Consider the following 113,988-nt stretch of genomic DNA (forward strand, 5'->3'; position numbering starts at 1 on the left):
GTATCATCCCGATGTTGAATCATGACTCACTTCCCAGGGAAAGTGGGTACTAGTTGGCGACCGGCTTGTTCTTCGGCTGCGGGTTGCTCGCCAGCGGGGTCGAGAGCGGCACCGGTCCCGGGCTGGAGGACAGCACATCCGGCACCTTGGTCTGCACCGGCTTCAAGGCGCCGCTCTTGTCGGACTCGTCGAGGAACTTGTCGAGCATCGACTGGATCGAGGACTTGGCTGCCTCCGGTCCGGTGTCGCGCATGTCGTTATGCTGGAAGCCGGTATTCACGACGGTGATCCCGGCCTGCTCGCACTGCTCGTCGTCAGGCACGACGCCAGGGTCCGCCTTGAAATGCGTGTCCTTGGAGCGGAACGACAGGATCTTGAACTTGCCGTCGGTCAGGAACGGCACGCGCAGATTGTCCAGCGTCACGACCTTCTTGATCTCGTCGGGATACTCCTTGGCGAAATACATCGAGATGTCGCCGCCCATGGAGTGGCCGACCATCGTCACCTTGTCGTAGTCGGCATTGGGCTGAATCTTCTTCAATTCGTGAATGGCGAAATGGATATTGGCGACGCCGCGCTGAATCTGCGGCAGCCGGCCGACATAGGGCTCGCCGACCTTGGTCACCATCGGCGGGTCGGTCGGCAGATCGTGCTGCGGGCTGATCGCGAGATAACCGCGCCACGCGAAGACGTTTGAGAGGAAGGAGTACTCGGTATTCTTGACGGTATTGCCGTGGTTGAGGATCGCAACCGGCAACTTGATCAGGCCGGCATCGGCCTGCATTTCCTTGTCGCGACGGACCGCGATCGACACGGGGACGAGACGATTGTCGCGATCCGGATCGTGAAGCACGATGGTCTCATGACGGATCGCCCACTTGGTCGCGGTGACATACGCGACAGCGACCAGCACGGTGAGTGAAAGCAGAACGAGAATTCCACGTTTCATTGTCGTCCTCGCGCCCCCGTTAGGGGCCATCCCTGTTTGAGACTCTTCCGGTCTCCTGCCGATGATATATGTCACGTTGAGGTGACATAAAGGCCAAATCTTGTGTATTGACCGCCTGATCGTTGTGCGGCGCACCCATTTCCCGGGCACCGCTCAAATCCCGCAAATTGACCCCGTTTTTAGTTACGACGCCTTCCATCAAGCTTTGGTTCGATGGTTAGATAAAAGTCTAGTGAAAACGGGCATGCTGCCGGTCTGGTTCCAGCTTGCCGGCAGCCCGACAGGTGCAGAAATACCAATTGGCCGAAAAAGCTACGCCGCCGTGTAGATGACGAGCTTCAGCGCCGGGTCGTCATTGGCCTGAAAACTCACATACTCCAGCTTCAGCCGGCCCCTCTTGGGATGGATCAAGGATTTTCGTCCTGCCGCGGCCCCGCTGACGTCATGGGCCTCCCACCAGCCCGCAAATTCCGGGCAGCCCTCCCGCAGCCGCGCCAGCAGGTCGCGAAAGGCCGGATCGCCAGCCCAGAGGTCGTGCGTCGTCCGAAACTGCGCGACCATGCGCCTCGCCTCGTCAGCCCATGACGCGCCGAACAGCCGCCGCGTCGCAGGGTTGGTCAGCACCGACAGCAAGCTGTTGCGGTCGGCTTCCTCAAGCCGGCTGAAGGCAAAGATGTCGTCCGCCGCGGCATTCCAGGCGAGTACGTCCCAACGCCTCCCGGTAACGTAGGCAGGCAAATTGAGCTGCTCGACCGCGCGCAGGATGGCGGCCGGAACGATCTCGCGGACGAAGGCGCGCCGATCGGCATTCTGCGCAAGTTCGCGCAGATGCCGGTGCTCGGCCTTGGTCAGCCGCAGCGCGCGCGCCAGCGCGTCGAGGGTTGAAGCCGAGGGACTGACCGAGCGCCCCTGTTCAAGACGGATATACCAGTCGACGCCGATGCCGGCGAGTTCGGCCACCTCCTCGCGCCGCAGTCCCGGCGTGCGCCGGCGGCGGCCGTCCGGCAGGCCCACCGCCTTCGGCGTCAGCTTCTGCCGCCGCGACCGCAGGAAGTCGCCGAGTTCGCCTTGCCTTGAATCCATTGCCGACAAGGCCATGCGCGCGCTCCGCAACAGGGGTTTGGTAGTCCTAGGATAATACCAGGTCTTGTTGAGGCGGCGAAGCCTGCCGAGAATGCGGGTCACAACGAAATGAGGAGGCCCCATGAAAGCTGCCGTCCTGAATGCGTTCGGATCACCGCTTGCGATCGAAACCGTCCCCGAGCCGCGGCTCGGCACCGGCGAGGTCATTGTCGATGTCTCGGCGAGCCGCGTGCTGGCCTATGCCGGCGAGGTGCTGAGCGGGGAGCGAAAATACCTGATGGAACTACCGATGGTGCCCGGCCCCGGCGCGATCGGCCGCATCAGTGCCACCGGTCCCGATGCGACCCGCCTTCGCCCCGGCGACTGGGTCTATTGCGATCCGACGGTACGCTCGCGCGACGATGCGGTATCGCCCGACATCGCCCTGCAGGGCCTCACCGCCGGCAGCGAGGCCGGCCTGCCCCTGCAACGGTACTTTCACGATGGCGCCTGGGCCGAGCAGATCCGGGTGCCGACCGAGAACGCGGTGGCGATCGGCGACATCGCGGAGCAGGACGCCGCGCGATGGTGTGCGCTCGGCACCCTGCTCGTGCCCTATGGCGGCTTCCTGGCCGCGCAGTTGCAGGCCGGCGAGATCGTGTTGGTCAACGGCGCCACCGGCAGCTTCGGCAGCGCGGCGGTCGCCGCCGCCTTGGGCATGGGCGCGCAGTGCGTGGTCGCGACCGGACGTAACGAGCAGGTGCTGGCGGAGCTGTCGCGGCGGTTCGGCGGCCGCGTCCGGACCGTGCCGATGCGCGGCCAGGAGGCCGACGATCGCACGCGCATCCTGCAGGCCGCACCCGGCCCGATCGACTGCGTGCTCGACATCCTGCCGCCCGCGGCCAGCGCCGTGCAGGTACGGGCCGCGATCATGGCGGTACGGCCGTATGGGCGCGTGGTGCTGATGGGTGGCGTCGGCATGCTCGGCGGCGCCGGCCTCGATCTGCCCTACCCCTGGCTGATGCGGAACTGCGTCACCCTGCGCGGACAATGGATGTATCCGCCGCACGCGGCCACCCTGATGGCCGGCCTGATCCGCGCCGGCCTGGTCGACCTCGATCAGTTCGAGGTCACCGCGTTCGGCCTCGACCGCGCCAACGACGCGGTCGCGCATGCCGCCGCTAACTCGGGCCCCTTCAGGATGACGGTGATCCAGCCGCGATAGGCCGGCCAATCGGATCAGGCGCTGATGATGTCGCCAAAGATGTCATGGATTTCGAGCGGCTTGTCGACCTGGGTGAACCACTCGGCGCGGTTGGCGGCGCGGCGACGGCCGCGCTCGTCGAGCGGCAGCTTGAGCTGGCGCAACAGGCTGGTCACTTCCTCGCGCGCCGTCACATGGCCGAGGCTGGGCCGCGTGCCCAGCGTCGCCTCGTCGATATCATCCAGCGCCGTCAAGCCGCGCGGGAAGAACTCGCGGTAGACCACCCGCTCGGCAAAACCGTCGATCGAACGGAAACCGAGCCGCAACGAAAGGTCCTTCAGGCTGTCGGCGACGAGCTGCTTGTTGCGCGAGCCGATCATCGACAGGCGGTTGCGGACCACGATCCAGTCGGTGGTGGCGCCGTCGAGCTGGCGGCGCTTGCGCCTGCTATCGCGGACCATCTCCGCATAATGGCTCTCGCCGATCACTGTATAGGTCGCGGGATCGACGGTTCCGAGCACGTCGAAATCCAGGAAGCTGTCGTTGATCGGGGTCACCAGCGTATCGGCCATCGAATGCGCCAGCCGCATCAGGTAGGAGTCCGACCCCGGCGTATCGATGACGATGAAATCGAAGGCGCGCTCGACCGTAGCCACCGCCTCGGCGAACTGCTGGAACTCGGAGTTTTCATTGTCGGCGATCTGCATGGTGTCGCCGAGCTTGATGCAGTAGTGCACCGGGATTTCGAGATCGAGGCCGGTGCGGCGCGCCCACGCGCTGCGATTGGCGATGTAGCGGGTGAAACTTTGCTGGCGGCAGTCGAGGTCGATGGTGGCGACGCGCTGTCCGGCCTTCAGCAACGCAACAGCAATGTGCAGGGCGGTGGTGGATTTCCCGGATCCGCCCTTCTCGTTGCCGAGCACGACGACATGCGCCGAACCCAACTGACCCTGACTCGCTTGAACCAACATGACTCACCCCGCAAGTTATCTTCAAATCACGCGCGACTGCGCGTCAAGTGAAATGCGCGACGACGCATTCAAATCGCTCGCGGTGTGTCTTAATCATGAATCCCCTCGCCGCGGATTTCGTTCCGTCACAGCGATCAGGCAGCAGCAAACAGAGGGCGCGCAGTGTTGGCGCAGGGCCGCCGCAGGCTTGCCAGGACTGCCGCAGGCTTGCCATGTCCGCGCAACCTTGGCGGCAATGCTCTGGCCTTATAAGGTCGGCCCGCCCGCCGAACGATCGGGGCCGTGAGCCCCTCGCCCCCGTCACCCGTTGCAAGAGACCGAAGCCAGATGTCGCGAAGTCCCGTGATCGTCCGTACCGTTCCCGCATTGCGTCGCGCCATCGAGGCCTTGCGCGCCCGAAAGGCTGAAGTCGCGCTGGTGCCGACCATGGGAGCGCTTCATGACGGGCATGTGTCGCTGGTTCGGCTCGCCAGGCGCCGCGCGCAGAAAGTCGTCGTCTCGATCTTCGTCAACCCGACGCAGTTCTCACCGACAGAGGATTTCGGTTCGTACCCGCGCACCTGGAAAGCCGACCTCGCCCGGCTGACCGAGGAGAAAGCCGACCTGGTCTGGAATCCGGACGTCAAGGCGATGTACCCGGAGGGCTTCGCCACCAGGATCGTGCCGGAGGGTCCGGCGACCGCCGGGCTGGAGGACCGTTTCCGGCCGCACTTCTTCGGCGGCGTCGCCACCGTGGTCGGCAAGCTGTTCACGCAAGTCAGGCCCGATTTCGCGATCTTCGGCGAGAAGGATTTCCAGCAATTGCGGGTGGTGACGCAGATGGCCGCCGACCTCGACCTTGGCGTCAAGGTGATCGGCTCGCGCACGGTGCGCGAGCGCGACGGGCTCGCGATGTCCTCGCGCAACGTCTACCTGTCGACCGGGGAACGGCAGATCGCGCCGACGCTCTATCGGGCGATGAAGGACAGCGCCCGGCGGCTCAAGGCCGGCGAGGATGTCGAGGCGGCGATGGCGGCCGGCCGCCAACAGATCGCCGCCGTGGGCTTCGCGCTGGACTATTTCGAGGCCCGCCACGCCGCGACGCTGGCGCCGATCGGGTCGCTGAAAGAAGGACCGGTGCGTATCCTTGTTGCCGCCAAACTCGGCAAGACGCGCCTGATCGACAATATCGGCGTGTAGCCGTGCAGCCGGGCGCCGGCGCGCCGCCCCCGGTCAGAGCAGCCCGAGATCGCGCAATTCGCGCCGCATCGGCTCCGGCATCGCCGCCACGCCGGCGGCGGAGGACCTGGAAAGGTCCGGCGGCACGGCATCCTCGGCCAGATAGCGCCAGCCCTGGAACGGGCGCATCGGCCGCGGCGAGACAGCGAACACCTTCGGCTGCATCACGAGGCGGCACCGTCCGATCCCATCCTTGTCGCGGAACGGCTCGATCGCGATGATCTTCTCGCGCGCGGCGATTTCGCCCTTGATCACCCAGTACAGCGAACCGCCGGCAAGGAGTTCCTCGTCGCGCTTCGGCGTCATACGGGTGATGTGGACGTGGCGAAGCGGCAGGCCCTTTTTCCTGGCGGTCGCCATGCGCTCGGCAACCCAGCCTTTGAGTTCCTTGACCGACTCGCAGCCGACGGCAAGCTTGATGAGATGAAGCGGCATGATCACGCCGATGTAGCGGGCCGTGCGCGCTTTGAAAAGATCACTCCCTGTGGAGATCACTGCTCATTGTCGGCGCTCGCAGCCGCCGGAGTTGATGGTGCGAGCTGGACCGGCGCGGTGGACGGTCGCTTCGGCGCCGGCGCCGACTTCCTGGCGGCGGCCTGTGCGGGAGGTGGCGGCGTTGCCGGACGCGGGGCGGCCTGTGTCGCCGGCGCAGCAATGGCGGGTGGAGACGGCTTCAGCGGCGGCTCGGGGTTCATGATGCTGACCGCCGGCGTCGAGGCCGAGGTCGGGAATTCGGCATTGGTCGGCTTGCCTGTCGGCACCGATGCCGGCAGCGCCGCCATCATGCCGTTCGCGGCTTGCGACGGCGCATTCCACGCCGCGGCATAGCGCATGACGAGGGTTTCGTAGACGCGGTCTTCCATGTTGGTCGCAATCTGGCGTGTCTCGGTGAGCGAGCGGAACGCGCGGCAGGACGACGGCGTGCAGCGATCGCGCACCGCCAGCACATAGGCCATCAATCCATAACGGTCGCGCTCGACGGCGCGGCGCAGCGCCAGCAGGTCGGAGCCCGCACCCTTGTTCGCGGTGGCGACATCGCCAAGCGAGGTCAGCAGGGTGATCTGCGAGGCAGCATAGGCGACGGCTGCGGCGACCGACTCGGCGGAGCCGAACAGCACCTTCTCGCACGCGGCCAGCACGGCATCGCCGGCGAGTTCGTCGATGCAGGAAAGCTGCGGCAACGGCGCAGTCGCCGTCTGGACCGGACGCGCCTCCACCGGCTGGGCGACCGTCGCCGGGCCGAAGCCGCGCAACGCCACTGCGCCGGCGATGCCGACCACGAACAGCGTGATCAGCGCCAGCACGCCGTTGGCCACGGATCTCTCCGAACGCAGCAGCGTGACGAGCACGACCAACCCGACAAACCCGGTGGTGGCCAGCGTCAGGTAAAGTGGAAGGTTCGGCGAGCGCCAGATGTGATCCAGCGAGGCAGCCCAATCCCAGTTCATGCAGTATCCCTTACGCAGCAATCATACAAAGCCGAAACACGAATGCGTCTTTCCCGCATTCGCTTTTCGGCAGAATGGTTTTGCGAACGGGGCCTTTTGACGGCGCTACAGATCGAACTACGTCAGCAGGCTAATTGCACACTACTGTGTCAGGAAATCGCGAGCTGGCTTTCCTTGGCGACCCGTTCGAAAGCTTCGGTCGAGCTTTTGATGCGATACTGGCAGTCGTCGCCATCGGTCGGCAGTAGCCGGACGACCTCATAGGTGCCGCTGGCGGCCGGACGGGCGACGTTGCTGGCAGTAAAATAGACAGTCTCTCCAACGGAGTACTTATGCTTCAACGCCCTCTCCATTACGCAAGAACGCCGGCCGCGCTCACGGTCCCGCTAGCTTTCGGCCGACTTGAGAACCCTGCGGCAACCTAGCACAGCCGCCTTGCCAAAAGCCAGCAGCTTCGAGGCATGGCAAGCACGCAAATTCCGCATATTTTTCAGTGTGGTATGCGTGCAATCCTAGAGGTTCCCTGGAAACCGCGGGGGCCGGCCCGGAGCCGGGTTGTCCAATATTGGACACCCATCGGAGCCCCGCCGCCCCGCCCTGCGCGATCAGACGGTTTCGAAGCGCTCGATCACCAGGGTCTCGGCAAGGCCGGCGCGGGTCCACTCCTGAAACGCCGGCAACGACGTCATCGCATCGTAATATGTCGCGCCCCTCCCTGCACCTCGATCGCATAGGTGCGGAAGCGGTGCACCACGGGCGCAAACATGGCGTCCGCCGCGCCGAACGCACCGAACAGGAACGGCCCCTCCTTGCCGTAACGGCTGTGGCAGTCGGCCCAGATCTCCTGAACGCGCGCGATGTTGGCCCGCGCATCATCCGACAGATCGACCGCGCCAACCGGCCGGTGCAGGTTCATGCCGCATTCATTGCGCAGCGGCATGAAGCCCGAATGCATCTCCGCCGACACCGAACGCGCATGCGCGCGGCGGGCTCGATCCTGCGGCCACAGCCTCGCATCAGGATATTTCTCGGCGAGATATTCCATGATCGAAAGCGAATCCCACACCGTGACCTCGCCGTCGATCAGCGCCGGCACCTTGCCCGAATCCGAAAAGCTCAGGATGCGGTCCTTGTCGGCCGTGTCGTTGGTGTAGAGCGGGATGAACACTTCCTCGAAGGGGATGTCGTTGGCGCGCAGCGCCAGCCACGGCCGCATCGACCATGAGGAATAGTTCTTGTTGCCGATGACCAGTTTCAACATTTGCGGGGGACATCCTGTTGGAACCGGCATCTTGCCATAGTGCTCCGCACGCGTTCAACCTGTACATCACGATGCCGCACGCCATTATCGGGGATGCCGCACATGGCCGCCTATTGGGTCGATATCGCCGCCGTCGCATTCTTTGTCGCGGAGTGGCTGGCTTACGGCTTTACGCTCGAGCACACCGCTTACGGCCGCGACAGCCTGTCGGCACGGATGAATGCCTATCGCGAGGTCTGGGTGCGCAACATGCTCGATCGCGAGGCCCGCATGGTCGACATGCAGATCATGGCCTCGCTGCAGAACGGCACCGCCTTCTTCGCCTCCACCAGCCTGATCGCGATCGGTGGTGCGCTGGCCTTGCTGCGCGCCACCAACGACGCGCTCGCCGTGCTTCGCGAGTTGCCGGTGGATCTCACCCCCTCGCCGGCGCTGTGGGAGATCAAATGCGTCGGGCTGATCCTGATCTTCATCTACGCCTTTTTCAAATTCGCCTGGTCGTATCGGCTGTTCAACTATGTCGCGATCCTGCTCGGCGCGATGCCGCCCTCGTCGCAGCGCGATACGGCGGAAGCGGAAACCCATGTGATGCGCACGACCCGCCTGTTCGAGGCGGCGGGACGGCACTTCAACCGCGGCCAGCGCGCCTTCTTCTTCGCACTCGGCTATCTCGGCTGGTTCGTCAGCCCGTGGGTGTTGCTGGCGACGACCGCGCTCGTCGTTGTCGTCACCTGGCGGCGGCAGTTCGCGTCAAACGCCTGGCGGGCGATGGGGAGCTAGACTAAGACGCACTAAGACGCGTTGAAATCCTGCGGGGTAAAGCTGAGGTCGATCACCTTCCATTCGCCGTAGCGGTCTGCCGGCAGCATCGCGTAGGGCTGGCACGCCTGCAACGCACGGATGGCGCCCTCCATCAGCAACGGTCCCTTCATGGACGCGCTGGCCTCGATCAGGATCGGTTCCGCCGCCAGCCTGCCGTCCGGTGTCATCAGGATGCGCAGCTTGACCCTGACGTCGTCGCTGCTTGCCAGCGACGCCGGCAGTTTCGAACAGGTCCTGAGGTGCCGACGGAATTCCGCAACGACGCTGCTCGATATGTCGGCAGCCTCGGTCGCCGGCCCGTCGAAGGCGTCATCGCCCTTGCCCTGCGCTGGCGCGGATGCCGGCGGCATGGGAGACAGGTCGGGCGGCAGGCCAAGCAGCACCTGATATTTGATCGAGATATCCGGCTCGGGCGGCTTGTAGGCCGGCGCCGCCGGCTGTGGTGGCGGCTGGACAGCCGGCCGTGGCTGGGCTGCGGGCGGCGTGGCGAGCGCCGCCTGCTTCTGCGGTCGCGCGTCAGGTGCAGGCTGTTGTTGAGGGGCCGGCGGGGGTACGGCAGCAGGTTTTTCAGTCGCGGCAAAATCGAGCGGTGGCGTCGGTTCCGGCCTGGTCTCGGCTGCCTGTTGTTCAGCCGGCTGTTCGGGAATGTCCTGCGGCGTCACAATCTCGACCGGGACCTGCTCGGCAGTGACAGCGCCGAACGGATGCACGTCGGAAAACAGCAGCAGCAGCGTCAGCAGCGACACATGCGCGACCGCCGACGCCGTGATGTCAGGAGATATGATCCGCCGCAATTCCATCGCTTCGGAACGTTGCTGGAAATTCAATTCCTGCCAGCATAGCGTCGGCGTGCGCGGCCGCTCAATCCCATTTCGGCGCGAAACCGGCATCCGTCAGCCTGCCGCCGGCCGTGCCCATGGCGGAAATCTCCTGCATGTCCTCATCCGACAGTTCGAAATCGAAGATCTCGATGTTCTCGGAGAGCCGCTCGAGTTTCGACGTGCGCGGGATCGCCGCCACGCCCTGCTGGACCAGCCAGCGCAGGCCAATTTGCGCCGCCGTCTTGCGGTAGCGATCGCCGATCCGCAGCAGCGCGCGGTCGTTCTTGATGCGGCCCTTGGCGAGCGGATTATAGGCCACCAGCGCCATGCCGTGACGGGCACTGGCCTCCATCACCCTGGCCTGGTCGAGATAGGGATGATACTCGACCTGGTCGCACACCAGCGGCTCCGGACACGAGGCCACCGCCTCCTCGATCAGGGCCACGGTGAAATTCGACACGCCGATATGCCGCGCGAGCCCCTGTCGCTTGACCCGCGCCAGCGCACCCAGCGTCTCGGATAACGGTATGTGCGGGTTCGGCCAGTGCAGGAGCAAGAGGTCGACCTCGGTCAGGCGCAGCCGCACCAAGCCCTCCTTGGCGGAACGTTCGAGATCGTGGGGCGCGAAATGCGAGGGCCATATCTTGGTAGTGAGAAATATCTGGTCACGCTTCACGCCGGAGGCGCGCAGGCCCTCGCCGACCTCGCGCTCGTTGTCGTACATCTGCGCAGTGTCGATGTGGCGATAACCGAGCCGCACCGCCTGCTCGACGATGCGCGCGCAGGCGCGCCCGCGCAATTCCCAGGTGCCCAGCCCGATCGCTGGAATCCTAGCGCCTTTGGCTTCCACAAACATCATTGGTTGCATCCGCGAGTTCAGCCCCATTATGGGCTGCGGAAGCGGCGATGCCAACAGACAGCGCTCCAGGGCAGCGCTGCGTCGAAAGCAGGCTTAAGCGGGCGACGGCTCCGCAGCCAGTGCCTCGAAAACCGTTTGCGGCGAGTGGGCGATCACCGCGAGCAACGCCCGCGCCGGTCCGCGGGGGACACGCTTGCCCTGCTCCCAGTTCCTGATCGTCTCCACGGGCACGCCGAGCCGCGCCGCGAATTCGAGTTGGGTGAGCTGGGCCCGGCGGCGCAGATCGCGCACCGCAGGCAGCGGCGCGGTTTCGTTGGGAGCCCCGGTCGGTGCCTCCGGCATGACAGGCGCAAGCGGGAATTCCTGCCCGTCGCGCAGTTCGACGATCCGTCCGTCCGCTTTCAGCCGCAAGCGTTGCATGTTGACCTCGTGAGCCAACATCATCGGACAACCGCCTTAAGAGGCGATTAACGATAAATAAGGCGCTACTTCAGCCCGAACCACAGCGTGGCGATGCCGAGGAACGAGAAGAAGCCGACCACGTCGGTGATGGTCGTGACGAAGGTCCCGGACGCCACCGCCGGATCGGCGCGGACCCGCTCCAGCACCATCGGGATCAGGATGCCGCCGAGCGCCCCGGCGACGAGGTTGCAGATCATGGCAAGGCCGATCACGATGCCGAGGCCCGGGATCTTGAACCAGGCCACCGCGGCGACGCCGGTGATGACGGCAAAGGCCAGCCCGTTGACGAGGCCGACCATCGCCTCGCGCATCACGACGCGCCACGCATTGTTGGAGCCGAGCTCGCGGGTCGCCAGCGCCCGCACCGCCACCGTCATGGTCTGGGTCGCGGCGTTGCCGCCCTGGCTCGCGACGATCGGCGCCAGCACTGCAAGCGCCACCATCTTTTCGAGTTGGCCTTCGAACAGGCCGAGCACGGAGGACGCCAGGAACGCCGTCGCCAGATTGACCAGCAGCCAGTTGAAGCGGGCGCGCGCGATGGTCCAGACATTGTCCGACAATTCTTCGTCGCTGGTGACGCCGCCGAGCGCCTTGAGATCCTCGTCCGCCTCTTCCTCGATGACGTCGACGACGTCGTCGATGGTGATGACGCCGACCAGGCGATTGGTGGTGTCGACGACCGGCGCAGCGACCAGGTTATACTTGCCGAACATCCGCGCGACCTCTTCCTGGTCGTCCAGCACCGAGACGCGGCGACGGTCCTCCTCGACGAGGTCAGCGAGTTGCACCGGGCGGCGCGCCCGCAGCAGCGTGTCGAGCGAGACCGCGCCCTGCCAGTGGCTTTCCGCATCCACCGCGTAGATTTCGTAGAAGCGGTCGGGCAGATCGGGGGTGTCGCGCATGTAGTCGATCGCCTGCCCCACGGTCCAGTCCGGCGGCACCGCGATGAACTCCGAGCTCATCCGCCTCCCTGCGGAATTCTCCGGATAAAGCAGGCTGCGCTCCAGCGGCTCGCGCTCGGCCGGCGGCAGCTTGTCGAGGATCTCCTCCTTGTCCTCCTCGTCGAGGCCTTCGAGCAGTTCGACAGCGTCGTCGGATTCCAGCTCGCGGACGCCCTCCGCGACCGTCTCCGGTTCGAGTTCCTCGAGGATTTCCTCGCGGACGGCGTCATCGACCTCGTTCAGCGCCGAGAAGTCGAAATCGGTGCCGGTGATCTCGACGAGGGTGACGCGATCCTCGGGCTCGAGCGCGGCGATCAGATCGCCGAGATCGGCCTCGTGCAGCTCCGCGACCACCTCGCACAGCAGTGGCCGGTCGGCGGCGTGGATCGCGCGCGATATCTCCTCGACAAACTCGTGACGGAGCTGCCCCTCCTCGTCCCGCATCAACGGGCGGTCGAGCACGGCGCCGGATGCCGACAGCGCCTCGGCTTGGGCAACGTCGATATTCTCGGCCATGCCACGCCTCGCCCGGTTTGACAGATGGAGGGAACTTGTCTGAGTTACCTTGCACGCTTACCCAATCGGCAACACGGAGCGCAATGCCAAATATGTCGAACCGAAATGACCCGATGTCTTAGTGCGACGCTGCGCTCGGCGCTCGCGGCATGGATGAGTTTCGTTGCCGCGGCAGAAGCCGCCGAATGTCCCCGCAAGGATGCGCTCGGGACCTCGCGTGTTCTCACCGTGGACGCTGCGACCTTTCCGCGCGTCGGCCTCAAGAGCTTTCCCCAGACGCTGCCGCTGGAAGACCGCGAGGTGGTGCTGACCTTCGACGATGGGCCATGGCCGCCCACGGACAAGAAGGTCCTTGCCGCGCTGGCGCAGGAATGCGTGCGCGCCACCTTCTTCCTGATCGGAAGGAACGCCTCGGCGCATCCCGAACTGGTGCGTCGGATGGCCGCCGAGGGCCACACCGTCGCGCATCACACTTTTGCCCACCCCAACCTGAAACATATGAAGCCGGAGGCGGCGATCGGCGAGATCGACAAGGGCATCGCCGCGGTCGAAGCGGCGCTGCACGGGACCGCCAGCACGACCCCGAGCACGCCGTTCTTCCGCTTCCCCTATTTCGAAATGTCTCCGGCCGCACTGGATATCCTGCAGAAGCGCGGCATCGCCGTGTTCGGCGCCGATCTCTGGGCCAGCGACTGGAATCCGATGACGCCGGCGCAACAGTTGACGCTGCTCACCGAGCGCCTGCAGGCGGCCCGCAAGGGCATCATTCTGCTGCACGATCCGAAGGCGCAGACGGCGTCGATGCTGCCGGCCTTCCTGCGCTACCTCCGCGACAATCACTACCGCGTCGTCCACCTGGTTCCGGCAAATGCCAAAAACGTGTCCGGCAAAGCACATTAGATCACTAAGTTTTTGATAGGCTCCGTTCTATCGTCCGGATCACGCTACCCGTCCCAATTAAGTCTGGAATTCAGACGATTAACGCTGCATTTAAGGCGCCAATTGTGGGCGTTGCGTGCTGCTGGAATGAAGCCGGGGTTCAATGATCGCTAGCGCATTTGCGGAACTCAAACGGCGTCCCTGGAGCGCCCTGTGTGTCGGAGCATTCGCCTCCGTGGCCGCACAGGCCGCATTGGCGGCTGATTGCCCGGGTCATCCCGACGCCATCGGCACCTCGCGCACCATCGTGGTCGATCCGCGCGCCCATCCGATCATCGGCACCATGCAATATCGCAAGACGCTGCCGCTCGCCGATCATGAGGTGGTGCTGACCTTCGACGACGGCCCGCTGCCGAAATACAGCAACGAGATCCTCGACATTCTCGCCGCCCATTGCGCCAAGGCGACCTTCTTCATGGTCGGACGCCAGGCCAATGACAGCCCCGAAGGCGTCCGCAAGGTGCGCAATGCCGGCCATACGGTGGCCACCCACACCCAGAACCATCCGATCGGCATGGATCGCCTGCCGCTCGAACGTTCCAAACAGGAGATCGAACAGGGGATCGCGTCGGTGACCGCGGCGCTCGGCTCCGCGCCGGCGCCGTTCCTGCGCATTCCGGGCCTGCGACGCAACGACGGGATCGAGGAATTTGCCGCGTCCAAGGGGCTTCAGCTCTGGAGCGCCGACTTCCCCGCCGACGACTGGCGCGACATTTCCGCCAACCGCGTCTACGAACTCGCGATGCAGCGGCTGGAAAAGAAGCGCAAGGGCATCCTGCTGCTGCACGACATCCAGCCGCGCACCGTCGCGGCGCTGCCGCGGATCCTGCGCGAGATGAAGGCGCGCGGCTATCGCATCGTCCATGTGGTGCCGGCGACGGCTGAGCGGCCGGCGACGCCGAGCGAGCCGCCGCAATGGCAGTCGCGCCCGGCCCCCGACCTGGTGGCGACGGCGCGCTGGCCGAAGGTTCCGAAATTCGCCTTTGCCGGCGGTCCGCCGCTTCCCGTCCCGGCCTTCTCCAATCTCGATTGGCACACCACCAACCTCGGCGCGCCGCGCCGCGGGCGTGGCGTCCCCCTGCCGCCGGTAGCGCCCTGGCCGCGGCAGACCGCGTTGCCGCCGGCCAATACGCTGGCCGCGCTGCCTGCACCGGCAGAAAACGTTTTCAGAATCCCGGAAGGGGCGCTGGTCAGCCTGATGGCTTCGTTCGCACGCGGCGGGCCCGTTGCGCAGGCACGATCAACGGAGGTCTCGGCAAAGCTTGGCGGCAAGTCCCGCCCCGCCCGCGCGGCCACAACCCCGCCGCCGGCAACCGCCGGACAGGCCGCCCTGGGGGCACAGGGCGCCGGCGGAGCTGCCGCAAAGCCGGCGGTCCCGGCCAAACGGAATGGGCGCTCGGTTCACGTCGCCGGCCTGAAGAAGCGTTGAGATGGTTGCGGCCCGATCGGGTCAGGACCGCGTGGCAACGAACTATCTCGAATGACTTTCGCGGCGAGCCCCCCGGTCCGGCCGGCATTCGGACAACAGCTCAGTTGGCGACGACCTTGGCGATGCAGAGCAGCATGACGATGGCGAGAAACAGTAGATCGATATAGGCCTTCATCTCGCCGGCATGGCGCAGCGCGGTGACGTCGGTGATCACCTGCTTGCGCGTCGAAGTCGAATTCGGCCCCTCGCCTACTGCACCCACCAGGCGGCGCGCCTCCAACTCCAGCCGCTCGATGCGCTGAAAGAAGTTGAACGACCGCAGCGCGGACGCCGCATGCATGCCGGCGTAGATCAGCACGAGAATCGCGACCACCACGCGGTGCTGATACTGTTCAAGGAAATTCAGAGCGAGATAGACCAGCGCCAGAAACACGAAGTTGGACAGGAAGCGATAGGCGTAGCTCAGAAACTGCATGGAAGGCTCCGGGGTAGTCTGGAAAGCTCCGAGCCGGGCAATCAGGAGCCGGCGGCCTTTGTCAGCTTACGCCGATCGTGCGAGGTAAGGGTACCAACGCGCCGCATGCAGCAAAGGATTCACGGGTCGTGTCATTGCGGACACGAAAAATTCCCGCAGACCGATCATGGCGGCCCGAAGCTCAACTTTACGGCTGCAATACCCACCCGTCGCATTGCGCAAGCATACGCTACAAACGACAATCTACCTGGCCATCGCACAAAGAAGACCCGCCATTTGCGGCGGGTGCGAGTCCTAGGGAGGAGCTATAAACTAAGCCGATTCGCGGCACCGGCATGTGCCGCAATTGACACACGCCAGCTTGAAGAACATGGCCTCCCGGCGCGGCGGTAAACTTGAGGGGCGGTAAACTTGGGGGGCCTTAAACCCGGTGTTTCAGATCACGGCGACAGTGCCTTGCCGTCGATCATCTTGAGCTTGACGCTCTCGCAGGTCTTCCGCACCTGCTCGGTCATGATCGCGCACTCTTCGATACGCTTGAAGATCTTCTTGGCTTCCTCCCGGTAGGAGGCTGCGGTATCGCGCACGAAGGCAATGGCATTATGCACTTCGGCGGTCATTGCCTCGCACCTCTTCGCTGCGCCGATCAGCTCCGTTCCCATGGCCTCGATTTCCTTGGCGGCGGCTTCATAGTCGCGCACCACAGCCTCGGCCGTCAGCGCGCCGACCCGCGTAACGCCCTCTTCATGCACGACATAATCCGGCATCGCCCCCGAAGGAGGCGGAGCCGTCCTGATCGCTGGAAGGCTCGCTACGACATCCTCTTCAAGCTTGGCCAGGTCCAGCGGCGCGGTTCTATGAAGTCGTTCAATGCTCGCCATAGGCAATCTCCCTAACTCAAAGAACAACCCCCAAGCGGGCAAGCATGGCGACCGATTCGTGGCGAAATCCTGAGTCGAAGAAAGCGGCGACAAGGCGAAGATGTGATGAAGAGAAAGCCGCGCCGCCGCAGGAGTTAATCCCGCCAGGGCGCATCGGACCGCGCGTGGCCCGCTTAATCGGCGCTTAACGGTTTTGCGCCAATGATCGACGTTCCAGCGCAACATCTCTCTAGCCGCAAGAATTGCGGGCCACTCAACCTCTTCAGGAGGATCGATTGAGGACGCTTGTCATTTGCGCGCTGACTACGACCCTGGTCGGTTGCAGCAGCCAACCGCCAACACAATCATCATGCGTTGGCCTGAACCCGTTTGCCTGCATCGCCGCGGTCGATGTGCCGATTGAACCTGTCGGATACGACGACCCTTCCGCCACCGCGAAGCCCGTACCCGCCGTTGCCCGGCGCGGAGACGGACCTCCCCGGCCTCATGTCGAGCGCGCCGTCCATCGGGCGCCGAAGCCCACCAGGGTGGCGAAGGCCGCGCCTGCCGTGCCCCTGCCCCTCCCTTCTCCGCAGACGAACCAGCAGACCACAGGCAATGCGGCTGCTTCGGTTGCTGCGCGTGCAGGCGCCGCCGATCCGCCTTCGACGACCGACGCTCCGCAAACCCGCACGACGGAGCAGCAGGTGGCCGCCGCCTCGGCCGTCGCGGAACGAATGTCGGCACCGACACTGGATGCGTCGATGGACGCGATGGTGGCCATCGTGGTCGCCGACCCCGGCATCAAATCGGTCGCCCACCTGGCCGGCAAGACAATCGCGATCGATGATAGATATTCGGAGTCGTCGATCAACCGGGTCCGGACCGCAATGGAAACGGCCGGCGCGGTCGACGTCCAACTGAGCAAGGGCCAAAGCACGGCGATCAGTCGGCTGGTCGGCAAGGAAGTTCAGGCCGCCGTCGTGGGATTGGTGTCCATCAGCTCCGCGGACAGTTATCCTGAGCTTCCCCACTTGCAAGTCTACCGGATCCGGCTCTCGCCTCGATCCACGGGCAAGGAGCCGTAACCGGCGGCAGCTCAGTCGTAGTTTCAGGAACCGGCGGCGAGGAAGCATCTGCTCGCCAATTGAAATGCGCCCGCGGGATCAAGGAGCCATCCCGCAAATTGATTTGTCAGGAGTAATCCATTTCACACTTCGATCTCGTTACGATGTGCAATCCTTGACCTTACCCAAGGAACTTCCGCAACCTGATTGTCGAGGCAGGCAAAGCATATTGTTGGCTCGCCTTAGCGGCGACGTGTAGCTCCTCCCCGCTTCAACGCAACGCTTACGCAAAACTGGATTTTCGTTCTACTTCATTCGACACGTAGCTTGTTGAGCGCCCGTCAGCACACGTCTTAAGGGGCTCGTATGTACGATTTGTTCATGAGCTATCACTGGCTCGATCGCGTCGCGGTCGAGGAGGTCGCGCGCTCGCTGCGGGAGCGCGGCGTAAAGCCCTTTTTGGACCGATGGTACCTCGTTCCCGGACGCTCCTGGGTTGGAACTCTGGAGAAAGAACTCGCGAATTGCAGAGCAGTGGCGATTTTCATCGGGCCGCAAGGCATGGGCCGGTGGCAGCAGAGAGAAAGAGAATACGCGCTCGATCGCCAAACTCGGGATGAGAATTTTCCTGTCATTCCCGTCCTTTTGCCGGGAGCCGATCCTGCGCTCGGCTTTCTCTCCCTCAACACCTGGATTGATTTACAAAAAGGCACGACGCGTGAGGCTATCGAGAATCTTGCCGCAGCCATGCGCGGTGAGACGGTGGATCCCGACCAAAACGGACGATCTGGTTCGGGAACGCCCGCCATGTGTCCCTTCCGGGGTCTGCGGCCGTTCCGGGAAGAAGACCAGCCGTTCTTCTGTGGTCGTGAGGCCTTCACGGGCATCCTCGAAGCGGCGCTAGAAAAAAGCAATCTTGTTGCCGTGGTCGGAGCCTCGGGTAGCGGCAAGTCATCGGTAGTTCGCGCGGGTCTTATTCCCCGGCTCCGGCGAAAGAGCAATTGCGTGTGGGATGTGGTCGTCACGCTTCCGCAGGAGCGGCCGTTTCACTCTCTCGCCGCCACGTTCCTGCCGCTGCTCGAGCCCGAACTCTCCGAGGTCGATCGATTGAGGGAAATCGAAAAGCTTGCCGGCGCACTGAGTAGTGGAGAAATTCAGCTACGCTCAATCGTCTATCGTGCTTTGGAAAAACAGCCCGGTACCGATCGGCTGCTTCTATTCGTCGATCAATGGGAGGAACTGTACACGCTGTGTCGCGATGAGGCGATCCGGCATAGCTTCATTTCACAATTAATGGAGGTCCTGGAATCTGATCGTATGTCCCTGGTATTCACGCTACGCGGCGACTTCTATGGCCACGCGTTGGCGGATCGGCGCTTGTCCGACCGACTCCAGGATCGCGTGGTGAACATCGGTCCAATGACCCACGAAGAGTTGCGGAGTGCCATTCGGGAACCTGCCGAAAAGGTCGGGCTACGATTTGAGGACGGATTGATCGACCGAATCCTGGAAGACGTTGGCCAGGAACCGGGCGCCCTTCCCCTCTTGGAATTCCTGCTCAGTGAATTGTGGGAGAAGCGGCATAATGGCGAGTTACTGCACGAGGCCTACAACGCGATCGGTGGCGTTCGACGCGCTATTGCCGAGCGGGCAGAGCAAGCTTTCGCCCGCCTTTCGGCTCCCGAGCAAGAAGCCGCTCATTGGGCGCTGCTCGCGCTTGTCGTGCCCGGCGAGGGTGCCGAGGATACGCGACGCCGCGCTCAAATGCAGGAGCTCGATGCCGTGGGCCGCAACGTCATCGGCAAGCTGGCATCAGATCGGCTTTTGGTCACAACGCGGGACGCTACCGGCCGCGAGGTCGTCGAGGTGGGGCATGAAGCCCTCATTCGCGAATGGAAGCGGTTGCGCGAGTGGGTGGATGAGAACCGCGAGTTTCTGCGAACGTTAAGGCGTCTCGAAGAGGAGGCAGAGTTCTGGGAGATCTCCGACCGCGATCCCGAACTTCTCCTGCCAGCCGGGCGTCGCTTGATCGAGGCCCAGCACCTTCTGAACGAGCGGCCGCAGGCCGTGGGAGGTCAAGCGCGCGCTTACGTTACCGCATCAGTGCTGGCGGATCGGCAACGACAGGAGAGGACAAGGCTGGCGGAGCAGCAGCAATTGAGACGCACTCGCTGGTTTGCAATGGCGGTGTCGGTCCTGCTTCTTATGGCAATTGGCTTTCTGCTGCTGTCTGTCGTCCAGTACAATATCGCTCAAGGATCAAAAGAAGTAGCGGAGAGATCAAAGGAAGCAGCGGAGAGATCGAAGGAAGCGGCGGAGAGATCGAAGGACGACGCAGAGAGGCGTTTCGGCAGCGCACTGAAATTCGCAACAACGCTGGTCTCCAAGACAGACGAGCACCGCAAGGGCGGCGGTGTAAAGACCGGCACCGCGCGCGAACTGCTAGGGATCGCCGATATTGCTCTGGGCGACTTGGCTCAACTCCAGTCGAGTCCGGAGCATGTGCAAGAAGTTGCGAACCGACAACTGAGATTGCTGCTCACGGTCGCGGATTCCTACACGGGACTTGGCGACACGAGCAAGGCATTGGAGCGCGCCACGACCTCAAAGCAGCTAGCCCGGCAGCTCGTCGCCAAACAACCCGCCAACGCCGAGTGGAATCGGCTTCTCTACGCGAGTTGCTACCGGGCGGGGGATGCGCTCGCAAGCCAAGGTCAGCCTGACCGCGCACATGTCGAATATCAGACCGCCCGGGAGATTGTCGACAGGTTTGCTCAGCAGCCATCGGACCAGATCAATTGGCCCCTGCAACAAGTATTCATCTACAGCAAGATCGGCGATCTCTATAAGATGCAGAAAAAGCCGGACAGCGCGCGTCAGCAATACGATCTCGCACTGTCGATTGCAGAGAGTATCGTACGCATGGATCCTCCCCACAGCATGGATCCGGAGAAGAAAGAAGCCCGTCATTTCTTGTCAGCCACGCTCAACCGAATCGGAGATATTTTCGCTGACCGTGGAGACCTTCAAGGGGCTCTCCAACGATACCAGGACGCGATGTTGATTTCCAGGGAGTTGGCCAAGATCGATCGCGGTCCGCAGCGCCAGATTACGCTGGCGGTTCGACACAGCCGGCTCGGGACCGTGCTGACGAGACTCGGGCGACTGGACGAAGCGCTTGTGCAGTTCCAGACTGCGCAAGAGATTAGAGCGCGCCTCGTAGCGATGGACAGCACCGAAACCACATACGCCGACTATCTTGCTTCCAGCTACAGCGATTTGGGCAATGTCCTCAAGGCGCAGAGCAAACTGAACGACGCCGTCGAGCAATATCAGAAAGCTCTGACTATTCGCGAGTATCTGGTCGGCAGGGATTCGAGCAACCGGATCTGGCAGACGAGCCTTCTCGGAGTGCAAGAAGCTCACGCCAGCGTCCTGAAGGCGGATGGGAAGCTGACCGAAGCTATCCAGCAGTATCGGAAGGCTCTGGCTAGCGCCGAAAACCTCGCCCGCACGGAGCCGGAAAACGCGGCTTGGCAAGCCAGACTGCAAGCGGTGCGTAAGGATCTCGAAGCGGCAATGGCCGAACAACGGAACGCGGCCGAGCAGGACCGCCGAAGTGAGCCGCGCCTCGAGCCGAACGAACGCTTTTTCTTCAACTACACGCGAGGATATCGTCTGGAACCCGCGTAGCATAGAGGTCTTCGAGCAATGCTGGAGCGCAATCGCCGGGGGCGACAAGGCGCGGCATTTCGCAGAACGCATGCACTTCTTTGCCTTGTCGTGCTTGCCTCGCTGGGAAGCTCTGGTTCGGCCGCGGAAAAATTGGAGACTTCGCGGATACTGGAGAGCACGATTGTCGATGACCTTGCGCCTTTCGTCCCGGATATTCTCGACCGTGCGGGCTGGAAGGCAAAGTCCGCCCTACCGGGGATGAAGGAGCAGAAGCCCGGTGCCATCATCCTGCATCACACCGGTGTGCAACAAAATTCCGGCGTTGCTCTCGACGCCAAATTGCGTGGCCTTCAATCCTTCTCCCAGCGGCCGGGACACGTATCGCCTACGCGCACCAAGCCAGCCTGGCCAGACGTTCCCTATCATTACTACGTGGATCACGCGGGCCGCATCGCCGAAGGTCGCGAGGTGCAGTACGCCGGCGACACCAACACCGGATACGATACGACCAACTATATCCAAGTGGTAGTCGAGGGAGACTTCGAACATGAAGCGCCTGCACCGGAGCAGATGGCTGCCCTGCGGAAAGTCCTCGTTTGGCTGATGTTGGCTTGGAGCATTCCGCCGGGGAAAATCAGCACTCACAAGGATTACGCGCCCACCACGTGTCCCGGCCGGAATTTCGTTACGATGCTCCCAGAAGTGCTGGCTTTGGCGACCACGGACCGCACCAAGGCCATATCAGGAATTTGTGCTGGGAGTCCGAGCGACCAGTTTTTCAGTATTTATTGTGTGGCAAGATGACATCGCAGACTTCACTGAAATCGGTCACAACTGATCTGCACCGGCAAAAGCCGGAGCGTTGCCCGTTTGCATGAATGACGGCCTCGAGCCACGCTGGTCTATTGGCATGATCGCCGGGACCCTTCGGCGATTGCCGTGACGAAGTCGCCGGGGACTTCTACACCACCCGGACGCGGGCGGGAGAGAGAAAACCGCAATGATTTCAGAGCCTGTTTCCTCCTGCCATTTCTGTGCTGCATTCGGCTCCAACGAATGTTGAATCCCATGTAGGATTGGAGCTGATACTTCTCGCGATTTCAGGTCGTGACGCATAAACTGTCCGATCGGCACCGCCTACGGCGACACGATCAAGTCGAGGAGCATCCATGAGCAGCCGGCGCCAAGGCGTGTTTGTTAGCTACAGCCACCGCGACAACAGTTGGCTCGACCGATTGAGGACCCTCCTGAAACCGGCACTCGGCTCAGAGACGATCTGGGACGACAAGATGATTGCTCCCGGCGCAAACTGGTCCGTCGAAATCGAGCGCGCGATTCGCGGCAGTCCGCGTTGCGGTGTTGCTTGTGACACCAGCGTATCTGAGCTCCGATTTCATCGTGTCAGACGAACTCGCACGGATCATCCAGCGAGAGAAGAAAAGGTTTAACGATTCTCTGAGTGGCCGTCGAACCCGCGCTCTATAAGCACAGCCCGCTTTGGTCCTACCAGGCTGCCAATGATCCGAGCCGTCCCCTTTCGACGCTGCTGCCGGCCCAGCGCGACGTGGCACTCGTGGACATCGCGGAGAAGATCATCGCCGCCGTCAACGTGAATGCCGTGGCCAATGTCCTGAAAACCATCCACAGGGTGGAACCGCAGCTACGAGCCTTCACGGAAGGCCAGCCCCCACCCACGCATCGCATTACAGCTCGGCAGGAGCCCGGCGAAGCCGTGATCACAATCGGCACGGAGACGAGAACTGGCGACGAACTGGAGAGACTTGATCCACGCTCCCGGCAACTGATCCGGGCCTATGAGTTCGCGATGAATGACCTGTTCGACCGTTTTACAGAGCTCGAACCAAGGCGATCGGCTCGCGATCCCGACGTGCGCAAGCGTGCTAATTAGAGCCGAATCTGAGGAAGTCCGAAGCGATATCTGCGAAAAGTGGGGCGAAACCCTGAAGTTTCTGGCGTCTCTCAATAAGCACCTCGAGGACCACTACCAGCACGTTTCATTCATTTGCCAGCAGCCGGTCCGGGGACCGTGACCGCCCGCCACCCCTGTCCCGGGCCGGCTACCGCGAAAAACACGGTTATTTCGAGATCGGTGTTCTGGTGCGCTCGGAGGGCGGTCGCATTTGCTGAGATTTCAATGGCTTGTCGAGATGGACGACGACGTTGGGTGCATTTCGCGCTCATTCCGTCGATGCGATCATTTGCGCCATTGCACAGCCGGCGCCCTGGTTTTGACGGCGCATCATATCGCACTTGGTTTCAGGGAGCTTCGCGAGACGATCAGAGTCGAACCGAACCGCACTCACGCAATGGGAGGCTCGACCCGGATGCTGGCTCCTTCCACTACCCGTCGTTCCGATTCGCGTCGGCGGGCCGCAGCCATCTTCGCTGCGACAGGCTGGCGGCTCAATTCATTGCCATAGCTTTATGGAGCTATTTCTTTTTGCCGTCGGCGTCGAACTGCTTGAGGTAAGCGATTAGATCGTTGGTCTTTTGCTCGTCCTTCAGACCGGCGTAGATCATCTTGGTCCCGGGCACCTTTGCCTTTGGGTCCTTGATGTATTCGCGGAAGGTCGCTTCGTCCCAGGTGATGCCGGAGTTCTTGTTGGCGGCTGAATACGAATAGCCCGGCACGGTACCCGCCTTGCGCCCGATCAGGCCGTTGAGAACCGGGCCGACCCCGTTCTTCGCGGTCTCGCCGATCTGATGACAGGCCTTGCATACGCCGAAAACTTTCTCGCCGGCCGCGGCATCCTGCGCGCTGGCACTACCCGTTCCCGCGATCGTCAAAAGCGCAATGAAAACAATTCGTCGCATATCAGCTCCTTTTGCCGGCAGACGAGGATAAGAAATCCCCCGGTCACGTTCAGTTCCGCGGACAGATACGATCTTTCAGGCGCCACATGCGACCAAGGCTCCCTCCGAATCGATCATGTGCACCAGCACGTTCGGCCGGCTGGCGACAATTTCCTGTATCTGACGGACAGCCATCAGGCTAAAGGCCGTCGAAAGCGCATCCGCCTCGGTTGCGGTCGGCGCCACAACGCTGACCGTTCGGTAGAGCGACGGACTGAGGCCCGTTCTCGGGTCGAACAGATGCGTAAACCGGCCGGCCGCGTCGAAACGAAATCCGGCGCCCGCGGTCGTGGCAACGGCGCGATCAATGAGATCAATCCTCTCCGTGATCGCTCCGGGCCTGTCGGGATCTGCCAGGCCAATACGCCACGCCGCGCCCCCGGGTCGCGATCCGATTGCGCGGATCTCCCCCATGTCGACCAGCGTCGTCGTCAAGCCGGCCTTCCGCAGCTTCTCAACGACGCGATCGGTCGCGAAACCCTGCGCAATGCCGTTCAACGTGATCGCAGCACCGCGATTGGTAAGCGCGATGCGGTCGTCTCCCACCTGCACCCCGTGGCGGCCAACCTTGGTCAGCACGTCGGCAAGCCTGTCCTGGGAGGGCCCCTCCGGATCCGGACGCTCCGATGCGAAGTGATCGGCATAGAGCCGCCACAAAGGCTGGACAGTTGGATCGAATGCGCCTCCGGTCAGATCGGAAAAGATCAGCGATTGCTTGAGCAGCGCCACCATTTCGGGATCTGGAGCAACAAGAATGCCGGTGCGATTAAGCGTGCAGATCGCAGAGTCCGGACGATACAGACTGAATTGCTGCTCCATCCGGCGTACGTCCAGCAGACAGTCCCTGGCCAGCCGCTCGGCTTCGGCGCGATCATGATGATAAATTTCCATCGAGACTTGCGCCCCGAGCGCCGAACCATGCCAGCGGAACGCGTCTTGCGCCCGAGCGAAGCGGGCGCCGCTCGCAAGGGTCGAACCGAGTGCGGTTGCCGTGATTGCAATCATACGCCGCCGCGTGAGATTCGGATTCTGCATCACCCAGGTCCCTTCAGTTGAGGCCGGACGTTGCGATGGTCGTGATCGACAGCATCACCGACAGTGTCGCTGCCCAGCACATAGGCGGCGGGGATTTCCGCAAACGCGACCACCCGACCACCATTATCCACGGCGAACGCCTCGGCCGCCGCGCGATTGCCGAACGGCACGGCTTCGGCCGCCCCCATGCCGCCCTGCTTACGGCTTTCGATCACAAAGAACGCTTTTCGTGCATCGATCCAGTTCGTCGCCCCGGGCTCCTCCCAACTCGTCGCGACGGCCATGTCCGAGACATAGATCGCCCGGATGTCGCGCGGTTGCTCCGGCATCAACGTAAACGCCACGGTATCGCGGACCGAGGTGAACCAGAAGGGATCGATGCGGCTCGCGGTGATGATCTGTCCCTTGGGCCCGGGATGTTCGACCAGGTTCATTCCGCAAAAGACCCCCATCGCGTCGCTGTTGAGTGCAACGGGGGGAGGCATCTTGACGTTGCCGGTGTCCTGATTGCAGCCCATGAGCAGAAGGGCCGAGACGATGATCGAACAGAGGGTTCGCAGGTTCATACCTCCCTCCTTGCGAAAAACGCCGTCGCGAGTCCGAGCGGCGCCACGATCCACGCCAGCAGTCCCAGCAACAGCGCGCCAATGCCGGTGGTCGCGGTTCCGGAAAGGCCGGCCATCCCGGAGAACTGGCTGACATTGAAGCCGGTGAGATTGGTCAGGCGGTAAAGATCGGTGGGGTTGAGAAACAGCAGTCCTTCGAGAACCGAAGCCGAGATGATGCGCCCCTGATCGATCACCAGGATGCCGAGCAGCGCCATATCGAACACCAGCACCATCAGCAGCCAGATGCCGACCGAGAGCCCCGCCGCAGTGCCGCGATCGCGAACCAGGCTGCTGACCAGATACCCGATCGCCACGAACACCGCCCCGAGCATGATCGACGTCCCGAGCATGGAGGCGAAGGCGTACCAGCTCGCCGCAAGCACCGAGGCGCCGGTGATCGCAAGCGCGGCAGCCGCTGCGCCATAACCGATCAGCGTTGCGAAGGCGAGGATCAGCACGTGCCCGCAGAACTTGCCGAATATGACCTGGCTACGCCCCACCGGGTAGCTCAACAGCAGGATCATCGTGCCCCGCTCCATTTCGCCGACCACGGCATCGTGCGAAATCAGAAGCGCGATCAGGGGCAGCAAGAAGATCGTGAGACTGGAAAGGCTGACGACCACCACGTCCAGCGCACCGGCACTGACATTGCCCGTGGGAGCGCTGCCGAGAAAGGCGAGCGACAGGGCCAGGGCTGCCAGCAGAAGCGTGGTTGCCAACACCCAGCGGTTCCGCAAGCCTTCCTGGATTTCCTTGAAGGCGATGATCAGGACCGTTCTCACGCGGCCTTCTCCTGCGTGTTGAGAAAGTGAGCGTAGAGATCGTCGAGGGTCGGCGCCGAAATTTCGATGTCCCGGACGCGAGGGTCGTTCGCTGCCGAGCGCAACAGGTCCATCTTCCCCTTTTCGTCCGGCACCAACACGGTTCGGCGGCCGGCGGCCGACCTGGTTTCGCCCGCGATCGAGACAGCAGCACTGTCGTCGGCGCCGGCCGCCAGATCGAAGGTGATCCGGATCGGCAACTGCGAGAGGGAGCGCAGCTCCGCCAACGTGCCTTGCGCCACCAGCTTGCCCCGGTTCATGATCAGAACATGCTCGGCGCGATCCTCGAGTTCGTTGAGCGCGTGCGAGGAAATCAGGACCGTCGCGCCGTCGTCCCTGAGTTCGTGCAGGATTTCATAAAAGGTCTGCCGCAGCGCCGGATCGAGTCCCGTGGTCGGCTCGTCGAGCAGCAGCACACGTGGCTGCCCGAGCAGCGCCTGGGCCAGGCCCAGTCGCTGCCGCATGCCCTTCGAGTAAGTCCCGACCCTGCGATCGGCGGCATCTGCCAATCCGACCCGATCGAGTAGTCCCCAGGCTTTCGACGGCTTGATCTGCTTCAGCCGCGCGTAAAATGTCAGGGTCTCGCGCCCGGTCAGCGCGGCGTTGAACGCGACGTTTTCGGGCAAATAGCCGAGCAGCCGGCGGGCTGAGAACTCGCCCGCCGCCGGGTCCTGCCCCAACATGCGGATTCCGCCGCGGTCTGGCCGGATCAATCCCAGCATCAACTTGATCAGCGTTGTCTTGCCGGCGCCGTTGTGGCCGACCAACGCGGTCAACCGCCCGGAGACAAGATCGAAGGAGACGTCTCGCAGCGCACGCACCTTGCGATAGTTCTTGTCGACGCCACTCACGGACACGGTAACGGTCATCTGCGGCTCCGCTCGGGCGACGGTTTGGGCGGCGGCGCAATCAGCGGATGACTATCGACCACGCCGCCGGGATAGAGGGCCGGAAACTGCGCCTGCGCCCATCGAAGGACCTGGACCGCGGGGCTGTTGATCAGCACCTTCGCGGCGGGCGCGGTCCACAGCACGCGATCGACCAGGTCGTTGGGACGGTAAGCGGTGTCGGCAAGGCCATCTCCGTTCAAGTCGAATGCCGGATTGTCGCTCCAGTAATTCCCGCGGCCACCCTTCGACCAATCGAGATCGCGCGTACCGACGTATTTTACCTGGTTGCGGTTGCCGACGAAGGCATTGCCGCTAATCTCATTGCCTTCCGAACCGGCTGTGAAATGCACGCCGATGCCGCAATGCTCGAACCAGTTGTTGCGGAACTTGTTGTGGTTGGTGTTGTAGATGAACACGCATTTTTCCGGCCCGCTGCGAACATCCCGTGCCGGCCGCGCCTCGGGCACCATCTCTTTCACGTAGTCCGGCCCCTCCTCGCGATTGACGGCAATATTGTCGAGCGGTCCGCCTGCGACCCGGTTGCCGTCAATCTCGGCGTAGTTGGCGTAATTGAACAATATTCCATAGTCGCGGTCCCGATCCGAGATATTGTTGCGGATCACCAGGCGGTTCGAATACATGATGGCATAGCCGACGGTATTGCCGACGGAAACGTTGCCGCTGACTTCGCTGTCGTTGGTGTACATGTAGTGGACGGCGAACCGCACCCCTTCGAAACGATTGTTGATGAAGCGATCCTTGCGGCTGCTGATTGTAAAGATGCCGTCGCGGCCAAAGCGAAATGTGTTGTCGGCGATGATGACGTCAGGCGCATTCCAGAGCGACACGCCATTCCCGGTCTCGCTGCGGCGTCCGCCGCCGCGGAGCCCTTCGATGACATTGCGTTCGACGCGGGAGCCCGCCGCCCCGTGCACATAGATGCCGAACAGGTTTTCCTCCAGGCGGTTGTTTTCGATCACGGCCCGCTGCGCGGTCCTTTCGAGAAAGATCCCCGAATTCATGGCTTGAAGATCGCGGCCGGATTCCCGGATGGTGATGCCGCGTATCGTAACCTCCGGCGCGCTGACGGTGATCACATTGCCGGTGCCGCCGCCGCTGAGTACGGCCCCAGGTCGTCCAGCCAGGACGATGCGGCGGTCGACTCTGATCGTGCCCTGGTAGTTTCCGGGCTCGAGCTTGACCACGTCACCATCCTGCGCTCCGTCCAGCACAGCCTGAAGCGACCGGCTCGGATCGGCTGCAAGCTCCGCCGCGACAGCGAAGCCTGGGGCTCCGGCGGCGATGAACGCCGCCGGAATGATACGCAGGAGGAATGGCACGTCGTGTCCCCGTCTCAAACCATCTTGGGTTCGACGAACATGCGGCCCTTCATCTCCATATGCATGGCGTGGCAGAACCATGAGCAGTAGTACCAGTAGACACCGGGTTTATCCGCCGCGAAGGTCACCGAGGCGGTCGCCATCGGCGCGACTTCCATGGCGACACCGTAGTTCACGATGCAGAAGCCGTGTGTCAGGTCTTCCACGGCGTCGATGTTGGTGACGTAAACGGTCACGTTGTCACCCTGCTTGACCTGGAATTGTTCCAGGCCGAATGCCGGAGCCGTCGACGTCATGTAAACGCGGACGTTGTTGCCGTCGCGGATGACCTTGGAGTCGGCTTCGAGATTGATTCCATCGGCCTTCGCCTGCTTGACCGCATCGGCGAACATCGGGTCGGCGCGGTCCCAGATCGAGATCGGGTTGATCTTGGAACGATGGACAATGGTGGCATCGTGCGGTTCGGCGAAACTCGGGCCGTCGTGAACCAGGATCATCTTGTCGCCGGAAATGTCGATGAGTTGATCGTTCTCCGGCTTCAACGGGCCGACATTGAGGAAGCGGTCCTTGGAAAACTTGTTCAAGGAGATCAGCCACTTTCCGTCGGCCTCCTTGGTCTGTCCCATTGAAGTGTGATTGTGTCCCGGCTGATAGTGGACGTCGAGCTTGTGGATGACGGGATCGACCTTCTCGCCTTTGAAGGCCCGCTTGGCCAGGTCGATGTTCCACTTGCAAACCTGGCTATCGAGGAACAGCGTTGTATAGGCGTTGCCCTTGCCGTCGTAGGCGGTGTGCAACGGTCCCAGGCCAAGTTCGGGCTCGGCGACCACCACGTCGCGCGGCTTGATCTTGTCGTCGAACAACTGATCGAACAGCCGGACATCCATCACCGTGACCGTCGGTGACAGCTTGCCCGCCGCCACGATGTGGATGCCGTCGGGCGCGGTATTCATGCCGTGCGGATTATTCGAGACCGGGACGTAGCGCGTGTAGGGCGAGCCCTTGCGGCCGTCGAGGACGGGTACACCGTTCATCTCCTTGAAGTCGCCCTTCTTGACGCCCTCCTCGATCCGCTTGAGGTTGAAGATGACGACCCAGTCCTGTTCGTTGGCCGTCATTTCGGCCAGCGTCACGCCTTCTTCGGCATTGTAGCAGGTCGAAAACGCGTACTTGCCCTGATAGTCGGCGTCGACGTTGTCGAGATTGCCGTCGACGATCACCTGCCAGGCTACTTTCATGGTATCGCCGTCCAACGCAGTGAAGATCGCGTGGTAGTCCTTCGGCTTGTCGAGCACCTTGCCGTCATTTGGAAGCGGCACACCGTCTTCGCCATTGCAGAACACGTATCCGGTGCGGGGATATTTTTGCACACGAAGCCCGTGAACCGTGTGCTGGTTCGGCAATTCGATGATCTTGTCGCACTTCATCACGTCGAGCCGCACCCGCGCCACCCGGGTGTTGGCCTTGTCATTCATGAAGGCGTACCTGCCGTCATAGGTGCCGTCGGTGAACGAGATGTGCGGATGATGCAGGTCGCCGTTCACGAACGTTCCGCCGCGGTTCTTGAGCAATTCGCGGGTCGCCGGCTGCATCCCTTCGGTCAACACCTTGAGGCTTTCGTTGGTCTGTCCCCATCCCGTGGCGCTGCACCGGTTGAAAACGGGGACACGCATCAGTTCGCGCATCGATGGCAGGCCGACGATGCGCATTTCTCCTGACTGGCCGCTCGAAAAGAACACATAGTATTCATCAAGTTCGCCCGGCTTCACCTCGGTCTTCTGAACCGCGGGACGCGCCGCCGGCGCTTTCGGCGCCGCTGTCTTGGTCTGCGCATCCGCAGTCGCAACTATGCTCCGGCCGTCGGTCGACAGGCCAACACCTCCCGCAAGGCCGACGCCGGCGGCCGCCGCCGTCGTTCCGAGCAAGGTGCGCCGGCTGACTGATTTTCCAGTTTCGTTTTCGCTCATGGTAGCCTCCTGGGCTTCAGGTTACGGGTGGAGTGACGGTGCCGGCCGGCGGCAGGGGAATTGGCTTGCCGCCTGCTGTGATGACTGTGTTCGGACCTTTGCCCCCGCTGCGCATCGAGGGAGATGAAAGTGCCTGGCGCTTCTCGCGCTTCAGGCGCACCTGGATCATGTGCGGGCAGCGGTGATCGTCGAAATAGAGTTCCTGACAGTGCATGCAGTAGATGCACTCATTGACGTTGATATGACCTTCGGGGTGGATGGCCTGGACCGGACATTCGTTTGCGCAGCGCTGACAGGGAGAGCCGCATTCCGGCCAGCGCCGCAGCCATTCGAACATGCGGACGCGCCCGGGAATCGCCAGTGCCGCTCCGAGCGGGCACATGTAGCGGCAGAAGAACCGTTCGACGAACAATCCGGCCGAGAGCAACGTCAGGGCATAGATGACGAAAGGCCATTCGCGCGCGAATTTCAGGACGATCGCGGTCTTGAAGGGCTCGACCTCTGCCAGTTGCTCCGCGAATGCCGTCGAGTAGAGCGACATTCCGAACAGGCCAAGGAAGATGATGTACTTGATCGGCCATAGCCGCTCATGAAGGCCCCACGGCAACCGGTATTGCGGGATCTTCACCGCCTGGGCGAGGTTGTTAAGCAATTCCTGCAGCGCGCCGAACGGGCAGAGCCAGCCGCAGAACGGCCCCCGCCCCCAGAACAGCAGTCCGGCGGCAATCGAACACCAGAGCAGGAAGATCAGCGGAGCCGAGAGGAAATATTCCCAGCTGAAGCCGGTCAATAGCGAATTGGCGAAGGTCAGGACGTTGACGACCGACAGTTGCGCGTTCGCGTACCACCCGAGCCAAACCAGGATGAACAGAAGATATGCGCGGCGAACCCGAGTATAGACCTTTGGGCGGCCGACCAGTTGGTTCTGGAAAAAGAAGATCAGCGTCAGCGCGCCAAGAGCAAGCACTGTCGTGCCGATCTTGACGGTGTCGCCGCGCCAGATCTTCATCCATAGCGGCTCGTCTTCGCTGCCGGAAGTTCCCGCGCTTTCGCCCGCCGGGATTGAAGACGGACCCGGTTTTTTGGCGGCCGATGCTTGCGGCGGGGACGCCTGCGATGCTTGCGCCGGCGGTGCCGGCTCGCGCTTGACGTAGGCTTCGGGCAGCGCGTAGCCGAGATCGAAGGTCACCCAGGCCTTGTCCCGGCTGCCGACGACGCGCTGCACCAGCAGTTGCAGCACCCACGGCTCGGTCGGATCGAGCGTGAACTCCGTCGGCACGACGAACAATGCGATTTCCGGAAAATCGGGTGCGCCCTCGGCGGCAAGGCTGCCGAGCCGAGTGTGGTCGCGGTCCCGGAACCGGACACTGTTGGTCTCCTGGATCAGTTCGATGCGGTCAAAGATTCCGCCGCGGACGTAAGCCGCGCCCTTGAACGAATAGCGGCCGGATCCCGCAACGACCAGCGCCTGCTGGCCGGGCTTGAGCCTCGCGGTGAGCCGGTTGTATCCGTCGTCGCCGAGCAGGCTGCGGCCGACGGTCGGCACCGCGACATCGGCGACATACAGGTCGATGAAGGTATCGTCGGGCTCGCCGTCTTCCGGACGGGCCGTTGCGGCCGCGTTGCCGGATTTCTCGAAGGCTTGATTCACGTCCGCGACGGAGACCGTCAGGCGGCGGACGGAGCCGTCACCGACCAAGCTCTCCCAATCGCGGATTTCACTCTTGCTTTGGTCGATCGCCTTCGTGGCTCGAGGCGCAGCGCCGGCGGGCGCACTGCCCTGAGTGCCTAACCGGCCGCTTTTGATGAGTTTGGTCGCGGAACGGACGATGCTGTCGCCCATCACCAGCACGGTTACCGTGGCCCCGCTGACGATATCGACCTGCGGCGCGGGTGCGGCTCCCCGCACGACGGGATCCATGTCGGTGCCGATGAGCTTGTTTACGGCTTCCAGAATGCGCTTTTCCGGAATGCCCACGAGCACGATGGGCTCCTTGTGCTCGACCAGCTTGAGGCCGGTGAGCACGCCCTTCGGGCTGATTCCGACCAGGAGCTGGATGGGCTTTCCGGAGTAGCCGGTGGCGTTTGCGAAATCCGAATTCAGGTACACGAACCCGAGAAGATCGTCGCCCCTGTACGCGGGCGCGATCGCTGGATCGCCTTGCAACGGGCCCAGCCGGTCGGCGCCGGGAATCAGTTGTCCTGGCTCAGCTTTAGTCAGGTATTCGCTCAAGCGCGAAGCTGCGTGAGCCTCGTTCAAGGCGGCGACCTCGCCCAAAATGGCAAGAACGAATCCTAACAAGACAAGAAGATTGACAAATCGTCGCAAGGGCGTTGCCTTCAACTTTTCAGAACGCCGTTGTTCTGGTTTGCAATAGCGTCAGCCGACCCAGTAACAGCCGAGACGGGATCGACCTTGCGCTATCGCAAATTGACGCCAGCTTTATATCGGGTGAAGCTACCCGCCAGAATGAAACCTGTGACGCGCAAGCAACCATTGCTGGCTACGCAGCCGCCCGCTCCCGTCCGGAGTATCGGCGAGCTTTACGCGATTGCAATGACTCAGGCGGGAAAGGCTGCGCAGCGTTATGGCCAGCTTGCGGCAGCCGGCGACGACGCCTTCGAGCCCGTCCGCTGCGTATTCGAAGTATTGCATCATCGGGAACTGGAGCGGGCTGAATCGATTAAAAAAGATTGCGTCGCGGCCATCGGGCGCGCGCCGGACGTGGTCGACCTTCGGTGGACGCCGACGGATCTGGTTCCCGCGCAAGAGCTTTCCGACATGGAGAACTCGCTGCTCTCGACCGCCTATGGCGCATGGGCTCTCGCCGTGCGGCACCGCGAGCGCGCGTTTGTGTTCTGGACTTACGTGGCTGCGCTCGCGGAAAGCGTTGGCGTGCGCACCACGGCCGAGGATCTGGCACGCGAAGCACTACATGACGGCAATCTACTTCGCCGCGAACGACGGTTAGCCTGGCGGGCTGAAAGAAAATCGGCCTCCGACAAGGGGTCAACGAACAGCGAGATCTCTACCGCGGCTTTGCTGGAGAGCCTTCTTCTCAAGGACATTCTCCTCTGGTCGCAGGAAATGCCGCCCCCGCAGCGCGGGCGTCTCCTGTCTCTGATCGGAAGTCACGGGGAAGTTCCGGCTCCCGAGACAAAGGACGCGGCAATGCCGGGGGCCGAACCGCTCGAAGAGATCAAGCGGCGCGCCCAGCGCCATGCGGAACAATTGTGCACAATATATCTCGACGAGGCCGACAGCGCCGTGGATCAGTCTGGCCTGGAACTCGCACAGCAGCTGGCAACCCGATCCATTGCTCGGCTTGCCGACCTCCGGGCGCTCGCATCCCTTCCTGGATGACGGCGCAAGGTGCTCTGTTTGCGCCGCAACAAAGACACGGCATGTGGATCGATGATTATCTCACGTCACGGGCGCATCAGGGCCCGACGCACCGGAGATAGACATGCATGGAAATCCCAACTTGCCGACGACCATCGACGTTCGGCAGATCGTTCGTCCGATGCGCCATCCTTTGATCTTCAGTACGTTTGATCGGATCGGCCCCAAGGGTTCGCTCCACATCATCAGCGATCATGACCCCCGCCCATTGCGCTACCTGTTTGACGTGAAATATCCCGGCGCTTTTACCTGGGATTATGTCGAGAGCGGACCGAAGGTCTGGCGGGTTCGCCTCGCGCCCGCCGCAGGACCTTCGATGATGTCAGATGGATCAGAGACTCATCGTGCCGATCGGCGTCGGGACCCCATGCCGATCAGCACCGAGGCATCCTTGCACACATCACGATAGCAAGCATCTCTCCATACCAGTTGGTCCGCTCGATCACCCTTCCCTGATGTTCAACTCCGGTTCAATGCCGAAGCAATCTTGTCCTTCAGCATCAGCCGTTGCTTGCGCAGATCAACTTCGGCCTCTTCGCTCACAGGTTCGATTCGGGCTTCCGCTCGATGGACTCGATCATTCACCTCATCGTAGTCCTCCAGGATACGCGCGAACTCCGGGCTCGTCATCTTGAGGGCGTGGATTGCTTCCATCTGATCGGGAAATTCATCACGGAGCGTGTGAGGCGTATTGGACATTTCCTGGTCTCCTTGGCTTTCTCAGATATCATGCCCTGCGGAGAGGACGTTCATTTTGATTTGCGTCAAGGATCGGATCGTCGGAGCGAGGACGACGGCATCGCAGGCGTGACCTGGCCGGAAAGCGTTTCGACTGCCTTCATCCGCCGGATTCCGTGAAAGCCCCGGACCTGGTCGTTCAGCCGCACGACGATTTGTCGCGCCCAATATCGGCCTCCAGATTTGATCGTAATCAATGGTGCACATCCACATCTGTCCTTGATAGTGCGGCACATGGGGTGGACGTCGACAGTGACCAGTTTGGGTTCAAGCTGACGAGTTCTGACACAAAGACAACCTTGACGAAAAGCAGCAGGAAGGTTTGGCAATGACGACCTCGGCACCGCACAGGATCATGCTTGCAACGGATCTCACGCCAGCGGGAGACCGTGCCTTCGACCGCGCGGTTGAACTGGCCAAGGAATGGGATGCGGAACTCGTCGTACTGCATGTCGTCGAGTCGAGTGCGGTCCGGCCGTGGGGCATCGACCAGCGCATGCGCAACGCGGAGACGGAGATGGACCGGCTCGTGCGTTCGGCCAATCAGGCATGCAAGATCATGCGCCACACGCTCATCGGTGACCCGGCCGACCGCATGCTCGCGCATGCGCGCGACATCGGCAGCGATTTTCTGATCACAGGACCCGCGCACGGCAAGATCGTGGGCGAGAAGCTTTTGGGCAGTACGGCCGCCCGTATCGTGCGTCGTGCTACGGTGCCGGTGCTCGCGGTCAGACGCCGGCCCGAGGGACCGTATCGCAGCATCGTCTCGGCGGTCGACTTCTCGGATGCCTCGCGTAGCGCCCTCCTCGGCGGCCGAACGCTGTTCCCGTCCGCGCGATTCACCGCACTGCACGCCTACCACCCCGCGCCAAACTGGAGCGGTCGCAACGCCGAGCGCAGCATTGATGTTGTCGAAGCGGAAGAGCGCGAAAGAGTGGTCAAGGAGGCCGGGCGCAATATGGACGATCTCGTCGCCGCAGCCGGCGCCGGAACGCCGGCCATCGAGACTGCGATCATGGAGGGCGAGCCTGAGGTGGTGCTCGCCGACTACGTGGCCAGGAACTGGCCCGATCTGGTAGTCGCCGGCACGCACGGCCGCAGCACGGTCGAGTACGATACCATTGGCAGCGTAGCCGAGCGCTTCCTCACGACGCTTCCCTGCGATGTCCTCGCAGTTCCGACACGGAAGTGAGGGATGGAGGCGGCTTCGTCTGCGTGCAATCGGACGCGGCGTGCGCTGAAGTGCCCGGCGTTCGCGCGTCCGCTCGCTCAGCAACCGCCGGAGTGCAGCAGGGTCGTCATGTCCCGGAGGCTTGGGGCGCAATGCCCAAATGATCCGCCACCGACTCGATTCCCGGCGTTGCCTCGGCCGCAACGCGAACGGCCGTCTTCTCCTCCACGCTGTAGACAAATCCCCAGAGATCGGCGCGGCGATCGTTGACAATGATGTTGAAGGGTCTGCCCGCCCATGGCTGATCCTTGATGCTGTCGACGAAGCGCTGATGAAGCACGCGGTCGCTTTCAACCCAATCCGTATCGTTGGCGCGGGCCAGGATCTGCAACAGGTTCGCACGGCTGACGATGCCGACCACCCGCTCGTCCTCGACGATCGGCACCCGCTTGATACTGTGCCGCTCCATCATGTTCGCGATTTCCCGCAACGATGTTTCCGGCGGCGCCGTTATCACCTCACGCGTCATTACATCGCTAACCCGCTTGGCGCGCGACCTGACGAACTCCTTCGCCAGGGAGTCGCTTGACCTCTGTGTTTCGCCCGCCCCCCCGGAAGGGCGCCGCTCGGTGCCGATCTCGACGCGCCGGATCAGATCGCCCTCCGAAATGATGCCGACCAGCTTCGCGTGTATATCGATGACCGGAAGGGCGCTGACGCAGTTGCTGACCATCGCATTGGCCGCGATTTGAACGGGGATATCGGGGCCAACCGATATAATTCCAGAAACCATCACGTCCCGTGCTTGCATGTCCGGCTCCGTTGTTCGGGCCTTGCAGCCTAACGAGGGCGGGAGAGAAAACGTTTGAGCTATGTCAATCCAGCATCGCGAAATGGGCAAAAGTGCCGGCAACCTATTCGAACTCGACAAGCATCATGCCTCGGGGATGTGTGGAGCGGTCATCATGCGCAACATTCACGGCCGCTGCGCCGATCCCCTTCCAGAGGTCCACTGCGACGCTGCAGATGATCCGGCAAAGGATCGCCTCCAAACGCCTGCTTACCCGTTCAGCACTCCCACCCTCATCCATTGACGTTGATCAATGCGCCGGCCGCGGCGCCGGAGGACACTTTTGCGCGGCCCGGCTGACTCTTAGTTTGCTGGCTGCAAATCGCGAGTGGAGGTAATGAGACGCATCAAGATTGCATTCTGGATCCCACTCGTTCTGTTCACCACGGTGTGGCTCGCCGCCGACTCGACAGTCCTGCAACCCCCACGGTTCTTTGCGCTGCGCGAGTCCATGGTCCAGTTGAGCGGCCTTCTCGCCATGACTTTCATGAGTCTGGCCATGATCCTGGCACTCCGGCCGCGGTGGCCCGAACGATGGATGGGTGGGCTGGACAAGATGTACCGCCTGCACAAGTGGTTCGGCATCGGCGGGCTGGTCCTTGCGGTCATGCACTGGCTATGGTCGGAGGTGCCGAAATGGGCCGTCGGCCTCGGCTGGCTCACGCGCCCCGAACGGGGTACGCCGCCCACCGCCGCCGGCGCGGTCGAACAGGCCTTGCGGTCATGGCGTGGGACGGCCGAGGGCGTCGGCGAATGGGCCTTCTACGCCGCCGTGCTGCTGATCGCGGCGGCGCTGATCCACCGGATTCCCTATCGCCTCTTCTATAAGACTCACCGTCTCCTGGCCATCGTCTACCTGGTGCTGGTCTTCCACACCGTGGCCCTGATGAACATCCCCTATTGGAGTTCGCCGCTCGGTGCCCTCATGGCCGTTCTCCTGGCTTACGGAACCTGGGCCGCGGTTGTGGTGCTTGCGCGCCGTGTCGGTGCGAGCCGAAAGGTGGGCGGCACGATCGCGCGGCTGCATTACTTTCCAGGCCTGCGCGTGATCGAAGGCGAGATCGACACCATGCAGGGCTGGCCGGGACACAAGCCTGGACAGTTCGCCTTCGTCACCTGGGACGAAGCCGAAGGGGCGCACCCATGTACGATCGCCTCGGCCTGGCACCCTTCCGAGCATCGGCTGACCTTCATCACCAAGGAACTGGGCGACTACACACGACGCATGCCGGTGGCCCTGCGCGTCGGACAACCGGTCGAGATCGAGGGCCCCTATGGCTGCTTCACCTTTGATGACGACCGCGTACGGCAGGTCTGGATCGGCGGCGGCATCGGTATCACGCCTTTCATTGCCCGCATGAAGCAGCTCGCGATGGATCGACAGGCCTATTCCGGTCGGCCGCTCATGCAGGCGATCGATCTCTTCCACACCACCGCCGACTGGAGCGAAGAGGCGATCGGCAAGCTGACGGCCGATGCCGAAGCTGCGGGCGTGCGCCTGCACGTGCTGCACGACGCGCGCAACGGCCTGCTGACCGGCAAGCATATTCGCGCGGCCGTACCGGACTGGAAGCAGGCGAGCGTCTGGTTCTGCGGTCCGGCCGGGTTCGGGACGGCGCTGCGAAACGACTTTGCCGGCCACGGTCTGCCCGTAGCCGAGCGCTTTCACCAGGAACTATTCGCGATGCGGTGAACCATGGACATCAAGGTCTATCAGCCTCTCCGGTCGGAGCCGCACCAGCAGACCGTGGATCAGGTCCTGGCGGCACTCGATACCGACGCTGATGTCGGCCTGAGCGGTACCGAGGCCCGTTCTCGGCTCGACCGCTTCGGCAGGAACGAACTGACCGCCGAAGAGCCCGCGCCTGCGTGGCAGAAATTTCTCGCTCAGTTCAACGACATTCTCGTCATCCTGTTGCTCATTGCGGCGCTCGTATCTTTCCTGCTCTGGCTTTATGAACGCGAATCCGCTCTGCCCTACGAGGCGATGGCCATCTCCGCCATCGTGCTTCTCAACGCCGTGATGGGCTATATTCAGCAGGCTCGGGCAGAGCAGGCTGTAGCCGCCCTGCAGCAGATCTCGGCGGCGCAAGCCAGCGTCGTGAGGGACGGCGCCCGGCAGAACATTGCAGCAGCCGAGATCGTGCCCGGCGACATCGTCCTCATCGAGGAAGGCGACACGATCCCGGCCGATGCCCGGCTGATCCAGACCGCCGTGCTGCAAACGGCGGAGGCGGCGCTCACCGGCGAGAGCCTGCCGATATCGAAGGACATCGCGCCCGTCGCGGGAGAAGCCGGACTTGGCGATCAGCGCAACATGGTTTTCAGCGGCACGTCAGCGACCTACGGACACGGGCGCGCGGTTGTCACTGCCACGGGCATGCAGACCGCGATGGGCCATATCGCCGGCATGCTGAAGACAGCACAGCCGGAGACGACCCCGCTGCAAAAGGAGCTTGATCGGGTCGGCAAGCTGCTCGGCATCATCGTGGTCATCATCGCGGTGGTGATGATAGCCACGATCCTCCTCGTCGAGGATGTGACCGGCATCTCGGCCATCTTCGACGTGCTCATCCTCGGCGTCGCGCTCGCGGTCGCCGCGGTCCCTGAGGGTCTGCCAGCGATCGTGACGGCGGTGCTCTCGCTCGGCGTGCAGCGCATGGCCAAGCGTAGTGCCATCGTACGCCACCTCGCGGCCGTGGAGACGCTCGGCTCCGCCAACGTGATCGCCTCGGACAAGACCGGCACGCTCACCAGGAACGAAATGACCGTGCGCGTGATCGCCACCGCGAGCGGACGTGTGACCATGGGCGGCACAGGCTACGCGCCGGAGGGAGCGCTCAGCCGGCACGGCGGCGGGGAGATCGCTGGCGCGCTCCGTTCGGAACTGGTGCGGACGCTCTCCGCCGCGGACCGCGCCAACAACGCCGTTCTGCATGAGCGCGAGGGACGTTGGACCGTGCAGGGCGATCCGACCGAAGGCGCACTGATCGTCGCCGCCCGGAAAGCAGGCCTCGAGGCGGAGGCGCTCGATGCCCGCTTCGCGCGTCTCGGCGAGGTGCCGTTCTCCTCCGAGCGCAAGCTGATGAGTACGCTCCATAGCGACGCCGAACGCCACGAGCGCCTGCTTGCGCTTACCAAGGGCGCGCCCGACGTCCTCCTGGCGCGCTGCTCGTACGAATTGGCGGGCGAGGAAGCACGCCCCCTGACGGAGAGCCGCCGCGCGGAGATCCTCGCGACCAATGAGGCGCTGGCCGGCGAAGCGCTGCGCACGCTCGGCGTTGCCTTCCGTTCGCTGCCCAAGGGGGCCGCCGGACCGAACGCAATCGATGAAGGGGTGGAGCAGGATCTTGTTTTCCTTGGACTGATCGGCATGATCGATCCGCCCCGGCAAGAAGCGAAGGATGCGGTCGCGCGCGCGAAGGGGGCCGGCATTCGCCCGATCATGATTACGGGCGACCACCCAAAGACCGCTTCGGTCATCGCTGCGGAGCTCGGCATCACGGCCAACGACCGCGCCGTCACCGGGGTGGAGATCGGGAAGATGTCGGAAGAGGCACTGGAGCGAACGGTCCGCGAGGTTTCGGTCTACGCCCGCGTCAACCCCGAACACAAACTGCGCATCGTCAAAGCCCTGCAGCGCAACGGCATGACAGTGGCCATGACCGGGGACGGTGTCAACGACGCTCCCGCGCTCAAGACCGCCGACATCGGGATCGCCATGGGCATCACCGGGACCGACGTGTCGAAGGAGGCTGCCGACATGGTGCTTGCCGACGACAACTTTGCCACGATCGTTGCGGCCGTCGAAGAAGGGCGAGCGATCTTCGCCAATATCCGGAAGTTCCTGCGTTACCTGCTGTCGTCGAACATCGGCGAAGTCATGACCATGTTCTTTGGCGTGCTGCTGATCGACGTCATTGGTCCGTCGCAGCCAGGCGGCGGGCTCGTGCTTCCGCTCCTGGCTACGCAGATCCTCTGGATCAACCTTGTCACCGACGGCGCGCCGGCGCTCGCCCTCGGCGTCGATCCGGTGGATCCGGCCGTCATGAACCAGCCGCCCCGGCCGCGCGATGAAGGCGTGATCACGCGTCGCATGTGGGGCGGCATCTTTTTCGTCGGCCTGGTGATGGCGGCCGGGACTTTGCTCGTCCTCGATGCCTCCCTGCCCGGCGGTCTCATTGAAGGGACCGGCACGATGCGTTACGGCCAGACGATGGCCTTCACGACCCTGATGATATTCCAGCTCTTCAATGCGCTGAACGCCCATTCGGACGAGGAGAGCGTCTTCCGCGGGCTTTTCCGCAACCGCTGGCTCTGGGCGGCCATCGTCCTGTCGTTGTTTCTGCACGTGATCGTGATCTACGTACCTTTTCTCCAGGAAGCGTTCTCGACCACCAGCCTCGACGCCGGCGACTGGTTTCTCTGCGCGGCGGTTGCAAGCTCTGTTCTATGGCTCCGCGAACTGAGCAAAATCATCACCCGCGCGATGGACGGTGGCGGAGGGGTTTAGCTCGCCCGTTTGACTTCGACTGCGATCGAGAGCGTTGGTTCGCACTCCATTCCGGGAGAGCGGCGCAACTGAGCGAAACAATGTAGTCGAGCCATCGATCGATTTTCTGAATAGATCCAGCCAATATTTCTCGCTTGCCAAATAGATCCGAGGAGCAAGAAGATGGCTTCAGCGCTATGGCGCAAGGGCATACGTTGAGCCGGCGTCCACCAGGCCACAAAAGGATGGGAGATGTGAAATGACCGAAGTTTCTCGTCTCGAGTCGAAGTACGATACTTTTCTCTTCGCCTCACTTTGTGAAGACGATGAATTGCCTCTCAGCGTTTTGTCTGTGCTGGCGCGACAAGACCTCGATCCGTGGCAGGAGGCTGGTCGCCTGGCGCAACTGTCGAACGAGCAGGCAATAAACAGTCTCGCATCAAGGATATGGAAATCGAATAGTGAGCGCTGGTCACCCTCGGAGGCGAGTATCCTCGCGATCCGCCTGATCCAGCTTCTGCCTTCGCTGGGCGGCTCCCAGGTCGGACAGCAACTCAACTGAAGAAGGCGGCGGCAGAATGATGTGTGTTTTTCCAGATTCGCCGCGTTCAGTTCACGTGGCGGTCGTTGGTGCCGGCGGACCGCGACATGGACTGAGCTCAGGGTGCCACGAAAGCGGCGTTGATTTCGAGCCTGACATCGTCTGAAACAGCGGGAGCGTTGCCGTCGACGCCGAAATCGCTGCGTCTGATCGTTGTCTTACCCCCCGGAAACCGAAGTTCAGCTTCTTGTCCGGCGTCGCGAGGTTACCGAAGAGACCAAAGACGGCATGCTGGGCGACGAAAGCGCCGTTGACTTTATTCGCGACAACCTCAACCTCCTATCGAGGAAATCGCTTCGCGCGAATACCGGCGCGGCTAAGCCGCTGCGTTAGATGTTGGCCTGATCGGGCGGGACGCCGCGCGGCAACGTGGCGGCCCCTTCGGGTTCCTCGCAGACCAGCCCCTCCACCCCGACCCCATAACACGTCATCGACAGCGAACCCATCGCATAGCCGCGCAGCAGAGTTCGGGCGTCCTTGTCCGCCGCAGCGAGCCCGGCCGTGTAAAGCAGCGGTATGAAATGATCTGGTGTGGGGACGGCCATGTCATAGTCGGCGTGCTCGACGACCTTCAGAATATCGGCCGGCGATTCACTCATCTGGCCCTCTACTTTGTCGTCGAAGCGATGCGCCCAATCAGCGCCGGTGTCGGGGCGGTCCCATTCGATACGGCGCAGGTTATGCACGACATTGCCGCTGGAGACGATCATCACGTTCCGCTTGCGCAACTGGTTCAGCTTGGTCGCAAGGTCGAGGTGATAATCGAACGGCATCAGGGCGTTGATCGACAACTGGACGACTGGGACGTCGGCATTCGGGAACAGGTGCGCAAGCACACTCCAGGTGCCATGATCGAGACCCCATTGATCGCGGTCGGCGCCAACCCAGTGCGGCTTGACGACCTCCGCCACCTCGCCGGCCAGTTCCGGCAGGCCGGGTGCTGGGTAATCGAAAGCGAACAATTCATTCGGAAAGCCGTAAAAGTCGTGAATAGTGCGCGGGCGCGCCATGGCGGTCACCGCTGTAGCGCCGATGAACCAATGCGCTGACACCACGAGCACCGCGCGCGGCCGCGGGAGCGCTTTGCCGAGCTTCCGCCATGCCCTCGTATAGCCGTTGTCCTCAAGGGTGTTCATCGGGCTGCCGTGTCCGATGAAGAGCGCGGGCATGGCTGTCATATCAAACTCCCTTCAGACGTTCTGCACGTTCAGAGCTTCAGCCTGCGCAGCCTGAACGCATCGCGAGGAACTGGGTTGTAACCGCTCAATATACTTGATTGGTGGGGTCGCAAGATCACGGCGCGTCGTCTGAGCCCACGATCCCGCCCTCACCTTCCAAACGAGCGATCTGCCTCGCATCCTGACGGGTGAATTTCAACCTGACGCCGGCGCCCATTCCGTTCGACTCATCGATAATGATCACTCCGAAATGTTCCAGTGCACGGTTCACCGCCTCGATCTCTCCCTCAGACCGAAGCAAGGCACTCCCGCCTGCTTCCAGGATACCAATGGCGTCCAGGGGAAGCCCGGATGCTTCGGCAAAGTGAGCCTGGCTGATTCCGGTCAAGGCGCGCGCCGCTGCGATCAAACGTCCACTTATCTCATTGCTCATTGACGAGCCCCCTCTACCTGACATCGCCCTATCCCGGATAGCGGCCGCTTCCTTGTCCGCGCCATCATCCGTGGTTCGCATCGATCCATTTGGCATAGGCCTGCATGAAGCTTTCCAGGAATTTCCGGGTGCCGTCATTGACGAGCTTGCCGTTCGCATCGAACAGTTTGTCGGCGCCGCCAATATAGGCTTCCGGTTGCGCCATCGCGGGAACGTTCAAAAAGACGAGCGACTGGCGCAAATGATGATTGGACCCAAAGCCGCCGATGCCGCCCGGCGATGCGGTGACGATCGCGCCCGGCTTGCCGTTCCACGCGCTTTTGCCATACGGCCGCGAGCCGACATCGATCGCGTTCTTGAGCGCCGCCGGCACTGAGCGATTGTGCTCAGGTGTCACGAAGAGAACCGCATCGGCGGCCCTGATGCGGTCGCGAAATGCCGTCCATTCGGCAGGTGGGTTGTCGTCGCCATCCTGATTATAGATCGGCAATTGACCGATCTCGATGATGGAAAGCTTCAAACCGGCGGGAGCCAAATCGATCAGCGTGTTCGCCACCGTGCGATTGATCGAATCTTTCCTCAGGCTGCCGACGATCACGGCAACGTCTTGTGTCTTGTCCATCGCTGTTTCCCGTTGATGTTCATTGGCCGCACGCACCTCATGCGCGGACAGGCAACTGGAATAATGATCTTTCTCGCTTTCGAAGAGAGATGCATCAGGCGCCGACGAGACTGAGAATCGTTCATAAATCATTCCGCCGATGTCCGCAGATCGATATTGCAACAATCTCCCATGATCGTCCATCGAGGCCATGTGCAATGGATGGCAACGTTCGTGGCAGTTCCGCCGTGACGACCTCTTCTCGACCATGCGCACTGCTATCGCCATTTCCGAACACATCTCAACCGGAGTGTTTTCCTGCCAGCGATCCATCACCCGGTTGGCAGCGCTGATCAAAAACCCGTCATAATCGCTCGCGCGTCGGTTATCGTCGGCAAAGCGCGTGACGTTGAGCACCCACAGCAGTATTCCTTGCAAGGAACAGCTTGCGGGCACTGAGGAGGTTGCGTGTGAAAGTCGTCCTCATTGGGATCACCGGGCGGGTCGGATCACGGTTGGCCAATGGGCTTCGCGCCCGTGAACACATCATCACGGGTATCGCCCTCGACATTCCGCGTGATGTCCCAGCCGGCCTTATGGTGCTGGCGGCCGATGCCGCAAGACCGGATATCCTGGCGCCCTGTCTCGCAGATCACGATGCCGTGATCTGCACCTCGCGCAGTCGCGTCGGATACTAGGCCAGACGCAAGTCACCGGGTGGAGATCGACATGGCCAAAGATCCTGCATCGGAAGTCCTGTCGAATCTGGACAGGCTCCTTCCGGATATTGAGATGCTTTATAAAGACGTTCACTCCCATCCCGAACTGTCGATGCAAGAGGTACGAACGGCCGGGATCGCCGCCGAAAGTCTGCGGAAAGCTGGCTACGAGGTGACGACGGGGGTGGGCAAGACGGGCGTGGTCGGGCTGCTCCGCAATGGCGAGGGGCCAACGGTGATGCTGCGTGCCGACATGGACGCGCTGCCCATCGCCGAGACCACCGGCGTTGCCTATGCCAGCAAGGTTTTTGCAACAGACGTCGAAGGAAATGCGGTCCCGGTCGGGCATATGTGCGGTCATGACATGCACGTCGCCTGGCTGGTGGGCGCTACCACATTGCTGGCGCAGGCGCGCGATGCCTGGAAAGGCACGGTGATGGCCGTCTTCCAGCCCGGCGAGGAAACAGCGCAAGGCGCCCAAGCCATGATCGACGACGGCCTGTTGAAGCGCTTCCCGATGCCCGATGTCGTCCTCGGCCAGCACGTCATGGTCGGCCCCGCCGGCAGCGTCGCGGGAAGCGCCGGACCGATCACGTCCGCTGCGGACAGCCTGCAAATCCGCTTGTTCGGCCGCGGCGCACACGGCTCGATGCCGCAGGCAAGCATCGATCCGGTCGTGATGGCGGCGTCCGTGGTCCTGCGACTCCAGACCATCGTATCCCGCGAGGTTGCCGCAACTGACACGGCGGTGGTCACCGTCGGCGTGTTGCAGGCCGGCACAAAAGAGAATGTCATTCCTGATGAGGCCATCATCAAGCTGAATGTGAGAACGTTCGATGCCAGTGTGCGCAAGCATGTGCTTGCGGCGATCGAGCGGATCGTCAATGCCGAAGCAGAAGCTTCGGGCGCGCCGCGAAAGCCCGAGGTCACACCGCTCGACCGTTACCCGCTGAATGTGAACGACGAAACTGCGAGCAATCGCATCGCCGCGGCGTTTCGCGATTACTTTTCCTCAGAGCGGGTGAAGCACACCGGGCCCGCTCCAGCCAGTGAGGATTTCGGTTGCTTCGGCACGGCCTGGCAGGTGCCATCGGTATTCTGGTTCGTGGGCGGCAACGATCCCGTGGCCTATGCAAAGGCCAAGGCCGAGGGCAAGCTCAATGAACTGCCGGTCAACCACAGCCCACAATTCGCACCGGTCCTGCACCCCACGCTGGAGACCGGCGTGGAGGCACTGGTGGTCGGGGCGCTGGCATGGCTTCGTGCGAATTGACGCCAGAAGATGCTGTGGGATTACATCGCTTGCAAGCACGCGCCGAATCCGTTGCATATCCGTTTGGTGCCGACGCCGACTGCTTTGGTTAGGCGCGCCAGGCCTTCGCCGACGGGATGAGTATGATCACGATCGAGACTTTCATTCGTATTCTTGATCTCGGTGGCACCTTCGTTTTCGCGCTCAGTGGAGCAGTTGCCGCGGTCAATCGCCGATTGGACATCTTCGGCATTCTCGTTCTGTCCTTTGTCGCGGGGAACTTCGGCGGGATCATGCGCGATGTGCTAATCGGCGCCGTGCCTCCCGCTGCCCTGACCGATGGTCGATATTTGCTGGTATCCGTCCTGGCGGGACTCATCACCTTCTTTCTGTATGCCGGCGTTGACCGCCTGCGTACCCCAGTGCTTCTGTTCGATGCGATCGGGCTGTCGTTTTTCGCCGTTGCCGGCGCACAAAAGGCAATCACACTTGGACTGAGCCCGGTGATGTCAGCGCTTCTGGGGATGTTGACGGGCATTGGCGGCGGCATGACGCGCGATGTTCTCCTGATGGAAATCCCCCAGGTCTTGCGCTCCGACCTCTATGCCGTTTCGGCCCTTGCCGCTGCCACTGTCGTTGTCGTCGGCCATATCCTGGGCTTTCCTTATGGCATCTCGGCCTTCGCCGGCGGCGCTTTGTGCTTGGCGCTCCGTCTCATGGCGATCAGACACGGTTGGCATCTGCCAGCCGCCCGTCTTTCCGCGCAGGAACGCGCCAAGGACAATTCATCGGATGACAAGGGAGAATAGTGCACCGAGAGCCAGATGATGGCGGTGTTCGGTTGGACGACCCGAAGATGCCCGCGCACTGCATCGCGCAGGCGAATCGGGAGAAGCTCGGCATCACCGGCATGGAGAAAGTGGTCGCACACTCGATGATTTCGGCCGCCGGGCGCGGACAGCACGGGAACCTCAGGCGCGAAAAAAGTAGTAACCTTGCGTAGCAATTCTCAAAAAAAATATATGTAAATTCAATTGGTTACGCGTTGGCGTGGTGCGCTCGGAGGGCGGTCGCATTTGCTGCAATTTCAACAACTTGCCGAGATGGGTAAAGAAGCCAGGTGCATTTCGCGCCCACTGGTGCTTATCGCCTCGACGGAAGTGGCACCATTGCGGTCATTAGCTTTCCGAAGGCGGAGGCTCTTGACTGACGGGCTCTGCGTCGCCTCTGGCCGGCGCAGCTTCTAGTCTGACGGTTATTCTCAATCCCGGCTGATCCTGGCGCCCGATATTCTCAATTTCGATCCGTCCCTCCGCCTGGTCGATAGCGCGCTTGACGATCGAGAGCCCGAGACCGGAGCCTTCGCCGATCGGGCGGCTACCCCGGAAGAACGGTTCAAATACGCGGTCGATGTCCTCCGGCGGGATGCCAGGCCCACCATCCTCGATCCTGATCACCGCCCAAGTGCCTTCACGCGTAATGGCAAGATCGACTGTGCCGCCATCAGGCGAATACTTGATCGCGTTCTCGACGAGATTGCGGATCGCCGACGTCAAGCCAGAAACGCTGCCGCTGAGCTCGATCTCCTCGGTTTCGGTGAACCCGAGGCCGCGGCTTTGTAACCGTCCAGTCCGCTGCCTGATCGGACCATCGCCCCACGCGATTATCCCGCAGCCCTCACCGGACCGTTACCTTGAGGCCGTGCGCGAAACCACTCCTGACGCCGCGAAATGCAAGCAGGCTCTCGTCGATCTGTTGTCGGTCACGGATCGGATGAAGGGCTAAGGCCTCCATCCACAAAAATGGCAATTGGCCGCCGACGGCCGGAGAAAGAGCAAATGATGGATCAACTGAGCGATGGTTTGAAGAGTGAGGCCGGCAAGGTGCCAGCTGTTACGTTGGGCTTTTGGATCATCAAGATCCTGGCGACCACGCTAGGCGAAACCGGCGGCGATGCGGTAACGATGGGCTGTCTGCATGCGGATACAAATCCAAACGGCGGCGGATATCTCATCGGCACCGGGATTTTCCTTGGCGTGTTCGTCGCGGCCGTGATCGCGCAAATCTCGATCAGACGATTCAATCCCTGGGTCTACTGGCTCGCGATCGTGGCCTCAACGACGGTCGGCACCGCGATGGCAGATCTGTTCGATCGCTCGTTGGGTATCGGCTATGCCGGAGGTTCGTCCATCCTGCTGGCATGCGTATTGGCCTCGCTCGCCGTCTGGTACTACAGTCTCGGCTCGATAAATGTGCAGACTGTGGCAACGCCTCGGGTGGAAATCTTCTATTGGGTGACAATCACCTTTTCGCAGACACTCGGAACTGCGCTCGGCGACTGGACGGCCGACAATACCGGCCTCGGATACGAGGGTGGCGCCCTCGTATTCTGCCTCGGTCTCGCTGTGCTGGCGGCGCTTTATTACTGGACCGAAATATCGCGCGTCTTTCTATTCTGGGCCGCCTTCATTCTTACGCGGCCACTGGGGGCGACGGTTGGCGACTTCCTGGACAAGCCGATGACCCGTGGCGGACTGGCTTTGAGCCGCTCCGTCGCCACCATCGTTCTCGCTGCCGCCATCGCGGGTCTCGTGTTCCTGTTGCCGCAGCGCGCCGGCAGGCACGCCTGAAGCAAAAAACGATCGTCTGGATGCGGAGCGCTGTGGAGGGCGTCTCCGTCTCCAGCACCACGATGTGCTGATTCCGGTTGTAAATCGGCGCCGAAGTATGACCCTCCAATGTCAGATGGATCAGAGACCTATCGTGCCGATCGGCGTCGGGCCCCCATGCCGATCAACACTAATGGCCGCGAAAGGCCTGATAGGCCCGGCTCTCGCGCAGGGTGTCGGCGCCGCCCTGAATCAGGAGGTCAATCTGGTCGGCCGGCAACACAAACCGGGTCGGGATCGCTTCGAGGATGCCGGCTCTCGCCGGGCCGAGTTGCTCGAAGCGAAGCCGGTCGATGAAGATGGTGACGTCGCCGCAACGCCAGTTAGTGCCGACGCCGAGACGCGCACGCTCAGTGGCCGACAGACCGCAACGCCAGCGCTTCACTTTGTTCGACCATTCGTTGAGCTGCGAGGAAAACGCGGCGTAACTCAACCGCACGCTGGCATCGATCGCGGTCGAAGCTGCGGCGGAGACCAGTTCGACGCCGGTCGGCCCCTCCAGGCGCTGGGCGAAGTCGCCGGAAGTGCCCCGGCCGGCATCTACGACAAGGAACATGATGCGCCGCACCTTCACCGCTTGCCGCTCGGTCATCGGCTCGAACGGTCGCTGTGCCGCCATCAGCGCGATGCTGAACCCGGACAGGCCGAAATTGTCGACAAGGCCGCCGTCGAGCAACTTTACAAACCGCATGGAGCCATCGCGGTAGCGGGCATTGGCTTCCGCAAACGCTCGCAGCAGCGGCTGTGCTTGCGGATCGCGACGGGCGCGCTCGAGCAGCGGCGGCAACTGCTTGGTGCAACCACCGGGAAAGGTCTCCAGCACAATCGGCGCGAACGCCAGCGGCACCGCGGCTGAGGCGGCGACCGCTTCTGCGATACGGTAGGGCCTGATATCGCTGCAAAGGGCGTCGAAAGCGGTTCTTCCGAACACGAACGGCGTGCGGTTGTAGATGTCGGAGGCGTTGATCCAGACATGGGGCCGACGGTCTTCGCGAAAGGCATCGAACCGCGCGCCGTCGAAGACGTTGGCATCGAGCCAATTGGTGAACTGGCTGTCGTTGACGCCGCCGCCAATGGCGCGGGCAATATTGCCGAGCGAAACGCTGGTATTGAGGTGTTCCTCCGCATTTCGCAGCAGGAAGCGTTCGCGAAAATCATCCAGCGTCGCGCGTTTCTTGAGACCAAAATAGGCTGCGGTCACCGATCCTCCCGACACGCCAGATATGAAATCCACGCGGTCGAGAAGCGACTTCGCCTTGATGGACCCGGCGCGGGCGCGCTCGAGTTCGGTCAACACGCCGAATGAGAACGCCGCCGCGCGGGTGCCGCCGCCGGAGAACGACAGCGCCAGTAGCATGTCGTCGTCGAGGTTGGGGACCTCCCGGACGAAATTATTGTCGGCAAGCACCTCGCCGAGGGGGACATTGCCGGGCAGATTGTAGACCGTGGCGCATCCGGCAAGCAGGGCCGCACACGCAAGCACCAACGCAGGCCGTATCGCCGCCCGCATCCTGCCCGACATCTTTCGGTGACAATGATTCAAAGTTATCGAAGCGTCAGACGCGCTACGCCCAGCGCGAGATTGACGCCGAGTTGGCCTTCGACCGATAACGGCTGCAACGAGATCGTGCGATTGGATCCTCCGACGAGGACGTTGGCGCCAAGACCAAGACCAAACGAGGCGTTGCCACTGGCACCGACATAGGTCCCCCGCAGCACGCCATACCCCACGTGCGAGGTCGGCGCGAACACGCCCCAGAATAGTCGCCCGCCGCCGGTGATTCCGACATCAAGTCCGATTCGGCCGATCGTGCCCGTGTACGTATAACTGCGTCCGGTCGCATTCGAGCGAAATACGCATCGCAAATTCTGCCGCGAGCCGACGAGCAGCCCGACGCGCGGCGCCGCGTCGCAGGTCAATCCGCCAACGCGTACGGGCTGAGCCTGTGCAAACGCAGGCGCTGTGAATGCGAGCATTGTCACACATAGAACGGCTGAATAGATCTTTGACATGTCGTCTCCAAAGCGGGGGACTTCCCACTACACATAAGAATTGACGAGTTTGCCGGCAAAGCAATTGGCGGGGGGCTTTAATCGGCGAGCCTGCTTTAGCTAATTCTGCACTCTACGATCGCCATAGTGCATCCAGAACCCAATTCTGGCAATCGCCAGATGCCCGGGGCGGCCAAGCAGACTGGCCGCGGACTTCGCGAGATGAATGTTCCGTATTCGCTTGGCCGTATCACGAGAAAATCAACAATTGGGACGCTCGGCACATTGCTGGGATTCTCTGCCTAAAGGGGTTTTACCTAGTGGTTTATACTGTTCCTGGATGCGATCTCAGCTCAGGGTTTCCCCGCATCTAGAGAATTTTACCCGAGTGCCCCTTAGTGCGGGCAGATTGGCCCGGCCACGGAGAAAGCGGCATGATTCATCGAGATCTGTTGGTCAGTCAGAATCGTCAACTTGCCTCCTGCGGATCGAGTCGAACGAGGGAGCTGGAGTCGGAGCTGCTTGCTCTGCAAGAGCAGCTTCATCGGCTAATTGCAACCGAACTTCATGATTCGACGTGCCAACATTTGGTGGCGGCGAGCCTGGGCATAATGCAGATAAAGAACGCCCTGGACGATCCCCCGACGATAGAGAAGCATTGCGATCAACTCGACGTCTCGATCAGCCGCGCCCTGAAGGAATTGCGATCCGTCGCGTATCTGCTGCTGCCGCAAGACCTCGTTGAGGGAGGGCTTAAGGCGGCAATTGAGCAGTATGTGGCAGGATTTGCAATTCGAACGTCGCTGGTTCTCGACGTTTCCATCTCGCCCGAGGTGGACTCTCTCCCATATGAGACGCAGCGGTCATTCATGCGAATTGCTCAGGAAGGTCTGATGAATGTTCACCGTCATGCCCGCGCGACCAGGGTCGAACTGACCATTCAAGCCGGGGATGGTGAATTGAAGCTCGAAATTCGAGACGACGGACAGGGCATGGTCGTCGCAGACGACGCTCATCACCCTTGTGCACCTGTATTTGGAGCAGGCCTGCGCATCGTGCAAGCACGCTTGCACGGGATGGGTGGGCGGCTCAAGTTGCTTTCTTCGCGTACATCGGGCTATCGCGAGACAGTTCTGCTCGCGACCGTTCCGTATGAAGGTCCAGAGAGGGGTAGCTCAAAAGCGGCTGCCACGCGTCGAATTCGTCGCTCGACGAGCAGCCAGAAAAGGCGGGCTGGTCCTCGGTAGAGATTGAGGCACCGTGCTTTGCCTGACCCGACCATGGAGACCTGTTCGAGCATGAAGCGGATTCTGATAGCGGATGACCATGCGGCGGTGCGTGCCGGATTGCGGGCTATTCTAGAGCAACGCGTTGGCTGGGAAATCGTAGCCGAGGCGCGCGATGGAAGCGAAGCCGTGTCGGCGGCCGTCGAGAAACGGCCCGACGTTGCTATTGTCGATTATTCGATGCCGTTGATGACCGGTGTGGATGTTGCACGGTCCATAAAAGGGCATCAGCTACCAACCGAGACCATGATTTTTACGGTGCACGAGTCGAGCGCGCTCGCGCGGCAAGCGTTCGACGCCGGTGCCCGGGCATTTCTGCTAAAATCCGATGCCAGCAAGATGCTCTTGGCGGCCGTCGATTCACTGATCCTGCACAAGCCATATTACGCAGGCTCATTTTCGAAGGAATTAAGGCACGCGGCAAGCGGAAAAAGATGCCCCCACGAGGTACTTTCGCCTCGAGAGAAGATGATCGTTAAATTGGTTGCGGAAGGGCACAGCAATAAAGCCGTAAGCGCGATGCTGAATCTCAGCGTCAAGACGACGGAGACGCATCGGGCGGCCGCTATGCGCAAACTCAACGTCAATTCGACCGCCGGCCTGGTTCGATACGCCCTTCGTAGCAAGCTTTTGGAGGCGTGAGGCAGGTTCACGTTTGTCGGTCTATCGGAGCCCGCACGGGTATCGCAACCGGTTGCTGCGAACTGAATGAAAGTCGAATGTTTTCAGGTTTTGCAGTGACCGGTACTTCCGCTTCAGTTCTCGGGGTTATTCCCCGATTTTGGGACAGCAATCCGCTCGATATGTTGGGCGTTCCAGGGTGTTGGCCTTGTATCGCTCGTGGCTCCGGCAATGGAACGTCAACGTGAAACAAATTCTGATTGCGGACGATCATGAAGTCGTGCGGACCGGATTGCGCGCAATAATCGAAACCCGCGCCGACTGGATTGTGAGCGGAGAAGCAGCCGACGGTAAGGAAGCGCTTGAGCTGGCGCTCAAGCTGAAGCCCGATGTGGCCATCGTCGATTACTCGATGCCCGGGATCAACGGTCTGGAAGTTTGTCGCCGCATCAAATCGGATGGTCTGAATACGGGAGTTCTGATCCTGACCGGGTTTGATGACGAGGAAATTCTGACGGGCGCACTTGTGGCCGGCGCGAGGGGATTCCTGCTGAAATCGGATGCCAGGTATCATCTGCTCACGGCAGTTGAGGCGCTGCTTGACCGCCAACCTTATTTTTCCAGCGTGGCACTGGAGCAGTTGCTAGGTGACTTTGTGTCAATCCGAAAGGAGAGATCTCGCGCGGTACTCACCGCGCGGGAACAGAACGTTGTTCAACTGATTGCGGAAGGGCACACCAGCAAATCCGCGGGTGCGATACTGAATGTCAGTGTAAAGACGGTCGAAACCCATCGCGGATCGGCAATGCGAAAGCTCAATGTTTCATCGGCCGCTGGTCTGGTGCGGTATGCAGTTCGTGCAAAATTGATCGCGCTGTAGCGGGTTGTAGTGCCCGGCCAGAGCTTTGTTTGCATCCGGTCCTGAAAAAGTAACTGAGGAGTTCACATATGCGTCGGCTTCCACTCTGGTCGGTTCTCTTGGTGTTGGGATTCATCGTGCCCGTAAACGATGTCATGGCTCAGAGTTCCGCGGGGCGCGGCGCCGTCGGAGGTGCAATTGTCGGCGGTGCGATCGGTGGCCGACGCGGGGCGGCGGTGGGAGCTGCCACCGGTGCCGTCGTGGGAGCCCATCATCGCAGGCATTGGCATGGGCATTACTACTGGCGGTCCGGTCGTTGCTGGGTGCGCACGGGCGGGAGATCGCATCCGGTAGCTTCGCGGTATTGCCGGTAAATTTGCGCGAACCGCGCGGGCCGTCGGTTTTTATGCATGGCAGAAATCTGCCGTGAGCGCGGAGGCTTGCCAAAATCGAGCGTTGGGGGTTGGATTGACTGTCGAAGCTCCACCGCCCGTTGGTGATCCAATTATGGACGCAGTTCGGTTCTCCACGTGTGAATTACCCGTGTCGCAACAGCTTGAGGCGTGGCGGGATTGGTATGCTGGTAGTTTCGAGGTGGCGTCAATTGACGCCTCCGATCGCGGCTTTGCCGGGAAGAGCGAGGTGTGGAAGTTCGACGGTATGGCCCTGGTCAGCGTGTCGGCCCCGCCGCTGCGTGCAGTGAGAACGAAATCGTTGATCAGGCGCGATCCGACCGACCACTGGGTGATCACCATCGGCAAGCGAGGCGCAACCGACCTCATGTTGGAAAAGGATCAAACGGCGGTGCCGGCCGGAGTGCCGTTCGTTCTGTCACTGGGCGAATTTTCGGCCAATCAGCGAAATCTCGACCACAGGCTCCAGCTCAACATCGCGCGGGATAAGTTCAGCTATTTCGCGCCGGCGCTGGACGCGGCGCGCGGCCAGGCACTGAATACGCCGCTTGGCGGCATGCTTTCGGAATATATCAGTCTGCTAGAACGCCAGTTGCCAGGCTTGACAGAGGCAGACGCGCAGCGCCTTCCGCAAGCGGTGGCCGGGATGGTTGCCGCATGTATTGCAACGTCTATGGACAGTGTAACCAAGGCACACGAGCAAATTAGCGCCACGCTCAAGGAAAAGGCTCGACGTTGTATCCGGCGCAATTTGCGCTCTCCCCGTCTGGGGGCAAGCATGTTGTGCCGTGAACTGGGAATGTCCAGATCGAGCCTTTATCGATTGCTGGAATCGGAGGGTGGCGTGCAGCGATACATTCAGCATCACCGGATGGCGGAGAGTTTTGCGTTACTAAGCGATCCGTCCAATGCGCAGCAGATTGTTGTGATCGCTGATGACGTCGGGATGCTGGATCTATCCTCCTTCAGCCGGGCATTCCGGAGGCAGTTCGGAATCAGCCCGACCGATGTGCGTGAAGCCGCGCGAGCCGGTCTTGATCCCTCGCTCGCTGTCGTAGATCGAGGTACGAAGGGTGTCGTGAGCGGACTACTGGCTCGGCTCTAGGTTTGCTGATTCACCGGCAGCAGTAGTCATGCGCCATCAGGAAGCCGCCGTTAGTTAGAGAGCCTTCCTTAGTTCGCCGATCTGGTGTGCTGATAGACACGGTGGACTATCTGCCCGTCGCACGAAATCGCCGCACCACGACTTTCCAGCGCACATTAAATTCTTCTCCTCGCTAAGCTGGGAGTCAGCCCGATCGAATCCCCACCGGTAACGTCGGGCGGGCAGGAACCCTCGTGTGCCCAAATGATTTCGAACAAAGAAATGACCTTGCGCAGTAACCTTCGGAAAAATTGGCGTAAATTCAGTTAGTTATGCGTTGGCGTGGTGCGCTCGGAGGGCGGTCGCATTTGCTGAGATTTCAACAACTTGCCGAGCGGGGTAACGAGGCTCGGTGCATTTCGCAAGATCCTCAAATGTGAGCTGCGTCGGCCGTTCTGGGAAAACCAGACACGGCGTGTCAGTTGAGGTTCAGGTTCGTGAGGATGCGCCGGTCGCAAGGTGTCTTGACGCCACAGGGCTCGCGATACCGTGCAGGAACTGATCGACAACCATGTCTGCAAATTCGGAAGGCCCTATTCCACCCTTGGGATCGTACCAAGTGTGGCTGAAGTTGAGCGTACCGAACAGCATCATCGTATAGATCTTCTTTGTTCGCTTGACGATCTTTCCCTTGTTGTCCAGCTGAAGAATGAGGCCAGTAATCAGATCGACGATCCGCCGCTCGAGCGATTTGATCGTCTGCTGGTCGTCTTCACCGAGGAAAGTCAGGTCGTTGAGGATCAGGCGCTGTTCCTGCGGCGAACGCGCATTGAGATCGACAATGGCACGGATCGCCGCGCGGAATTGGTCGAGCGTCGAGGAATGCACTGCAATGGCTGCTTCCACGTCCGCGATCATCTGCCGCACATGCTGGTCGAGGATAGCGAACAGAATGGCTTCCTTGGAAGCGAAGTAGTGATAAAGCGCGCCGCGCGAGAGCTTGCAGGCTTCCGCAAGGTCGGCGATCGATGCGCGCATGTAGCCTTGTTTGGCGAACAGGCCGCACGCCGCCGACAGAATTCCCCGCTGAATCTCGTCATAATTCTCTGAGCGCGTCCGCGCCATACCGTGCCTCTCATGCGATGCGCCGTCGCCGGATCCGGCGACGTTCGACTCTCTATACTACCGGCGCGTGCGCGACGCGCCGCTCGCGTGCACGCCTTCCACCGGAACCATTCGAGCCGACCGTCCAAATTTGATCTGGATCAAAAAATAATTTGAACGGCCGGTCGGATTATAATATCCTCCACTCAACTGGCAAGCAGATCGCGCACGCGGGACCAACCTGGCGGCATCGAGGGAGGTTGTTCGTGAACAGTCGGAAGGTCGATGCTGTCGTAATTGGAGCTGGCGCCGGCGGGCTATGCGCCGCGGCGCGGCTGGCCCACGCCGGGCTTTACACAGTCCTTGTCGACGACCACGACCGGCTGGGCGGCCGCGCATCTACCGAGGAGATCGACGGCTTCAAGGTCAATATCGGCGCGATCGCGATCGAATTCGGCGGCGTGTTCGAGGAGACGTTCCACACCGTCGGTGTGCCGCTCTACATCCGCACACCCGAGCCCGCGAGCTCCTTCTTTATCGACGGCAGGTTGATCGACGTCGGCCGTGGTGGCTGGTCGCTCCTGCTTGGACAACTGACCAAGCAGGCCTCGCGAATCCTGGAGAAATTCGCCGACGCACGCTCAGGCAACCTGCCCGACGGCCGGCAGTCAACCGAGGACTGGCTGAAGGGCTACACCAGCAACGCCACCGTTCATGCGCTCTTCCGAAATCTCTGCGCAGCGATCTTCGCATGCAACGCGGCCGAGTTGCCTGCCCGCGCTTTCCTGACCTATTTCACCAGCAAGGGAGCCTTCAAGAAGTTCGGCTTCTGTCCGGAAGGGACGATCGGTGTCTGGAACAGCCTCGCGACCGCGGTAAGGCGCAATGGCGAGGTCTGGCTCGGCACGCCGGCCACCGAAATCCACGCGGCAAACGGGCGCGTGAGCGGCGTGACCCTGCTACGGGACGGTAAGCCCATGCGGATAGACACCGATCTCGTCGTCAGCAATGCCGGGCCGAAGGCGACGGTCGCGCTCGCCGGCGAAACCGCTTTCCCGGCCGATTATGCGGCAAAGGTCAGGAACGATCTCCGTCCGGCCGCCAACATCGTCATCAACGTCGCGAGCCGAGAGCCACTGGTGGACCACCCGGGCATCGTGACATTCGGCAGGACGCGCCGGCTCTGCAACATGGCGAACCTCTCGGCGACCTGCCCCGAGCTCGCGCCGCCTGGCTGGCATCTTTACGTAGCCTATGCCGTCCCGGTCCCGGCACTTGGCGAATTCGACTCTGATGCCGAGGTCGCGCTCGCGCTCACGGACCTCCGCGAACAATTCAGCAACTTCGACCAAGCCAAAATCCTCTCCATCCGCGTGATGCGTGATGATTGGCCGGCGCAACGCAGCTGCGCTGGGTACGATCTGCCGCGCGAGACCGGAATCGAGGGTCTTTGGTGTGTCGGCGACGCCGTCAAGCAATATGGCAATGGCGGCACGCAGGCCTGCGCCGAGACAGCGAAAATCGTGACCGATGCCATTCTTGCCGCACGGCCACCCGTGCCGCAGGCAAGCCGGGTCTGAGCGCGATGCCGACGACGATCCGGACCCGGAAATCATCCGCCGCACCACACGCGATGCCCGCGCCGGATTGCTTGCTCGAATTCCGTAACATGCGCGTCGTCTATGACAATGCCATCGAGGCCATCCGTGACGTCTCGATTGCTGTACCCGAGGGCGGCATCGTCGCCCTGCTCGGCTCCAACGGCGCCGGCAAATCCACGCTGCTCAAGGCGATGTCGGGCATTCTCTACACCGAGGAAGGCGTGATCGAGAACGGCACGATACGCTTTCGGAACGAGGACGTGCATCGTCTGGCGCCTGACGAGTTGGTGCGGCGTGGCATCGTCCAGGTGCCGGAGGGCCGCCGCGTATTTCCGGCGCTAACCATCGACGAAAATCTGCAGATGGGCGGCTACACCAAGACGGCGGCAGAAGCCCGCGATCGCCGTGACAAGGTGTTCGCGCTGTTCCCCCGACTATTCGAGCGCCGCGACCAGATCGCGGGATACATGTCCGGCGGCGAGCAGCAGATGCTGGCGATCGGCCGCGCCCTGATGACCGACCCAGTGCTGCTGGCACTCGACGAACCGTCCCTTGGCCTCGCCCCGCTGATCATCGATCGCATCTATGAAGTAATCGCCAGGCTGCGCGACGAAATGAAGATGACGGTCTTGCTGGTTGAACAGAACGCGCAGCGCGCTCTCGACATCGCCGACTACGGCTACATCCTGGAGACAGGTCGCGTGGTCCTCGACGGCACCGCGAAGAAACTCGCCGCCAACGAGGACGTGCAGGAGTTCTATCTCGGCGTCTCCAATACGGGACGCAAGAGCCTTCGCGACGTCAAGCACTACAAGCGGCGCAAACGGTGGCTGTCGTGACCGCGCTCCTCACGGTCGAGAACCTCAGCAAGCGATTTGGCGGCCTTCAAGCCGTCACCGATGTCAGCCTTGCGGTTGCGCAGGGTGAAATCTGCAGCGTAATCGGCCCTAATGGCGCCGGCAAGACCACGCTGTTCAACATGATATCTGGCGTGCTGCGGCCGAGCGGTGGACGTATTGAATTTGACGGTACCGACCTAGCGGCCGTCTCGCCGTCGCGCTTTGCCGCCATCGGGATCGCCCGAACGTTTCAAAATCTGGCGCTATTCAAGCATGGCACCGTGGTCGAGAACATCCTGACCGGCCGGCATGCCCATCTGCGCTCCAACGTCCTCGATGCCGTGATCTTCCTTGGCCGCACCCGGCGCGAGGAGATCGAGGCACGGCGGCGGGTCGAGCACATCATCGAGTTCCTCGAAATCGAGCACATCCGCGATTCCGTGGTCGGCACGCTCTCCTACGGCCAGCAGAAGCGCGTGGAACTGGGGCGAGCACTCGCGTGCGAACCGAAACTGCTGCTGCTCGATGAAATGGTGTCGGGCATGAACCAGGAGGAAACCGAAGATATCGCCCGCTTTGTGCTCGATATCCGCGAGGAGCTCGGTATCACCGTGCTGATGATCGAGCACGAGATGCGGATCGTGATGGATATCTCCGACCGCGTTCATGTCCTAAATTTCGGCCGCAAGATCGCCGAAGGCACGCCTGCCGAGGTGCGCCGCGATCCGGCGGTGACGGAAGCCTATCTCGGCGGCCACCGCGCGGAAGCGGCACGGGTGGGGGCGTGATGTCGGCCATCGATGCATTCCGGACCGAGCATCCGCCGATCCAGTCGAGTCCGGCCCGGGCTTCGTCCGCGACCGACGCCGATTCGCTGCAAACCGCGCTGAAGGCCGCCGCGATCACCATCCCCCAATTGCTGCGCCAGCGCGCGGCCATGCACGGCGATGCGCTTGCGCTACGCGAAAAAGAGTACGGCATCTGGAATCCCTATTCCTGGCGCCACTACTACGAGACCGCGCGCTCGGTAGCACTTGGCCTGCTCTCGCTCGGCCTCAAACCCGGCGATCGCGTCGCCATTGCCGGCGAGAACACGCCGGAATGGTTTTACGCCGATCTCGGCATCCAGATGATCGGCGCGGTGGCGGTCGGCATCTACCCGACCAATCCCTGGGTCGAGCTGCAGTACATTGTCCGCCACTCCGGCGCGCGTGTCGTCGTCACAGGCGACCAGGAGCAGACCGACAAGGTGCTGGACGCACTGGCCAACAATGACGGCCTGCCCGCGCTCGAAGCCATCGTCTGCGTCGACATGAAGGGTCTGCGCCAGTATCGAGAGTCGCAACCGATGTCGTTCGACAAGCTCTGCCAGCTCGGCAAGAGCTATGCCGCCGAAAACCCCGACGCCAATGCGACCCTCGATCGCCTGATTTCGCAGGCCTCGCCCGACGACGTCTCGATCCTGGTCTACACCTCGGGCACGACCGGTCCGCCCAAGGGCGCGATGCTGACGCATCGAAATCTGGTCTACGCCGCATATATTTACGCCGAAGCGGTCGGGATATCAGACAAACCGTTCGAGGCTGTCAGCTACCTGCCGCTGTGCCACGTCGCCGAGCGCTGCTATGGCGAGGTGACACATCTCGTTCTCGGCGGCGCCGTCAGCTTTGCCGAATCGATCGACACCGTCGCCATCAACATCCGCGAGATCGCGCCGACCTTCTTCGTCGGCGTGCCCCGCATCTACGAAAAACTGCAGCAGGGGTTCCTGTTCCGGCTCGGCGAAAGCGGCGCGCTGCGCCAGCGCTTCGCCAAGGCCTGCATGGCCTGGGGCCGCAAGCTGTCGGACCGCCGTCAGGACGGGAATACCCAATGGCACGACCAGTTCGCATATGCCCTGCTGTACGTAATGCTGTTCCGCAATATTCAGCGCCATCTCGGCTTTGCCCGCAGCCGTCATCGCCTGTGCGCGGGCGCTTCAATTTCACCGGAGACGCTGCGCTTCTTCGACATCGTCGGCCGTCCGGTGTCGCAAGGCTATGGGCTGACCGAAAGCGGCGGCGTCGCCTTCATCCAGACCGGCAGCCACCACCGGCTCGGCGGCTGCGGCCTGCCTCTGCTCCATACCGAATGGAAGCTCGACAGTGACGGCGAAATCCTGCTGCGCAACCCCGGCGTCTTCAAGGGTTACTTCCTCGACGAGAAGGCCTCGAGCGCGACGCTGGAACCCGGCGGCTGGCTGCGCACCGGCGATATCGTCGAGGTCATGGACAATGGTGAGATCACGGTGGTCGATCGCAAGAAGGCGATCATCATCACAGCCGGCGGCAAGAACATCGCGCCCTCCGAGATCGAGAATGCGCTCAAGGACTCTGAATTCATCAAGGAAGCGATTGTGGTCGGCGAGGCCAGGAAATATCTCGGCGCCATCATCCAGGTCGATTTCGACAATGTCGGCCGCTGGGCGCGCGACAAGGCCCTGCCCTACACCAACTACAAATCGCTTTCGCAACTGGATGAAGTGCACGAACTGGTCGAGCGCATCGTCAGCGAGACCAACAAGCGCTTCGCACGCGTCGAGAACATCCGCCGCTTTGCCATCCTTGAGAAAGAACTCGATCACGACGATGGTGAACTGACTGCCACCCAGAAGGTGCGGCGCGCCCTGATCGAGAAGAAATTCGCGCGCGAACTCGCCATCATCTACCAGGCGGAGGGCTGATGCAGTATTTCACCCAGTTGATGATCTCGGGCCTTGCGATCGGCGCCATTTACGGCCTGATCGCGATGGGCTTTGCGGTGATCTACAAATCTACCGGCCTCGTCAATTTCGCGCAGGGCGAGATGACGATGATCACGGCCTATATCGCCTGGACTATCTCGACCACAGTCAGCGGCAACGTCTTCGTCGTTGCGCTCAGCGCCATCGTGGCCGCCGTCATCCTTGGCCTCGTGATCGAACGCGTGGTGATGCGCCCGATGCTGGGCGAGCCGGTATTCGCCACCGTAATGGTCACCATTGGTCTGGCCGTGATCCTGCGCTCGTCGATCAATTTCATCTGGGACGCCTATCCCCATGGTCTCGATGTCGGCTTCGGCCGCACTATCGTCCGCATCGGGACGATCGGCGTGCGCACCGGGCAGATCGCTGTCATCGCCACGCTTCTCGTACTGCTCGCCGCGATATGGGCGTTCTTCCGCTACAGCAAGATCGGCGTCGCCATGCGCGCCGTCGCCGCTGACGACCGAACTGCCCTTCTCATGGGCATCAGCGCCACGAAAGTCCACGCGCTGGCCTGGGCAGCCTCGTCCGTCATTGCCGGCATCGGCGGCGTTTTCTTTGCGCTTTCCTATGATCTTTCGCCTGCGATGTTCCAGCTTGGACTGAAGGCGTTTCCGGCCACGATCCTTGGCGGGCTCGACGCCGTCCTTGGCTCGGGCGTTGGCGGGCTTCTGATCGGCATCACCGAAAATCTCGCCGGCGGTTATGTCGGCTCCGGCATGAAGGAGGTCGCGGGCTTTGCGATGATCATCGTGGTGCTGATGATCCGCCCGTTCGGTCTCTTCGGCGAACGCGACATCGAGAGGGTTTAGGGCGATGCGCACCGGCGATTTCAAACAGACCTACGGCGAACTCGTCACGCTGGTGGATTCTCCGCCGGTATGGCTGTGGGCGGCGGTCCTAGTCGCCGCGCTGATCGTCGCGCCCTTTGTGCTGAACTCCTACGTATTGTCGTTCCTGATCATCATCCTGATCACGGTGGTCGGCGCGCTCGGACTGAACATTCTGACCGGCTATACCGGCCTCATCTCGCTGGGTCATGTCGGCTTTCTCGTCACCGGCGCCTATGCTTACGCTATCCTGGTTTCCAAATATCAGATGCACCCGCTGGTCGGCTTCCTTGGTGCCGGCGTGGTGCCGGCGCTCGCCAGCCTCATCGTCGGTGCACCGTCGCTGCGGCTGAAGGGCCTGTATCTCGCCATCACCACCCTGGCGTTCTCCTTCATCATCAACACCGTGATCCTGGAAGCACGCTGGCTGACCAACGGCGCCCGCGGCATTGCCGTTCAGCGCCCGGAGCTTTTCGGGATCAGCTTCGACGGCGACGCGGCCTTCACCTATCTCTGCCTCGGCTTTGCCATCCTGACGCTTTTCGCCACGCTCAACATCCGCCGCAGCCGCGTCGGCCGCGCCTTTGTCGCGATCCGCGACAACGACACCGCCGCCCGCGTCATGGGCATCAACCTGCATGCCTACAAGCTGTTCGCCTTCGTGACCTCGGCCTTCATCACGGGCTTGTCGGGCGCGCTGTACGGAATCTATTTGTCGTTCGTCAGCGTCGAAGGCTTCCCGTTCCTGCTCTCGATCGAGGCACTGGCGATCCTGATCGTCGGCGGGCTCGGTTCGGCGCTCGGCGCCGTGCTTGGCACCATCCTGATCGTGGTGCTGCCGGAAGCGACGCGGCTGGTTTTCAGCCTGTTCAGCGCGCAGATGGACGCCACGTTCACGACCGGCGCGCAGGAGCTCAAAAGCATGCTTTACGGCCTCGTCATCATCCTGTTCCTGCGCTTCCAGCCGCGCGGACTGGTTGGCGCCTGGCACGACGTCAGGCGAATGTGGGTGAACTGGCCGCTTCGTTACTAACCAGAAAACAAAACAGGAGGAGGACACGATGATGAAGTATCTGGCGACGGCATCGATGCTGCTCGCAGGCGCGTATCTTTCGACCGGCCCCGCGCTTGCGGCCGACCAGGGCATCACTGACACCGAAATCATAATCGGCGATGTCGAACCCTTGACCGGCCCCCCGGCCTTGCTCGGCGTCGCCGCCTCCATCGGCCACAAGATCGCGATCGCGGAAGCTAACGCTGCCGGTGGTATCAACGGCCGCAAGATAAAATACGTCCTCGAAGACGATGGCTATGTCACCGCCCGGACCATTCAAGGCGTCAAGAAGGTGATCGACGTCGACAAGGCATTTGCCATGCTCGGAATCTCCGGCTCGGGGCAGTCCATCGCCGTGATGCCGGTGCTGGAAAAGGCCGGCATCCCCACCGTCATTGACGTGGCACCGGTCAAGTTCCTATGGGAGCCGCCACGCAAGAACGTCTTTGTCGTCGGACAATCCTACGAGGAAGGTATCATTCACCTGGTCAACTATCTCGCCGACAAGAATCCCGGCAAGAAATGGGGCCTGATCACGCAGGACGACGACTACGGCATCACCGTGCGCGACGGTTTCGATACGGTGGTTAAGGCCAAGAAGCTCAACGTGGTCTACAGCGGCAACTACAAGAAAGGCCAGCAGGATTTCTCGTCCGACATGCTGCAGCTGAAGGAGTCCGGCGCCGAGGTGTTTCTGGCCGGCGGTATCATCGGCGAGAACATCGCGATGATGAAGGAACTGGAAAAGCTCAACATAAAGCCGGTGGTCGGCATCTTCTGGCCCGGACGGGTGGAGCCGGTTCTGAAGCTGATGGGACCGGCCGGCAACGGCATCTACGCGGTCGACTATGTCGAGCCGTTTGCGGGGCCGGCCGGCAAGGCGTTCCTCGAGAAGGCCAAGGGGCTGATTCCGGAAGCGGAAATGAAGGGAATCAACCGCTACTCGATGACCGGTTATGCCGCTGCCAAGGTGCTGATCTCCGCCATCGAGCGCTGCGGCAAGCAGCCGACCTGGGCCTGCACCATCGCGGAGCTGGAAAAGACCAGGAACGTCGAGACCGGCATCATGGCGCCGATCAGCTTCGGCCCTGGCGTCCGCTTCTCGAACCAGAAACTGCAGATCATGCAGTCGGACTTCTCGACATTGAGCTTCAAACCGGTGAACTGAGCGACTTGCAAGGTACTGGCCGGCACATCGCGTGCCGGTCAGCCCTCACATCCTCTTCGCAACTTCTTCGAGCATCACCTCGGTGGCGCCGCCGCCGATAGTCAGCACCCTGGCATCACGCACCATTCGCTCGATCGGCGTGCCGCGCATGAAACCGGTGCCGCCATGCAGCTGCAGGCAGCCGTGCACGACCTCGTGCAGCACCTCCGGCGACAGCGCCTTTACCATCGAGACTTCGCGGGGGCACGGCTTCCCGGCTTCCACCAACTCTGCCGCATGGTAGGCGAGCGCCCGGGCGGCCTCGGCCTTGGTTGCGAGCAGAGCGAGCTTCAGCCGCACCGCCTGCTGATGCCACAACGGCCCGCCAAACGCCTGCCGGCTCTTTACATAATTGGTAGTCAGTTCGATCGCCTTGGCGGACTCGCCGGCACAGATGCCGCCGATGCAGATCCGCTCGTTCTCGAAGGTTTCCATAATGCCGTAAAAGCCGCGGTTCTCCTCGCCCAGCAGGTTTTCGGCGGGGATGCGGACGTCCTGGAAAGCGATCTCGGCGGTGTCCGAGCAGAGCCAGCCATGCTTGTCGAGCTTCGTTACGGAGATACCCGGCGTCGTCCGCTCGATGATGAACAGCGAGATACCGCGGCTGCCCTTGGCGGTGGGATCGGTGCGCGCGGCGACGATCAGGATGTCGCCATAGACGGCGTTGGTGATGAACATCTTCGAGCCGTTGATCACCCAGGAATCGCCGTCGCGGCGGGCGCGCGTCTTGAGGCCGGCGACGTCGGAACCTGCATCGGGCTCGGTCACCGCAATCGAGCAGATCGTCTCGCCTCGGATGATCGCCGGAAGATATTTCCGCTTTTGCTCTGACGTGCCGCGCAAAGTGATATGAACCGCCGACATATCGGTGTGCACCAGAACCGACGAGGTGAAACCGCCGAATGTCGACCTTCCGAGCTCTTCGGCCCACACCATCGACGCCAGCGGACCCATGTCCGTGCCGCCATACTCGGCTTCATGGCGCATGCCGAGGAAACCGAGGGCGCCCATGCGGTGGTATATCTCGCGCGGGATCTTGCCATCGCGCTCCCACTGCTCGCCATGCGGCACCACCTCCTTCTCGACAAAGCGGCGGACCTGCTCGCGCAGCATCCGCAGTTCCTCGGAAAGCTGCGGCTGCTCCGAGAAGTGGAATTCGCCGTCGGACTGACTGTGCGGATTTTCGGGCCTGACGTTCATGGCGATGTCCTCCCGGCCTTGAGATGGAGATGCCGGAAGAGAAATCCGGCGATTGATGCGATGGCTTGATGCGCCTCGGGAATCTCTGTGAACATCTGAAAGACGTGGATCATGCCGTCCCAGACCTGGAGATCGACCTCGACACCGGCGGCGCGCGCCTTGTCGGCCAGCATCACGGAATCATCCCGCACGGTTTCACGGTCGCCGACCTGAATCAGTAACGGCGGCAATCCCCCGAGATCGGCATAGAGTGGTGACGCCAGCGGCTGTCTCGGATCGCCCTGCTCGCCCAGATAATTGTTGGCCAATGCCCGGATCATCGGGCGCTGGTGGATCGGATCCGCATCGGCGCGGTTGACGTAACTCGCACCGACTGCCGCCAGATCGGTCCAAGGCGACATCAGCGCGGCTGCCACAGGCAACGGAAGACCGCGTTCACGCAAGGCCAGCATCGCGGCAAGCGCGAGGTTGCCTCCGGCGGAATCTCCGGCAAGGGCGATATTGGTGGAGGTCAGTCCTTGACGCAGCATCGAGTCATAGGCGGCAAGCGCATCGTCCAGCGCAGCCGGAAAGCGATGTTCCGGCGCCAGGCGATAGTTGACCGCAAGCACGCGGCAGCCGGCGGCAAGCGCGATCCGCGCGATCAGGTCGCGGTGCGAGGACACCGAACCGATGCGAAAGCCGCCGCCGTGGAAATAAAGTACGGCCTTGTCCGGCCGCGGATCGGCCGGCGATATCCACTCCCCGTCGACGCCGCCGGCCGAAACCCGTTCGCACGTCACGGGTACGGTCGTGCCGCCAAAGGCCGCATCCCAATCGCTGCGCATCTGGCCCACAGTGGTATCGCGGTTCCAGCCGCTGTAGACCGCGCGAATGCGCGCGATCGCAAGATCGATCGGCGCCGTCGCGATGTCGTCGCCCGCACGCGCCATGTCAGCCGCCAATTCCCATGCCACCCGACACGCCGATCGTTTCGCCGGTGATATAGGCCGCCTGATCGGAAGCCAGAAACAATACGGCCGCGGCAATCTCTTCGGGTTCGCCGAGCCGGCGCAGCAGGGTGGCATCGGTCATCGCGCGCAAGATCTTGTCGCCGCCCTGTGCTACCGCCGCTTCCAGCATCGGCGTCCGGATCGGCCCCGGCGCGATGGCGTTGGCTGTAATGCCGAAGCGCGCGTTCTCACGCGCGATGCTCTTGGTGAAGGCGATCACGCCGCCCTTGGCCGCGGAATAGACGGCGCCACCCTTGGAACCCAACCGCGCGGCTTCCGAGGTGATGTTGATGATGCGCCCGAACCCGGCCGCCTGCATCGACGGCAATGCCGCCTGGGTGCAGGCAAGGGTCGAAACCAGATTGACCGCGAGCAGTCTTGCCCAATCCTCCGGCGTCGTTTCGGTAAAGAATGCATGCTGGTCGACGCCGGCATTGTTGACGATGATATCGAAAGGTCCGTGCTGCGAAATGACCGTCTGCACCATGCTGGTATCGCCGACATCAAGAAGCACCGCCGTCGCATTAACCTGGCCAGCTAGACTTGCAGCCGTCGACAGATCGAGATCACCGATGACGACCTGCGCACCAGCGCCCGCAAAGCTGCGCACGATCGCCGCGCCAATGCCTTTCGCGCCGCCCGAGACGAAGGCGCGGCGGCCGTCCAGCCGCCCAAACCCGCGCGTGGCGACAGCCGCCACCTCCTAGCGCCCCGTAAAGACAGGCTTGCGCCGCTCGATCACGGCGGCGAGTCCTTCCCGCGCGTCCGCCATCCCTGACAGTTCGGATACGGTGCGTGCTTCCTCTGAAAGGCATTGCTCGATGCTGGTACCGGTTCCGGCCCACACCAGCCGCTTGGTCGCTGCGAGCGCCTTGGGTGCACCGGCCGCCAGTTCGCGCGCCATCGCAAGCGATGCGTCGGCCAGTTCGGCATCCGGCACCACCTTGGTGACGATGCCCATATCCAGCGCCTCAGGCGCGGATATCACCGGGTTGGTCAGCAGGATCGACATCGCTCGGCGCAGGCCGACCAGTCGCGACAGGGTGACCGAGACGCCCGCATCCGGTGCCATGGCAACCCGGGTTGCGCCCGCCAGGAATTTTGCGGATTCGCCGGCGATGACGATGTCGGACGCGCAGACGAGACCGAAGCCGCCGCCACCGGCGGCAAAGCCCTGCACCGACGTGATCACGGGCGCTTCCAGCCGCAACAGCCCTGTCACCGCATTCTGCAGATAGGCCGTGGCCTGCCTGATGTAATCAGGCAGCTTCTCGCCCTTGGAAGCGAACGCACGTACGTCACCGCCCGCGCAGAAATTCGTCCCCTCACCGGTCAGCAAGAGCACGCGCAAATCAGCATGGCCGTGGCAAACCATGATGGCGTCGCACAGCGCACTCAGCAGTTCGGCGCTCATGCCGTTCGCAGCGTCCGGCCGATTCAGGCGCAAATGCGCGATGCCATCGACGATGTCGAGCAGAACGGGACCCTTGTCAATCATCGCAAGCTTTCCGCCTTGATCGGCTAGATAAGGAACGAGAGCGTAAAGAGCGCCTTCTCGTTGTTGACCAACGTCACCTTCTTGTAGGCCATCCGCAACTCGCCATCGACATGGCGCAGGCGATACTCGTTGCGGGCGGCCCAGATCGTGTCGTCGCGCAGGCTCGATTCGAATACAAGGCTGTTGCTGGCGACCGAGATGTCGCCGCCCGGCTGCTCGTCCATGAGTTCGATGTTGGAGACCAGCCGTCGCAACCGCGACTGCGGCGTCTGGGTATGACGCTTGCCGGTCAAAAGCTGCTTGATCCGCAGCGAAATCCGCGAGCGGTTGTCGTAAATGATCGACATTTCCTTTTCGGGATCGATGCTATCGCCATTGGCCGGCACCCAATAGACGCCGTCGTCGGTCCAGAGCGCCTCCCAGGCCTCATAGGCGTGCTCGTCTTGCAGCCGCGCTTCCCTGTAGATAAAGGCCGTGACGGCACTCATCAGCGTGGCGCCGCTTTCGCGCGACAACATCACGCCGCCTCCATCAGGCGGCGGTAGTGGCTCCAGATGCCGCGCGACGGGACCTCGTCGGTGACGTGGCCGATTGTGAAGCCGAGGTCGTCGTGTCGCTGCCGATTTTCGCCGCGTCCGAGATAGATCCATTCGGGGCTGCGCGCCAGTACACCACGATGGCAGCGCTCGTACATTTCGGAATCGTCAGCAAGCAACAAGCCCGCCGGGCCGACCGAGCCCATGGTCTGCTGGCGCAGGCGGCGGTTCATGTCGGGCGCGCCCTTGAACTGCAGCGCCGTGACGTGCTGCACGCTGTCGTCGACCGCGAGCGGCTGGATCACGAACATCTGGATTTCGGCGATGAACAGGTTCGGAAAGATCATCACATGCGGCGAGCCGTCGATCATGATCTCGCGTGCGGTCTGGTCGCCATAGGCGGCCTTCATGCGCGCGGTGTAATCAGGCAGGCGCGCTTCCGTGGTGCCGAACCAGCTCATCGGCGCGTCGCGCTTGCGAAACTCCGGCCGCAGATCGATCTCGGTATGGCCGTTGCCATAGTCGCGCGTCACCGCGGTCGAAGCGCCGCCATAGAGCTTTCCGATCGCGCTGTCGGCAACGCCAAAGATCGAGGAATGCACGAATGCCGGGTGATAGCCGTCGCATTCGTTCTCCAGGATGAACTTCCAGTTCGCCTTGACGCGATGCTTGAGGAAGCCGGCAGTAACCTCGACTTCGCCTTCCGGCGAGAAGCGCACCAGCCGGTCGATGGTCTCGGCCGCCCCGCCGAGATGCTCTTCCAGCGTCGGCCCGTCGGCGGCAAAGGAGCCGAACACGAAGCCGCGATAGGATTGCACCCGCGTCACGCGGCCGAGCGCCAGTTTCGACTTGTCCTGACCCTCATAGCCGTCCGGGAACGCGTAGCCGACGAGGCGACCGTCATTGGCAAAGGTCCAGGAATGGAACGGACACGTGAAGGAGCGTGCGTTGCCCTTGTCGTATGAGCAGACCTGATTGCCGCGATGCGAACAGCGATTGAGCAGGAGGTTGACCTTGCCCTGCTCGTCGCGGGTCATGATGACCGATTGCGGGCCGATCGACTTGACGACGTAATCGTTGGTGTTGGGCACCTCGCTTTCGTGCCCGACATAAACCCAAGTGCGGTACCAGATGTTCTGCAATTCGGCTTCGAAGATCGCGGGGTCGCTGTAGAGCGAACCGTGAACCCGGTCCGGCCGGATCAATTCACCCCATTGCGACGCACGCGGCACGACGTTCATCGCTGCATCTCCCTTGCATTCTTCGTGGCCGTCCCGGGCTCTCTTGCGGATCCCTGCGGCTTGGGCTAAAAATAATCCGACTGACCGTTCTAAGAATAACACCGACATTTGGCGGCTTCAAGCGGATTTTCCCAAGCACGCACTACCCGCCGGCCTGCACCGTCGATAACAACGGGTTTGAAGGGAGTTTTGGATGGAAAGCCACGCCCCTGCTGATCTCGCACGCGCTCTGTACGCTGCGCTTGCTGCCGGCGACCGTGCGCAACTCGACGTATTGCTGCACCCGGAATTCACCGGTCGCACCGCCGAGGGGATGCCGTTTGGCATCGGCGGCGATCACGACGGCCCTGCCGCGATGCGCCGCAACGGCTGGGGCGCGATCTCCCGTCATTTCGAGGCGCTTGCCGAGCCGGAAGAATTCCTCGACCTCAAAGACGGGCGCCTGCTGGTGAAGGGCCGTTATCGCGGGCGAGGTAAGCAAGGCGGCGCCGTGCTGGATGCCGCCTTTGCCCACCTGATCGCAATCGACCAGGGACGCATCAAGTGGCTGGAGCAATATACCGACACCGCACGCTGGCATGACGCAGCCGGTCCACTTCGAACCGTGCTGCTCGATATCGAAAACCATGTCGCGACGTTGCGGCTAAATCGCCCCGACAAGGGCAACGCGATCGACGCGGATATGGCCGACGATCTTGCCGAAGCCGCGACCCAGATTGCCGAGCGGTCGGACGTCCGCGCCGTCCTGATCGCCGCCAACGGGCCGAACTTCACGGTCGGAGGCGACCTTGGCCTGTTCGCGGGAACAGCGCGCGAGCGACTGCCGAGCCGGCTGCGCCGCATGATCGACAGCTATCACCTTGCGATTGACCGGTTTACCAGCATCGATGCACCCGTGATCGCCGCGGTACGCGGCGGCGCCGGTGGCGGCGGATTGGGGCTGCTCTACGTTGCCGACATCGTCGTGGCAGCCGACGATGCACGGTTCGCGCTAGGTTATGGCGCGCTGGGCCTGACGGCCGATGGCGGCAATACTTGGTTCCTGCCCCGAATGGTCGGGATGCGGCGCGCGCAAGAACTCTTCCTGCTCAACCGCCGCCTCACGGCGCAAGAAGCTCTTGCGTTCGGATTGGTCTCGCGCCTCGCGCCTGATGATGCCGTCGAGACTGAGGCAGCCGGGCTCGCCGCCAAACTGGCCTCAGGTCCTACGCTTGCCTATGGCGCCGTGCGCCGCATGCTGAGACAGTCCTTCGAAACCGGCTTGTCTGACCAACTCGCCGCTGAGAAGGACTCCATTGTTGCCGCCAGCAACACACAAGATGCGCAGGAAGGAATCGCCGCCTTCGTTGCCAAGCGCCGACCGCAATTCCACGGCAGGTGACCAGACTCGGCGAATGGCCCTGATCGGCCGATTGTCACGGGACCGCGCCCGAAGAGTTCGCCGCCACCATCCGTCCCGAAAAAAATGGGCGAAGGTGGAAGGACGCAAGATCACGCTCGAATAGCGACGCTATTCCACCTTGACGCTGCGTTCCTGAATCACCTTGCGCCATGCGGGGATTTCCGCCGCAATGATGGCGGTCAATTCGGCTGATGTACTCGAGCTCGCTTCCACGCCGTAGCTAAGGAAACGATCGCGAATCTGCGGCGTCGACAGTGTCGATTTCAACGCCGCATTCAGCTTTTCGACGATTTCGGGCGGCGTGCCGGCCGGAGCCAGTATTCCGAACCAGGTTTCCACCGCGTATCCGTTCAGGGCATTGCCGATCGGCGCCGCTCCCGGCGCAACCGGCGAGGCTCCCGGCGACGAGACGCCAAGCAGCTTCACCTTTCCGGAACGGATATGCTCGTTCAGCGTATCGGACGTCGTAGTGAGCAGAACGTCGACCTCACCGGCAAAGATCGCGAGCGTCGTCGGCGCCTGACCACGATATGGGACATGCACCATCTGCAAACCTGCCTGGTTCAGGAAGCGCTCCGTGCTCAGATGGCCCAGCGAACCGGGTCCGGCAGTCGCATACAGCATCGGCTTGCTTTGGGATTTGGCATGAGCGATCAGGCCGGCCACATCGCTCGCCGGCACCTTTTCGCTCGCCACCAGCACCAGCGGCGCCTTGGAGACCAGGGAGACGGGCACAAAGCTCTTCAGTGGATCGAAATCGACTCCCTTCTGGAGCAGTGGCGCAATCGAAATCGGTCCGTTGTTCGCAAACAACAAGGTGTAGCCGTCCGCATCGGCGCGCGCGGCCTCATTGGCGCCGGTCGTGCCCGCCGCACCACCCCGGTTGTCGATAATGATGGGTTGCCCGAGAATTTTTGCCATGGGATCCTGCAGGGCCCGGGCCATGATGTCGGTCGATCCGCCTGCCGGATATGGGACGATCAGCCGGATCGGCCGCGATGGATAATTATCTGCCAGCGCCGGACCCGTGAGCAATGTCAGTCCGAATGCAAGAACCCTGAAACAAGCACGCATCACGTCGTCACTCCCTGGAATTTATTTTCTTTGTTGTCTTTATTTGGCCTCGTCCCGCTAACGCGGCCTTGAACTCCCAAACGCACCCGATGCGACAACATCCGCGATTTCGTTCGGGGACATTCTGAGGACGCGCGCGAGGACATGGTCACGATGGCCTCCGATGGCCGGAATCTCATGCCCGATCCTCGTATCCGCGCCCGACATCCGCCACGGCGCATTGACGCCCTTGAATTCCCCCGCGCTGTCGGCAATCGGCGCGAATGCGCCTCGATCGGCTAGATTCGCATCATCCAGGGCTTCGGACGGGTGGCGAAAGCGGGCGCTCGGAATGCCCGCTTTGTCCAGTGCGGCAAGGCACTCATCAGCGGTATGCTGCATCGTCCACTGTTCTATAATCGCCATCATCGCAGCCCAGTTTGTGCCGCGTGAAGACACCGATTTGAAGCGCGAGTCTGATACGAGCTCTGGCAGTTTGGTCAGGTCGCGCAGGGCCTCGAAGTTGCGCGCTGAAACCGGGGCGATCAGAATATCCCCATCCTTGACGCGCACCGGACCGTAGGTCGGACGCGGCATCGGCCTGGAGAACTGCGCCTCCTGCAGTTCATAGACCAAAAGATTCAGCATGCAGTCCATCAGCGCAACGTCGATACGTTGCCCCTCGCCTGTGCGCGCTCTCTGCACCAGCGCGGTCTGAATTGCCGAGAAGCCGAATATGCCGCCGAGGATGTCGGCGACGAACACCGCTCCCGCCGCGGGCCGGTCCCGATCGCCGGCATACCGCGCCAGTGCGAGATCGAATCCGCTCTCGGCGTGGACGATCATCGCATAGGCTGCACGCTCGGCCTGTGAACCGGTCTGGCCATAGCCGGATATCGAGCAATAGACCAAACGAGGGTTGATCCGGCGGAGCGCTTCATAACCGAGGCCCAGCCGCTCCATGACACCCGGCCTGAAATTTTCGACCAGAACGTCGGTACTTTCGACCATGCGATGCACGAGCCTGATCGCCTCAGGCGATTTGAGATCGAGTGCAAGGCTCTTCTTGCCGGCATTGAGTTGGCCGAAATAGGCACTCTGGCCTTCCCGCACCGGTGCCCGCAGGCGCATCTCCTCACCCTCAGGGGGTTCGATCTTGATCACTTCCGCGCCGACATCCGCCAACAGGCGCGCGCAATATGGCCCCGCGATCATGATCGTAAAGTCCAGCACGCGGAGGCCTTCGAGCGGTTTGGATGAGTTCTCCTGCACGGCTTACTCCTATCGCGGTAGCCCCAGCGCGCGCTGCGCAATGAGGCTCCGCTGAATTTCATTGGTTCCGATGCTGATGACCCACATCAGCGAATGGCGAAGGTTCTGTTCGAACCGGCCGTTATCGATCGCGCCCGGCATCTGCTCGGACAACGCGGCTCGCATCCCGAGCATATCAAGGGCGGCTTCGCCGAAACGCTCCATTAGTTCGCTGGAAAATACCTTGCTGATCGCACCGTATTCAGGCGGCGTGATCCCGTCAGAAGCCAGATCGGCACAGTGCATCATCAGTTGCCGGCCAATCTCAATTTCGCTGGCGAAGCCCGCCATCCTGTCGCGGATGACCGGATCGCGGGAAAGATCCGGATTGGCAATCAAGTGCCGGCGCAATTGTTCAAACGCGTGCGCGACTTTCAGCACAATGCCACCACCGACCAATCCACGCTCGAAAGCGAGCGCCCCGGTCAGGACTTTCCAGCCCTCATTGACCCGGCCAACGAGGTTCTCCAGCGGAATACGCACCTTGTCGTAAAAGATGTTGGCGAACGTGCCATCGTACATGGTGGCTGCAGGCTGGACGGTGATCCCCGGCGAGTTCATCGGAACGATGAACATGCTGATGCCCGCATGAGGCAGCTTGGCGTTCTTGTCCGTTCGCGCGGCGAGGAACATGTACTTGCCCCACCAGGTCGTGGTCCAGATCTTCTGACCGTTGATAACCCAATGGGCGCCGTCTTGAACCGCACTGGTGCTGAGCGCTGCGAGGTCGGACCCTGCCTGTGGTTCGCTATAGCCCATGCCGTGCATGGCCTCGCCGCGAAGGATTTCCGGCAGGTACCTGGCCTGTTGCTCGAGCGTACCGAACATCATGAGAGCGTTGGATTGTATCGAGGCGCCGATGCGTGGAGCTTCGTACTGTTCCATCGTCTCCATGAACGCGATCTGTTCCAGCGGCGTGCGCGCCTGCCCCCCGAATTGCTGCGGCCAACCCAGGCCGATCCATCCGGTCTTGCCAATATCGAGAGCGAATTCGACGTCGAACTCCCGTTCGTGGAATGGCTTTTCGTCGAACCGGGATTTCCTATCTCCGGACCAGTGCTGGACGAGCCATTCCTTGACGTCTTTGCGCAGCTCGTTGCCGGCCGCGCCCAGATCGTACGGCGGCAACCCGACGCCGCCGTCGTCGAACAATCTCGAGGCCAGCCTTCGCTTGGCAAATGCCGCGCCGCCAAGCGCGATCGTATCGAGATGCACGCGCTTGAAGTGAAGCGGCGCTTCGTGCTCCTCGGCATAGCCAATCGCGCCGAACGTATGCTGGGTCTCCAGCGAACAGCGCCGGAGCGCGGATCCCGCAAAAGCCATGGCGCAATTTGCGAAGTATGACCACTCCTCATGCCTGTCGTCGTACAATCTCGCTGCATGACCAAGAATGAGACGCACACCTTCCAGATCGATGAAACAATTGGCAAGCTTGTGCTGGATCGCCTGAAACTTGCCGATGGGCTGTCCGAATTGCTGCCGATCCTTGGCATAGGACACGGCCAGCTCGAAGGCGCGACACGCGGCGCCATGAGCCCGCGCCAGCAGCGTCGTCCTGCCGATCGTCTGCAACTCTTCCATGCTGACGTCGTCGAGCCGAATCGATTCTGCCGGGGCCTTGTCCAGCACCAGTTCACAAGCGCCCCACGTGCCCATCGCGCGCGTCGGCGTGCGAACGACGCCGCCTCCCCCCAGGTCGACGAGGGCAAATTGCGACTCGCTTACCGGTACCAGCAGGTGCGTCGCGCCGCCCGCCGCTTCGACGAAGCGGAGCGAACCGCTCGCCTCCTGCCCGCGAAGCTCGATCGAGCCAACGCCGGGGTCCGGGTCCAGCGCACCGAACGAGAAGGCAATGCGCGCCGTACCATCGTGCAGCGCCTCGCTCATTTGCCGCGCGAAGTCGGAGGATGCGTTCGTGAATACGAGATTTGCGAGCGCTGCAGACCACATCGGCGCCGGACACGCGGCGCGGCCAAGCTCCTCCATCACGGCCAGGATTTCGCGCAGGCCACCCTGCTCTGCATCTGCGCCGAGGACCGCGATTCCCTGATCGACCAGACTGTTCCACAGTGCGGTAATTTCCGCATCGGATTCGGCACCGCCTACATCCGAAGCGCGCCAATGCGCATCGAGAAGCCCGCGAACGGAGTCGCGAAGCATGACGCTGACGTCCAGGTCCTCGGTCTCCGGCGCAGCCATCGCGATGTTCTCAGGCTTGGCCGAACTTCGGCTTCCGCTTCTCCTTGAACGATATCGTTGCTTCCTTGTGGTCTGCCGTCTCGAACGTGACCTGTTCGAGCGCCATCGAGGCTTCGAGCAACATGTTGACGCGATCCTTCACGATCTGATTGATCGACAGCTTGGTCCAGCGGATCGCCCAGGTCGGACCGTTCGCCAGCTCGATTGCAATCTCTCGGGCCTTGCCCAGAACTTCGGCGCGCGGGACAACATGATTGACCAGCCCGATCCGCTCGGCTTCCCCGCCCTTGAGCAAGGTACCGCGGATCAGAAATTCCTTGGCCTTGTTGATGCCAACGAGCAGCGGCCAGATCACTGTCCCGCCGTCCCCGGCAACCAAGCCGACGCGCGAGACATGCGTGTCGCCGATGCGTGCATCCTCGGCCATGACAGTGATGTCGCAGAGCAGCGCGTGGGTCGCGGCGAGCCCGATGGCGTCGCCGTTAATGGCTGCGATGATCGGCTTGTCGAGTTCGAGCTGCCGGGTGACGGCACGTCGGCTGATCATGGGATCATGGACCTCGCCCTCCTCGAGCACGTCGCCGCCGGGACGCTCCGACATCGCCTTGACGTCCCCTCCGACGCTGAAGAAGTCACCAGAGCCTGTCAGCACCACGACATTTACGGCGGGATCATCCCCCAGGTCGTCCCAGATCGTCCGTAACTCGCGGATCAGCTTTTGATTGATCGCGTTTCGCGCCTGCGGCCGGCTCAACGCGACCGTCGCGACCTTGTCGGCCACTTCAACTCGCAGACACTCATATTTGGCATATTGAGACACGCTTACCTCCCTGGCTCCTTTAGTTCGAACTTGATTTGACGCGTTCTACGGGCGCATACCCGGCCGGACCTCCGCCAACGCGACATGAAGCGACATGGCCCCTGGATCCTGCTCCAGCATCCGCTGCACGGCCTCCAGATGCGCGCGCATCAACCGGCACGCCAGCGTGGCGTTCTTCTCCGCTATTGCCGAGACAAGCTGGCGCCGCCGCTCCGCCAGCCTGCTCATCGCTACGCCGCTGGACGCGACTTTCGCATAGACAAAGCGCATGTGAATTTCGGTCACGGAATCCATGATCATCGCAATGACCTTGTTGCCCGTCGAATTGGCAAGCAGCCTGTAGAACTCGCGCGAACACTCGACGCGGTCGAGCAGCCGCCCCTCCTTCGTTGCAAGTTCCGTTCGCTTGATATTGCCTTCGAGCGCATCCAGATCGGCCTGCCGTGCATTGCTACAGGCGAGCCTGACGACGAGGTCGAGTACGTAGACACGCGCCTCCGACAGCTCCCGGATCGAAATCGTCCCCAGGCTCAGCATGTCCCGCATCACATCGTTCATGCGGCTGGTGTCGCCTTCCTGGATGAAGGCTCCGCCCTTGACACCCTTCATCAACCGCAACACCCCGGCCATCTCGAGGCTGCGTAGCGCTTCCCGCAGCACGTTTCGGCTAACGCCAAGTTGCTGAGCGAGATCGCGCTCGGGGGGCAATTTATCGCCAGGCTTGAGGACGCCGAGCGCCAGCTGTTCGCGAATGCGTTCGCAGATTTCCTCGAACGCGCGCCTGGTGTGGATCGGCCGAAACCTGGGGGCCGGCGCAGGACCGGTCAACGTCCGATGGTCGACGGGACGCTCGCGCCTGCCGGAGGACGCGTTCCGTTGCCGAGAACTCGCGCGGGGGCTTGACTTGGTGCTCATGGGATGGACTATTAAATGGATCACCCATTCAATGGAAGCCCCTTTCGAGGGCTTCCGGCACAAAATTGTTCGAGGCCCCATGAGTTTTACGGAGGAGCAGATCGCGTTCCGCGACAGTGTCCGGAGGATGGCCGCAAAGCACGTTGCACCGATCGCCGCCGAAATCGACGAAACCGATCGCTTTCCAACCGAGTTGGTGAAGCTGTTCGGCGAAATGGGACTGATGCAGCTTTGGGTACCTGAGCGCTATGGCGGTCCGAACGGCAATCTCACCATGGCCTGCATCGCGCGCGAAGAAATCTCGAAGATTTCACCCGCTTGCGCGTCGATCGCCGCACTCAACACCATGTTCATCATGCCGCTGCTTCATTTCGGCTCGGAAGCGCAGCGACAGAAGTATCTGCCGATCATCGCTCGCGGCGGTGTGGTCACCGCCATCGCAATTTCCGAGCCGCAGGCGGGTTCCGATGTCGCGGCGATCAACACCCGCGCCCGCAGAGACGGCGATTCCTACGTCCTCAATGGCCGCAAGCAGTGGTGCAGCTATGGGGTAGTCGCCGACTACATCGTGGTGATGGCGCGGACGAGCGACGGCGAAGGCGCGGACGGAATCAGCGCCTTCATTGTCGAGCCGAAAAAACTGCCCGGGGTTTCGTTCGGACGTCACGAGCGAAAGATGGGTTTTCGCGGCGCTCCCAATACGCCCATTTTCTTCGACAACGTGCGAATTCCGCTCGAAAATCTCGTCGGCGAGGAAGGCAAGGGATTTCGCGCATCCATGCGCGCGCTCGACCTCAACCGTCCGACGATCGGCGCACAGTCCGTCGGACTTGCTCAGGGCGCGCTCGACGCCTGTATCGCGTATGCGAAGGAAAGAAGGCAGTTCAAGAAGGCGATCGCCGAGTTCCAGGGCGTACAGTTCATGCTTGCCGACATGGCGATGCAGATCGAAGCCGCGCGCGCACTGGTCTACGAATGCGCCCGCGCGGGCGATGCCGCTGACTGGAAGCGCCTGAATGTCCTCGCCAGCATGGCCAAGTGCATCGGCAGTGATATGGCGATGAAGGTCACCACCGATGCCGTCCAGATTTTCGGGGGCTATGGCTACACCATGGACTATCCCGTCGAACGCATGATGCGCGATGCCAAGTTGACGCAGATCTTCGAGGGAACGAATCAGATCCAGCGCGTCGTGATTGCCCGGGAGCTGCTGCGCTAGTGGGCGCGGCAGAACCATCGAACTGCTGCCTCTGGCGAAGCAAATTCCGCTACGCCTGCGCCAGGGCGCCGGCCGCTTCGAGCGCATCGACCTGGTCCGGCAAAATCCCCCAATCCACCAGCGACTGCCGGGAGTCACTGCCGGGCGCAGGCGTCGGCCGATGAAGCTGAGACGCCGTGCGGGAGAAACGCGGTGCGGGACTCGGATGGCGGACGCCGTCGAAGGCGACGTAGACGTCCCGGGCCTTCATCTGCGGATGTTCCGGCGCTTCGTCGATCGTCAGTACGGCTGCAAGGCAAGCGTCGTGCCCGGCTGCGGCCGCGACCCAATCGTCGCGTGTCCGAGTCGCGAAAATTCTTGCGAAACGCTCGCGCATCTCCGGCCATGCCGAGCGGTCGTTCTGGTCAGGCAGGTCTTTATCTTCCCCAATGCCCATCACTCGAAGGAGATTGGAGTAGAAATGCGGTTCGATTGCGCCGACCGCGACGAACCGCCCGTCGCTGGTCGCGTAGCTTCGGTAGAACGGCGCTCCTCCATCGACGATGTTGTCGGCACGCCGCGCTGTCCAGGTTCCCTGCTGACGGAACGCCTGGAACGCCGACATCAAATGCGTCACGCCATCAATCATGGCGACGTCGATCGTCTGCCCACGCCCCGATTGGCGCGCTTCCATCGCCGCCGCAAGCAGTCCGACCACCAGATAGAGCGCGCCGCCGCCAAGATCGGCAACGAGGTTGAGTGGCGGCGGTGGTGGGCGGCCGTCTTCACCGAGACAGTGCAGCGCGCCGGTCAACGCGAGATAGTTGATGTCGTGCCCCGCCTCCTGCGCCATCGGCCCGGCCTGCCCCCAGCCCGTCATGCGCGCGTAGACGAGACGCGCGTTGACCGCAGCGCAGACTTCGGGACCGAGCCCCAGCCGTTCCATCACGGTCGGTCGAAACCCTTCGATCAGCGCGTCCGCCTTCGCCACCAGGTCGAGCACGGTCGCGACCGCCTGCGGCTGCTTCAGATCGAGTGCGACCGAGCGCTTGTTGCGATTGTAAAAATCGAATCGCGGCGGAAGGTCCGGTTCGCTTCCCGGTCTCGGGATGCGATCGATGCGCAGCACGTCGGCGCCGAGGTCACCGAGCAGCGCGCCGGCAAACGGCGCCGGGCCAATTCCGCCCATCTCGACGACACGCAAGCCATGCAACGGTCCGGTCACGATGAAACTCCTGTCTCGGAACTGAGCACCCGATCTCAGCGGTGGAAGCGCACGGTGTCGTCGATCCCTGCGCGACCGACGCGAGCGGCATTGGCCTTGACGTTGCGATCCTCAAAACCGAACGAGATGCCGAACAGCAGCTTCTGGTGCGCCGGAATGCCGAGCTGTTCGCGGATGATGTCCGGAAACAACCCCAGCGCCCCCTGGGCGCAGGACGCAATCCCACGCGTTGTCAGGGCGAGCATCAGGGTCTGCGCATACATGCCGATGTCGGCCGCTTCCCTCGTGTCGAACGGCGCGGGCATGAAGATCAGAACGGCGTGCGGCGCGTCGAAAAAGGCATGGTTTCGGACGTAGGCCATCTTGCGGCCAATCCTATCGTTGCGCGCGACCCCCATCGCGCCGTAGAGCTTCTGCGCGGCATCCACCTGCCGCTCGCGATAGACGCCGGTGAATTTGCCGTCGGCCGGCCAATCCGGCTTGATCGGCTCGTCGCGCATGCCCGCCGCAACGAGGGCGTCGCGCAGTCGCCCCAGCGTCCCGCCCGAGACGACATGCGGCGTCCATGGCTGCACGTTGCAGTTCGAGGGTGAGCATTGTGCAAGCTCGAATACTTCCCGCAGCGTCGCTTCCGGGACTTCGTCAGGCAGGAAGCCACGCACCGAGCGGCGCAGGCGGATCGCCTCGTCGACGCTCATCATGGGCCGCTGGTGCAGGCTCATCGCTCCTCCTCGATCAACGCCACGCCGCGGTCGGCATAGGCGCGCGCCAGATGCCGGCCGACGCGCGCGGCATCGGGCAAGACACCGCTGCCGAGATCGCCGCGCGCCGCGACGCCGGCACTGCCGACGGCACCGCGAAACATCGCAAAGACCTGGTGGAAGCGCGTGAGCCGCTCGGTGGCGCCCGCCTGCGCGTAGTAGAGTTCAAGATAATCGTGTTCGGAGGGGATACCCATCCGATCCAGCGGCAGGCCGCGCAGCCCGCCATTCTCATCCGGCGCCATCAGCCACGCCTGGCTGTTGAAGGCGAGATCGACCAGAGGATGGCCGAGCGTCGAGAGCTCCCAGTCCAGCACGCCGATGACCCGCGGCTCATCCTTGTGAAACATCACATTGGCGATACGGAAGTCGCCATGACAAAGCGCGATGGTCTCGCTCTCGGGCAGCCGGTCGCCGAGCCAGTCCACCATCCGGTCCAGCGCCGGATTGTCATCATCGCCGCGGCGGAACTGCGTCCATTGCGTCGACCATCGCTTGAGCTGGCGGGCAAAGTAGTTTCCCGGCCTGCCGAAATCCCCGAGACCGATTGCCCGGTAGTCGAGCCTGTGGATGGCCGCCAGCGTGCTGCACATCGAACGGAAGATTTCCGCGCGCGCCTCGCGCGTCACGCCGGGCGTCGCGAACTCGCTGAAGACACGGCCGTCCAGCCATTCCATCAGGTAGAACGGCGTGCCGACGATGGTGCGATCCTCGCAAAAGCGATAAGGCTTGGGCGTGGGAACCGGGCTTCCCTGCAGCGCCGTCAGCACGCGATATTCGCGATCGATCGCGTGCGCCGACGGCATCAGCACATTGCCGGGCTGCTTGCGCAGCACGCCGCGCCAGTCGCCACGGGTGACGAAGTAGGTCGGATTCGACATGCCGCCATGCGTGCGCTCAATCCGGGTGGAATCGCTACCGCCGAGCCAATCCTTCAAATATTCACCGAGCCGCGCCACGTCGAAGTCGATGCCGCGGTCGGAGGCATGCGTCCCATTCATCCGTTGCTCGCGCGCTTGCCGCTGAAGTTGAACAGGTACTGGCCCACGCGCCGCATCTGCACCTCCTCGGAACCCTCGGTGATGCGATAACGGCGGTGATGACGGTAGATATGTTCGAACGGCATCGCGCGGCTATAGCCGATACCACCATGCACCTGCATGGCTCGATCGGCCGCCTCGCAGCACAGCCGATTTGCGCGGAAGTTGCAGATCGACACCATGTCGCTGATCTCCAACGGGTTCTGCCGGTCCATCTGCCACGCGGTGCGGAAGATGAAATTACGCAGCATCTGGTATTCGGCCCACAATTCCACCAGCGGAAACTGGATCGCCTGTTTACGGGCCAGAGGCTCCCCAAAGACCACTCGGGACCTTGCGTATTTGACGGCCTCCTCGATGCAATAGCGTGCGGCGCCGGCGCTCGCGGCCGCCTGACGGATGCGGTTCTCATGCACAAATCGCTGCGCGACCACAAGGCCTTCGCCTTCCTTGTGCAGGATTGCGCTGCCGGGTACGCGTACATTGGTCAGCTCAGTCTCGGCATGATCGCTGGGCATGTTAAATGTCCAGTGATTGTAGAGAACCTTGTGGCCGGGTGCCTCGGTCGGCACGATGAAGGCAGTGATGCCCGTGGCTTCGCCGGGCTTGCCGGACGTACGCGCGAAAACGAGGTTCGCATGCGCACGCGCGACCTGGCTGTTCCAGCGCTTGCGGCCGTTGATGACCCAGTGATCGCCGTCCCGTACACCGGTGGTCTCAAGCCATGTCGCGTCGCTGCCGTGTCCGGGTTCGGTCAGGGCAAAAGACAGGTGTTTCTTCCCGGTGATGATACCTTCGATATAGGTCTTCTGCTCCTCGGTGCCGTAGTCGGCCAGCGCCGGAATAATCGGGAAGTTGCCGACGATCGAGGATTCGTCCTGCAAGTCGTTGTGCAGGCCGAGCCCCTTCGCAGCGAGGTGCTCGCGGATAGCCGCGATCGCGAGATTGGAGGCGGCTTGGCCGCCGCACGATTTCGGAAGGCCGTAGCGCAGGTGCCCAGCCTTGTCGGCGCGGCTCTCCATTTCGCTGATCAGCGCGCGCCATTCGGCACGCGGGCGACCATCGTCTTCCCAATCGGTCCGAGCATATTCGCGGCGATGATCGAAATATTTGATGTTGTCGCGCTCAAGCGGCTTGATTTCGGCCTCGATGAAGGCATCCAGTTCGGCGAGCTTATCGGTGATTTCCCTGGGCAACCCGAAATCCATGACGCCCCTCCTGGTCCACTTTTTCGTTCAAAGCCGCTTTCTAGAGCGCGATCCGCCCATAGGGATGAGTGCTGCTGACGCCGCCGTCGACCGAAAGCAACTGTCCATCCACATAGGAAGAATCGTCGCTGGCGAGGAATGCCGCGGCGGCTGCGATCTCCTCGGAGCGTCCCGGGCGCTTCATCGGCGTGACGTGGCCGAGCTTGCCTTCGATACCGCGGGCGCGGGCATCCTCGAAAACCTTGCGCGTCAGCTGTGTTTCCACCAGTCCCGGCAGCACGGCGTTGACCCGCACGCCGGTGCCGGCAAAGGCGTTGGCCGCCGTCTGCGCCAGATTGTTCACCGCCGCCTTGCTGGCGCTGTAGGAGATCGCGCCCGCATTGGCGCGCAGCGACGCCGCTGACGAGGTCAGGATGATTGAGCCGGAGCCCTGCGCCGTCATGTGCCGGCCAGCATATTTGATGGCGAGGAAGCAACTGATGGTGTTGATGCGGTAGACTTCCGACCACTCCTCCACCGTCTGCTCGAGCAGCGGGGTGTTGGTCCCGGTGACGCCGATATTGGCGAAGAAGACCTCGAGCCCGCCGAAATCCGCGACGCAGCGCCGGACGATGTCGGCGACGTTCTCCTCGACCGCTGCATCCGTGATCAGCGCCGACGCGATTCCGCCTTCGCCGCGGATCGTCGCCGCCGTTTCCTCGGTGTTGCCGGCCCGGCCGACCACCAGCACGGATGCGCCTTCGCGCGCGAAGCGGATGGCGCTGGCACGGCCGATGCCGCTGCCGCCGCCGGTCACGACCGCGCGTTTGCCCTCCAGCCGCTTCATCTCACCCTCCTATCTGGCAGGGATCGTCCAGCCGCCATCGGCGGTCACGACGGCGCCCTGGATGTAGCTCGCGTCGTCGCTGGCAAGGAACGCGGCCAGGCCAGCGATTTCTTCCGGCTGGCCAAAACGCCCGAGCGGCATCTCGGCCTGGCGCGTCGCAATCGTCGCTTCATCGAATTGCGCGATCGAAGCCGGCGTGCCGATCATCCCCGGCGCGATGACATTGACACGAATTTTCCTTGCACTGAGCTCGATCGCGGATGCGCGGGAAAGCCCGACGACACCGGCCTTCAGCGCCGAATAGGCGATCGAATCCTTGGCCGGATTGAATGCGGATACCGAGCTCAGGTTGACGATCGAACCGCCGCCACGGCGCTCCATCTGCGGGGCGGCAGCCTGCGTGGTCCAGATCAGGCCGTGCACGCCGACCGCAAACATGCGTTCGACCGTCTCGATATCGATCTGCTCGAGCGGCTCGAAGCGTGCCCACACCGCATTGTTGACCAGGACCGCAACCGGCGCGGCAAAGTCGCTCTCGATCTGCCCGAACATGACGTGGACATCGTCACGCTTGCCGATGTCCACTTCGTAAGCCTTTGCTTCGAAACCTTTGCCCTTCAGGCCGTCAACGGCGGGCTCCAGACGGCGCGCGCTGACGTCGACGCAGGCGATGCGGCCGCCCTCCTCCCCGAAGCGCTCGGCGATTGCAAGGCCGATGCCGCGCGCGGCGCCGGTGACGACGCACACGCGACCCTGAAGACGGGGGGTCATGCGCTCGCCTTGTGCGGCGGTTCGGCGAAGGCCTTTGCGATTTCGCGAAGCTGGAACTTCTGCACCTTGCCCGCCGGCGTCTTCGGCAGATCGGCAACGATTTCGATGCGCTCCGGCCAGTATTGTTTCGCGACCTTGTTCTCCGCCATCAGCGCCTGAACACCGGCCAAATCGAGAGTTTGGCCTGGACGCAGCACGACGAATGCGCAGGCGCGTTCGCCGAGCCTCGCATCTGGATATCCGACGATCGCGGTGGAAAGCACCGCGGGATGCTTGAACAGCAGGTTCTCAATATCGAAGACCGGCACGTTCTCGCCGCCACGAATGATAATGTCCTTGATGCGGCCATCGATGCGGATATAGCCCTCGTCGTCCATATAGGCCATGTCGCCGGTATCAAACCAACCCTCGGCGTCGAACGGCTCCATGTCGTCGCGCTTGTAATAGCCGAGGCACATTTGTGCGCCGCGGACCTTAAGCAGGCCCTTTTCGCCGACTGGTGCTGGCGAACCGTCCATGCGAAGTACTTTTACCGCAACACCTTCGAGCGGCCGGCCGTCAGTTTTCGATGATTTCTCGAGCGCGCGTTCCGGCTCGGTCAGCGTGCTCGACAGCGATTCGGTCATACCCCACAGTGAGCAGACCTTGAGGTCGAGTTCGCGGTAGACTCGATCGATCAGTGCCGGCGGGATCGGCGCCCCGGCGCAAAGAAACTTGCGCAATCGTGCCGGCTTCTGCCCGCCGGCCGCCACCGCCTCGCACATGTCAGCCAGGAACGTCGCAGCGCCGGCCGAGTAGGTCACACCCTCATTGGCCATGATGCCGATGCCACGCTTCGGCTCCCACACGTCCTGGAAAATCACCGAAGCGCCGATCTTGAACCCGAGCAGCATGCCGGCCGCGAAACCGGTCATATGGCCGAGCGGGGAACAAACCAGCATCGTATCGTTGGTATCGAGCCCGAAGCGGCCAGCGAGCGCGATGTTGCAGGCCAGCAGCGTATTGAGACAGTGCATGACGCCCTTGGGCGAACCCGTCGTGCCAGACGTGAACATCAGCACCGCCATCTGGTCGGGTGGCATCGCGCCGATTTCGCCTATCGGCGGTGGTCCGAGCCGCTCGCTCCCGGACAGCAAGGCGCGATCGAAGCTGTTCGCTCCCTCGCCGTCGACAACGATCACATGCCTGAGGTTCGGCAGCCGCGGCCGAAGCGAACTCGCCATCGCTTCGTGGTCGAAGCCCCGGAACAGCTTTGGCACGATCAGCAGTTTCGTCTCGGCAAAGCCGAGCATGTAGCCGAGTTCGTGCTCGCGGAAGATCGGCATCAAGGGATTGACGATGGCGCCGACCCGGAAGGCGGCCAACGCAACCACAGCGAATTCCCACCAGTTAGGTAGCTGCACCGAGACGACGTCGCGAGGCCCGATGCCAAGCTGCTTCAATGACGCGGCCGCACACGACACCAGATCGCCAAGCTCGGCATAGGTGAAGCGCGTTGGCTCCGCGCGATCGGCGCGATCTGCCAGCAGCGCGAGCTTGCCCGGCGTCGCTGCAATTGTCTGCTGGAGAAATTCATCAAAATTCTTGTCTATCCAGAAACCGTCGGCCCGCATCGATTTCGCGTGGGCGACGGGATCGAATTTATTTCCGCTCATGCGTACCCTCCCAGATCATACGACGGCACTTGACGACCTATTCGTTCGCTAGTGTACTAATGTTGCAAGGAACCGCAACTCCAAAATCGGCTCTCTTTCGTCTATCTTTGCCTTGGTGGGCGCGGACGGCAGCGGAGGAACGGCATTGTCCTGGAACAAGGCCGGCGAAGGATGATAAGCGTGTGTCCAAACACGAGCGTGGCTGCGGGCGTACCGGAAGGGAGATGGCGTCATGAAAGCGGCGGTCCTGGAGCGGCGCGGAGCAGATGGTGTTACATGGCGAGACTTTCCCGATCCGACCCCTGCCCCGGGGGAATCCGTGCTCCGAGTTGCTGCATCCTCGCTCAATCGCGTTGACCTCTACATGCGCGACAACGGCGCCGGGATTACGCATCAATTGCCGCAGGTGATGGGCGTCGAGGCCGCGGGCGAAATCGTCGAGGCAGAACCGGGCTCCGGGTTGAAGCCGGGCATGAAGGCCATTTTGTTTTCCGAGGCGTTCTGCAATCAATGCCGATATTGCCTCGCGGGCGACCAGCCATTGTGCGAGAACGTCAAGATCATGGGCGAGCATCGCCACGGCGGGTTTGCCGAATATATCGCGATGCCTAGCCGCTGTTTCCTGCCACTGCCCGACGATGCTGACCTGTCCGCCGCGGGGGCGTTGATGACGGGCCATCTCACCGCCTGGCGCATGCTGTTTGGCAAGAAGACCTTGCAGCCTGGCGAGAGCGTCCTGATCGTCGGTATCGGCGGCGGTGTTGCGGTGGCCTGCCTGCAGCTCGCAAAATTGGTGGGCGCCCAGGTCTTTGTCACCTCGTCCAGTGACGAAAAGATCGCGCGCGCGCTGGCAATGGGTGCCAGCGGCGGCGTCAACTACAGAAGGGACCGCGTGTCGAACGCGATCCTCGAAATAAGCAATGGGGGCGTCGATATGGTGATCGACAGCGTCGGCGAGGCGAGCTGGGGCGACTCGCTTCGATCGCTGCGGCGCGGCGGTCGCCTGGTTACCTGCGGTGCGACAAGTGGCTCCAGCCCTTCGGCCGATTTGCAACGCGTGTTCATCCGCCAACTGGAAATCTATGGATCGACCGGCGGCAGCCTTGGCGAATTCCGCCAATTGCTGAATGTGTTCAATCGCGGGCTGTTCAACCCCGTGATCGATTCGACGTTTGCCATGGCCGACATTCGCGCCGGCTTCGATCGGCTCGCCGCCGGCGCACAGTTTGGCAAGGTCTCGCTGGTGGTTTGAGCGGCTTCCCGCGCGGTAGCGGCGCAATCTACAAGGGATGCTTCGGCGCCGAGGTCGAAAGCTGATCGACATCGGCGCCGTCCCGTTACTTCTTGCACGCGGGATCGACCGGCGGAACGATATCGGGGCCGGGCTCGATCTTCTTGATTTGGTAGGCCGGCTTGCCATCAGGGCCCGGCAGGATCTGGCTGATCGCCATCCGCCGCACGGCCTGATGATCGCCCGCACGGATCTCAACATCTCCCAACACCGTGTCGGCCTTGAGGCCTGAGAGCGCCGTCCGCACCGCGCTTACGTCGGTCGAATTGGCCTTGCTGACCGCGGCGGCGATCAACTGGATCGCGGCGTACTGGTCGGCCCCGGTGTAAGGTGGCAGTTCGCCATTGTACTTCTCCTTGTAGCTCTTCACGAAGGCTTCGGCCTGCGCGCCCGGGAAGCCGGCGACGAAGCCGATGTTCTGATAGACACCCAGCACCGTGTCTCCCTGTGCCGGCAGCGTCTGCGGAATCACGAAGGAGTTGCCCAGCACCATCTTGTATTTCTTGAACAGGCCAAACTGCTGCTGCTGCTTGGCAAGGTTGATGGCGTCGCTGCCGAAGATCGTCACGAACAGTCCATCAGCCGGGTCCGCCCCGAGTTCGGAAATCTTGGCGCCGAAGTCCGGCGTGCCGAACGGGGTGAACAGCGTCTTTCCGATCGTTCCGCCCTGCGAGGCCACCAGCGCCTTGAACTTCTCGGCGGAGTCGCGCCCGGCGGCATAATCGACCGCGATAATGTCCCATTTCTTGATGTCCTGGCCCTTAAGGAATTCCCGGTAGGCTCCCATGATCATCGAATCGTTGGCATTGACCCGAAAATAGTTCGGCGAGCATCCCTTGCCGGTCAGGCCATCGGCGTTCGCCATCACTTCCAGCATCAGGGCCTTCAATCCGGGAAGCTTCACCTGCAAGGCGGGCGAAACCGACGACGTATCCATGCCGGTGATGAACATCGCGCCGTCCTTCTGGACCGCGCGCGTCGCGCCATCCACGGCGGTATCGGGCGTGCCGGGATAAGTGATGAAGACGGCTTCCAGCTTCTTGCCGGCAGCGCCGCCAGCGGCATTGATCTGCTCGATCGCGAGATTGACCGCCTTGGTCTGGGTCTCCTTCAAGCCGGCGAGTGGCCCGCTGTCGATCAGCAGAACGCCGATCTTGACGCTCTCCTGGGCGCGCACGGTGGTCGGGACCGCCGTGACGACCGGGATCGCCAGCACCGCCGAAAGCAACGCGCCGAGGCGCAGAGTGGTAAGTGCTTTCCTCATGTTTCCTCTCCCTCCTTGGTCTTCCTTGATCGTGCTCACAACGCCATCAGCACCTGGTTCTCTGGCGCACCGATCGCTCGCGTTGGCCCTGAGCCGACGACTTCTCCCTTTGCCAAAATGATGAAGCGATCGGTCGCGCGTTTGACCAGATTAAGATGCTGCTCGACCACCAGCACCCCGGTTCCGGCCCTGCGGATCGTGTCGAGGGCACCGACCAGCCCGTCGATCAGAACGGGGGAAAGCCCTTCCGACGGCTCGTCAAGAAAAACCAGGCTAGGATTGGCCATCAGCGCGCGGCCGATCGCCAGCATCTGCTGTTGACCGCCGCTCAGCATGGTGCCGGGCCGGTTGGCGCGTTCCTCGAGCACCGGAAAAAGACCGTAGACCGCTCTCAAATCCCAGTATCCTGACCTTCCTGTCGCCTTGCTGAGCAACAGGTTTTCCTTGACGGTCAAATTGGGAAGGATGCGGCGCCCCTGCGGCGCGATCGAAATGCCGAGCTTGGCGGCCATGTAGCCGGGCTGCTGATCGATCCTGCTGTCATTTACCCAGATCGCGCCCGACGTGATGTTCACCTCGCCGAACGCCGAGAGCAGCAAGGTCGACTTCCCGGCCCCGTTGCGACCTACCACGGCAACCGACTCGCCCTCGTCGACCGTAAGGTCGATGCCGTGCAGTACCGTCGAAGCACCGTAACCTGCCACCAACCTTTCGATGCGGAGCGTGCTCATGCTGCGGTGCCCAAATAGGCGGCGACGACGCGGGGGTCCGCGCGAATTTCCTGGGGCGTACCGGTGGCGAGGTGTCGGCCGAGGTCGAGCACGGTCACTGTGCCGCAGCAGGCGAACACTGCATCGACATCGTGTTCCACCACGACCGCGGCAATCTTCCGCTCGCGTACGAGGTCACGCAGATGTCCGAACAGGCGTAGCGTTTCAGCCGCGGAAAGGCCGGCACCCGGCTCGTCCATCAACAAAAGGTGCGGTCGGCCGATCAGCGCCAGCGCGACGTCGACCCGACGCTGCACACCATAAGCGATGCGGCCGGCCTTCTGGTCGAGATAGCCAGTCAGATCCATCACCTCGATCACGTCGTCGAGCCTGTCGTCTCCGAGATGCTGCGCGACGAGGTGGAGTTGCTCGATCACGGTGAGATCCTGGAAGATGCTGGTGCGCTGGAACGAACGCGCCATGCCGTTGCGCCGCCGCCAGGCGATCGAACGCCGCGTGATGTCCTCGTCACGGTAACGGACAGTTCCCGCCGTCGGCCGGCGGCGGCCGCATACCGCGTCGAGCAGCGTGGATTTGCCGGCCCCGTTCGGCCCAATGATGCCGTGAAGCACGCCGTCGCCCAGGACATCCAGGTTAACCTCGGTCAACGCCCTGACCGATCCATAGCTCACCGAGAGCTTTTCAATCCTGAGCATGTCAGGACCTCTCGCTTGGTTCGCCGAGCGCGCGCGCCCGGAGGGCGCCCCACACTCCCCCAACGACACCGCTGGGAAAGACCACGATGAACAACACGATGGCGATACCGGTCAAAAGCTGCGTGAGTCCGCGCGCGCCGAACTCGTCCTGCGCAAACGAGAAGATCAATCCGCCGACGATAGGCCCCACGGAGCCCCCGATGCCGCCAATCAACGCGGCGACCAGTGTGTTGGTGCTGACCGTAAGTCCGAGGCTCTCCGGCGAAACGAAGCCGGCGTTGAGCACATGCAGCAGGCCGGCGACGGCCGCGACGATATTGACGAGCACATAGGCTATCAGGCGCGGCAGATAGGTACCGAAACCGGAGAACCGCATCCGCTCCTCGTTCTCGCGCACCGCCCGTAAGATCGAGCCGAGGCGAGAACGGCCGACCACCCACAGCGCCAAACCGGCAAGCCACGCCGCAGTCCATGTCAACAGCCAAAATTGCGACGGACTCGCAAAGTCCGTCGCTTCCATGCCGAATATCGAACCTTTGAAGTTGACGACCAGCCCGTCGGCGCCGCCAGTGTATCCACGTAGCCCTTCTAGCAGGACGCCGTGGCTGATCATCTCGCCGGCCGCGAGCGTCAGCATCATGAACGCGAGCGGATTGGTGCGCACGATCAGCGCGCCGAGAATGGTCGCGTAGACCACGACTATCAGAAACGAGACGCCGATCGCCGCGATCGGCGTCAAATTCCACTCGGACAGGGCAATGGCAAACAGCAGGCCCGTCCCGCCATACATGCTCGCCGCTCCCAGGGCCACGAGTCCAGCCTGATGCATCAGGAAAGCGACGCTCAGCGCCAGCATGCCAAGCAGCAGGCCTTCGTTGCCGAGCCGGAGCACGAAATCGCTGGCGAAGCGCGTTGGCACAGTTGCGCCGAGCGCGAACACGATCACCATTCCGGCAATCGCCAGCGGAATACGCAAGGATTGTCCACCAACGATCCCAGCCGTTGGAGCGCGCGCGCTTACCGCCGTTGTTGCCCGGTTACTCAATTGAGCACCCTGCCGCGCCCAATGCCACGGGGCGCCACCAGCAGCACCAGCATGAGCAGAATGTAGGGAACCAGTGCGGCGAAGTTCGGCAGAAAAACCGATCCCGCGACCTGAACGAAGCCGAACAGCAGGGCGGCCACGATCGCCCCTCCAATGCTTCCCGTTCCGCCGATCACCACGATGATGAGACAATTGACGATCATCGTGACGTCCATGCCCGGGTCGATCGACAGATAGGGACCGGCCAGCACGCCGGCGACGCCGGCGAAGGCGGTGCTTAGGCTGGTCACCAGCAGGCTCAGCCGGTCGGCGTTGATGCCCATCATGCGAGCGACCGACGGGTCCTGGCTCACGGCACGAACATAGAGCCCCGACGATGTGAATCGCAGCCACAGCACCAGGAGGACGCATGACCCGAGGCCCATCACGATCAGAAAGATTCGGTAGACGGGATAGGACAAGTTCAGCACCGTGACCGAGCCGGACAACACCTGAGGCGCGTCGATGCTTCGCGCGACACCTCCGTAGAAAAAGATGATGATCTGCCCAAGAATGATGCCGAGGCCGAGAGTGACCAGCGCAACCTCGATGTGAGAGCGTTTCTGCAGCGGGCGCAGCGCCAGATACTCGAACGCAATGCCAAGGAGCGCGAGCAGGATCGGAACCACGACGAGCGCCAGCCAAAATCCGCCGACAAGGGCCACCGTGTAGCCCAGATACGCGCCCAGCATGTAGACCGCGCCATGGCCGAAATTGATGACGTCCCGCAGCCCATAGATCAGCGCGAGGCCACTGGCGAGCATGATCAGCAGTGAAGCAAGCGCCAGCGAATTGGCGACCAACAGCGCAATCACGCCCGCGCCCTCGCGTCATGCGTTAGCGGACGAAACGCATTCGTCCGAGACGCCGTCAGTCTGCGCACGCGCTCCTGCAAACGACCCTCCCGCCACGTTAAGCAAGCGCCGACGATCCGATCGCGGCCGCGACGCCGAACGATTCTTTGCCGCCGTGTTCGGCAGCGCCAGGTCTTATGCCCGGATTTTAGTACACATGCTTACCATATACTTCCATCTCCCGCAAACACAAAGCGACGGAAGGTGTTCGATTTCTCATTTTCGCGAGCGAATCGTCGCACTCCGCGCCGTCCTTGAATTGGTACGCACGCGCAGCGATTGCACGGATGTTCGCGTGCAATGCTCGCGCACCCGGCGATTTCAACTGGTATCAGCTATCGAGAGAATTCAGATCGGCCATCGCCGTGGTCATGCGCTCGATCATGGTGAGCGTGGTGTCCTCCGGCTGCATGTTCGGCAACAACGGCGAGTGGCACAGCGTGATCGTCCACATCGCCAGTGCGTGCACGATCTGCTGCCGGTAGTGCTGGAAGCTGAGGTCGAAGTCGGGCTTGGCTCCGGTCTTCTCCGCGAACCGCTCGATGTAGCGGGCCAGCAGTTCGCGCTCCCAGCTCCGGCGGTTGTCCGGCGTCAATGACGCCGTCACGGCATAGGCGAAATCGCGCGACCAGTGGCCGCGCGAGAGGCATTGCCAGTCGCACAGTCCCATCTGGCCCGCGCCCGTCCGGTACCAGTTGCCGATATGCACATCAGAATGAATGAGGCCCTGCGGTTCGCTGTCATGGAGCGCAAGCGCCCGCATCGTGGCGGGCCAGACATCGTTTCGGCGGGCCATGACCACGGCGGGAATGACGTGGGCGGCCGCGTCGAATGCTTTCCCAGTGTAGTATTCCGTCCCCATCTTCGCAGCCCCGATGGTGAACCAGCGGGGATAGCTGGCGAGCCAGCGGTAGCGTTCGCCCAGCGTGGTATCGCCATAGAAGCGGCCGTGCAGCGACGCCAGGAGGTCGATCATATCGTCGGCCATGGCGCGCGTGACGTAGGTCTTGTGATTGCAGAAGGTCGCCGATTTGGTAGCGACCAGGTCCTCCAGCAGATGGATCGCCGCAAACGTCTTGCGATCGTAGGCGGAATGATAACACAGCGGCGCCTCGATCTCGAGTTGCGGACGGATCTGCGTGAAGAAGCTCCCCTCCACGCGCGCCGTCCCGTTGAAGCCGCCGATCATCCGGGTGACGATGCTCGGCAGCGACTTCGTAAAGATGGAGACCGGCAATCCGGCAAGGCGTCCTTCGTCGTTGTAGGATACCTTCAACTGGTGCCGCTCGTGCGTTCCCGCGCTTGCGGCCCTGACTTCAACATCCGTGACGACGGCCCCGGGAGTCTTGCTGCAGAGGACTGCCGTCAGCCATTCGGGCGTGACGGCATAAGGCGTGCACGGCACATCGTCGAACCGGTGCGCCTTTGGACGCGCCAGACGCTCGTAAGCGACGCGACCGCTGATCTTCAGCGCAGCCAGGGCCGTATCCGTCGATTGCCCCATCTATTCAACTCCCCTTCAACCCAATCTCACCCGATGACACGGGCCTGCCGTAGTTCGCCGATCGTCTCGCGCGCCAGGCCGATTTCACCCAGCACATCGTCGGTGTGCTGCCCCAGTACCGGCGGCGGCCTGCCGGCCTGGCGTTTTTCTCCGTTGATGCGAACAGGATGTCCGACGCCCTTCAGCCTGCCCGCGGTCTGGTGCTCGTAGTCGACAATGAGGCCGCTGGCCGCGGTGTGGGGATGGTCGAGCAATTGCGCGATCGAATTGATCGGTGCGCAGGGCACACCGACGCCGGTCAGCACCTCGTTCCAGTGCGCGACGGCGTTCTGCGACAACGCCTGCTGGACATGACCGAGGGTTTCCTTGCGGTGCGCCACACGATCCGCATTGGTCTTGAATTTTGGATCGTCAACGATCGCGTTCAATCCGGTGACATTGCAGAACTTGCGCCAGAGATTGTCGTTCGCAACGCCAATCATGATCGGACCGTCGGCCGTCTCGAACGCCTGATAGGGACAGAGCGATTCATGGCTCGAGCCGCATTTCGGCGGCTGCACGCCGCGCTCCCAGAATGTCTGCAGATTATAGCCCAGGAGGCCGAGAGCGGTTTCGAACAGCGATACCTGGATCTCGCCGCCCTTCCCGGTCTTTTCCCGCGCATAGAGCAGCGCGAGAATTCCGCTGAAGGCATGTACGCCGGTCATCTGGTCGATCGGCGAAATCGGACTGCGGATGTAGCCGCCGTCCTCGTCACCGGTCATCGACATCACCCCGCAGAACGCCTGCAGGATCACGTCATAACCCGGCGAGTTCTTCAGCGGTCCCGAGCGGCCGAAGCCGGAGATACTGCAATGGACCAGGCGGTCGTTCAGGGCACGAAGCGTCGGCGCGTCGATGCCAAGCCGTTCCGCCACGCCCGTGCCAAAGCTCTCGATGGCGACGTCGGCGGATCTTGCCAGCGCGTGAACGATCTCGCGCCCCTTCTCCGTCTTCATATCTACGGCGATGCTGCGCTTGTTGCGGTTGGCGGAAAGAAAGACCGTGCCGAGGCCCGGCGCCGGGAACGGCGGCCAGCCGCGGGTTTCGTCGCCCTGGCCGACGGCTTCCACCTTGATGATGTCGGCGCCGAGGTCGCCGAGATATTGGGCGCATAGCGGACCGGCCAGAACTTTCGACAGATCGAGGACGCGGATGCCGGTCAAGGGTTTTGACACTGCTGTTCTCTCGATTGGTTGTTAAAGGTAAGCGCCACTCAGGCGCCGGGTTCGCCGGCGGAAAACACGCCAGCCATGTAGGCGGGAAAGCCATGTTTCGTGACCAGCAGATAATCCGCCGCGCGGCGCTGGTCCTCGGAGAACGTGGCACGCCATTGGTCCGCCATACCGTAGGCCCTCGCCAGACGTTCGCGCAGCGCACGCTTGCCGTCGGTGACCGGCTCGGCCTCCAGCCAGAACGAGGCGTCCGCAACGGTCCCATCGAAGGCTGGCGCTTTGTTCGGCCCGCGAAAGCCGGCGCGGGCAAGCGCTTCTGCAAGCTTCGCACCCGCCGCCGCATCGACCTGCAGAGCCTCCGATACCGCCACCACCGCCTGCTCGACCGGCGCCGGAACGCCGCCTGCCTTGCGCAGCCGATCGTGATCCAGCCTGCCGAGAAACAGCGTCCTGATCATGTTGCGAGGCTCGCGCCGCTGAATGAGTTTCGAGAATATCTGCATCTCGGCGCGGATCGCCGCGTCGAACGGCAGCACCAACCCCTCATCGACGCAATCGAGAATGGCAAGCGGCGCCGGATAGTGCCCGAGGGTTTCGGCCAAAACACTTTCGCGCTTCTGTGCAACGATCGCGGCCACATTATCAATGTCTGTCGGCCGCCATCCCGGCCGGTCCCAGGGCTGCGTCGCCGACGGATGGGACAGCACCCATCGTTCCGCCGCAGCCACCTCTTCGCCTGCAGGAACCAATTGATCGATCACGCCGGCAGCGACCGCGGCCTGCCCTGAGAGCCGCGCACCTTCCAACAGAATCGGAAATGCCTTTTCGATTCCGGTCAGGCGCGGCAACCGCTGGGTTCCCCCGCCTCCCGGCAACAGGCCAACCAGCGACTCCGGCAAGCCGAAGGCGACTTTGGGATCGTCGACCATCACACGATGATGGGCCGCGAGCGCGAGTTCGCCGCCGCCGCCTAGCGCCAGGCCCGCGATCGCGGCGGCAACCGGCTTGCCCGCAGTTTCGATACCGCGCAACGCCTGGCTGAGACGAAAGAAATGGTCGAACGCCACGCGGTCGCGCGCCTCGGCCGGCGCGGCCATGATCATGTGATAGGCCGCTCCAAGCTCGGCGAGGTCGGCACCGGCGCAGAATGCGGATGACTTTCCCGAGCGGATCACCACACCCCTGACGTCGCTGTTGCGCAGCCACTGGCTAAAGAGCGAAAGTTCGGCAATCGCGGCGTTGGAGAACACGTTCATCGGACGTCCGGGCATGTCGAACACGAGATGCAGGACGTTGTTTTCGGTGCGTTCCGCCCGGAATTGCTGCAGCTTTTCCAGTTCGCTCATGTCACTCTCCGTCGCTCTCCTTTGTGTCCTATAGCATATCGTATATCTGTGTACTAGTTTAAACACTGCGGTTTTGTCAGCGACCGCAAATGACGCCCGATGTGGTTGCAACGAACTCGCGAACGTGAGTTCTAACGCACCGTTGACGTTGTTGTCGCCGCTGCGGCGCAAAAAAGCCTGCCGCACAGCTTGCCTTTTACCGTCCTCGGCCATATGGTACACTACCTAACTAAATTTGATAATGGCGGCCATCGATGATCGAGCGAACCATTTTCCGCGAGGAGCATCATATTTTCCGGGAATCGGTCCGGCGCTTCGTCGATCGCGAGATCGTGCCGTTTCATGCGCAGTGGGAAAAGGACGGAATCGTGCCACGGGAACTGTGGCTCAAGGCCGGAGCCGAAGGCCTGCTCTGCTGTACTGTGCCGGAGGAATATGGCGGCATGGGCCTCGACTACCTCTTCGATGTAGTGGTGTTCGAGGAGTTGTGGCGCTCCGGCGCGAGCGGACCGGGATTTCTGATTCACACCGATTTGGTGGCGACCTACCTGCTTTCGTTTGGAACCGAGGCGCAAAAGCGCCACTGGTTGCCGAAAATGGTGTCGGGCGAAGCGATCGGCTCGCTCGGCATGACGGAACCGCACGCCGGCAGCGACCTCAAGGCAATCCGGACCCGCGCCGTTCGCGACGGCGATGACTTCGTGATCAACGGCCAGAAGGTCTTCATCTCGAACGGCCAACTCTGCGATTTCGTCGTACTGGCGACCAAGACCGACGGCAGCGCCGGCGCCAAGGGCGTGACCCTGTTCATCGTCGAGAGCAGCCGGCCTGGCTTCCAGCGCGGACGAAATCTCGAAAAGATCGGGATGAAGGCGCAGGATACTTCCGAACTGTTCTTCGAGAACATCCGCATCCCCGCCACCAACATGCTCGGCGCGGAGGGCAAGGGCTTCGCGCTGATGATGACGAAACTGTCGCAGGAGCGGCTTGCCCAGGCGATCCGGTCGGCGACCGTCACCGAAACCGTGCTGGACTGGACCGTCGAATATACCTCGGACCGCAGCGTGTTCGGCCAGAAGCTGGCGAACTTCCAGAATACCCAGTTCAAGCTCGCCGACCTCAAGACCAAGGCCACCGTCGCGCGCGTCTTTACCGACCGGTGCATTTCCCTGTTCATGGAAGGCAAGCTCGATCCGGTCGACGCCGCAATGGCCAAGATGTTCACCTCCGAGCTTCACTGCGAGGCGGTCGACGAATGCCTGCAATTGTTCGGCGGCTGGGGCTATATGTCGGAATATCCGATCGCGCGCGCCTATGTCGACGCAAGGATCGTCAAGATCGCGGGCGGGTCGATCGAGATCATGAAGACCATCATCGCCCGCCAGATGTTCGCGCAATGCGGTTTTGCGCTCGCCAAGAGCGGCTGATTGCGGTTGATGGCATACGGCCGACGAACGCCGGGGCATTGCCAGCACAAGACAGACGACAACGAGCGTCGCAAACCAGGGGAGTGAGATTTGAAAGGCTTATCAGGCAAGGTAGCGATCGTTACCGGCGGCGGCCAGGGCATCGGGCGCGCCATCACCCTTCGGCTCGCGGAAGAAGGCTGCAAGATCGCGATTTTCGATATCAATCCCGACGCTGGGCGTGAGACGGCGAAGCTGGCGCCAAAGGCGGCGATCACGACCTACGCCGTCGACGTAGGCGACCGCGCCTCGGTGGATCGTGCCGTCGCGCAGGTCGAGGCCGAACTCGGCCCGATCTGGGTTCTCGTCAATAATGCCGGCTGGGACCGGCCGATGCCGTTCCTCAAGACCGACAAGGATCTCTGGGACAAGATCATCCGCATCAACCTTTATGGGCCGCTCAACACCCACCACGCCATTGCGCCACTGATGGTCGAGCATGGTGGCGGGCGCATCATCAACATCGCGTCCGACGCGGCGCGCGTCGGCACCAGCGACGAGGCGGTATATTCAGCCTGCAAGGGCGGACTGATCTCCTTCACCAAATCGATCGCACGAGAATTGGCTCGCAAGAACGTGCTGCTCAACGCGGTCTGCCCGGGTCCCACCAACACCCCGATGATGGCGGCGGTATTGGGCGAAGGAGAACAGGCCGTGAAATGGAAGGACGCGATGGTGCGCGGCATTCCCTTGAAGCGCATGGGAGAACCCGACGACTATGCCGGCATCATCGCGCTGCTGGCGTCGGACGACGGCAAATTCATCACCGGACAGGCCATCTCGGTCTCCGGCGGCATGAACATGATCTAGCAGAAGCGAGGACAAACCGATGTTCGACCCGAGCAAATTCACCGACGTGATCTACGAAGTCCGCGATCGTGCCGCCTGGATCATCATCAACCGGCCCAAGGTCTATAATGCCTTTCGCGGCCAGACGCTTGAGGAACTGATTCAGGCGTTCCAGATCGCCGCGAACGACCGCAACATTTCGAGCATCGTGCTGACCGGGGCCGGCGACAAGGCGTTCTGCACTGGCGGCGATCAGTCCGCGCATGAAGGGCAATATGACGGCCGTGGCGTCGTCGGCCTACCGATCGATGAACTGCAGGGGCTAATCCGCGACGTTCCAAAGCCCGTCATCGCGCGCGTCAACGGCTTTGCGATCGGCGGCGGCAATGTGCTGGCCACGCTGTGCGACCTGACGATCGCCGCAGATACCGCGCAATTCGGACAGGTCGGACCGAAGGTGGGCTCTGTCGATGCCGGCTGGGGCACCGCCCTGCTGGCGCGCCACGTCGGCGACAAGAAGGCGCGCGAGATCTGGTTTATCAACGACCGCTATACTGCCGAACAGGCGCGAGAGATGGGTCTCGTCAACAAGGTGGTACCGGCCGCCGAACTCGACGCCGCGGTCAAGGACTGGACCGACAAGCTCGCGCAGCGTTCACCGACCGCAATCGCGCTGGCGAAGCGTTCCTTCAACGCCGACAGCGACAACATCCGTGGTATCAGCAACCTCGCGCTTCATGCCGTGAAGTTGTTCTACGACACGGCGGAATCTAAAGAGGGCGTCGCCGCCTTCAACGAGAAGCGTTCGCCGGACTTCCACAAGTTCACCTAGCTGTTCGAGGAAAAACACCGTGCCGGCACGTAAGGTCATCATTTCCTGCGCAATCACGGGATCGATCCACACCCCGTCGATGTCGCCTCACCTCCCGGTGACGGCGGCCGATATCGCCGAATCCGCGCTCGGCGCGGCCGAGGCCGGTGCTGCCATCGTGCATCTTCATGCCCGCAATCCGGAGGACGGCCGACCCGACCAGTCGCCGGAAGCGTTCGAGCCGTTTCTCCGCGTCATCAAACAGCGATCCGACGTTGTTGTGAACCTGACGACGGGCGGTTCGCCCTACATGACCGTCGAGGAGCGGATCAAGCCGGCGGCAGTATGGAAACCGGAGGTCGCCAGCCTGAATATGGGCTCGATGAATTTCGGCCTGTTCCCGATGCTCAAGCGGTACAAGCAGTTCAAGTACGACTGGGAGCCCGCGATGCTGGAGGGTTCGCACGACCTCGTCTTCCGAAACTCCTTCAAGGACATCCGTTACGCGCTGGAAACGCTCAATTCGACCGGCGCGCGCTACGAGTTCGAATGCTACGACACCAGTCACCTCTACAATCTGCATCACTTCTGGACTGAAGGCCTGGTGAAGGCCCCGCTGTTCATCCAGACCGTGTTTGGCCTGCTGGGCGGGATCGGCGCCCACCAGGAAGACGTCTTGCACATGAAGCGCACGGCAGATCGCCTGTTCGGCGACAATTATCGCTGGTCGGTGCTGGGCGCCGGCCGCGCGCAAATGCCGGTCGCAGCGATCGCAGCCGCGATCGGCGGCAATGTCCGGGTCGGGCTGGAAGACAGCCTCTGGATCGGTGCCGGCCAACTCGCGGCATCCAATGCCGACCAGGTGACGCAGGTTCGAAAGATCATCGAAGGGCTGGGACTGGACGTCGCAACGGCCGACGAGGCGCGCGAAATCCTACAACTCAAGGGCGGCGACAAGGTCGCTTTCTGACGCTCATCATCGATCGACATGATGCAGCAGCGGCATCGCGAACACCAATAAACGGAGGCCTCGATGCTACCCCATCGCCGGGTTTACGACGAAGAGCATAATCAGTTTCGGGAGAGCGTGCGGCGCTTCGTGGCGTCGAGGATCGCACCGAATTTTCAGCGTTGGGAAGAGGCAGGCATCATCGACCGGTCGCTGCTGAATGCCGGCGGCGACGCCGGCCTGCTCTGCCCGCAGGTGCCGGAAGATTTCGGCGGGGCTGGCGGCGACTTTCGGCATAACGCCGTCGTCATCGAAGAACTCAGCTATTCCGGCTTCGCCGGTCCCGCCACCGATTTTTCCGTGCACAACGATGTATGTTGCGGCTATCTGCTCAGCTACGGAACCCCCGAACAGAAGAAGAAATGGCTGCCGCGGATGGTGTCGGGAGAGACCATTTGCGCCATCGCGATGACCGAACCCGGCACCGGCAGCGACCTGCAGGGCATCCGTACCCGCGCTGTGCGCGAGGGCGATGAGTATGTGATATCGGGCCAGAAGACCTTCATCACCAACGGACAGATGTGCGACCTGATCATCGTCGTGGTCAGGACCGCTCCGGAGGGCGGCTCGCGGGGAATGAGTCTTGTCCTGGTCGAAGCCGACCGGCCTGGATTTCGTCGTGGCAGGAATCTCGAAAAGCTCGGGCACCTCTCTTCAGATACATCCGAGCTGTTCTTTGACGGCGTGCGGGTGCCCGTCAGCAATTTGTTGGGAGCGGAAGGCGGCGCAATGGGCGCCCTGATGAGCGAACTGCCGCAGGAACGCCTGACGATAGCGCTTCACTCGCTCGCCGCCGCGCAAAAGGCCTTTGATCTTACCAAGGACTACGTCCAGCAGCGCAATGCCTTTGGATCACCAATCAGCAGCTTCCAGAATACCAGGTTCAGGCTGGCTGATCTGAAATCCAACCTCGCGGTCGGCTGGGCCTATGCCGACCAGTGCCTGCACGATCATGTCAATCATCAACTGACGACCTACGCCGCATCAACGGCGAAGCTCTGGATCACGGAGATGCATGGCCGCCTCGTCGACCAGTGCCTGCAATTTTTCGGCGGCTACGGTTTTATGCGCGAGTACGAGATATGCCGCCTTTACGCCGATGCGCGCGTGCTGCGCATTTACGGTGGCACCTCGGAGATCATGCGCGAACTGATTTCGCGCAATCTCTGAATAATTGAACGCTCAGTAGCTCTTCGGCAATTCGAGCACCTTCTCGGCGATAAAACTGAGGATCAACTGCTCGGTGATCGGCGCCAGCCGGGTGATCGAGACTTCGCGGAACAGTCGCTCGACGTGATACTCCTTGGCGTATCCGAAGCCGCCATGGGTCGCCACAGCCTGCCACGCCGCGTCCTGCCCGGCGCGTGCACCGAGGAATTTTGCGGCATTGGCTTCGGCGCCGCAGGGCCTGTCGTGATCGTAGAGAAAGGCCGCACGCATCGCCATCTGCCAGGCTGACTCCAGATACATCCAGTTTTCCGCGAGCGGATGCTGGATGCCCTGGTTCTGCCCGATCGGCCGATCGAACACCACGCGCTCCCTTGCATACTTGGCCGCCCGGCGCAGCGCGTCCTGGCCGATCCCGATCGCTTCGACCGCAATCAGGATGCGCTCGGGATTGAGGCTGTGCAGGATGTACGAGAAGCCCCTGCCCTCCTCGCCGATGCGGTCGGCCTCAGGAATGAACAGGCCGTCGATGAAGATGGCATTAGAATCGACCGACTTGCGGCCCATCTTGGGGATGCGATGAACATCGACCTTGGAGCGGTCGAGGTCGGTGTAGAAGATCGTGATGCCGTCGGTCGGACGCTTGCAGTCTTCGTATTTGGTGGTCCGGGTCAGCAGCATGATCTTGTTGGCGACCTGCGCGGTCGAGGTCCAGACCTTCTGGCCATGGACGAGGTAACCGCCTGGGACTTTCTGCGCAAAGGTCTTGATGCGGGTCGTGTTCAGTCCGGCGTCCGGTTCGGTGAAGCCGAAGCAGCATTGATCCTCGCCGGCGACCAGCCGCGGGACCCAGCGCGCCTTCTGCTCCGGGGTTCCTTTCACGACGATGGGATGCGGCCCGAACAGGTTGATGTGCACGGCCGAGGTTGCGGACATGCCGCCGCCATGGCTGGCGACTTCATGCATCATGATAGCGGCCTCGGTCACCCCGAGGCCGGAGCCGCCATACTCTTCCGGCATGGTGATGCCAAGCCAGCCGGCGTCGGCCATCGCGCGGTGAAACTCGCGCGGAAACTCGCCGTCCTCGTCGCGCGCCAGCCAATACTCATCGTCGAAGCGGCTAACGACCCCGCGCACGCCCTCGCGAATGGCTGCCTGATGATCTTCCAGTTCGAACTCGTTGGCCAGTGCGCTCATGTGACGTCCTCCCCGGCCGAGGCAAGCGCGCGTTTCGCCGCGATCAGGTGCGGCATGTCGTACATTTTGCTATCGATGCCGAGCGTCCCTGCATCGGGCTGCGCCGCGAACGCCGCCACCACGCGGCGCGCATGCGCCAGGTCGACCTCTGACGGCGTGAAGCATTCGTTGATGGTCGCGACCTGAGCGGGGTGAATGGCGATCCGTCCGACAAATCCATCGCGGCGCGCGATCCGGCAACTTTCCGCCAATCCTCTCTCATCCTTATAGTCGCCATACAGTGTATCCAGCGCCATCACGGCCGCGGCTCCCGCCGCAAACAGGCATTGCGCGCGTGCCACCTGGTACGGAAAGGTCCAGCTTCCGTCTACTTCCTTATTGGAGAGTGCGCCGAGCGCTGCGCCCAGATCCTCTGCGCCCCATGTCATCGCAACGAGGCGCCGGTTCGGCGTAGCATAACCCGCAAAGCCGATCATGGCGGCCGGCGTCTCGGTCGCGACTACCAGCAGCTTGACTTGTCCCGGCGCAATGCCGGTCGCGACCTCCAGCACATCAACATAGTTCGAGATCAGTTCGATATCCTGCATGCCGTTGACCTTCGGAATCAGAATGCCGTCGAGACCGGGACGGACAATGGCCGCGAGATCTTCGAGCGTCAGCCCGCTGCCGAGCGGATTGATCCGCACCAGGAACGCCCAATCGCGTGGCGGACCGGCAAGCAGGTTTCTCACCATCTCGCGTGCCAGCGCCTTGCGCGGCGGTGCCACGGAATCCTCGAGATCGAGAATCAGCGCGTCGGCGCCGATACCGGATGCCTTTGCGAACTTGTGCTCGCTGTCGCCGGGCACAAACAGAAGGGAGCGCAATCTCATGCGGGGCGCCTCATCATCAAGCCGGTGCGGCGGCAATAGGCGACTTCCTCATTATGCTGATTGAAGCCCCGATGCTCGAAAGTCACGATACCTTGGGCCGGGCGCGACTTGCTCTCGCGCACCGCCAGGATCTTCGTTTCCGCCCTGATCGTATCGCCGGCAAACACCGGGCGCGGAAACTTCGTGTCTTCCATGCCGAGATTTCCGACCGTCGTGCCAAGCGTGGTATCCTGCACCGACAGGCCGATGACCAGGCCGAGCGTGAAGATCGAGTTCATCAGCGGTTTGCCGAACTCGGTCGATTTGGCGTATTCGTGATCGATGTGCACGGCAGCCGGATTATAGGTCAGCGACGAGAACAGGATGTTGTCCATGTCGGTGACCGTCCGCCTGATTTCGTGGACGAAGGTCTGCCCGACCGAAAACTGTTCGAAATAGAGCCCCGCCATCTCGTTTCCTCATCTTTCCGTATTAGTATACCGCGTACGGCATTCGATTGGCGTCCGACTTGCGTCAGGGCGCCTTCTTCAAAGCCTCGGGAAGCCTGGAGCGGTGAAACCCCTCGAAGGGCGCGCTGCGGTTATGCGGCTCGAGCTTCCATGTGGTGCGCGCGTTCGGTGTGCCGCCATCGACGCGGATGCACGAACCCGTGACGTAGGCGGCAGCCGGTGACAATAAATATACGATCGCCGCGGAAATTTCGGCCTCGGTGCCGAACCGCTGCAGCGGCACGCCGGCCGTGAAGTCATGCAGCTTCTTCTGCATTTCGGGCGTGTAGGTATCGAACCCGCTGGACACGATTCCACCAGGGGCGACCGCGTTGACGCGAACGCCCGACGCCGACCATTCGCACGCCGCGGTCTCGGTCAGCGTCAGCATGCCGCCGCGGGCGGCACCGGAATGGGCAAACTCGGGCCAGCCATGCCAGATGTCGGCGATGATATTGACGATGGAGCCGCCATTTGCCTCCATCCAGCGGTTGTAGACTTCGCGCATGAAAATGAAGCCGCCGGTCAGATTGCTGCGGACTACAGCTTCGAAGCCCTTGGTCGAAATCGTCTTCATCGGCGCGCGATACTGGCCGCCGGCATTGTTCACGAGCCCGTCGATGCGACCATAGGCGCCAAGCACCGCGTCGATCGCCGCGACAACCATGGCTTCGTCCCGGATATCGCAGACATGCGTGAGGACCTTCCCGCCGTCCTCCTCGATCTCCGCCTTCACGTCCGCCAGCTTCTCAGCCGTGCGCCCCAGGATCGCAACATTGGCGCCGAGCGCCACCAGTTCGTGCGCGGTGCAACGGCCGATCCCGCTGCCCCCGCCTGTAACGATGATCGTATTGCCCTTGAAGAGGTCCGGCCTGAAGACCGACTGATACGGCATCGCATTCTCCAAAGTGACGGGCCCGACCAGCGGCCTCGCGCCATCAGAAATTAGTACACTATATTATTATATGATGTATTCTGTTCCGCAAGCGCTTTGCAAAGCGCGGGGACAGAGTGTCCGGCTGCCAAACGATCTGGAACGGCCGGCCTGTTTCTGGATGACGCGCCGTGACATTCTATTTCCCGATCGCTAATGATGCCTGGGGAACGAACATGGATAAATTCACGACGATCGCCATCGAACAGCGTGACGCCATTGAGATCGTCACGCTGAACCGGCCTGACGCACGCAATGCGGTAAACCCGAAAATGGCCGACGAATTGATCGAGTATTTTGCCGGGCTTCATGACCGCCTTACTGCGCGGATTATCATACTCAGAGGCAATGGGAAGGAGTTTTGCGCGGGAGCCGAATTGGGTTCGGACGCATTCATCGCGCCGGGGAACGGCCGACCGCAGCGGCAGCTCGCCATGCAGCAACGTTACTCGCGGATCATCCGCCTGATGCGAAGCTGCCCCCAGCCAATCATTACGCTGTTGCACGGCGCAGCCTGTGGTGCTGGATTCTCTTTGCTTCTTGCCTCCGACGTTCGCTTCGCTACGCCGACGGCAAGGATGAACGCCGCTTACATTCGTGTTGGCGTCGGTGGCTGTGATATGGGATCCGGCTATTTGTTACCGCGGTTAATCGGTCTCTCAGTCGCGTCGGAGCTGTTGCTCACTGGGCGCTTTCTCGGAGCGGACCGAGCCAAAGCCCTAGGACTTGTCAGCGACGTCGTTGCAAATGACAAATTGCTCGAAACCGGGCTCGCCTTTGCCGCCGAAATGGCCCGCAACTCGCCAATGGGTCTTCGCCTGACCAAGCAAACGCTCAACGCCTTGATCGACGCGCCCGGCATCGACGCCGCGCTCATGATCGAGGACCGCCAGCAAGTGATGCTGCTCGAAACCAGCGACCATCAGGAGGCGGTCGCAGCATTTCGGGAGAAGCGCGATCCTGCATACAGGGACCAATAGCACTAATTCCCTGCAAATTTCGGTTTGCGCTTCTCCCTGAAGGCCTTCACGCCTTCTTGGGCATCCGCAGTTCGTGAGATCGCCGCCAGCGTTTGCGCCTCGTCTTCGAGCTGGCTCTCGATGGAATTGTTGAGCGTCTCCAGGAACAGGCGCTTGATCCCGCCATAGGCTTCGGTCGGCCCCGAAGCCAGTTCGCGCGCGATCTTCTCTGCCTCTGCAACGACCGCGTCGTCGTTCACCACATAGTCGACCAATCCCGCAGCCAGCGCGGCTTCGGCATCCATCGTTTCCGCCATCATAAAGAACCGTCGGGCACGAGCCACGCCAATGCGCCGTGTCACCGTCGTCGTCGAGCCGCTGTCCGGCGTGAAGCCGATTTTCGCGAATGCCGAAGAAATGCGTGCCGACTTTCCGATCACCACCAGATCGCCCGCGGCCATCAGCGAGACGCTGCCACCTGCGACGTTGCCCTGCACGGCGATAACGACCGGCGCCCGCATGCGGACCATTCGCACGATGGCGGCATGCAGATCGGCCGTCCACGATTTGATCGTCACTGGGAGCGCGGCGCCGCGGGACGCAAGTGCCGCCAGATCGCCACCGACACTGAACAATCTTCCGCGCGCTGAAATCAGCACTGCGCGGACATCGTCACGCTCGCTCAGTTCGGCCATGCAAAGCCCGAACTCGCGGCAGAAATCGCCATCGATCGGGTTGCCGCGATCGGGCTGGTTGAGAACGATATGCGCGAGGCCATTCTCGATCGTGCATTCGAAACTCGTGGTAGCGATGGCCAGACCCATTTGCGACCCTCCCAGGCGTCCTTATTGAAGATGCCTTCGAAGACGACGAAGGCGAAATCAGGCCGAGCGGCCTTGCTTTTCCTTGCGCGTGGACGCCTGAATGGCCTCCCGCGCTCGCTGCCAATCCTCCGACGACAGTTTTGAGAGCCCCGCGAACGTGCTCGGCGCGGCCAGGTGATGCCCGCCATCGATGCTGATCGTATCGCCGGTGATGTAGCTGCAGCCATCCGACATCAGGAAGATCATCAGATTGCGCAGTTCATCCATCTTGCCGAAGCGGCGTAGCGGAACCTCGTCCGCCTGGGTCGCACCAACCCCGGTTTCCGCCAGCGGGTTGAGCTTGTCCCAGGCGTTTTCGGTCGGAAACGGACCCGGTGCCACCGCGTTCACGCGAATGCCCTTCGGTCCCCACTCGACCGCCAGCGACATCGTCATCGCATGAACCGCGGCCTTGGCCATCGCCGCCGGCACCACATAGGCCGATCCGGTCCAGACCCAGGTGACGAGATTGCTGATGATCACGCCGGGAAGACGTGCGGCAATCCAGCGCTTGCCGCACGCCTGCGCGGCATAGAATGAACCGTCCATGACAGTCGACCGGATTGCCTCGTAACCTCGCGGCGACAGGGTTTCCGTCGGCGCCAGGAAATTGGCGCCCGCATTGTTAACCAGTCCCGTGAGAGGTCCGGTGGCCCAGATATCCGTCATCATCTTCTCGATGCTGTCGGGGTCGCGAACATTGGCGATCAGCGCGTCGGCCTGACCGCCCGAACGCGTGCGAATTTCGCCCGCCGCCTGCTCAAGAATTTCCGGCCGGCGCCCGCAAACGAAGACATGGGCGCCATGTGCGGCGAAGCCCACCGACATCTCCTTGCCGAGCCCAGTGCCACCGCCGGTCACGAGGATACGCTTTCCCTTGAGGACATCGGGGCTGAACATGAAAGTAGATCCTCTGATTCGAACCGTCAGAGCGGTCCGGTGGGGCCATTGAATCAAATTAATACACTACTGTACTTAATTTGTAAATCATTCTCATCCCGGCGAGGAGCCGCATTGCAGACGCTGGATAGGCCAGAATCTAGGCAATTCAAGCCGGTTTGTGGGGATTTCATGCCGGTGGCCAGATGCGGCCAGATAGGCCGCGACGAGCGTTCCTTTGAAAATACGCTGGTGTATGATATCAGTTGAATCGCCCCGGCTTCTGACGAGGAAAATACGACATGGTCGACCAGCCCGACTGGGATCTCCGACTAGGCTACCTCATTCATGACGTCTCACGGCTGCGCCGGATGATGTTCGATCGCGCCCTTGCCCCGCTTGGCATCACGCGGTCGCAATGGTGGGTGCTCGCATTCATTTCGCGCAAGGACGGGCTGCCGCAAACCCAGCTCGCCAACGAACTTGACGTCGGAAAGGTCGGCGTCGGCGCATTGATCGATCGCCTGGAATCGTCCGGTTTTGTGCTTCGGCAGGCAGACCCGGTCGACCGCCGCGTCAAACGTGTCTTCGTGACCAAGCAGGCGCGGGGGTTCCTGGAAAAGCTTCGCAAGGAGACCGACAAGTTCAATGCCCAGCTCACTAACGGAATCGACCGCAAGGCATTGGAGGCAGCGTCCGACGCCTTGCTGGCGATGAAGCACAATCTGCTGGCGATGTCCGATGGCAACGCCTTGCCGAGCGAGGTCGAAGAAGACACCGCCAAGAAGAGCAAGCCGCGGAAGAGCAGGAAAGCGGCGTAGCTGCTTTCTCCCTTCTTTGCCGGGCACCGCATCGATCGCTAGCGATGCCTACGACATTATTCCTCCCGTGACTCGTCTTTACGCTGGTCATCTGTACCGCCGCGTTACTTCTTTCGATTTTCGCGGTCTCGACGATCTCAGCCCAACGCTTTGTGTCAGCTTCCTGGAACGCGGCCAGTTCCTGCGGCGTCGAAGGAAATGGCGTGGCGCCGATCGTGGCCAGATATTTTCCGGCGCCGTTGACGTAATCCGTGACCAGGGCGTTGAGTCTCGCAATGATTTCAGGCGGCGTCCTGGCCCGCACGAACACACCGACCCAGGCGGTCAGTTCATAACCGGGCAACCCGCTCTCCGCGACGGTCGGAACATCCGGCATCGTCTCGAGCCGCTTCGAACTGGTCACAGCGAGCGCCCGCAGCTTGCCATCCTGCACCAGGCCTTGCGCGCTCGCCGGATCGGCGAAGGCGCAATCGATCTGCCCGGCCAATATGTCCGTCAAGACCTGCGGCATGCCGCGATACGGCACATGCTGCATCTCGACGCCTTGGCGATACCTGAACAGTTCTGCAGCGCCCCTGCTCGACGTATTGCCGCTTCCAAAGGACAAGGGCTTTTCGCGCGTCTTCGCCAGCGCGACGAATTCGGCGATGCTTTTGGCCGGAAAATCCGACTTCACCGTCAGCATCATCGGAATGGTCATGACACCCGCTACGGGAGCGAAGTCCGCCTTGGGGTCATAGGGCAGCAAATTGAACAGGCTGACATTTGCCGCCTGGGTCGAATTGGTGGTGACAAACGCCGTGTAGCCGTCCGGCTCCGCCTTTAGCACGGCTAGTGCCGCCAGATTGCCGTCCGCGCCCGGCTTGTTTTCGACCACGACAGTAGCGTTGGTCGCGGCACGAATGCTTTCAGCCAGATGCCGCGTCACGCTGTCGGTTGCGCTGCCGGGTGGAAACGGCACGATCAGCGTGATGCGCTGGGAGGGATAGGGCTCGGCGGATGCAACCGAAAAGGCTGCCGTCAGGACGAAGAGAACGGCGAGAATGCCCCGCGCAACATAGGCTCGCAATTTGCCGTCCTCCCCGTTATTGTTTAGACCGCGCCACCGTCAGATCGACCCAGACATCCCGGCCTTGCTGAATATCGTACACATATGTACTATTCCTGAGTGGCAATGCAAGCCGGATTGGGCATCCAACCGCTCGTTCGAAGCCGGACCACTGAACTCGTCGTCACGTCTCACGGGAACCGTTGGAATATGAAGAACAATCGCAATCGCCAGGTCATCCTGAAATCCCGCCCGGCCGATATTCCCCAAGCCGACAATTTCGAGATCGTCGAATCCGACGTTCCCGATCTGCGCGACGGACAGATCCTGGTGCACAACATCTATCTCTCGGTCGAACCTGCGATGCGCGGCTGGGTGAGCAGCGTCGCCAACTATTCGGAGCCGGTGCGGATCGGCGAGGTGATGCGCTCGTTCGCGGCCGGCGAGGTGCTGCAGTCGAGCCATCCCGACTTCAACCCAGGCGACAAGGTCATGGGCCTGTTCGGCTGGCAGGAATTCGCCGTGGTTGGACCGGCTGCGGTCACGCGAAAGGTTGGAGAGGCCGACCTTCCGCTTTCACTGTCGCTCGGGGTGACCGGCATTAACGGCGTGACCGCCTATTTCGGACTACTCGATGTCGGCCAGCCGCGCCCCGGCGATACGGTAGTCGTATCGACGGCGGCCGGTGCGGTGGGCTCGGCGGTTGGGCAGATTGCCAAGATTTCCGGCTGCCGGACCGTCGGTATTGCCGGTGGACCGGCCAAGGTCGCCCAATGCCGGGACTTGTTCAGCTACGACGCTGCGATCGATTACAAGCGCGACGACCTCGCTTCCGCACTCGGCGCGGCCTGCCCGAACGGCGTCAACGTCTATTTCGACAACACCGGGGGAACGATCAGCGACACGGTCCTGCGTCACCTCGCGGTCGGCGCCCGCGTGGTCATCTGTGGAACGGCGTCGGTTGCGAGCTGGGATCCATGGCCCAGCGGGCCGCGCGCCGAGCGTCACTTGCTGGTGAAGCGCGCGCGGATGCAGGGTTTCGTCATCTTCGACTACGCGCCCCGGTTCGAAGAGGCCCGCATCCGGCTGGCCCAGTGGATTCGCGATGGGCGGTTACGCTATTGCGAGGACATTCTGGACGGCATCGAACACGCGCCGGGAGCGATCGCCGGCTTGTACCGCGGCGAGAATGCCGGCAAGCGGCTGATCAGGATCCGCTGACATCCTGCATCAAATCATCAATACCGGCAAAGCATCCAAACGACGCGGCCCGGTCGTCAGACCGGGCCGGTTTCGATTTACCTGAACGCCTTCAAATAAAGACTTCCGCAGGTTCCCTACTTCGCCGATGCCGACGTGCTGGGTTCCTCGATCAGCTTCCATGACGATCCCTCGAACTTCGCCATCCGCAGCGATTCATAGGGCGCGTAGTCCTGCGGCGTGGTGTTGAGCTGAACCCCCGGCAGCATCATCTTGAAGCGCGTGCCCTTCATGTTGGTGGCCTGCTTCAGGAGGTTTTCCCGCGTCAGATCGTCTCCGCACTTCGTGATCGCCTGGACGATACCCTGCACGTTGATGTAGCCGGACAAGGCGACGAAATCGCCGGGATTGTCGCTCGGCACCCACTTCTTCATGAACTCCACATATTCCGTCACTTCGGGATCACTGGCCCAGGCCGGATCACCGGCCTGTTTGGTGAACTGCGTCGTGATGATGCCCTGCGCGTTTTCGAAGCCGGCCGGCTCCAGCACGGTCTTGACCGAGTTGGTCGGGCTCGCGAGGAACTGCAGCGGCGTCCAGCCCGTCTCCTTCACCTTGCGCAACCCCTGCGCCGTGAACTTCGGCGTCGAGAAGTACAGCAGGGTATCAGCGCCGGAATCCTTCAGCCGCACGATCTGAGAGTCGATGGTTGGTTCGGTGATCTCGTAAGCCACCTCGGCCACGATCTTGGTCTTGTCGCCGAGCGTAGCCTTCAGGCCGACCAGGAAATCCTTGCCGTAGTCGTCATTTTGATAGAGCACGGCGACCTTGGCGGCCGGCTTGTGCTTGCGGATGTATTGCCCGAACGTTTTCCCTTCCATCTCGAAGCCCGGATACATCGGTACGCTCCAGGGGAAGCTCTGCGGGTCGGCGAACCGCCGGCCACCGGCCGAAATAAAGATGTGCGGCACCTTGGCGCCGTTCAGGTATTTCTGGATCGCGACGTTGGGCGTCGTGCCGACGGTGCCGACGTCGGCCAGCACGCCGTCATCCTCGACCAGCTTTCGCGTCTGTTCGATCGCCTTTGGCGGACTGAAGGCGTTGTCGAGCGAGATCAGGTTGATCTTTCGGCCATTGATGCCGCCGGCCTCGTTGACCATCTTGACGTAGCCGGTCATCACGCGGCCATAGCTGGAGAACGCCGATGCCGGACCGCTATAGGGTACCGTTTGCCCAAGCTTGATCTCGGTATCGGTTACACCAGGCCCGTATTTCTTCTCGGCAGCCGAAAGACCGCCGGCCGCGCCGAAAGCCACCGCGGCGACCACGGTCGCCAGGCCAAATTTCCGGATCATGTTTTCTCCCTGTGCTCTGCCCGCTTGGCGGATCTCAAATTTAATTGGTACACTAGCAAACTATTTTTTGCCTTACAAGCAAGTCAGCCTGTTTCTTTTGTCGCAGTCCCCCGCCAGCTCATTGACGCTGCACCAGGGCCTGCCTGTCCCGCTAGTCGCACGCCCTGGACTCGCCTTGGGTTTCCTGCAGTTCGATCCTGTCGATCTGCGCGAACGATTCTCCAGCGATATCAACGTCGACTACAAAATTCATGGGATCGGCATGGCCGCAGATGACGTCGGCGAAATGCCATTCCGCCACCGCGAGCACCCGATCCCTGGCCATCACCGCGATCTTGAGCGGATACCTGGCGCCAACTCCGCGTGCGCTCTGATAGCCGTCGGCGATGCAATAAAGCTCAAGCCGCACCTTGCCATCAACCACATGCTGAACCGAAACCTCGATGTCGCAAAAGCCGAACGCGGGATCGTCGCGCGAACCCTCCGCATAGAAATAGAAGGCGCCGATGGTGCCATGCGCGCACGGTCCCAATGCGCGGTCGCGCGGCACCTGCGGGTCCGGCCTCGCCGGCGTGCGCGGCGGAAGGAGTCCGAGCGAACAGAACTGACGGTAGGAATAGCAAGTAGCCAGAACGACCTCCCTGTTTCAGTGCGGCCTCACGCCGGTGCCTTGGCATTGAGACCCAACAATCGCTTCGCATTGCTTGCAAACGTCTCGCGCGCGATGCCCAGCGCTCGCTCGGCAAACTCCACCGGACGATCCTGCTTGATCGTGAACGGATAATCCGACCCTGCGACAATGCGATCGTTGCCAACCTTGGTCACCAGGTAGTCCAGGGCGACATCGTCATAGAGGATGGTGTCGTAATAGAATGACTTCACCATCTCGCCGGGATCACGCGGGAACAGGCCATCCAGGGGCGGCCCGATGGTCCGGGCATGCCGCAGCCGCGGCAGGATCCAGGGCAGCGCGCCACCGCCATGGCTCAGCAATATCCGCAACTTCGGAAAGCGCTCGGTCACGCCATTGGTCATCAGCGACACCGCGGCAAAAGCCGTCTCGAGCGGAAAGGCCGCGACCGCCGCCAACTCCGGTCGGCCACCCATCCGATCGAGACCGAGCGGATGCAGCGGATGGATCATCACCGTCAGCGCCGCCTCCTCGGCCGCGGCATAGACATCGTGCAGCCGTGCATGGCCGAGCGGAGTGCCGTTGATGTGGCTACCGATTTCGAAGCCGCGAAGACCGAGCGATTTAAGTTGATCCAGTCGCTTGATCGCGAGCGGAGCATCCTGCATCGGCACCATGCCGATGCCGACGAATTTCCCGGGATTGGCATTGCACAACTCCGCAATGCCCTCATTGATGCATCGACACAGCATGTCGGCATCCGCAGCCGGAAACCAGTGTGACAGCAGTTCCGGCATTGGCGAGACCACCTGCACGTCGACATCATCATCCGCCATGTCATCGATGCGGCGGCCGGCGTCCCAGCTTCTGGAATCGATGACGCGGAACACCTTACCGCCGACCATGACCGCTGCGCCGCCATCGCCCTTGCGTTCGATCGAAGGCCAAAGCGGGTTGCGTCCGGGCTCCGACGGAATGCTGCGCGGAACGAAATGGGTATGGGTATCAATGGCCTCGGCCACGCGTTTCCTCGGAACTGTTTTGTACCGCGCTAGTCCCCGCCAACATTCTCCGGGCGGATTTCGCGATCTTACTTTACAAGCAGGTTGGACTGTTTTTAATATGGATGCAATCGAAGAATGGACGCGGCATGGGTTGGCGGATCTAGCCCAACCGATCTGAAAAAAAGCGCGGCGATCAAGGCCGCGTCCGGGAGCGAAAGCAGAAATTGGCGGCGCCAATCGAAAACATTGTGATTGCGGGAGCGGGCCAGGCTGGCGGCCGGGCGGCGGAGGCGTTGCGCGCCCGCGGCTTTCAAGGCGCCATCACCGTCCTCGGCGAAGAAGCTCACCCGCCCTATGAGCGGCCA

112 protein-coding genes and 4 pseudogenes (1 of these 116 only partly in view) are annotated in these 113,988 nt (G+C 62.2%); 47 read left to right on the forward strand and 69 right to left on the reverse strand.

Features of this window, described 5'->3' with window-relative positions:
- Positions 1–49: 49 nt before the first annotated feature.
- Positions 50–949, reverse strand: coding sequence for an alpha/beta fold hydrolase (locus V7E26_RS02405; RefSeq protein ID WP_324413096.1), 900 nt, complete (start codon positions 947–949; stop codon positions 50–52).
- A gap of 100 nt (positions 950–1,049) precedes the next feature.
- Between V7E26_RS02405 and V7E26_RS02410 the strand changes: the two genes are divergently transcribed.
- Positions 1,050–1,277, forward strand: a complete 228-nt coding sequence (locus tag V7E26_RS02410) for a hypothetical protein (protein ID WP_324413098.1) — start codon at positions 1,050–1,052, stop codon at positions 1,275–1,277.
- Here V7E26_RS02410 and V7E26_RS02415 read toward each other — a convergent pair.
- A complete protein-coding gene (locus V7E26_RS02415; protein ID WP_324413100.1) occupies positions 1,262–2,047 on the reverse strand; it encodes a helix-turn-helix transcriptional regulator in 786 nt (261 codons plus the stop codon). The two genes, V7E26_RS02410 and V7E26_RS02415, sit on opposite strands and share 16 nt — an antisense overlap.
- 106 nt (positions 2,048–2,153) lie before the next feature.
- Between V7E26_RS02415 and V7E26_RS02420 the strand changes: the two genes are divergently transcribed.
- Entirely contained in the window at positions 2,154–3,236 is a 1,083-nt protein-coding gene (locus tag V7E26_RS02420) for a zinc-binding alcohol dehydrogenase family protein (RefSeq protein ID WP_324413102.1), read from the forward strand.
- Positions 3,237–3,250: 14 nt separating this feature from the next.
- Here V7E26_RS02420 and V7E26_RS02425 read toward each other — a convergent pair whose 3' ends face one another.
- Positions 3,251–4,186 (reverse strand): division plane positioning ATPase MipZ, encoded by a 936-nt coding sequence (locus V7E26_RS02425; protein ID WP_324413104.1) that lies wholly within the window; start codon positions 4,184–4,186, stop codon positions 3,251–3,253.
- A 327-nt stretch (positions 4,187–4,513) separates the two neighbouring features.
- Between V7E26_RS02425 and panC the strand changes: the two genes are divergently transcribed.
- Complete coding sequence (panC, locus tag V7E26_RS02430) at positions 4,514–5,365, forward strand: pantoate--beta-alanine ligase (protein ID WP_324413106.1); 852 nt, start codon at positions 4,514–4,516, stop codon at positions 5,363–5,365.
- 33 nt (positions 5,366–5,398) lie between these two features.
- Here the strand turns inward: panC and V7E26_RS02435 are convergent, their stop codons facing one another.
- From V7E26_RS02435 to V7E26_RS02450, 4 genes and pseudogenes are all read right to left on the reverse strand, one after another.
- Entirely contained in the window at positions 5,399–5,839 is a 441-nt protein-coding gene (locus V7E26_RS02435) for a DUF1489 family protein (RefSeq protein ID WP_324413107.1), read from the reverse strand.
- Positions 5,840–5,895: 56 nt separating this feature from the next.
- Complete coding sequence (locus tag V7E26_RS02440) at positions 5,896–6,852, reverse strand: hypothetical protein (protein ID WP_324413109.1); 957 nt, start codon at positions 6,850–6,852, stop codon at positions 5,896–5,898.
- A gap of 149 nt (positions 6,853–7,001) precedes the next feature.
- Positions 7,002–7,205, reverse strand: coding sequence for a hypothetical protein (locus V7E26_RS02445; protein WP_171712330.1), 204 nt, complete (start codon positions 7,203–7,205; stop codon positions 7,002–7,004).
- A gap of 252 nt (positions 7,206–7,457) precedes the next feature.
- Positions 7,458–8,113 (reverse strand): annotated as a pseudogene (locus V7E26_RS02450) (glutathione S-transferase family protein).
- A gap of 102 nt (positions 8,114–8,215) precedes the next feature.
- Between V7E26_RS02450 and V7E26_RS02455 the strand changes: the two are divergent.
- Positions 8,216–8,893, forward strand: coding sequence for a DUF599 domain-containing protein (locus V7E26_RS02455; protein ID WP_324413113.1), 678 nt, complete (start codon positions 8,216–8,218; stop codon positions 8,891–8,893).
- Between the two features lie 11 nt (positions 8,894–8,904).
- On the opposite strand, the gene V7E26_RS02460 is transcribed toward V7E26_RS02455, so the two are convergent.
- From V7E26_RS02460 to mgtE, 4 genes are all read right to left on the reverse strand, one after another.
- Complete coding sequence (locus tag V7E26_RS02460) at positions 8,905–9,762, reverse strand: hypothetical protein (protein WP_324413115.1); 858 nt, start codon at positions 9,760–9,762, stop codon at positions 8,905–8,907.
- Positions 9,763–9,796: 34 nt separating this feature from the next.
- A complete protein-coding gene (locus V7E26_RS02465) occupies positions 9,797–10,615 on the reverse strand; it encodes an aldo/keto reductase (RefSeq protein ID WP_324413117.1) in 819 nt (272 codons plus the stop codon).
- A 93-nt stretch (positions 10,616–10,708) separates the two neighbouring features.
- Complete coding sequence (locus V7E26_RS02470; RefSeq protein WP_324413362.1) at positions 10,709–11,035, reverse strand: helix-turn-helix domain-containing protein; 327 nt, start codon at positions 11,033–11,035, stop codon at positions 10,709–10,711.
- A 65-nt stretch (positions 11,036–11,100) separates the two neighbouring features.
- Positions 11,101–12,534 carry a magnesium transporter gene (mgtE, locus tag V7E26_RS02475; RefSeq protein WP_324413119.1) on the reverse strand — a complete coding sequence of 478 codons (1,434 nt, stop codon included), beginning with the start codon at positions 12,532–12,534 and terminating at the stop codon, positions 11,101–11,103.
- A 105-nt stretch (positions 12,535–12,639) separates the two neighbouring features.
- On the opposite strand from mgtE, the gene V7E26_RS02480 reads away from it, so the two are divergent.
- Positions 12,640–13,434, forward strand: coding sequence for a polysaccharide deacetylase family protein (locus V7E26_RS02480; RefSeq protein WP_324413121.1), 795 nt, complete (start codon positions 12,640–12,642; stop codon positions 13,432–13,434).
- Between the two features lie 214 nt (positions 13,435–13,648).
- Positions 13,649–14,902 carry a polysaccharide deacetylase family protein gene (locus V7E26_RS02485; protein WP_324413123.1) on the forward strand — a complete coding sequence of 418 codons (1,254 nt, stop codon included), beginning with the start codon at positions 13,649–13,651 and terminating at the stop codon, positions 14,900–14,902.
- A 100-nt stretch (positions 14,903–15,002) separates the two neighbouring features.
- On the opposite strand, the gene V7E26_RS02490 is transcribed toward V7E26_RS02485, so the two are convergent.
- Together V7E26_RS02490 and V7E26_RS02495 are read right to left on the reverse strand one after the other, a co-directional pair.
- The gene (locus V7E26_RS02490) at positions 15,003–15,377 is read right to left on the reverse strand and encodes a hypothetical protein (protein ID WP_324413125.1); all 375 of its coding nucleotides are present in this window, start codon (positions 15,375–15,377) and stop codon (positions 15,003–15,005) included.
- Positions 15,378–15,817: 440 nt separating this feature from the next.
- Positions 15,818–16,483: a hypothetical protein gene (locus tag V7E26_RS02495; RefSeq protein WP_324413127.1), complete on the reverse strand. Its 666-nt coding sequence runs from the start codon at positions 16,481–16,483 to the stop codon at positions 15,818–15,820.
- 50 nt (positions 16,484–16,533) lie between these two features.
- Here V7E26_RS02495 and V7E26_RS02500 point away from each other — a divergent pair, with 50 nt between their 5' ends.
- From V7E26_RS02500 to V7E26_RS02515, 5 genes are all read left to right on the forward strand, one after another.
- Positions 16,534–17,325, forward strand: coding sequence for a hypothetical protein (locus V7E26_RS02500; protein ID WP_324413129.1), 792 nt, complete (start codon positions 16,534–16,536; stop codon positions 17,323–17,325).
- Between the two features lie 345 nt (positions 17,326–17,670).
- Positions 17,671–20,997 carry a toll/interleukin-1 receptor domain-containing protein gene (locus tag V7E26_RS02505; protein WP_324413131.1) on the forward strand — a complete coding sequence of 1,109 codons (3,327 nt, stop codon included), beginning with the start codon at positions 17,671–17,673 and terminating at the stop codon, positions 20,995–20,997.
- Between the two features lie 18 nt (positions 20,998–21,015).
- The gene (locus tag V7E26_RS02510; RefSeq protein ID WP_324413133.1) at positions 21,016–21,783 is read left to right on the forward strand and encodes a peptidoglycan recognition protein family protein; all 768 of its coding nucleotides are present in this window, start codon (positions 21,016–21,018) and stop codon (positions 21,781–21,783) included.
- A gap of 365 nt (positions 21,784–22,148) precedes the next feature.
- Positions 22,149–22,427: a toll/interleukin-1 receptor domain-containing protein gene (locus tag V7E26_RS29980; RefSeq protein ID WP_442893345.1), complete on the forward strand. Its 279-nt coding sequence runs from the start codon at positions 22,149–22,151 to the stop codon at positions 22,425–22,427.
- 11 nt (positions 22,428–22,438) lie between these two features.
- Positions 22,439–22,888, forward strand: a complete 450-nt coding sequence (locus V7E26_RS02515) for a hypothetical protein (RefSeq protein ID WP_324413135.1) — start codon at positions 22,439–22,441, stop codon at positions 22,886–22,888.
- 542 nt (positions 22,889–23,430) lie between these two features.
- Here the strand turns inward: V7E26_RS02515 and V7E26_RS02520 are convergent.
- The 8 genes from V7E26_RS02520 to V7E26_RS02555 all read right to left on the reverse strand — a co-directional run bounded on the left by V7E26_RS02520 (position 23,431) and on the right by V7E26_RS02555 (position 32,816).
- Positions 23,431–23,814, reverse strand: coding sequence for a c-type cytochrome (locus V7E26_RS02520; RefSeq protein WP_324413137.1), 384 nt, complete (start codon positions 23,812–23,814; stop codon positions 23,431–23,433).
- A 75-nt stretch (positions 23,815–23,889) separates the two neighbouring features.
- Positions 23,890–24,888 (reverse strand): FAD:protein FMN transferase, encoded by a 999-nt coding sequence (locus tag V7E26_RS02525; protein ID WP_324413139.1) that lies wholly within the window; start codon positions 24,886–24,888, stop codon positions 23,890–23,892.
- A complete protein-coding gene (locus V7E26_RS02530; protein WP_324413141.1) occupies positions 24,888–25,454 on the reverse strand; it encodes a nitrous oxide reductase accessory protein NosL in 567 nt (188 codons plus the stop codon). Before V7E26_RS02530 ends, V7E26_RS02525 begins: the two co-directional genes overlap by 1 nt.
- Positions 25,451–26,278, reverse strand: coding sequence for an ABC transporter permease subunit (locus V7E26_RS02535; RefSeq protein WP_324413143.1), 828 nt, complete (start codon positions 26,276–26,278; stop codon positions 25,451–25,453). Before V7E26_RS02535 ends, V7E26_RS02530 begins: the two co-directional genes overlap by 4 nt.
- Positions 26,275–27,186, reverse strand: a complete 912-nt coding sequence (locus V7E26_RS02540) for an ABC transporter ATP-binding protein (RefSeq protein WP_324413145.1) — start codon at positions 27,184–27,186, stop codon at positions 26,275–26,277. Before V7E26_RS02540 ends, V7E26_RS02535 begins: the two co-directional genes overlap by 4 nt.
- Entirely contained in the window at positions 27,183–28,547 is a 1,365-nt protein-coding gene (locus V7E26_RS02545) for a nitrous oxide reductase family maturation protein NosD (protein WP_324413148.1), read from the reverse strand. The genes V7E26_RS02540 and V7E26_RS02545 overlap by 4 nt, the downstream gene beginning before the upstream one ends.
- A 14-nt stretch (positions 28,548–28,561) precedes the next feature.
- Positions 28,562–30,514, reverse strand: a complete 1,953-nt coding sequence (gene nosZ, locus V7E26_RS02550; protein WP_324413150.1) for a TAT-dependent nitrous-oxide reductase — start codon at positions 30,512–30,514, stop codon at positions 28,562–28,564.
- A 16-nt stretch (positions 30,515–30,530) separates the two neighbouring features.
- A complete protein-coding gene (locus V7E26_RS02555; RefSeq protein WP_324413152.1) occupies positions 30,531–32,816 on the reverse strand; it encodes a 4Fe-4S binding protein in 2,286 nt (761 codons plus the stop codon).
- Between the two features lie 114 nt (positions 32,817–32,930).
- Between V7E26_RS02555 and V7E26_RS02560 the strand changes: the two genes are divergently transcribed.
- Positions 32,931–33,878: a hypothetical protein gene (locus V7E26_RS02560; RefSeq protein WP_324413154.1), complete on the forward strand. Its 948-nt coding sequence runs from the start codon at positions 32,931–32,933 to the stop codon at positions 33,876–33,878.
- 121 nt (positions 33,879–33,999) lie between these two features.
- On the forward strand, positions 34,000–34,326 hold the full coding sequence (locus V7E26_RS02565; RefSeq protein WP_324413156.1) for a DUF2249 domain-containing protein: 327 nt from the start codon (positions 34,000–34,002) through the stop codon (positions 34,324–34,326).
- Positions 34,327–34,376: 50 nt separating this feature from the next.
- Here V7E26_RS02565 and V7E26_RS02570 read toward each other — a convergent pair whose 3' ends face one another.
- The gene (locus V7E26_RS02570; protein WP_324413158.1) at positions 34,377–34,616 is read right to left on the reverse strand and encodes a YdcH family protein; all 240 of its coding nucleotides are present in this window, start codon (positions 34,614–34,616) and stop codon (positions 34,377–34,379) included.
- Positions 34,617–34,983: 367 nt separating this feature from the next.
- Between V7E26_RS02570 and V7E26_RS02575 the strand changes: the two genes are divergently transcribed.
- A complete protein-coding gene (locus V7E26_RS02575; protein ID WP_324413160.1) occupies positions 34,984–35,850 on the forward strand; it encodes a universal stress protein in 867 nt (288 codons plus the stop codon).
- Between the two features lie 106 nt (positions 35,851–35,956).
- On the opposite strand, the gene V7E26_RS02580 is transcribed toward V7E26_RS02575, so the two are convergent.
- On the reverse strand, positions 35,957–36,640 hold the full coding sequence (locus V7E26_RS02580; protein WP_324413162.1) for a CBS domain-containing protein: 684 nt from the start codon (positions 36,638–36,640) through the stop codon (positions 35,957–35,959).
- Between the two features lie 61 nt (positions 36,641–36,701).
- Here V7E26_RS02580 and V7E26_RS02585 point away from each other — a divergent pair, with 61 nt between their 5' ends.
- The 4 genes from V7E26_RS02585 (at position 36,702) to V7E26_RS02600 (ending at position 41,733) form a co-directional block, all read left to right on the forward strand.
- Entirely contained in the window at positions 36,702–36,923 is a 222-nt protein-coding gene (locus V7E26_RS02585) for a hypothetical protein (protein WP_324413164.1), read from the forward strand.
- 93 nt (positions 36,924–37,016) lie between these two features.
- Complete coding sequence (locus tag V7E26_RS02590) at positions 37,017–38,372, forward strand: ferredoxin reductase family protein (RefSeq protein ID WP_324413166.1); 1,356 nt, start codon at positions 37,017–37,019, stop codon at positions 38,370–38,372.
- 3 nt (positions 38,373–38,375) lie between these two features.
- Positions 38,376–41,192 (forward strand): cation-translocating P-type ATPase, encoded by a 2,817-nt coding sequence (locus V7E26_RS02595; RefSeq protein WP_324413168.1) that lies wholly within the window; start codon positions 38,376–38,378, stop codon positions 41,190–41,192.
- Positions 41,193–41,430: 238 nt separating this feature from the next.
- Positions 41,431–41,733: a hypothetical protein gene (locus V7E26_RS02600; protein ID WP_324413170.1), complete on the forward strand. Its 303-nt coding sequence runs from the start codon at positions 41,431–41,433 to the stop codon at positions 41,731–41,733.
- Between the two features lie 97 nt (positions 41,734–41,830).
- Here V7E26_RS02600 and V7E26_RS29985 read toward each other — a convergent pair.
- The 4 genes and pseudogenes from V7E26_RS29985 to V7E26_RS02615 form a co-directional block, all read right to left on the reverse strand.
- A pseudogene (locus V7E26_RS29985) lies at positions 41,831–41,929 on the reverse strand (YceI family protein); the annotation flags it as partial.
- Positions 41,930–42,101: 172 nt separating this feature from the next.
- Positions 42,102–42,950, reverse strand: a complete 849-nt coding sequence (ygiD, locus tag V7E26_RS02605) for a 4,5-DOPA dioxygenase extradiol (RefSeq protein WP_324413172.1) — start codon at positions 42,948–42,950, stop codon at positions 42,102–42,104.
- Positions 42,951–43,065: 115 nt separating this feature from the next.
- Complete coding sequence (locus V7E26_RS02610) at positions 43,066–43,383, reverse strand: XRE family transcriptional regulator (protein ID WP_324413174.1); 318 nt, start codon at positions 43,381–43,383, stop codon at positions 43,066–43,068.
- A gap of 64 nt (positions 43,384–43,447) precedes the next feature.
- Entirely contained in the window at positions 43,448–44,401 is a 954-nt protein-coding gene (locus tag V7E26_RS02615; RefSeq protein ID WP_324413176.1) for an NADPH-dependent FMN reductase, read from the reverse strand.
- Positions 44,402–44,454: 53 nt separating this feature from the next.
- Between V7E26_RS02615 and V7E26_RS02620 the strand changes: the two genes are divergently transcribed.
- The 4 genes from V7E26_RS02620 (at position 44,455) to V7E26_RS02635 (ending at position 46,958) form a co-directional block, all read left to right on the forward strand.
- The gene (locus V7E26_RS02620) at positions 44,455–44,682 is read left to right on the forward strand and encodes a hypothetical protein (protein ID WP_324413179.1); all 228 of its coding nucleotides are present in this window, start codon (positions 44,455–44,457) and stop codon (positions 44,680–44,682) included.
- 31 nt (positions 44,683–44,713) lie between these two features.
- A complete protein-coding gene (locus V7E26_RS02625; RefSeq protein WP_324413181.1) occupies positions 44,714–45,976 on the forward strand; it encodes a M20 family metallopeptidase in 1,263 nt (420 codons plus the stop codon).
- Between the two features lie 122 nt (positions 45,977–46,098).
- The gene (locus tag V7E26_RS02630; RefSeq protein WP_324413183.1) at positions 46,099–46,764 is read left to right on the forward strand and encodes a trimeric intracellular cation channel family protein; all 666 of its coding nucleotides are present in this window, start codon (positions 46,099–46,101) and stop codon (positions 46,762–46,764) included.
- A 32-nt stretch (positions 46,765–46,796) separates the two neighbouring features.
- Positions 46,797–46,958, forward strand: coding sequence for a hypothetical protein (locus V7E26_RS02635; protein WP_324413185.1), 162 nt, complete (start codon positions 46,797–46,799; stop codon positions 46,956–46,958).
- 175 nt (positions 46,959–47,133) lie between these two features.
- On the opposite strand, the gene V7E26_RS02640 is transcribed toward V7E26_RS02635, so the two are convergent.
- The gene (locus V7E26_RS02640) at positions 47,134–47,511 is read right to left on the reverse strand and encodes a sensor histidine kinase (RefSeq protein ID WP_324413187.1); all 378 of its coding nucleotides are present in this window, start codon (positions 47,509–47,511) and stop codon (positions 47,134–47,136) included.
- A 282-nt stretch (positions 47,512–47,793) separates the two neighbouring features.
- Here V7E26_RS02640 and V7E26_RS02645 point away from each other — a divergent pair, with 282 nt between their 5' ends.
- Positions 47,794–48,585: a COG4705 family protein gene (locus V7E26_RS02645; protein WP_324413189.1), complete on the forward strand. Its 792-nt coding sequence runs from the start codon at positions 47,794–47,796 to the stop codon at positions 48,583–48,585.
- Positions 48,586–48,754: 169 nt separating this feature from the next.
- On the opposite strand, the gene V7E26_RS02650 is transcribed toward V7E26_RS02645, so the two are convergent.
- Both V7E26_RS02650 and V7E26_RS02655 read right to left on the reverse strand, forming a co-directional pair.
- Positions 48,755–50,146: a patatin-like phospholipase family protein gene (locus V7E26_RS02650; RefSeq protein ID WP_324413191.1), complete on the reverse strand. Its 1,392-nt coding sequence runs from the start codon at positions 50,144–50,146 to the stop codon at positions 48,755–48,757.
- 23 nt (positions 50,147–50,169) lie between these two features.
- Positions 50,170–50,637 carry a DUF992 domain-containing protein gene (locus V7E26_RS02655; RefSeq protein WP_324413193.1) on the reverse strand — a complete coding sequence of 156 codons (468 nt, stop codon included), beginning with the start codon at positions 50,635–50,637 and terminating at the stop codon, positions 50,170–50,172.
- A 413-nt stretch (positions 50,638–51,050) separates the two neighbouring features.
- On the opposite strand from V7E26_RS02655, the gene V7E26_RS02660 reads away from it, so the two are divergent.
- The 5 genes from V7E26_RS02660 to V7E26_RS02680 all read left to right on the forward strand — a co-directional run bounded on the left by V7E26_RS02660 (position 51,051) and on the right by V7E26_RS02680 (position 54,900).
- Entirely contained in the window at positions 51,051–51,863 is an 813-nt protein-coding gene (locus V7E26_RS02660; RefSeq protein ID WP_324413195.1) for a sensor histidine kinase, read from the forward strand.
- Positions 51,864–51,914: 51 nt separating this feature from the next.
- Complete coding sequence (locus V7E26_RS02665) at positions 51,915–52,544, forward strand: response regulator transcription factor (protein WP_324413197.1); 630 nt, start codon at positions 51,915–51,917, stop codon at positions 52,542–52,544.
- A gap of 223 nt (positions 52,545–52,767) precedes the next feature.
- Positions 52,768–53,403: a response regulator transcription factor gene (locus V7E26_RS02670; RefSeq protein ID WP_324413199.1), complete on the forward strand. Its 636-nt coding sequence runs from the start codon at positions 52,768–52,770 to the stop codon at positions 53,401–53,403.
- Positions 53,404–53,537: 134 nt separating this feature from the next.
- Positions 53,538–53,756 carry a YMGG-like glycine zipper-containing protein gene (locus V7E26_RS02675; RefSeq protein WP_324413364.1) on the forward strand — a complete coding sequence of 73 codons (219 nt, stop codon included), beginning with the start codon at positions 53,538–53,540 and terminating at the stop codon, positions 53,754–53,756.
- Positions 53,757–53,925: 169 nt separating this feature from the next.
- Positions 53,926–54,900 (forward strand): AraC family transcriptional regulator, encoded by a 975-nt coding sequence (locus tag V7E26_RS02680; RefSeq protein WP_324413202.1) that lies wholly within the window; start codon positions 53,926–53,928, stop codon positions 54,898–54,900.
- A gap of 468 nt (positions 54,901–55,368) precedes the next feature.
- Here the strand turns inward: V7E26_RS02680 and V7E26_RS02685 are convergent, their stop codons facing one another.
- Positions 55,369–56,004 carry a TetR/AcrR family transcriptional regulator gene (locus V7E26_RS02685; RefSeq protein ID WP_324413204.1) on the reverse strand — a complete coding sequence of 212 codons (636 nt, stop codon included), beginning with the start codon at positions 56,002–56,004 and terminating at the stop codon, positions 55,369–55,371.
- A 152-nt stretch (positions 56,005–56,156) separates the two neighbouring features.
- Between V7E26_RS02685 and V7E26_RS02690 the strand changes: the two genes are divergently transcribed.
- The 7 genes from V7E26_RS02690 to V7E26_RS02720 all read left to right on the forward strand — a co-directional run bounded on the left by V7E26_RS02690 (position 56,157) and on the right by V7E26_RS02720 (position 64,257).
- Positions 56,157–57,563 carry a phytoene desaturase family protein gene (locus V7E26_RS02690; RefSeq protein WP_324413206.1) on the forward strand — a complete coding sequence of 469 codons (1,407 nt, stop codon included), beginning with the start codon at positions 56,157–56,159 and terminating at the stop codon, positions 57,561–57,563.
- An 89-nt stretch (positions 57,564–57,652) separates the two neighbouring features.
- Positions 57,653–58,423, forward strand: coding sequence for an ABC transporter ATP-binding protein (locus V7E26_RS02695; RefSeq protein ID WP_324413208.1), 771 nt, complete (start codon positions 57,653–57,655; stop codon positions 58,421–58,423).
- Entirely contained in the window at positions 58,420–59,211 is a 792-nt protein-coding gene (locus tag V7E26_RS02700; RefSeq protein ID WP_324413210.1) for an ABC transporter ATP-binding protein, read from the forward strand. The genes V7E26_RS02695 and V7E26_RS02700 overlap by 4 nt, the downstream gene beginning before the upstream one ends.
- Entirely contained in the window at positions 59,211–61,145 is a 1,935-nt protein-coding gene (locus V7E26_RS02705) for an AMP-dependent synthetase/ligase (RefSeq protein WP_324413212.1), read from the forward strand. The genes V7E26_RS02700 and V7E26_RS02705 overlap by 1 nt, the downstream gene beginning before the upstream one ends.
- On the forward strand, positions 61,145–62,017 hold the full coding sequence (locus V7E26_RS02710) for a branched-chain amino acid ABC transporter permease (RefSeq protein WP_324413214.1): 873 nt from the start codon (positions 61,145–61,147) through the stop codon (positions 62,015–62,017). The genes V7E26_RS02705 and V7E26_RS02710 overlap by 1 nt, the downstream gene beginning before the upstream one ends.
- A 4-nt stretch (positions 62,018–62,021) precedes the next feature.
- On the forward strand, positions 62,022–63,068 hold the full coding sequence (locus V7E26_RS02715) for a branched-chain amino acid ABC transporter permease (RefSeq protein WP_324413216.1): 1,047 nt from the start codon (positions 62,022–62,024) through the stop codon (positions 63,066–63,068).
- A 28-nt stretch (positions 63,069–63,096) separates the two neighbouring features.
- The gene (locus tag V7E26_RS02720; protein WP_324413218.1) at positions 63,097–64,257 is read left to right on the forward strand and encodes an ABC transporter substrate-binding protein; all 1,161 of its coding nucleotides are present in this window, start codon (positions 63,097–63,099) and stop codon (positions 64,255–64,257) included.
- Between the two features lie 45 nt (positions 64,258–64,302).
- Here the strand turns inward: V7E26_RS02720 and V7E26_RS02725 are convergent, their stop codons facing one another.
- From V7E26_RS02725 to V7E26_RS02755, 7 genes are all read right to left on the reverse strand, one after another.
- Positions 64,303–65,496, reverse strand: coding sequence for an acyl-CoA dehydrogenase family protein (locus V7E26_RS02725; RefSeq protein WP_324413220.1), 1,194 nt, complete (start codon positions 65,494–65,496; stop codon positions 64,303–64,305).
- Positions 65,493–66,428, reverse strand: coding sequence for an alpha/beta hydrolase (locus tag V7E26_RS02730; RefSeq protein WP_324413222.1), 936 nt, complete (start codon positions 66,426–66,428; stop codon positions 65,493–65,495). The genes V7E26_RS02725 and V7E26_RS02730 overlap by 4 nt, the downstream gene beginning before the upstream one ends.
- Position 66,429: 1 nt before the next feature.
- On the reverse strand, positions 66,430–67,188 hold the full coding sequence (locus tag V7E26_RS02735) for an SDR family NAD(P)-dependent oxidoreductase (protein WP_324413224.1): 759 nt from the start codon (positions 67,186–67,188) through the stop codon (positions 66,430–66,432).
- A gap of 3 nt (positions 67,189–67,191) precedes the next feature.
- Entirely contained in the window at positions 67,192–67,986 is a 795-nt protein-coding gene (locus V7E26_RS02740) for an enoyl-CoA hydratase/isomerase family protein (protein WP_324413226.1), read from the reverse strand.
- 23 nt (positions 67,987–68,009) lie between these two features.
- Complete coding sequence (locus V7E26_RS02745; RefSeq protein WP_324413228.1) at positions 68,010–68,504, reverse strand: aromatic-ring-hydroxylating dioxygenase subunit beta; 495 nt, start codon at positions 68,502–68,504, stop codon at positions 68,010–68,012.
- Positions 68,504–69,763 (reverse strand): aromatic ring-hydroxylating oxygenase subunit alpha, encoded by a 1,260-nt coding sequence (locus V7E26_RS02750; RefSeq protein ID WP_324413231.1) that lies wholly within the window; start codon positions 69,761–69,763, stop codon positions 68,504–68,506. The genes V7E26_RS02745 and V7E26_RS02750 overlap by 1 nt, the downstream gene beginning before the upstream one ends.
- A 142-nt stretch (positions 69,764–69,905) precedes the next feature.
- The gene (locus V7E26_RS02755; RefSeq protein ID WP_324413233.1) at positions 69,906–70,391 is read right to left on the reverse strand and encodes a hypothetical protein; all 486 of its coding nucleotides are present in this window, start codon (positions 70,389–70,391) and stop codon (positions 69,906–69,908) included.
- Here V7E26_RS02755 and V7E26_RS02760 point away from each other — a divergent pair.
- Positions 70,368–71,144, forward strand: coding sequence for an enoyl-CoA hydratase/isomerase family protein (locus V7E26_RS02760; protein ID WP_324413235.1), 777 nt, complete (start codon positions 70,368–70,370; stop codon positions 71,142–71,144). The genes V7E26_RS02755 and V7E26_RS02760 overlap by 24 nt on opposite strands.
- A 129-nt stretch (positions 71,145–71,273) precedes the next feature.
- Here V7E26_RS02760 and V7E26_RS02765 read toward each other — a convergent pair whose 3' ends face one another.
- The 6 genes and pseudogenes from V7E26_RS02765 to V7E26_RS29990 all read right to left on the reverse strand — a co-directional run.
- Complete coding sequence (locus tag V7E26_RS02765) at positions 71,274–72,239, reverse strand: Bug family tripartite tricarboxylate transporter substrate binding protein (RefSeq protein ID WP_324413366.1); 966 nt, start codon at positions 72,237–72,239, stop codon at positions 71,274–71,276.
- Positions 72,240–72,296: 57 nt separating this feature from the next.
- The gene (locus V7E26_RS02770; RefSeq protein WP_324413237.1) at positions 72,297–73,490 is read right to left on the reverse strand and encodes a CaiB/BaiF CoA transferase family protein; all 1,194 of its coding nucleotides are present in this window, start codon (positions 73,488–73,490) and stop codon (positions 72,297–72,299) included.
- Positions 73,491–73,499: 9 nt separating this feature from the next.
- Positions 73,500–75,728 carry an acyl-CoA dehydrogenase gene (locus tag V7E26_RS02775; protein WP_324413239.1) on the reverse strand — a complete coding sequence of 743 codons (2,229 nt, stop codon included), beginning with the start codon at positions 75,726–75,728 and terminating at the stop codon, positions 73,500–73,502.
- Positions 75,729–75,738: 10 nt separating this feature from the next.
- A complete protein-coding gene (locus V7E26_RS02780; protein WP_324413241.1) occupies positions 75,739–76,548 on the reverse strand; it encodes an enoyl-CoA hydratase/isomerase family protein in 810 nt (269 codons plus the stop codon).
- Positions 76,549–76,593: 45 nt separating this feature from the next.
- Complete coding sequence (locus tag V7E26_RS02785; protein WP_324413244.1) at positions 76,594–77,178, reverse strand: FadR/GntR family transcriptional regulator; 585 nt, start codon at positions 77,176–77,178, stop codon at positions 76,594–76,596.
- A 30-nt stretch (positions 77,179–77,208) separates the two neighbouring features.
- Positions 77,209–77,376 (reverse strand): annotated as a pseudogene (locus tag V7E26_RS29990) (FadR/GntR family transcriptional regulator); the annotation flags it as partial.
- On the opposite strand from V7E26_RS29990, the gene V7E26_RS02790 reads away from it, so the two are divergent.
- A complete protein-coding gene (locus tag V7E26_RS02790) occupies positions 77,300–78,682 on the forward strand; it encodes an acyl-CoA dehydrogenase family protein (protein ID WP_324413246.1) in 1,383 nt (460 codons plus the stop codon). The pseudogene V7E26_RS29990 and the gene V7E26_RS02790 sit on opposite strands and share 77 nt — an antisense overlap.
- 49 nt (positions 78,683–78,731) lie before the next feature.
- Here V7E26_RS02790 and V7E26_RS02795 read toward each other — a convergent pair whose 3' ends face one another.
- Genes V7E26_RS02795 through V7E26_RS02825 form a run of 7 tightly spaced genes read right to left on the reverse strand, consistent with a single transcriptional unit; the run spans position 78,732 to position 86,147 of the window.
- Complete coding sequence (locus V7E26_RS02795; protein ID WP_442893346.1) at positions 78,732–79,889, reverse strand: CaiB/BaiF CoA transferase family protein; 1,158 nt, start codon at positions 79,887–79,889, stop codon at positions 78,732–78,734.
- 32 nt (positions 79,890–79,921) lie between these two features.
- The gene (locus V7E26_RS02800) at positions 79,922–80,608 is read right to left on the reverse strand and encodes a nitroreductase (RefSeq protein WP_324413250.1); all 687 of its coding nucleotides are present in this window, start codon (positions 80,606–80,608) and stop codon (positions 79,922–79,924) included.
- Positions 80,605–81,648 (reverse strand): phosphotransferase family protein, encoded by a 1,044-nt coding sequence (locus V7E26_RS02805; protein ID WP_324413252.1) that lies wholly within the window; start codon positions 81,646–81,648, stop codon positions 80,605–80,607. Before V7E26_RS02805 ends, V7E26_RS02800 begins: the two co-directional genes overlap by 4 nt.
- The gene (locus V7E26_RS02810; RefSeq protein ID WP_324413254.1) at positions 81,645–82,895 is read right to left on the reverse strand and encodes an acyl-CoA dehydrogenase family protein; all 1,251 of its coding nucleotides are present in this window, start codon (positions 82,893–82,895) and stop codon (positions 81,645–81,647) included. The genes V7E26_RS02805 and V7E26_RS02810 overlap by 4 nt, the downstream gene beginning before the upstream one ends.
- Before the next feature lie 40 nt (positions 82,896–82,935).
- Positions 82,936–83,721: an SDR family NAD(P)-dependent oxidoreductase gene (locus tag V7E26_RS02815; RefSeq protein ID WP_324413256.1), complete on the reverse strand. Its 786-nt coding sequence runs from the start codon at positions 83,719–83,721 to the stop codon at positions 82,936–82,938.
- Between the two features lie 9 nt (positions 83,722–83,730).
- Positions 83,731–84,492: an SDR family NAD(P)-dependent oxidoreductase gene (locus tag V7E26_RS02820; protein WP_324413258.1), complete on the reverse strand. Its 762-nt coding sequence runs from the start codon at positions 84,490–84,492 to the stop codon at positions 83,731–83,733.
- Positions 84,489–86,147: an AMP-binding protein gene (locus V7E26_RS02825; RefSeq protein WP_324413260.1), complete on the reverse strand. Its 1,659-nt coding sequence runs from the start codon at positions 86,145–86,147 to the stop codon at positions 84,489–84,491. Before V7E26_RS02825 ends, V7E26_RS02820 begins: the two co-directional genes overlap by 4 nt.
- A gap of 232 nt (positions 86,148–86,379) precedes the next feature.
- Here V7E26_RS02825 and V7E26_RS02830 point away from each other — a divergent pair, with 232 nt between their 5' ends.
- The gene (locus tag V7E26_RS02830) at positions 86,380–87,399 is read left to right on the forward strand and encodes a zinc-binding dehydrogenase (protein ID WP_324413262.1); all 1,020 of its coding nucleotides are present in this window, start codon (positions 86,380–86,382) and stop codon (positions 87,397–87,399) included.
- 85 nt (positions 87,400–87,484) lie between these two features.
- Here V7E26_RS02830 and V7E26_RS02835 read toward each other — a convergent pair whose 3' ends face one another.
- From V7E26_RS02835 to V7E26_RS02870, 8 genes are all read right to left on the reverse strand, one after another.
- Positions 87,485–88,702: an ABC transporter substrate-binding protein gene (locus tag V7E26_RS02835; protein WP_324413264.1), complete on the reverse strand. Its 1,218-nt coding sequence runs from the start codon at positions 88,700–88,702 to the stop codon at positions 87,485–87,487.
- Between the two features lie 35 nt (positions 88,703–88,737).
- On the reverse strand, positions 88,738–89,433 hold the full coding sequence (locus V7E26_RS02840) for an ABC transporter ATP-binding protein (protein WP_324413266.1): 696 nt from the start codon (positions 89,431–89,433) through the stop codon (positions 88,738–88,740).
- A complete protein-coding gene (locus tag V7E26_RS02845) occupies positions 89,430–90,128 on the reverse strand; it encodes an ABC transporter ATP-binding protein (protein WP_324413268.1) in 699 nt (232 codons plus the stop codon). Before V7E26_RS02845 ends, V7E26_RS02840 begins: the two co-directional genes overlap by 4 nt.
- A 1-nt stretch (position 90,129) precedes the next feature.
- Positions 90,130–91,077: a branched-chain amino acid ABC transporter permease gene (locus V7E26_RS02850; protein WP_324413270.1), complete on the reverse strand. Its 948-nt coding sequence runs from the start codon at positions 91,075–91,077 to the stop codon at positions 90,130–90,132.
- A 92-nt stretch (positions 91,078–91,169) separates the two neighbouring features.
- A complete protein-coding gene (locus V7E26_RS02855; RefSeq protein ID WP_324413272.1) occupies positions 91,170–92,027 on the reverse strand; it encodes a branched-chain amino acid ABC transporter permease in 858 nt (285 codons plus the stop codon).
- A 370-nt stretch (positions 92,028–92,397) separates the two neighbouring features.
- Positions 92,398–93,570 (reverse strand): phosphotransferase family protein, encoded by a 1,173-nt coding sequence (locus tag V7E26_RS02860; RefSeq protein ID WP_324413274.1) that lies wholly within the window; start codon positions 93,568–93,570, stop codon positions 92,398–92,400.
- A gap of 26 nt (positions 93,571–93,596) precedes the next feature.
- On the reverse strand, positions 93,597–94,787 hold the full coding sequence (locus tag V7E26_RS02865) for a CaiB/BaiF CoA transferase family protein (protein ID WP_324413276.1): 1,191 nt from the start codon (positions 94,785–94,787) through the stop codon (positions 93,597–93,599).
- Positions 94,788–94,825: 38 nt separating this feature from the next.
- Positions 94,826–96,343, reverse strand: a complete 1,518-nt coding sequence (locus V7E26_RS02870; protein WP_324413278.1) for an enoyl-CoA hydratase-related protein — start codon at positions 96,341–96,343, stop codon at positions 94,826–94,828.
- Between the two features lie 41 nt (positions 96,344–96,384).
- Between V7E26_RS02870 and V7E26_RS02875 the strand changes: the two genes are divergently transcribed.
- The 5 genes from V7E26_RS02875 to V7E26_RS02895 all read left to right on the forward strand — a co-directional run bounded on the left by V7E26_RS02875 (position 96,385) and on the right by V7E26_RS02895 (position 101,375).
- Positions 96,385–97,557 carry an acyl-CoA dehydrogenase family protein gene (locus V7E26_RS02875; RefSeq protein WP_324413280.1) on the forward strand — a complete coding sequence of 391 codons (1,173 nt, stop codon included), beginning with the start codon at positions 96,385–96,387 and terminating at the stop codon, positions 97,555–97,557.
- A 90-nt stretch (positions 97,558–97,647) separates the two neighbouring features.
- A complete protein-coding gene (locus V7E26_RS02880; protein ID WP_324413282.1) occupies positions 97,648–98,406 on the forward strand; it encodes a glucose 1-dehydrogenase in 759 nt (252 codons plus the stop codon).
- Positions 98,407–98,425: 19 nt separating this feature from the next.
- Positions 98,426–99,217 (forward strand): enoyl-CoA hydratase-related protein, encoded by a 792-nt coding sequence (locus V7E26_RS02885; protein ID WP_324413284.1) that lies wholly within the window; start codon positions 98,426–98,428, stop codon positions 99,215–99,217.
- Between the two features lie 19 nt (positions 99,218–99,236).
- Entirely contained in the window at positions 99,237–100,166 is a 930-nt protein-coding gene (locus V7E26_RS02890; RefSeq protein WP_324413286.1) for a 3-keto-5-aminohexanoate cleavage protein, read from the forward strand.
- 63 nt (positions 100,167–100,229) lie between these two features.
- Complete coding sequence (locus tag V7E26_RS02895; RefSeq protein WP_324413287.1) at positions 100,230–101,375, forward strand: acyl-CoA dehydrogenase family protein; 1,146 nt, start codon at positions 100,230–100,232, stop codon at positions 101,373–101,375.
- A gap of 12 nt (positions 101,376–101,387) precedes the next feature.
- Here the strand turns inward: V7E26_RS02895 and V7E26_RS02900 are convergent, their stop codons facing one another.
- From V7E26_RS02900 to V7E26_RS02915, 4 genes are all read right to left on the reverse strand, one after another.
- Complete coding sequence (locus tag V7E26_RS02900; RefSeq protein ID WP_324413289.1) at positions 101,388–102,569, reverse strand: acyl-CoA dehydrogenase family protein; 1,182 nt, start codon at positions 102,567–102,569, stop codon at positions 101,388–101,390.
- Complete coding sequence (locus V7E26_RS02905) at positions 102,566–103,441, reverse strand: HpcH/HpaI aldolase/citrate lyase family protein (protein ID WP_324413291.1); 876 nt, start codon at positions 103,439–103,441, stop codon at positions 102,566–102,568. The genes V7E26_RS02900 and V7E26_RS02905 overlap by 4 nt, the downstream gene beginning before the upstream one ends.
- Complete coding sequence (locus tag V7E26_RS02910) at positions 103,438–103,890, reverse strand: MaoC family dehydratase (protein ID WP_324413293.1); 453 nt, start codon at positions 103,888–103,890, stop codon at positions 103,438–103,440. Before V7E26_RS02910 ends, V7E26_RS02905 begins: the two co-directional genes overlap by 4 nt.
- Positions 103,891–103,954: 64 nt before the next feature.
- Entirely contained in the window at positions 103,955–104,824 is an 870-nt protein-coding gene (locus V7E26_RS02915) for an SDR family oxidoreductase (RefSeq protein ID WP_324413295.1), read from the reverse strand.
- Positions 104,825–104,994: 170 nt separating this feature from the next.
- Here V7E26_RS02915 and V7E26_RS02920 point away from each other — a divergent pair, with 170 nt between their 5' ends.
- Positions 104,995–105,843, forward strand: coding sequence for an enoyl-CoA hydratase/isomerase family protein (locus V7E26_RS02920; protein ID WP_324413297.1), 849 nt, complete (start codon positions 104,995–104,997; stop codon positions 105,841–105,843).
- A 2-nt stretch (positions 105,844–105,845) separates the two neighbouring features.
- Here V7E26_RS02920 and V7E26_RS02925 read toward each other — a convergent pair whose 3' ends face one another.
- The gene (locus V7E26_RS02925; protein WP_324413299.1) at positions 105,846–106,646 is read right to left on the reverse strand and encodes an enoyl-CoA hydratase/isomerase family protein; all 801 of its coding nucleotides are present in this window, start codon (positions 106,644–106,646) and stop codon (positions 105,846–105,848) included.
- A gap of 57 nt (positions 106,647–106,703) precedes the next feature.
- Complete coding sequence (locus V7E26_RS02930; protein WP_324413302.1) at positions 106,704–107,585, reverse strand: SDR family oxidoreductase; 882 nt, start codon at positions 107,583–107,585, stop codon at positions 106,704–106,706.
- 281 nt (positions 107,586–107,866) lie between these two features.
- On the opposite strand from V7E26_RS02930, the gene V7E26_RS02935 reads away from it, so the two are divergent.
- Positions 107,867–108,385: a MarR family winged helix-turn-helix transcriptional regulator gene (locus V7E26_RS02935; protein WP_324413304.1), complete on the forward strand. Its 519-nt coding sequence runs from the start codon at positions 107,867–107,869 to the stop codon at positions 108,383–108,385.
- Positions 108,386–108,521: 136 nt separating this feature from the next.
- Here the strand turns inward: V7E26_RS02935 and V7E26_RS02940 are convergent.
- Positions 108,522–109,346 (reverse strand): annotated as a pseudogene (locus V7E26_RS02940) (Bug family tripartite tricarboxylate transporter substrate binding protein); the annotation flags it as partial.
- Between the two features lie 297 nt (positions 109,347–109,643).
- On the opposite strand from V7E26_RS02940, the gene V7E26_RS02945 reads away from it, so the two are divergent.
- Positions 109,644–110,654 (forward strand): NADP-dependent oxidoreductase, encoded by a 1,011-nt coding sequence (locus V7E26_RS02945; RefSeq protein WP_324413306.1) that lies wholly within the window; start codon positions 109,644–109,646, stop codon positions 110,652–110,654.
- Positions 110,655–110,770: 116 nt separating this feature from the next.
- Here V7E26_RS02945 and V7E26_RS02950 read toward each other — a convergent pair whose 3' ends face one another.
- From V7E26_RS02950 to V7E26_RS02960, 3 genes are all read right to left on the reverse strand, one after another.
- Positions 110,771–111,988: an ABC transporter substrate-binding protein gene (locus V7E26_RS02950; RefSeq protein ID WP_324413308.1), complete on the reverse strand. Its 1,218-nt coding sequence runs from the start codon at positions 111,986–111,988 to the stop codon at positions 110,771–110,773.
- Positions 111,989–112,139: 151 nt separating this feature from the next.
- Positions 112,140–112,538 carry a hypothetical protein gene (locus V7E26_RS02955; protein WP_324413309.1) on the reverse strand — a complete coding sequence of 133 codons (399 nt, stop codon included), beginning with the start codon at positions 112,536–112,538 and terminating at the stop codon, positions 112,140–112,142.
- 107 nt (positions 112,539–112,645) lie between these two features.
- Positions 112,646–113,641, reverse strand: a complete 996-nt coding sequence (locus V7E26_RS02960; protein WP_324413311.1) for an amidohydrolase family protein — start codon at positions 113,639–113,641, stop codon at positions 112,646–112,648.
- A 230-nt stretch (positions 113,642–113,871) separates the two neighbouring features.
- Here V7E26_RS02960 and V7E26_RS02965 point away from each other — a divergent pair, with 230 nt between their 5' ends.
- A protein-coding gene (locus V7E26_RS02965) for an NAD(P)/FAD-dependent oxidoreductase (RefSeq protein WP_324413313.1) crosses the window boundary here: on the forward strand, positions 113,872–113,988 show its 5' portion. It continues 1,071 nt past the right edge of the window; only the first 117 of its 1,188 coding nucleotides appear in the window; the start codon lies at positions 113,872–113,874; its stop codon lies beyond the right edge, outside the window.

The sequence above is a fragment of the Bradyrhizobium sp. genome (genome assembly GCF_036735945.1).
Taxonomy (GTDB): domain Bacteria; phylum Pseudomonadota; class Alphaproteobacteria; order Rhizobiales; family Xanthobacteraceae; genus Bradyrhizobium.

Bases quoted from the DNA above. Each gene is read 5' to 3' on its own strand.
- ygiD (WP_324413172.1), bottom strand. From the start codon at position 42,950: ATGACAGCCATGCCCGCGCTCTTCATCGGACACGGCAGCCCGATGAAC.
- V7E26_RS02930 (WP_324413302.1), bottom strand. From the start codon at position 107,585: ATGTTCAGCCCCGATGTCCTCAAGGGAAAGCGTATCCTCGTGACCGGC.
- V7E26_RS02630 (WP_324413183.1), top strand. From the start codon at position 46,099: ATGATCACGATCGAGACTTTCATTCGTATTCTTGATCTCGGTGGCACC.
- V7E26_RS02440 (WP_324413109.1), bottom strand. From the start codon at position 6,852: ATGAACTGGGATTGGGCTGCCTCGCTGGATCACATCTGGCGCTCGCCG.
- V7E26_RS02925 (WP_324413299.1), bottom strand. From the start codon at position 106,646: ATGGGTCTGGCCATCGCTACCACGAGTTTCGAATGCACGATCGAGAAT.
- V7E26_RS02935 (WP_324413304.1), top strand. From the start codon at position 107,867: ATGGTCGACCAGCCCGACTGGGATCTCCGACTAGGCTACCTCATTCAT.
- V7E26_RS02610 (WP_324413174.1), bottom strand. From the start codon at position 43,383: ATGAGCAATGAGATAAGTGGACGTTTGATCGCAGCGGCGCGCGCCTTG.
- V7E26_RS02885 (WP_324413284.1), top strand. From the start codon at position 98,426: ATGTTCGACCCGAGCAAATTCACCGACGTGATCTACGAAGTCCGCGAT.
- V7E26_RS02850 (WP_324413270.1), bottom strand. From the start codon at position 91,077: ATGGTGATCGTGTTCGCGCTCGGCGCAACTGTGCCAACGCGCTTCGCC.
- V7E26_RS02755 (WP_324413233.1), bottom strand. From the start codon at position 70,391: ATGGTTTTCGATATCGAGCAGCACGGTTCGAAGTGGACCGGCTGCGTC.
- V7E26_RS02405 (WP_324413096.1), bottom strand. From the start codon at position 949: ATGAAACGTGGAATTCTCGTTCTGCTTTCACTCACCGTGCTGGTCGCT.
- V7E26_RS02775 (WP_324413239.1), bottom strand. From the start codon at position 75,728: ATGGCTGCGCCGGAGACCGAGGACCTGGACGTCAGCGTCATGCTTCGC.
- V7E26_RS02910 (WP_324413293.1), bottom strand. From the start codon at position 103,890: ATGGCGGGGCTCTATTTCGAACAGTTTTCGGTCGGGCAGACCTTCGTC.
- V7E26_RS02505 (WP_324413131.1), top strand. From the start codon at position 17,671: ATGTACGATTTGTTCATGAGCTATCACTGGCTCGATCGCGTCGCGGTC.
- V7E26_RS02875 (WP_324413280.1), top strand. From the start codon at position 96,385: ATGATCGAGCGAACCATTTTCCGCGAGGAGCATCATATTTTCCGGGAA.
- V7E26_RS02645 (WP_324413189.1), top strand. From the start codon at position 47,794: ATGATGGATCAACTGAGCGATGGTTTGAAGAGTGAGGCCGGCAAGGTG.
- V7E26_RS02650 (WP_324413191.1), bottom strand. From the start codon at position 50,146: ATGTCGGGCAGGATGCGGGCGGCGATACGGCCTGCGTTGGTGCTTGCG.
- nosZ (WP_324413150.1), bottom strand. From the start codon at position 30,514: ATGAGCGAAAACGAAACTGGAAAATCAGTCAGCCGGCGCACCTTGCTC.
- V7E26_RS02805 (WP_324413252.1), bottom strand. From the start codon at position 81,648: ATGAATGGGACGCATGCCTCCGACCGCGGCATCGACTTCGACGTGGCG.
- V7E26_RS02590 (WP_324413166.1), top strand. From the start codon at position 37,017: ATGAGACGCATCAAGATTGCATTCTGGATCCCACTCGTTCTGTTCACC.
- V7E26_RS02520 (WP_324413137.1), bottom strand. From the start codon at position 23,814: ATGCGACGAATTGTTTTCATTGCGCTTTTGACGATCGCGGGAACGGGT.
- V7E26_RS02895 (WP_324413287.1), top strand. From the start codon at position 100,230: ATGCTACCCCATCGCCGGGTTTACGACGAAGAGCATAATCAGTTTCGG.
- V7E26_RS02425 (WP_324413104.1), bottom strand. From the start codon at position 4,186: ATGTTGGTTCAAGCGAGTCAGGGTCAGTTGGGTTCGGCGCATGTCGTC.
- V7E26_RS02465 (WP_324413117.1), bottom strand. From the start codon at position 10,615: ATGATGTTTGTGGAAGCCAAAGGCGCTAGGATTCCAGCGATCGGGCTG.
- V7E26_RS02710 (WP_324413214.1), top strand. From the start codon at position 61,145: ATGCAGTATTTCACCCAGTTGATGATCTCGGGCCTTGCGATCGGCGCC.
- V7E26_RS02415 (WP_324413100.1), bottom strand. From the start codon at position 2,047: ATGGCCTTGTCGGCAATGGATTCAAGGCAAGGCGAACTCGGCGACTTC.
- V7E26_RS02820 (WP_324413258.1), bottom strand. From the start codon at position 84,492: ATGACCCCCCGTCTTCAGGGTCGCGTGTGCGTCGTCACCGGCGCCGCG.
- V7E26_RS02625 (WP_324413181.1), top strand. From the start codon at position 44,714: ATGGCCAAAGATCCTGCATCGGAAGTCCTGTCGAATCTGGACAGGCTC.
- mgtE (WP_324413119.1), bottom strand. From the start codon at position 12,534: ATGGCCGAGAATATCGACGTTGCCCAAGCCGAGGCGCTGTCGGCATCC.
- V7E26_RS02830 (WP_324413262.1), top strand. From the start codon at position 86,380: ATGAAAGCGGCGGTCCTGGAGCGGCGCGGAGCAGATGGTGTTACATGG.
- V7E26_RS02585 (WP_324413164.1), top strand. From the start codon at position 36,702: ATGTCAATCCAGCATCGCGAAATGGGCAAAAGTGCCGGCAACCTATTC.
- V7E26_RS02950 (WP_324413308.1), bottom strand. From the start codon at position 111,988: ATGATCCGGAAATTTGGCCTGGCGACCGTGGTCGCCGCGGTGGCTTTC.
- V7E26_RS02905 (WP_324413291.1), bottom strand. From the start codon at position 103,441: ATGAGATTGCGCTCCCTTCTGTTTGTGCCCGGCGACAGCGAGCACAAG.
- V7E26_RS02495 (WP_324413127.1), bottom strand. From the start codon at position 16,483: ATGTTGCGCTGGAACGTCGATCATTGGCGCAAAACCGTTAAGCGCCGA.
- V7E26_RS02815 (WP_324413256.1), bottom strand. From the start codon at position 83,721: ATGAAGCGGCTGGAGGGCAAACGCGCGGTCGTGACCGGCGGCGGCAGC.
- V7E26_RS02420 (WP_324413102.1), top strand. From the start codon at position 2,154: ATGAAAGCTGCCGTCCTGAATGCGTTCGGATCACCGCTTGCGATCGAA.
- V7E26_RS02845 (WP_324413268.1), bottom strand. From the start codon at position 90,128: ATGCTCAGGATTGAAAAGCTCTCGGTGAGCTATGGATCGGTCAGGGCG.
- V7E26_RS02665 (WP_324413197.1), top strand. From the start codon at position 51,915: ATGAAGCGGATTCTGATAGCGGATGACCATGCGGCGGTGCGTGCCGGA.
- V7E26_RS02800 (WP_324413250.1), bottom strand. From the start codon at position 80,608: ATGAGCCTGCACCAGCGGCCCATGATGAGCGTCGACGAGGCGATCCGC.
- V7E26_RS02675 (WP_324413364.1), top strand. From the start codon at position 53,538: ATGGCTCAGAGTTCCGCGGGGCGCGGCGCCGTCGGAGGTGCAATTGTC.
- V7E26_RS02730 (WP_324413222.1), bottom strand. From the start codon at position 66,428: ATGGCGCGTGCGGGCGACGACATCGCGACGGCGCCGATCGATCTTGCG.
- V7E26_RS02530 (WP_324413141.1), bottom strand. From the start codon at position 25,454: ATGAACCTGCGAACCCTCTGTTCGATCATCGTCTCGGCCCTTCTGCTC.
- V7E26_RS02715 (WP_324413216.1), top strand. From the start codon at position 62,022: ATGCGCACCGGCGATTTCAAACAGACCTACGGCGAACTCGTCACGCTG.
- V7E26_RS02695 (WP_324413208.1), top strand. From the start codon at position 57,653: ATGCGCGTCGTCTATGACAATGCCATCGAGGCCATCCGTGACGTCTCG.
- V7E26_RS02525 (WP_324413139.1), bottom strand. From the start codon at position 24,888: ATGCAGAATCCGAATCTCACGCGGCGGCGTATGATTGCAATCACGGCA.
- V7E26_RS02725 (WP_324413220.1), bottom strand. From the start codon at position 65,496: ATGAACGTCAGGCCCGAAAATCCGCACAGTCAGTCCGACGGCGAATTC.
- V7E26_RS02655 (WP_324413193.1), bottom strand. From the start codon at position 50,637: ATGTCAAAGATCTATTCAGCCGTTCTATGTGTGACAATGCTCGCATTC.
- V7E26_RS02570 (WP_324413158.1), bottom strand. From the start codon at position 34,616: ATGTCCAATACGCCTCACACGCTCCGTGATGAATTTCCCGATCAGATG.
- V7E26_RS02900 (WP_324413289.1), bottom strand. From the start codon at position 102,569: ATGAGCGCACTGGCCAACGAGTTCGAACTGGAAGATCATCAGGCAGCC.
- V7E26_RS02575 (WP_324413160.1), top strand. From the start codon at position 34,984: ATGACGACCTCGGCACCGCACAGGATCATGCTTGCAACGGATCTCACG.
- V7E26_RS02860 (WP_324413274.1), bottom strand. From the start codon at position 93,570: ATGGGGCAATCGACGGATACGGCCCTGGCTGCGCTGAAGATCAGCGGT.
- V7E26_RS02915 (WP_324413295.1), bottom strand. From the start codon at position 104,824: ATGCCGTATCAGTCGGTCTTCAGGCCGGACCTCTTCAAGGGCAATACG.
- V7E26_RS02825 (WP_324413260.1), bottom strand. From the start codon at position 86,147: ATGAGCGGAAATAAATTCGATCCCGTCGCCCACGCGAAATCGATGCGG.
- V7E26_RS02740 (WP_324413226.1), bottom strand. From the start codon at position 67,986: ATGATTGACAAGGGTCCCGTTCTGCTCGACATCGTCGATGGCATCGCG.
- V7E26_RS02435 (WP_324413107.1), bottom strand. From the start codon at position 5,839: ATGCCGCTTCATCTCATCAAGCTTGCCGTCGGCTGCGAGTCGGTCAAG.
- panC (WP_324413106.1), top strand. From the start codon at position 4,514: ATGTCGCGAAGTCCCGTGATCGTCCGTACCGTTCCCGCATTGCGTCGC.
- V7E26_RS02660 (WP_324413195.1), top strand. From the start codon at position 51,051: ATGATTCATCGAGATCTGTTGGTCAGTCAGAATCGTCAACTTGCCTCC.
- V7E26_RS02750 (WP_324413231.1), bottom strand. From the start codon at position 69,763: ATGAACGTCGTGCCGCGTGCGTCGCAATGGGGTGAATTGATCCGGCCG.
- V7E26_RS02470 (WP_324413362.1), bottom strand. From the start codon at position 11,035: ATGCAACGCTTGCGGCTGAAAGCGGACGGACGGATCGTCGAACTGCGC.
- V7E26_RS02720 (WP_324413218.1), top strand. From the start codon at position 63,097: ATGATGAAGTATCTGGCGACGGCATCGATGCTGCTCGCAGGCGCGTAT.
- V7E26_RS02705 (WP_324413212.1), top strand. From the start codon at position 59,211: ATGTCGGCCATCGATGCATTCCGGACCGAGCATCCGCCGATCCAGTCG.
- V7E26_RS02785 (WP_324413244.1), bottom strand. From the start codon at position 77,178: ATGGCCGGGGTGTTGCGGTTGATGAAGGGTGTCAAGGGCGGAGCCTTC.
- V7E26_RS02835 (WP_324413264.1), bottom strand. From the start codon at position 88,702: ATGAGGAAAGCACTTACCACTCTGCGCCTCGGCGCGTTGCTTTCGGCG.
- V7E26_RS02580 (WP_324413162.1), bottom strand. From the start codon at position 36,640: ATGCAAGCACGGGACGTGATGGTTTCTGGAATTATATCGGTTGGCCCC.
- V7E26_RS02810 (WP_324413254.1), bottom strand. From the start codon at position 82,895: ATGGATTTCGGGTTGCCCAGGGAAATCACCGATAAGCTCGCCGAACTG.
- V7E26_RS02595 (WP_324413168.1), top strand. From the start codon at position 38,376: ATGGACATCAAGGTCTATCAGCCTCTCCGGTCGGAGCCGCACCAGCAG.
- V7E26_RS02685 (WP_324413204.1), bottom strand. From the start codon at position 56,004: ATGGCGCGGACGCGCTCAGAGAATTATGACGAGATTCAGCGGGGAATT.
- V7E26_RS02870 (WP_324413278.1), bottom strand. From the start codon at position 96,343: ATGGCCGAGGACGGTAAAAGGCAAGCTGTGCGGCAGGCTTTTTTGCGC.
- V7E26_RS02510 (WP_324413133.1), top strand. From the start codon at position 21,016: ATGCTGGAGCGCAATCGCCGGGGGCGACAAGGCGCGGCATTTCGCAGA.
- V7E26_RS29980 (WP_442893345.1), top strand. From the start codon at position 22,149: ATGAGCAGCCGGCGCCAAGGCGTGTTTGTTAGCTACAGCCACCGCGAC.
- V7E26_RS02455 (WP_324413113.1), top strand. From the start codon at position 8,216: ATGGCCGCCTATTGGGTCGATATCGCCGCCGTCGCATTCTTTGTCGCG.
- V7E26_RS02540 (WP_324413145.1), bottom strand. From the start codon at position 27,186: ATGACCGTTACCGTGTCCGTGAGTGGCGTCGACAAGAACTATCGCAAG.
- V7E26_RS02490 (WP_324413125.1), bottom strand. From the start codon at position 15,377: ATGCAGTTTCTGAGCTACGCCTATCGCTTCCTGTCCAACTTCGTGTTT.
- V7E26_RS02445 (WP_171712330.1), bottom strand. From the start codon at position 7,205: ATGGAGAGGGCGTTGAAGCATAAGTACTCCGTTGGAGAGACTGTCTAT.
- V7E26_RS02840 (WP_324413266.1), bottom strand. From the start codon at position 89,433: ATGAGCACGCTCCGCATCGAAAGGTTGGTGGCAGGTTACGGTGCTTCG.
- V7E26_RS02945 (WP_324413306.1), top strand. From the start codon at position 109,644: ATGAAGAACAATCGCAATCGCCAGGTCATCCTGAAATCCCGCCCGGCC.
- V7E26_RS02765 (WP_324413366.1), bottom strand. From the start codon at position 72,239: ATGCGTGCTTGTTTCAGGGTTCTTGCATTCGGACTGACATTGCTCACG.
- V7E26_RS02745 (WP_324413228.1), bottom strand. From the start codon at position 68,504: ATGTTGTCGCGCGAAAGCGGCGCCACGCTGATGAGTGCCGTCACGGCC.
- V7E26_RS02480 (WP_324413121.1), top strand. From the start codon at position 12,640: ATGACCCGATGTCTTAGTGCGACGCTGCGCTCGGCGCTCGCGGCATGG.
- V7E26_RS02790 (WP_324413246.1), top strand. From the start codon at position 77,300: ATGCGTTCGCAGATTTCCTCGAACGCGCGCCTGGTGTGGATCGGCCGA.
- V7E26_RS02600 (WP_324413170.1), top strand. From the start codon at position 41,431: ATGACCGAAGTTTCTCGTCTCGAGTCGAAGTACGATACTTTTCTCTTC.